Genomic DNA, 112,283 nt, shown 5'->3' on the forward strand with positions numbered 1-112,283 from the left:
TGGGAGATCGGCGCACGCGTCCTCGCCGTACGCCCCGCCGCCCTCCAGGGATCCAGCCTCTACGCCGCCGCACGCGACCCCATGGTCCGCCTCCGCGACGCAGTGAACGAGACCATCCACCTCTGCGTACCGGACGCACCCCAGTGCATGGTCGTCGTCGACCGCGTCGACTGCGACCATGCCGTACGGACCCACCACGCCATCGGCGACACCTCGCCCCTGCACGCCACCGCCACCGGACACGCCGTCCTCGCCCATCTGCCGGAGGCGGACATCGACGAGATCGTCACCCGCGGACTGGAGAGCTACAGCGACTCCACCCCCACCGACCCCGCGGAACTGCGCGCCGAACTGCGGCGCGTCCGCAAGAACGGATACGCCGTCAACCGCAACCAGTACCTGGCCGGCGTCTGCGCCATCGCCGCGCCCGTCCTGGACGGCGACGGCAGCCCGCTGGCCGCCGTGGCTGTCTCCCTTCCCGACTCCCGCTTCTCGCCGGACCGGCTGCCCGAGCTGGGCCGGCTGGTCGCCGACACCGCAGCGGAGATCACCGCTCGCCGCCTGGGTTGACAGCCGCTCCCCCGCGCGCCCCTGGTCGGAACAGGGGCGGGTGCCGCGCAGGTGCCGCCCTTTGTCCCGCATCGAGGTGGAGCCGGGAAACCGGTGCCTGCCTCCACGACAAGCCGGACACCCAAGCGCTCACGCTCGTTCCGCCTGGACGCCGCACCCGGCAGCCTGTGAGGGCCATCGCCAACGCCCCTGGCCGACACCGGGTGGTACCGGTCCGGGATGCCAGTCGGTGACGGCAAAGGGACACCACCCGGTGTCGCTGAAGGCCGTCTGCCCCCGTGCCCGGTGGTGTGGAAACCGGGCACGGGGGCGGCCCGTCGCGGTGCGCGAGGCGGAGGAGTCAGGGCATGACCGCCGTCATCGCACGGGCACCGCGAGGTACTGGTACTCCAGGAACTCGTCGATCCCGACCCGGCCGCCCTCGCGCCCGAGTCCGGACTGCTTGACGCCGCCGAAGGGGGCGGCAGGGTTGGAGACGAGGCCGGTGTTCAGACCGACCATGCCCACCTCCAGGCGTTCACTGACGCGAAGGGCACGGTCCAGGCCCTCGGTGAAGACGTAGCCGACGAGTCCCCAGGGGGTGTCGTTGGCCCGGCGGATCACCTCGTCCTCGTCATCGAAGGTGAGGATCGCCGCCACGGGGCCGAAGATCTCCGTGTCCATCAGTCGGCTGCCGGAGTCGACGTCGGTGAGGACGGTCGGCGGGTAGAAGCAGCCCGGCCCTTCGGGCGCGCGGCCGCCGACGAGCACCTGCGCGCCGCGCTCCACCGCGTCGGCGACCAGTTCCTCGACCTTGGCCCGCCCGGCCCGGTCGATCAGCGGTCCGACGTCGACGCCGTCCCGGGTACCGGGACCGACCACGAGCGCGCCCATGCGCTCGGCCAGGCGACGTCCGAACTCCTCCGCCACCGAGTGGTGTACGAAGAAGCGGTTGGCGGCGGTGCACGCCTCGCCCATGTTGCGCATCTTGGCGAGCATCGCGCCGTCGACGGCCTTGTCCAGGTCGGCGTCCTCGAAGACGATGAACGGCGCGTTGCCGCCCAGCTCCATCGAGGTGCGTACGACGGCGTCGGCGCACTGGGCGAGCAGCAACCGCCCCACGTTGGTGGAGCCGGTGAAGGACAGCTTGCGAATCCGCCCGCCGCGCAGGAGCGGTTCGCACACCTCCCCCGCACGGGAGGTGGTGACGACGTTGAGCACGCCGTCCGGCAGCCCGGCCTCCTTGAGGATCGCGGCGAGGGCCAGGCTGGAGAGCGGGGTCTGCGGGGCCGGCTTGAGCACCATCGTGCAGCCGGCCGCGATTGCCGGGCCGATCTTGCGGGTGCCCATGGCCAGCGGGAAGTTCCACGGTGTGATCAGCAGACAGGGGCCGACCGGGCGGCGGGACAGCAGCATGCGGTTGCGGCCGTCGGGCAGGATGCCGCCACCGCCGTCGATACGCACGGCCTCCTCGGAGAACCAGCGGAAGAACTCCGCCGCGTACGCCACCTCTCCCCTGGCCTCGGCCAACGGCTTGCCCATCTCGGCCGTCATCAGGTGGGCCAGCTCGTCGGTGCGCTCGAGGACGATCTCGTAGGCGCGGCGCAGGATCTCACTGCGGGCCCGCGGGGCCGTACGGGCCCACTCCTCCTGCGCCTGGACGGCCGCGTCCTCCGCCAGCCGGGCGTCCTTGGCGCCCGCGTCGGCGACGTACGTGATGATCTCGCCGGTCGCGGGGTCGTCCACGGGCATGGTGGCGCCGTCCGCGGCGTCCACCCAGGACCCACCGATGAACAACTGCGCGGGTGTGTCGGTCATGACGTCTCTCCTGGTTGATCGGCAGCGGGGTCGAGCAGTTCCGCTAGGTGCAGGGCCCGGAGGCCCCGGTCACCGGCGAGATGGTCGATCTGGGTGGCGCAGCTGAAGCCGTCGGCCACGACGACGGTCGGCGTGTCCTGGCCGATGCCGTCGAGGCGAGGTTTCAGGGCCAGGCCGGCGACGGCCATCGAGGTGTCGTAGTGCTGTTCCTCGAAGCCGAAGTTGCCCGCGAGGCCGCAGCAGCCCTCGGCCTCGTCGACCTTGCCCACACCCAGTCGGCGCAGCAGGTCGGCTGGGCGGCTGCCCTTGAAGGTGGCGTACTCGTGACAGTGGGTCTGCAGGACGACGTCGTCCGGCAGCTCGGGAGGCGTCCAGTCGGCGGCCAGGTCGGTCAGGGCGCCGGTGAAGGTGTGAACGCGGTCCGCGACCCGCCGGGCGGCGTCCGTCCCGAGGAGCTCGGGCACGTCGCGCTTGAGCGCGGCGGCACAGCTTGGCTCGGCCACGATGATGGGCCGTTCGTCGCCGTTGTCGAGGTAGGCGACCGTACGGGCCATGATTTTGCGGGCCACGGAGAGCTGGCCGGTGCTGACCCAGGTCAGACCGCAGCACAAGCCGTCCTGAGCCGTGCAGGGGATTCCCGCGTCGGCGAGCACACGGCTCGCGGCCCCCGCCACCTCGGGACGGAAGGCGCGCGTGAAGCTGTCGACGAAGAGCAGGGCCTTCGCCGGTTCGCCGCTCTTCGCCTTGCGCAGGACCCTGCGCAGGCTGCGCCGGGGGGCGAAGGCGGGGATCCTGCGCTTCGTCGTGACGCCTCCAAGACGGGCGAGCAGTGTGCCGATCGGTCCGCGCAACAGGACATTGAGGGGGCGGGCGGCGTATCCGGCGAGGGCGGAGGTGAGGGGCAGCCAGCCCAGCGAGTAGTGGGAGCGCGGCCGGATCCTGCCCTTGTAGTGCTGGTGCAGGAACTCCGCCTTGTAGGTGGCCATGTCGACGCCGACCGGGCAGTCGCTGGAGCATGCCTTGCAGGACAGGCACAGGTCGAGGGCGTCCCGTACCTCCGTGGACCGCCAGCCGTCCTGAATGGTCTCGCCGCGCACCATCTCTTGGAGGAGGCGGGCCCTGCCCCGCGTGGAGTCGTTCTCCTCTCCCGTGGCCCGGTAGCTGGGGCACATCACGCCGCCCGCGTCGCTGCGACATCGGCCGACGCCGACGCAGCGGCGGGCCGCGCCCGCAAAGCCGTCCTCGTCGTGCGGGAAGGTGAACTCCGTGGCCAGGGGCTGGATCTGGTGCAGCGCGAGATCGGCGTCGAGCGGGGCGGGAGCCACGATGACGCCGGGGTTCAGCAGCCCCTCGGGATCAAAGACCTGCTTGAAAGCGGCAAACGCCCGGATCATCCGGTGGCTGTACATGACCTCCAGCAACTCGCCGCGCGCCCGCCCGTCCCCGTGCTCGCCCGACAGCGTTCCGCCATGGGCGACGACCAGGGCGGCGGCCTCGTGCAGGAAGCGGCGGGCGGCGGCGCGGCCCTCGTCCGTGGCGAGGTCGAAGTCGATGCGCACGTGGACGCACCCCGCGCCGAAGTGCCCGTACATCACGCCCGTAAGCCCGTGATCGGCCAACAGCTTGCGGAAGTCCCGCAGGTATCCGGCGAGGTTCTCGGGCGCCACCGCCGAGTCCTCCCAGCCCGGCCACGACTCTCCGCCGTCGACGAGGCGGGCGGCCAGGCCGGCCCCGTCCTCGCGGACCCGCCACAGGGAGCGCCGCTCGGCCGCGCTCTCCACAACCCGCCCGCCGGTCATCCGACCCTGTGCCTTGAGCACGTCGAGGAGCTCGGCCGCGCGCGTGTTGACCGTGGCCTGGTCGTCGCCGTCGAGTTCGACGTACAGCCAAGCGCGCCCCTCGGGCAGTCCCGTGACGGAGTCGGGGCCGCGGCGGGCGCGCATGGTGGCGACGATCGCCTCGTCCATGCCCTCGACGGCGGTCGGATTCCACCGCAGGATCTCCGGCACGTCCTCGGCCGCGTCGACGACGTCGTCGTAGCCGAGGGTCAGCAGCGCGGAAGCCTGTGCGGTCGCCACCAGGCGGACCGTCGCGGCGGTGACGACCGCACAGGAGCCCTCGGTGCCGACCAACGCGCGGGCCATGTCGAAGCCGCGCTCGGGCAGCAGGTGGTGCAGCTGGTAGCCGGAGACCTGACGGGGGATCTGGCCCAGCTCGGTCCTGATCGGCCCCAGGTTGTCGCCGATCAGGCGTCGTACGTCCGCTTCGAGGCGGGTGACGTGGTCGGTGTCGCGTGGGTCGGTCGGGTGCAGGCCGGTACGGTCGGCGACGGCCCGCACACCCTCGGCCGTCACGATCTCCAGCGCCTCGATGTGGCTGCTGGTCCGCCCGTGCCGCACGGACCGGTTCCCGCACGCGTCGTTGCCGATCATCCCGCCGAGGGTGCAGCGGCTGTGCGAGGACGGGTCGGGGCCGAAGGAGAGCCCGTGCAGGGCGGTCGCGCTCTGCAGCGTGTCGAGGACGACTCCGGCCTCGACACGCGCGGTCCCGCCGGCCGGGTCGATGTCCAGGATCCGGTTCATGTACCGGGAGAAGTCCAGGACGACGCCCGGCCCGACCGCGTTGCCGGCCATGCTGGTTCCGCCGCCGCGGGCGGTGATGGGGATGCCCGTCTCCTTGCAGGCCCGCAGCACCGCGACCACGTCGTCGGCGCTGCGGGGGAAGGCCACAGCCTGCGGGGGGACGCGGTAGTTGGAGGCGTCGAAGGCGTACGGGCCGAGGGCGCCCGGACCGGATTCCACCCGCAGGCCGGGAGCCGTCTCGGTGAGGCGGGCGGTCAGCCGTGCCACGCTGTCGCTCATCGCGGCGATGCTCCTGAGGTACCGGCTTCCACCGCGGTCGCCCACGCCTGGAGGCCCTCGTCCACCGCCGTCTCGTCGATGACGAGGGCCGGGATCATCCGTACGACCTGGTTCCAGGCGCCGCACAGCAGCAGGAGCAAGCCCTCGTCGATGGCGGCGCGCTGCACGCGGGCGGCGGTCTCGGGGTCGGGGCCGCCGTCCTCGGTGACGAACTCGGTGGCCAGCATCAGGCCCAGGCCGCGAACGTCACCGATACCCGGCGTGCGGTCGGCCACCGCCTCCAGGCCCTGGCGCAGGCGCGCCCCCATCGCGTCGGCGTTCTCGACGAGCTTCTCGTCGTGTACGACGTCGAGGGTGGCGACGGCCGCCGCGCAGGCCACGGCGTTGGCGCCGTACGTGCCGCCCTGCGAGCCCGGCCACGCCTTGGCCATCAGCTCCTCGGAGGCGGCGATGCCGGACAGCGGGAAGCCGCTGGCCAGGCCCTTTGCGGTGACGAGGATGTCGGGGGTGACGCCGAAGTGGTCGTGGCCCCAGAAGCGGCCGGTGCGGCCGACGCCGGTCTGCACCTCATCGAGGATGAGGAGGAAGCCGTGCCGGTCGGCCCGCTCCCGCAGACCTTCCATGAACGCCCGGGTCGCGGGGACGTAGCCGCCCTCGCCGAGCACCGGCTCGACGATGATCGCGGCCGTGTCGGCGGGCGAGGAGATCGTCTGCAGGGTGTAGTCGAGCTCCTTCAGGGCGAAGCGGGTCGCGGTCTCCTCGTCCCAGCCGTAGCGGTAGGCCGACGGGAAGGGGGTGACGACCACGCCGCTCATCAGCGGGGCGAAGCCGGACCGGAAGCGGGTGCCGGAGGTGGTCATGGAGGCGGCGGCCACCGTGCGGCCGTGGAAGCCGCCGTGGCAGACGATGACGTTGGGGCGGCCGGTGGCCTGGCGGGCCAGGCGCAGCGCGGACTCGACGGCCTCGCTGCCGGAGTTGGTGAAGAACAGGCTGTCCAGGCCGGCCGGCAGCACCTCCCCGAGCTTGTCGACGAGGCGGCGCAGCGGCTCGTGCATGACCGTCGTGTACTGGCCGTGGATCAGTGTGCCCACCTGCTCCTGCGCCGCCGCCACGACCTTGGGGTGACAGTGCCCGGTGCTGGTGACGCCGATCCCGGCGGTGAAGTCGAGATAGCGGCGGCCGTCCTGGCCGAAGAGGTGGACGCCCTCGCCCCGGGCCGCCACCACGGGCGTGGCCTGGCGAAGGTGCGGCGACAGTGCGGTCATGTTCGTCTCCCGGCCTCGGTATTCGGTCTGCTGCGGTATCCCGAGCATCTCCGCGGACCAGGGGTGCGCCAACGCCCGATCTGTCCGGCGGGGCCGCGACATCCGGACGTTGTGTCAACCACCCCAGGGCGCCTCGCACGCACGGGAGCTCCGGCCCGACCACCGGACAGCTCTTGCGCAGGTCAGTGCTGCTTGTCACAGTGTCCGGGCACCCAGGGAGGCACCATGAGAGAGAACGCCGGAACGTCCCCGCCGCCGGTCACCGAGAGCCTGGACACCCGTACGACAGGCCGCCCACTCACCGTCGCCGACGTTCTGGCCCTCCCCGTGCTGGCAACAGGACAGCCGCAGGTCGTCGCAGGCGCGGCCCATCTTGACCGGCTGGTCCGCTGGGTCCACATCACCGAACTCACAGATCCCGCCTCCTTCCTCAAGGGCGGCGAACTCGTCCTGACCACCGGCATGCCCCTGCCGGACGACGCCGCGGGGGTACGCCGCTACGTGGACGAGCTCACCGACGTCGGAGCCGCGGCCCTCGTCATCGAGCTTGTACGGCGCTACCACCGCCCACCCGAGCCACTCGTCCAAGCCTGTCGAACCCGTGGCCTCCCGCTGATCACCCTGGGCAAGGACGTCAACTTCCTGGAAGTCACCCAGGTCGTCCACGCCCTCATCCTCGGCAACCAAGCCGACGCCATGCGCCGCACCCAGCGCATCCATGAAGCGTTCTCCGCCCTGACCCTGCGCGGCGCCGGCGCCGAGGACGTCGTGCGCTCGGCGGCGGAGATGAGCGGCCGCACGGTCGTCCTGGAGAACCTGGTGCACCAAGCATTGATCTGCGAGCCCTCCGGTACGACGGTGGAAGACGCGCTCACCGACTGGGAGCGCCGCTCCAGGATGACCCCGTCGCGCGATCACTCGGCGGCGCTCGGCCCCGAGGCTTGGCTCGTGGTTCCCGTCGAATACCAGGGCGAACGCTGGGGCCGGGTCGTGATGCTCCCGGCGCCGCCCGGCGCGGGCTTCGGCCCCGAGGACATCACCGTGCTGGAGAGAACGGCGATGGCTCTGACCATCGCGCGCCTCACCCATCCCACGCCCTGGGAACGCACCGCTCACCGAAGCGCCCTGCGCGACCTCGCCGAACAGCGCCATCACTCCCCCGAGGACGCCCGGGCCCGGTTCGTCGCGCTCGGCCTGCCCACCGAGGACAGCCGCTTCCTCGCCGTCCTGGTGGCCGGCTACACAGGAGAAGGCGCCGAGTCGGAGGGCTGGTTGTCCCGGGAGCTGCGGACCGCAGGGGTTCCGGCACTCGTCGGCGAACTGGCTCCCGCCCGCCTCGGCGCCCTCCTGGTCCTGCGCCCTTCCCAGTCCTGGCGACCGACCGTCGAGCGGCTGGCCCGCAACCTCCTGGACCAGACCCCAGGGGCATGTCCTGAAACGTGCGCGGGCTGGAATGGCAGCGGCCCCGGTCGGTGAGGGGGGACATCACCGGCCGGGGCCTGTTCTTGGGGCGCGGCGCGTGCCGCGCCGGGTGGGAGTGTTAGAGCTTGCCCTCAAGCGCTCGGGCGATGCTGCGCAGGTGCGAGCGGGTCAACGGCGTGTGAACGCGGGCGGGGTTGCGGTGGCGGCGGGTGCGCTGCGGGAGGGCGGGGGCCGTAGAAACCCGTGCGTGTCCGTTGGCGATTTCCATGCTTGCTCCAGGGGGATTCGAGGGGGCGCCGGGTTGCGCCCCTTGCTGCTGCTTTTGGTCGGTTGTGGTTAGTGGGTGCGCGGGCGATCAACCGGTCCGCGAGAACACCGTCACCCCCAGACGGGGGGACCGGTGTAGCGGGGCGCGCTGGGCTTCGCGCGCGGCGTGGGCTGCTGGTGCGGGTCGTGGGTCGGGTGGCGGTCGATCAACACCTGATAGTCGGTCGCCTTGCTGTAGTCGCCCTCGTCTTTGGCCTGTGCCTTGAGGCGTTCGAACTCGGCGCACTGCGCGCACGGCTCGCCGCCCTGCGGGCTGGTGGTGTTGGTCATCGTGGCGTCTCCCGTCTGCGTCGGTTGGCGGCCAGCAACCGCAGGCTGAGCGCCTCGACCGCCGTCATTGCCTGACCGTCGAAACCCGTCCGCGCATCGTCCGCCTCGTGTTCGGGGCGGGGCGCGGGCGTGGCCGGTTGGGGGTGGTCGCTCACAACACCTCCCCGCGGCTGCGGCGGTTGGCGGTCGCCACGCCGGTGCGCATCCGTGACGCTCGCCGGTGGGCCTCGGTCGCGGGGCGCACGTCGGCCCACTCGGGGTCCCACTCACGCCCGCCGCCCTCCGGGCGCAGCGTGATCCGATAACCGATCGTCTCCACCGTGCCCACCACACGCCGCCGCTTGTCCCACAGCAGCGCGTGAATCTCTGGGTGCGCCCCGTCCTTGGAAAACGGCGGCGGCCCGTCCTCGTCGTCGTCCATCGTGACTCCTCTCCACCTACGCCACGCCACTCGCAACCGGTTGGACCGCGCGCCCCGGCGCGCGCATCTGATACTGCGGCCACCCCGACCGCTGCGGCGGTCCCGCCGTCACCGGCTCGGGCGGCGCCTGCGGCACGGGTTGCACCGGTCGCGCCGGGGCGATGTGCGTCGGCGGCGGCGCGGGTTGCGGGTGCGGGTGCACGGGGCGCGGCACGCTCGGCGGCGCAGTGTTGGGCGGCGCGGGTGGCGCGTCATCCGGCGGCGGCATGGTGGCGATGATGCGGGCGGCGATCTCGGCCGGGGCGTCGGCCTCGATGCGCTGCCCGATGCGCTCGCCCTTGTGCTCGTCGCCCGCGATCCGCGTCGCCGTCCAGCGGCGCCCCTCAAACCAGAAAAACCAGTGTGCGCCGAAGTGCGCGATCATGGCCTTGAGGTCGCGGATCTGCTGCCTGCGCTCGGCGGTGCCTATCGGCCCCGGTGGGGTGGGGGCGGGCGCCTGGAAACTCGGGTCCGGCTGCTCGCCGGGCGGGTACTGCCGATCACCTAATCCGGGGGCGTACTGCAATTGCGTCACAGCCTGCATGGCCACCCTCCTAAGCTGGCACGCGTCCGGTTCGGGGACGCTCCGTCATCGGGTGGCTTCAGTCTGCACCCTCCAGACCAAAAAACGCAACAGTTGGACTTCCAACTGTTGGAGATTCGACACGGGGTACGCTGGACCCATGTCGAACACTGGGCGTCGAACCGTGCTCAACCGCCGCCTCGTGCGGCTCGGCGGGATCGTCAAACGGCTGCGCGAGCGCGCCGACCTGACGCAGGCCGAGGCCGCCGAGCTGATCGGCGTCAACCGGGGCACCTGGATCTCGATGGAGAACGGCACCCGCCGCCCCCAGATCAGCAAGATCCTCGCCGTCGCCGACAAGCTCGAAGCCACCCCCGGAGAACGCGAAAAGCTCCTCGCGCTAGCCGCCAAACCACAAGAGCCCGGCTGGATGCGCCCGCTCCGGGGCCGCCTCCCAGAGGCATACTCCGAACTGATCGAGATCGAACGCGACGCCCGCCTGATCCAGGCATGGGAACCGACCATGCCCCACGGCCTGCTGCAAACCCCAAACTACGCGCGCGCGCACGCCCGCCGCAGCCTGCTCGAAGCAACCGACGAACGCGTCGAAGCGCGCGTCATCGCGCGCGTCAGCCGCCAAGCCACCTTCACCGCCCGCGACGACGCGCACCTATCGGTCGTGCTCGGAGAAGCCGCCCTGCACTACCAAGTCGGCGGACCCGACGTCCACCACGAACAACTACAACACCTGCTCACAGCCAGCCACCAACCGAACATCACGCTGCAAATCATGCCATTCGCAGGCGGCGCGCACGCCTGCATGATGGGCTCCTTCACGATCTTCGCCTTCACAGACGACGACCCACCCGTCGGCTACCTAGAAACCCCCGCCTCGGACTACTTCCTCGACGACGAAACCCCCGACCTCGCCCACCTCCTCAACACCTACCCCAAGCTCAAAGCCGACGCGCTGCCCCCAGCCGAAAGCCGCGAACTGATCACCACCACCCTCCAACACCACGAAAGGCGGACCCAGCAAAATGGCCTCCCGTTTGCGCTGGCGCAAGAGTAGCTACAGCGGCGAAAACGGCTCCTGCGTCGAAATAGCCCAACCCACCCCCAACCACATCAAAATCCGCGACAGCAAACAAACCCACGGACCCCAACTCAACATCAAAGCCTCGGCCTGGACCAACTTCCTCACCACGATCCGGCCCGACCAACCCAACACCTGACCCACCATCAGGCACCCCACGGCGCCCCCGCTCCCCCAGAGCGGGGGCGCCCCCGCATCCACCCGCACCCGCCCAAAACCCTGCGCCCGGCACATGCCAACGACATACAACCCCCAACTGGCCGAAACCGCCCGCCCCAACCGGGCAACCCCAATCGCCAACGGTCACCTTCGAACACGCCACCAGGCGCGCCACAAGGTCACGCGGCATATGACCCACCCGGAACCAGACATACCGCATACAACGCCGCACAACCCGTAGCCGCACCCAAACAACCGGGATACGTTCGAAGAGTCCGAAACGGCCGTAGATATATGCGCCAAACGAACCCCCCACGGCGCAACCGGCCAACCCGCAACCACGGAAGGCAAACCATGCGAAGGAAGATCGCGATGCTCGCGGCCGGTTCCGCCGCCGCGCTCGCCATCGGCGGCTTCGCCGCCCCCCCCGCCAGCGCCGCCGACGTCGGGGCTCTCGCCGTCATCGGGCAGTTCGAGACCGCTCTTGGCGTCGACACCGGCGACATCGTCACCGGCTCCTGCCAGGAGGTCCCGGAGGGCACCACGAAGGCGGACCTGGACAGCGGCTCAATCCTGCTGTACGGCCCGACAGATGACGACTGTGAGGACACGCCGATCGGCGTTGAGCTCGAAGGACCGGGCGAGTTCCCCGCTGCCCAAGGTCTGCACTACCGCGCCTTCGAGTGATCCAAGGCCGCCCACGGCGGCCTGAACACGGACAGGACGAACGCAGGGCCGCGCCGCATGGCGCGGCCCTGCCGCGCGCTTTGCGCGCGACCAAGCCGTGCCGCCAGGCGCGGCCAAGCGCGCGTGAGTGCCACAGGGCGCCAGCCCTGGGGCACTCACGCGCATAGCTTGGTCTGGGGCCGCAGCGGTGTTTTTGCGTGTGGAAACCACGGCGTCGGGCGGGGCGATGTTCCGCGTCCGGCGATGTTGCGCGCCGGGCGGAGTCCCGGCGCGCAACGAGCCGGGCGCGGAACGAGCCGAGCCCCGGAGCGGGCGATGTTGCGCGCGGGGCGAAGCCCTGGCGCGGGACGAGCCGTGCGCGGGCTAGCGGGTCAACGCTGGGCGGTGTCATGGCGCGCAGTTTTCGGGACATGCCCGACCCCAGATGCCGTCGTCAGCGTCGGCTTGGAGGTCACCGATATCGCCGACACCGCCCGCTCCTTCCGTGAGGCAGGACGCGTGGCCGAGGCGGCCGTGCCCGGTGAGCCCCTCCCCGAGGGCAGATCGTTCCACGAGCTCTCCGACATCGGCCTGCGCCAACTCCTGTACGCACTCCGCGAGGACACCCGCATCCAGGAGTACGCGGAACGCCAACTTGGCCGTCTCATCGACCACGACACCCGACATGGCACCAATCTGCTGACAACCCTGCGTCATTACCTGGACGCCGCCGGCAACAAGACCACCGCCGCCCGCCGCGGCAATCTGTCCCGGGAGACCATCTACCAACGCCTGCGCACCATCGAGCGCCTGCTCGACTGTGACCTCGAATCGGGCGAACAACGAACGGAACTCCACGTCGCTCTCACGGCGCTTGACGTCCTACGCACCCGCTGAGAAGCTAGCCAACCCCAACTGGATCACGGTCTCCCGGCCGCCGGACCACCGCCCCGACACCTCCGCCTCACGCGTCCACTGGGCGTCGATTGGCTTTGCGGAACGCGGTGATGGCCGCGCTGTTGGAGGGCGAGGCGTCCGGGTACGACCTCGCGAAGGCGTTCGACGCGACGGTCGCCAACTTCTGGATGCCGACGCCTCAGCAGCTCTACCGGGAGCTGGATCACATGGAGGCCGAAGGACTCGTCACGGCCCGCGTCGTCGAGCAGAAGCGCCGCCCCAACAAGCGACTGTTCTCCTTGACGGAGGCCGGGCGGAAGGCCGTCCACGCCTACACCGCCGAGCCGTTGGGTAAACCGGCGGTGACCCGGGACGAGTTGCTTGTCAAGGTGCAGTGCCTGGACGCGGGCGACATGGAAGCAGTCCGGTCCGCCATCACCGAGCGCATGGAGTGGGCCACCGCCAAGCTGGCCCGCTACGAGCGGCTCCGGCAGCGCCTGTTCGACGGGCGCTCCGAGGAGGCGCACTTCGCCGAGGCCGAGCGCATCGGCCCGTATCTCACCCTGCTGCGCGGGATGTCGTTCGAGCGGGAGAACCCCCGGTGGGGGGACATGGCGCTGCGCAGGCTCGAACAGCGCACGGCCGCGCTCCGGGCCGACGGCTGACCTGCGGCGGTCCCAGTCACACTGTTGGTCAACAAAGTGAGGGATGGGGCGGTCGTGCCCAGCTCCACCCCTCATCGGTCGTCGAACTATGCCCGAGCGAGGGCCGGCTGCGGTTCCTCGTCGGCGGGAATGCGATGCAGCCCCTTGCGGTCGTAGAAGCGGGTCATGCCGAACCCGAAGAGGCCGGCGACAGCGAGTCCCACGCCCAGCATCACCCAGCCCCGGGTCAGACCCGCGTCGGCCTGGGCGTCGTAGTAGAGGATGGAGCGGACGGCGCCCGTGATCTGGCGCAGGGGCTCGAACTCGCCGAGGGCACGGTAGAAACCGGGGAGCGCTTGGAGGGGGACCGTGGCGCCGGACGTCGGTACCGCCATGGCGATGTAGAAGATCGTGATGAACAGCATCCCCGGCGTGCCGAACACAGCGAGCAGTCCGAGCCCGCCGATGCCGACAACCGCGATCGCGCACACGGAGAAGAGCCACAGCAGGGGCAGGTGAGAGGCGTCCATGCCCATGATGCCCACCGCAGCGGCCAGGGCCAGGCTGCCCATGAGCAGGGACAGACCGATCATGAGCGTGCTACTGATGGCCAGGGTCTGGACGCGAGTCGCGCGCAGCAGCGGGTTGTGGACCCGCAGCGGGCCCATGTCGCTGTGGGTGTAGCCGAGGGCGTGGTCCACCTGGCCGCTGATGACATTGGCGGCGAGCATGCCGCAGACGACGAGGACGAGGGAGTAGTAGAAGGCACTCAGACCGAGGCCGCTGTGCGAGTCGAGCGGATGCCCGTCCTCGATCTGCACCACGGCCGGGTCGGCCAGCAGCAGGCGCGCGGCAGCGGGCAGCTGGGCCTGCGCGGCCTGAGCCTGAGCGGTCAGCTGTTCACCCACCTGCGCGGAAGCCGACTGCGCGGCCATCGTCGTGGCTTGCCGCGCCATGCTCGACCCCACGCTGCCGGCGGACTGGTTGGTCAGCACGGTGAGTGTCGGGCGGACGGGCTTGCCGGCCGCCCCGGGGCCGGTGAGGGCGGCGACAGTGGCGGTGAAGTCGCGGGGCACGACGAGCGCGCCGAACAACTTTCCCTCGCCCAGCTCCTCCCTCATCTCCTCCTCGTCCATCACCTTCCAGTCGATCCTGTCTCCGCCCTGGGACGACTTCTTGATCGACTGGGTGATCTGTGCACCGAGGTCGGTCTGCTTGCCACCGACCTTCGACCCCTCATCGGAGCTGACCAGGCCGACGGGCAGATTGTGCAGGTGACCGGCAGGGTCGATGTTGGCGCCGACGTAGAACACCGTGAACAGCAGTGCCACGAAGCCCACGATCACACCGTTGACGGTCCACAGACGCTTCGCGCGCAGGACGCGGAAGGGGTGGGCATTACTCATTTCCAGCTCCGGTACGAGGAAGAGAGAAGTGCAGCAGGAGGAGCCGCCGGCGTCGTCCCGGGCGGGAGCCTCATACGGCTGAGGAGATGTCCCCGGCGGACGCGGCCACCGGAAGCAGCGCCGGCCGCTTGGCCTGGCGGCCGTCGCCGGAGGAGCGGCCACGCAGGCGGCGGCCTACCCAAGGGCCGAGGAAGGTGCCGGCCCAGCGCAGTTCGGCACCCACGGTCCTCCAGACAGGGGTGTCTGTCCCCTCGGCCGGAAGGGGAAGGGTCCACTTGTCGTCGCTGCCCGGCAGGCCGAGCGCCTGAGCCACGGCAGCCGCGATGCGCGTATGTCCCAGCGGGCCGGCGTGCAGCCGGTCAGCACTCCACAACCGCGGATCGGTCGCCGCCGCGTGCGCGGCCGTCTCCGCCACCACCACGCCGTGGCGGTCGGCGGCCTCCCGGATGCGCGCGTTGAGTGCGAGAACACGGTGACCGATCGGGCGGGCCAACGGCGTGATACGGCCGACATCGGGAAACATGAGGGTCGCGACGGTGGCGCCCTGCGCGGTGAGGGCGGCGAACATCGCCTCGACATGGCCGGCCACCTCGTCGAGGTCGCAGCCCGGGCGCAACACGTCGTTGACCCCAGCCACCACGGTGGCGAGGTCGGGCCGCATCGCGAGAGCGGGAGTCAGCTGCTCGGCGCGCACCTGACCGGCCTTACGGCCGCGCACCGCGAGGTTGGCGTAGCGCAGGCCGGGGCTGTGGCGGGCGACCTGCTCGGCGAGCCGGTCCGCCCAGCCCCGAAGACCACCGGCGTCGTCGCCGTCCCCGAGCCCCTCGGTGTGACTGTCGCCCAGGGCGACATAGCGCAGATACCCACTGCTCGACACGGGGCCGACCGCCTCTCGTCAACGCTGCTGTTGGAAGTGGCACACGGCCATCGCTAAACAACTAGACACCTAGTCGCATTGTTGAGTATGAGGGTAGCTGCGGGCTCACCTTCCTGCAAAGTGACGCCGCTCGGACAGGAGTGAGGCCGTCGAGGGCGGTCCACCGCCGCAGTCCCCCGCCTTGGTCCCGCGCCGACCTCACCGCCCATTCCCTCTTCAGACCTGAGCACCGACCACGGCATGCGCCGGCACCTGAGCGCCCGGGTCATCAACGGCATGCGCAACAAGGACGCGGTCGGCTTCACCACCGCCCGCCGTTTCGCGCCGCACCGCCCGTACCGGGTCACCTTCAACGGTGGCGTCCACCGCCCGGGCGACACGCCTACTGCCAGACCGCCATGCCCCCGGCTCACCTCCGGCTCGTAAGAGCCGGGGACGGAGTTCACCCGGCCGATCCCGCCCGGGAGGGCCCGTCGTCGGCGACCGGGCGCTCGGAGCCGGCCCTGTCGAGGGGTCAGGCAAGGGAAATGACGACCGACTTGGTCCTCGTGTGCGCCTCCAGCGCCTCCGGCCCGGATTCGCGTCCGAAGCCGGACTGCTTGACGCCGCCGAAGGGCACGGCGGGATCGAGCATGGCCCAGTCGTTGACCCAGACGATGCCGGCGTCCAGTCGCACGGCGACGCGGTGGGCGCGCGCCAGGTCGGAGGTCCGCAGACCGGCGGCGAGTCCGTACGGCGTGCTGTTCGCCAGCGCGATCGCCTCTTCCTCGGTGTCGAAGGCCTGAACCGTCAGCACCGGGCCGAAGATCTCCTCCTGGACCGCTCGAGCATGCCCCTGAAGCGTCATACCGGCCGCTGCGGCCGGCACCTTCGAAGACGATCGGGTGGCGGGAGGGAATCGCGCCCCGCGGGCCACCCGACCTTCGAAGAAGGCAAGCCCTCGACAACCGAGCCGCTGCTGGTGGTCAATGGGATGACAGGGCTGCGGCGTGAGCGGCCCGCAACGAGGGCTTGTCGATCTTGCCGACGGCGTTCTTGGGGAGGGCGTCGACCACGAAGAACGACGTCGGCCGCTTGTAACCGCTGAGGTGGTGCGCAGTCAGCGCTTCCAGAGCCGCGGGAAGGACAGTCGCACCAGGTCGCGGCTGGACGTAGGCGACGACCACCTCACCCCACTTCTCGTCAGGCACACCGATGACGGCGGCCTCGAGGACAGACGGGTCAGCCGTGAGGACGTCCTCGATCTCCTTGGGGTAGATGTTCTCGCCACCGCGGATGATCATGTCTTTCGATCGCCCGACCAGGGTCAGGTAGCCCTCCGCGTCCAAGTGGCCCACGTCGCCCGTGTACAGCCAGCCGTCCACGATCGTCTTCGCCGTGTCTTCCGGCCGGCCGAGATAGCCACGCATGACGTTGGGGCCACGCACGATGACCTCACCATCCATGCCGGTCGCCAGTGCATTGCCCTGCTCGTCGACGATCCGGAGCTCCTGCCCCGGGACGACAACCCCCACGGTGCCTGCCCGGCGCGGACCCGCGACGGGGTTGACGGTGGAGAAGCAGGTTCCTTCGGACAGCCCGTAACCCTCGATGATGGGGAAGCCGTACCGAGCCTCGAATCGGATCGGCAGCTCGGCGGAGGCCGGTGCCGCGCCGCACGTGCCGAAACGCAGCGAGGACGTGTCGGGTCGAACATCGGCCGGCAGCGCCTCGAGCATGTTGTAGATCGTGGGCACGGCACTGAAGTAGGTGGGTCGCTCCCGCTCGACGAGATCGAAGAAGGTCTTGGGGTCGAACCGGTCGGTGATGAAGACACTGCCGCCCGCGACCAGCGGTATGAGCACGCTGATCACGATGGCATTGACGTGGAAGAGCGGCAGGATCAGCAAGCAGCGGTCGGTCGGGCCGGCCTCGATCGCCTGGCACCCCATCGCCGCCATGGCGTCGATGTTGGAGTGGTCGAGCATCACGCCCTTCGGTACGCCCGTCGTTCCGCTGGTGTAGATCAAGAGTGCCGGCGCGGTCGAGTCCGGCTGCGGCGCCGGACCCGACCCCACCATCTCTCCGTACAGGCCGTCGACGCACAGCATGGCGACGCCTGCAGCGGTCGTGCCGTCCTCGACGACCAGCACGCGTGCGCCCGAGTCGTGGAGCTGCCGTGCGACCTCACCCTCGGTCAGGCTCGGATTGACCGGGGTGACGGTCGCCCCGAGCCGCCAGGCCGCGAACAGCAGAAACACGAACTCGACGCGGTTCGTCAGCTTGAGCGCCACGACATCGTCAGTACCGATCCCAAGGTCCTGAAGGTGACGAGCGGCAGCCCGGACACGGGTCAGGAACTGGGCATTGGTGAGCGACTGACGCCCGTCGGCAACCGCGGGCCCATCCGGAGTGGATACGGCGCGACGGTCGGGCAGAGAGGCGAATTTCATGGTGAGGTCACCTATCGTGGTGTGGCGCGTTTCAACGCGAAGGCAACAGTGCGGGCTTCGGGTGACTGGCTCGGTCACTCAGTGCCATCGCGCTGCGCGATCGCCGCTCCGGCGGAGAACTGGAGCGTCCAGACGTTGCCGTGGTGCGGGTACTTCTCCACCATGGTGGCCACCAGCTCTTCGGCATCCTTGGCGACCTCGGAGGCAGCCGCGAAGTCCTGGAGGTAGGCGCGGGTCTGGGCGATCATGGTCTCGACCGCGTAGTCGTCGCCGTCGGGCCTGCGGTGTCCGGACACGATCATGCGCGGGCGGAGGCTCTCCACGGTGGCGACGGTCTCGAGCCAGTCCTGCCACTCGTCGGGCGTCGACAGGCCGAGCATCGGGTGGATCTCGTTGTAGATGGAGTCACCGGCCACGACGACGTCGATCTCGGGGATGTGCACGATGCTGGTGGGATGGATGTCGGCCTGCTTCACCTCGATGATGTGCAGGGGAGATCCGTCGACGTACAGCGTGTCGCCTTCGAGCGGCTCCGGAAGCGGCCCCGCCATGATGCAGGTGTCGCCGAACAGCATGCGCCACTGCTCGATCTGGACCTGCATGGTCTGCTTCATGGACTCGACCACGTGGGCCAGCGCCACGGCCTTCGCCTCCGGGAACCGCTCCAGGAGCGGTCCGAAGCCGAGGTAGTGATCAGCGTGATCGTGGGTGATGTAGATCGTCGTGAGCTTCTTGCCGGTGCGCTCGATCAGGTCACCGAGGTCGCGGACGTCGTCCTTGAGGTAGAGCGCGTCGATCAGGACCACCTCGGTGGCGCCGCTCACGAGCGTGGCCGTGGTGGGCGAGAAGGTGCCGTTCGGAACGCCGGGAAACTCCTCGGCCGGGACATTCGGCCAGCGACCGGCGAAGACCGTGGCGCGGATGGGTGCGGCCGGCGAGGAGTGGGTGTCAGTGGTCACGAGGTACCTCCGGTTGCGGTGCTGTCGGCCGACGCGGCATTGCGCACGTCGGCGGGCGAAGTCAGGTTTTGAACGCACGCTCGGTGACTCATGGAACGAGTGCGCCGAACGCTGGTACGCGAGCGCCACGTTGCTCTGAAGCGCCACCGTGGCTGCTGGAGCGGTTGATACGGCGCACTGCGGGACAAGCGACCCCGCGCAGACAGCGGCAGCGCGGAGCCAGGTCAGTGAATCGAGGACGAGCAGGACGGGACGGCCGTCCGCGGCGATACTTTCGCTGCTGAAGCGGCCTGCGTCTGCTGTCGGCAGGCCGTTGTGGGAATCCTGTCCCCGGCTCCCGGATCGCTCCTCGGGATCCGCAGATCGCGCATGATGTCCGCGAAGGTCGGCCGGTCGATGCGGTAGGGCATGCCCTCGCCGCGGGTGGTACGCGCTGTGGTCGTCATGGGCTCCTCAGAGGATCATCCGGAGATGGATGAGGTCCCGGGGCACGCACGGTCGACAGCACCTCACGATGCCTCGGGACCTCGCTCAGGGGGTCAGCCGGTCAGCTCGTAGGGGACGGGCCGGTTCTCCTTGGCCCAGAGCTTCTCGATGTCGGACTCCGGCGGAGGCGGAACGAGGCCCTGGACGCGCCACAGGTCCATGGCGGTCTCGTCGATGTGGACCTCCCAGTCGTAGCCGCGGTCCTTGACGAGCGGCGCCAGCTTCTCCTCGATGATCTCCATGCACATGAACCGCATCTCGGGGTCGTCCATCTGCCGGGCGATGTGGTCCGTGCGGATCCGTATGAAGTTGTTGTTCGCCTTGCCACCGACGTACATGGTGTTCGCCGGCATGTCCTTGAACAGGACGACGACATAGAACTTCGGCAGGTTGACGTAGTCCACGTAGAGCGAGGTGATCCGCTCGGACAGTTGTTCCTTGTCCTCCGGGGTGAAGGCGTTCTCGGGGGTGAAGATCTCCCAGTACGGCATTGCGGCTCCTTGATGGATGGATCGGTGACGGAAGGTGCGGCTCGTCGGTGCGGCTCAGGAGGGGGCTCAGTCCCGGAGGTGCCTGACGAAGTGGTCCCGTGCGGCTGCGGAGAGCTCGTCGAAGCCGGGGCCGCTGTAGAAGTCGAAGTGGCCACCCTGCTTGACGATGATCTGCTTCGGCTCCCGGGCCTCCTCGTACGCGTCGAGGGCCAACTCGAACGGTGCCACCCTGTCGTTGTCGGCCACGATCATCAGGAGCGGGGTCGGCGCGATGCGGCTGATGAAGGTGCCCGGGGCGTACTCGGTCACCATTTCCATGCTTCGAGCCGTCAGCTCGTTCTTCCAGTTGGGCGCCCGGTCCGCCGATGTCTTGCTGAACCACTCGTAGGCGTCGGCCGCGGGCATCACGGCCTGCGCCGTGGGGTCGGCCGCGACGACCGGGACCATAGCGGGCTCTCCGCCGGTGAACCGGTTGAGTCGGTCGCCCTCCTGGATCGCACGGAAGACTGGGATGAAGTCCGGCCGGATCGCCCGGCTCAGGGTGCGCGGACCCGTGATGAACGGCACCTGGGAGACGACGGCCTTCACCCTCTTGTCGATCGCCGCGACCATGAGGACGTGTCCGCCGGAGAAGCTGGAGCCCCAGATGCCGATCTTCGACGCGTCCACCTCGGGGCGGGTGGTGGCGTAGGTGATCGCGTTCCGGAAATCCCGGTACTGCAGGACCGGGTCGACTTCCTGACGGGGCGTTCCCTCACTGTCGCCGAAATTCCGGTGATCGTAGGCGAGCACGTTGAGGCCGGCTTCGGAGAAGACCACGGCATAGTCGTCGAGGTGCATCTCCTTGACGCATGACAGCCCGTGCGCCAGGACCACGACCGGTGCCGGCGTGCTGGTGTTCCTGGCCGGACAGAACCAGCCTCGGAGGGTGACGCCGCCCTCGCCCTTGAACTCGATGTCTTCTCGATGCATGTGATCTTCCGATTCGCTTGCGACGGTCCGTCGGTCGTGTGGAGGTTCGCTCGGAGTGATCCGACACTCGCGAGTAGTGGTGTCGGGGCCAGAATCCACGAATGCCTGGGCGGGCTCATAGAAGGATCGCGCCGCGGGGTGGTACGGGTGTGCCACGGCCTACGAGGAGACGGTCAGGCGCATCCGTGGGCTTCCCGGTAGTCGCCGGGCGACAGCGAGAACTCTCGACGGAACTCCCGTCCGAAGTGGCTCGCGTCGCAGAAGCCCCACCGGTGCGCGATCGCGGCAATGGAGAGGTTCGTGTTCACCAGGTCGCCCCTGGCCGCTGCCAGGCGGTGCATGCGGATCACCGCCCCGACGGTGTCCCCGGTCGACGCGAAGGCCCGGTGGACCGTCCTCGGAGAAACGCTGTGGGCGGCGGCGAGGTCGGCGACTCTGATCGGTCCACCGGAGAGATGGTCAATGATCCAGTCTTCCAGCCGCCGTCGGAACACCTGGAGAAACTCGTCGTCGCCGATGTGGGGTCGACTCGCACGGATCATGCCGGCGATGAGGACGAGGAGGGAGTTGCGCGCTCCCTCGACCTCCGCCGCGGACATCCGCCCGATGTGCCGGTCCAGGCTCATGACGAAGCCGTGGAGGAGGTTGGCCAAAGGGTTCTGAGCCGTGTCCAGGAGCAGGCAACCGGGTGCACCGCCCCCCGCGTTGAACGGGGCCAGGGCACTCATGGGCACCCGGACCGTTCGTTTGGCCAGGTGATCCGGGATGAGGAACCGCCCGGTGGTGCGGTTGCTCATGAGGAGAACCGTTCCTGGTCGCAGGACGACGGTCTCGTCAGCGGTCTCGATGTTCTGCTGACCGGCGTTGGCGGCGAGGAGGAGCAGCGCGTCGTCGTCCTGACGCACTGCGTTTCTGCCTCGGATCCCTTCGACCTGCGGGCACACCCAGTCGGTGATGAGCAGGTCTCCGAGGTCCAGCTCCTCAGCAGATCCGAGGCGCTTGACCGGCCCGGTGAGCCGCAGGTCCATGGAGGCAAGGCGGTCACGGACGGCGAGCCTCCAGCGGACGTCCAACTCTTCGGGTGTCAGCAGGCCGGCGGGGCTTAGCATGGGTGGGGCGACATTCACTTCGGCTCCAGCTCGGTAGAAGCTGTCCTCTCGGTTGTGACTCGTAGTTTGCTTCGTTGAAACATTCCGGTACTTGCCCTGAGGCGACAAGGATTTGTCCTTGCGTGACACCGATCTTCCTGTCCGGTGCTCTGCCCTGCAGGGGCTCTCCGCGCTCGTCACCGAGATCGGCGGCTCGGGCCCGGAACTCCTCGCGGCCTACGGCTTCGACGAGGCGAGGATCGCCGAGGGCAACTCGTTCGCCAGTCTCCGAGTGGTCGAGCGCGTTCTCGAGGAAACGGCCCGCCAATTCGCGCTTCCGGACCTCGGGTTGAGGATGGCGGCGCAGCAGGATCTGCATGTGCTGGGACCGCTGGCGATCGCCATGGAGAACTCGCGCACGATCGGCGAGGCCGTCGAGTGCGCGAGCCGGTACCTGTTCGTCTACAGCCCGGCCCTCTCACTCGAGGAAACCGACGACCCGCTGGGAAGTCCCGGTGTGGTCGGCCTCCGCTACACAACCACGGGCATCAAGGCGTCACCACAGGCGATCGACTACGGCATCGGGATCGTCCACCGAGTCCTGACGCTGCTCCACGGCGACGCAGCCTACGGACTTCGTTCGGTCCTGCTTCCACATGCTCGCCTGGCACGGGAAAGCTCTTACCGGAAGTACTTCGGGGCCGAGGTCAGGTTCGACTGTCCGAGCGCGGTCCTGCGTGTCCCGAGCCACCTGTTCTCGACACCGGTCAGGGGCGGCGACGACCTGCTCCACGACATCGCGATGGACCATCTCGAAACGCACTTCGGCCACCAGCACGTGCCGATGTCGGACCTGGTCGCAGCGATTCTCAGCGAACAGCTCGGATCCAGTGGTCCGGACCTGCCGAAGGTCGCGCGCCTGCTGAGTCTCCACCCGCGTTCGCTGCAGCGGTCCCTGTCCAAGGAGGGCACGACCTTCTCCGGCGTCGTCGATGGTGTACGCCGGAGTCAGGCCCTGGACTTGATCACGAGGACCGACCTGTCCTTCTCGCAGATCGCGGCCAGCCTGGGGATGCAGGAACAGTCCAGCCTCACTCGTGCGGTACATCGGTGGTTCGCCACGTCACCTTCCGGACTGCGACGTGAGGGACGGGAGCCGAAAGGTCAGTCCGCCCGCATCGACTGAGCGTGCTCCGCGAGCCCGGCCCAGATGGCCTTGCCCTACTTCGCACATCAGAGTGGATTGGAGGATCATCCGCAGCTGTATGTGGGCTTTCCCGTAGCGGATGGCGTTGGTCACCATTTCGCTGACCATGAGCTCCGTGGTGAAGGACAGCTCTTCCGGGCCCTGGGCGGCGAGTTGGTCGGATGCGTAGGTGCGGGCACCGGCCGTGATCGTCGGGTCGGAGGTGAGATCCCATGTGGCGACATGCCTGGCGTCAAGCGCTCGGGTTCGCGCCACGAGCAGAGCGATGTCGTCGGTGGGGCGGCCAGGCAGCAGCGCGGACGGCAGGTCCTCGCAGGCCGCCTCCAACGAAGCGGGTGCTCGGGCAAGGACGTTGCGCAGCAGCGTGAGTGCGGTGTCCACGTCGCGCGCGGCGAGCGAGGTCGGCCAGCTGCCGGCGAAAGGGCTCTGCCCGGCGTCGACGCACCGCAAGGGAGGCGGGTCCGGGACTCGCCGCGCGGTCACCCAGCGCTCCAGAGAGGCAGCAACGGCCGAATCACCGTTCACGTTTTGGTACGTACGAGAAAGGTCCTGCCCAGCGTTTCCGCTGGGCAGGACCTCTTCCCGGCGCGACCACGGTGCAGCTGACCGAGATCGCTGCTTCGGACGGCGCGGTCTGGGCAGTCGACCGGAGCGGCGACGCGCGCCGGCGCAGACATCATTGCTTTCTCCGCCCGTATCGGCCGGTATGGGCGGCGGGAGACTTACGGCTGGTCCGTCAGGCGCAGATATGGCTTCACCGTTCGATATCCGGGAAACCGAATGGCTGCCTCTTCGTCACTTACGGCAGGGGTGATGACGACCTCCTGGCCCGGCTGCCAGTCCGCAGGCGTGGCCAGTTGGTGCTGAGCCGTGAGCTGCAGAGAGTCCAGCACGCGAAGAATCTCTGCGAAGTTCCGCCCCGTACTGGCCGGATATGTCATGGTCAGCTTGATCTTCTTGTCGGGACCGATGACGAAGACGGTGCGCACCGTCGCTGTGTCGGATGCGTTCGGGTGGATCATCCCGTAGAGGCCTGCAACGGACCGGTCACTGTCGGCGATCATAGGGAAGTTGACCTGGGCGCCCTGCGTCTCGGCGATGTCGTTCGCCCAAGTGCGGTGATCCTTGGCGGAGTCGACCGACACTGCAGCGATCTTCGTGTCACGCCTGGCAAATTCGGGTTCAAGCCGGGCGGCCGCTCCGAGCTCCGTGGTGCAGACCGGAGTGAAGTCGGCGGGATGGGAGAACAATATTCCCCAACTCTCGCCGAGCCATTCATGGAAACGCAGTTCACCGGTGGCGGACTCTGCCGTGAAATCAGGGGCGAGGTCACCTATTTGGAGCGTCATTTCGGCGTTCTCCTTCAATCAGAGTGGCGTGTGGGGAAGGTAATGCGCGGCGAAGTGCCGCTGGAGCACCTGAAGCCCGAAACCGACGTGACGGCGCACAGCACTGCTCCCCCAGCCTCGGTGGCGACGCGGACCGTGGCGAGCCGGCCCTGTCGCTCCGGCGGTCAAGCTTCGAGCACTACGGCGAGTCCCTGGCCGACGCCGATGCAGATGGCGGCGACGCCAATACCGCCGCCGCGTGCGGCAAGTGCGTGTGCGAGGTGTCCGACGATGCGTCCTCCGGAGGCGCCGAGGGGGTGGCCGATGGCGATGGCACCGCCGTCGACGTTGACCTTCTGGGGATCGAGTTCGGGCCAGAGCCGCATGCAGGCGATGCTCTGGGCGGCGTATGCCTCGTTGAGTTCGACGAGGTCGACGTCCGACCAGGTTCTGCCGGCGCGGGCGAGGGCGCGGTTGGCTGCCTCCACCGGGGCGATGCCGAAGACGTCCGGGTCGTTGCCGGCCACTCCTCGCCCGGTGATGCGGGCCAGGGGTTGCGCTCCGGGCAGGGCGTTCTCGGCTCCGAGCAGTACTGCGGAGGCACCGTCGTTGAGGGGAGAGGAGTTGCCCGCTGTGACGCTTCCGTTCGCGAGGAACGCCGGCCTGAGCGCGGCGAGGGCGGCCATGCTCGTGTCGTCGCGGATGCCCTCGTCGCGGTCGAGGTCGACACCGGGCATACCGATGATCTCTGCCGCGTAGGCGCCGTCGGCGAATGCGCGTGCCGCGTTCTGATGGCTGCGCAGGGCGAAGGCATCCTGCTCCTGGCGGGAGACGGCGAAGCGTTCCGCGAGGATCTCGGCTGTCTGTCCCAGGGGGATGGTCCACTGCTCGGGCATGCGGGGGTTCACGAGCCGCCATCCCAGGGTGGTGGAGACCATGGTCGCGTTGCCTGCCGGGTAGGCTCGGTCCGGCTTGGGCACGACCCACGGTGCGCGGCTCATCGACTCGACGCCGCCGGCGAGCACGAGCGTTGCGTCACCTGCTTCGATGGCGCGGCTGCCCTGGATGACCGCCTCGACTCCGGAGCCGCACAGGCGGTTGACGGTCACGCCGGGCGTACTGGTGGGGAACCCTGCCAGCAGTGCGCCCATGCGGGCCACATTGCGATTGTCCTCGCCGGCGCCATTGGCGTTGCCGAACACGATGTCGTCGATCCGCTCCGGGTCCAGGTCCGGCTGCCGCTCGACGATGGCGCTCATGACATGTGCGGCGAGGTCGTCCGGGCGTACGCCCTCCAGTGCTTTGCCGTACTTTCCGAAAGGGGTTCGTAGAGCGTCGTATACGAAGCTAGCGGTCATGACCTCGTCCGTTTTCGTTCATGGTCGTCGAGTGGCGGAATTGTGTTGGCGCCTTGTCAGGAACCGTCGGCAAGGGGGACTACTCGTCCATCCCTGAGGTGCAGTCCGGTGGCCGCGGTGAGCGCGTCGATCGTGGCGGTGCCGAACAACTCGCGCACCGCAAAGCCGGCGGGGGTGATGTCGAATACCGCGTGGTCGGTGTAGACGCGGGACACGCAGCCCAGGCCGGTGAGGGGGTAGGTGCACTGTGTGACGAGCTTTGGTGTGCTGTCCCGGGTGAGCAGATCAGTCATCACCCACACCGACCTGGCACCGATCGCCAGGTCCATCGCCCCGCCGACCGCGGGTATGGCGTCGGCGGCGCCGGTGTGCCAGTTGGCCAGGTCGCCGTGCTCGGAGATCTGGAACGCCCCGAGCACGCAGATGTCCAGGTGCCCTCCGCGCATCATGGCGAACGAGTCGGCGTGGTGGAAATAGGAGGCTCCGGGCCGCTCGGTCACCGGCTGCTTCCCCGCGTTGATGAGATCCGGATCGATGTGGCCCGGCACTGGTGCCGGCCCCATCGCCAGCATGCCGTTCTCGGTGTGCAGGACGACTTCCACATCTTCGGGGATGGCATCGGCCACGAGCGTCGGCGCACCGATCCCCAGGTTCACGACGGAGCCCTCGGGAATGTCCAGCGCGATGCGGGCGGCGAGTTCGCGGCGGGAAAGGCCGGAGCTGAGAACGGTCATCGGTTTTCGTCCCGTGATTCGATGGTGCTCGGGTTCGGGTTGCCCTCCGCGTCCGCGGCGCCGACGAAGGCGCCCTCACGCAGCCATGTCCGCTCTCCGACACCGACCACCCGATCGACGAAGATCCCCGGCGTGACAACGGTCTCGGGATCGATCGCACCCAACTCCACGACGCGGTCCACCTGTACGACGGTGCTCTGCGCGGCGGCAGCCATGATCGGCCCGAAGTTCCGCGCGGTCCTGCGGTACACCACGTTGCCCCAGCGGTCGGCCAGATGGCCGCTCACCAGCGCGTAGTCGGCGTGCAGAGGGTGTTCCAGCACGTGGTCGCGCCCGCCGATGACCCGATGCTCCTTGCCGGCGGCCAGCGGGGTGCCGAAGCCCGTGGGAGTGAAGAACGCGCCGATTCCCGCGCCTGCGGCTCGGATGCGTTCAGCCAGTGTCCCCTGCGGGGCGAGTTCGAGCTCGATCTTCCCCGCCCGGTAGAGGCGGTCGAAGACGTAGGAGTCGCTCTGACGCGGGAACGAGCAGATGATCTTGCGGACGCGGCCTGCGGCGAGCAGAGCGGCCAGGCCCGTGTTTCCGTTGCCTGCGTTGTTGTTGATGACCACGAGTTCGCAGGCGCCCTGCTCGAGAAGGGCATCGATCAACTCCACGGGCTGACCGGCTCTGCCGAAACCACCGATCATGATCGTTGCCCCGTCCTCGATGCCCGCCACGGCCTCGGCGACGCTCGGACAGACCTTCGAGATCAAGTGACATCACCCTTTCGCGAAGCGGCCTCAATGCCGCCCTGCCAGCGGTAACAGTACATCGGGAGCAGCGATTCGTACATAGTCAAAAGACTAATACCTATGTACCCAACAGGTCAGCCACGGGCTGTGCCGCACTTCCGCTGGGCAACTGGGCCATGCGTCGAAGGGGTCGCCCGGGGGCCGGGGCAGCCGCTTTCGTCCGCCCGTAGTCCCGTGCCGGGCGGTGCGGCCGGCCATCCGGCGGGCGGCAGCGGGGCGTGCCTCATGTGCCCGGAGGAAGTGTCCACAGGAGGAGTCCGGCCGCCGGACCGCGAGCTGCGAAGAGCCACCCGACGCCATGGAAGGATTCGACGGCCGTGACCCCTGCGGGTTGCCGAGGACAGCGCCGAGCCGGCGGAGGCTGCGTTGATCGCCGAGCCGAGCGCGAACGGCGCAGGCAGCGCTGGGCGGCGGCTCCGCTCTGGGCGGGCCGAGTGAGACCGGTACGGGTACGAGGACGGTCGCCGCCCAGGGAACCCAGGTGCCGATGGCAACCGGCCGCCGGCCCACCGGAATTCCGGCAGGAGCGGGGCTAGTTGACGTAGGAGAGACCAGTGCGGCGAAGGCCGCCTGCGGAGCCCGCCCCGCGATCAGCGCCGCCCCCGTTCGGTGCGAGGCCGCACGGGGCGCAAGCGGGAGACGGCCTGCGTGACGAAGCGGCAGCCGGCGAACTGCGCCGGGCAGATCACACCGTACGGCGAGACTGCCCAGCGTGCCGCAGCGGGAGGCGTCAGCCGTGCTTCGTGTCGGCTGCCTCGGTTGCTGCCGGACGGACGGTGGCGGGACGGCGCCGCCCCGCCGGACTGACTCGGCCTCTGTGCCTGAGCATCTTCGGCAGCGCCCGCACCACGCGCGACGGCGTCCGCTTGCGGATGCCGTCGCATTACCGCGCCGAGGAGAGCCCGCGTTCCTTCAGACGGGCCCGATAGGCCCGTACGTTCTGGGTGTTCCCACAGGTGGTGACGTCGTGCCAGAGACGCGAGCAGTTCTTGGAGCGGTCGTAGAACGCGCCGCGGCAGCGAGGGTTCGCACACACCTTCAGTCGCCGCATCGTGTCGGCATAGGTGGCGGCGGCCAGTTGGATCATGACGTACGAGCGGAGAAGTTCGACACCCTTGCCGCGCGCCTGTAGCCGCGCGCCTCCGGCGTCCAGCTTGACGGCTGCCGTCGTCTCGACCGACGGTGCGGCGACGGCGGCGGCAGGTTCGTCGGCATGCCCGGTGGCCAGCGCGGCACGGAGGTCGTCGCGCAGCGATCGGAGGCGCCCGAGGCCCCGCGCATCGAGGGGGCTGGGAGCGCAAGGAGCGCTGGGGTCGATACTGCTCAGCGTTGTGAGGGAGGACCGGAGCCATTGCTCCGCCGCATCGACGGACTCCAGAAGGTCAGGCTGACGTGGCTTGCCCAGGCTCGCTGTGTTCAAGAGGTCCTGTACGAATCCCAGCCCGCCTGGGGCGTTGTGTTCGACTTCCTCATAGCGAGCCGAGGCCGGCCATTGGACCGCCGCACTCATCGTGTCCTCCTGGTGCCGTCAGGGTTCTTGCATAGCCTCTGTAAGAGCCTATCGCTTTCACCTGTGACCCATGGCCAGACCGCACGAGCGGGCCGCCGGCACGACGGCCCCGCGAGGCGACCTACTCCCCTATTCCCCGGTGAAGTCGACGGTGGGTCGGGGCTGTCCGGCCTTGTAGGCCGACACAGCCGACGCAAGAGCGACGGTCACGTCCTTGGACTCGAACAGGGGGATGGCGATGTCGAACATCGAGTCGTCGGCGGCCTTCACGCCACCGGCTTCCCACATCCGCAGCAGCGCCTTGTGCGCGGCGTGCGCCCGGGTGGGCCCTGCGGCCACCTTGCGGGCGAACGCCCGAGCGGCTTCAAGGACTTCGGCATCGGGCAGAACGTGGTTGACGACTCCGGCCTGCGCCATGGTGGCAGCGGGAACCTGTTCCGAGGTCAGTGCCCATTCGTAGGCCCTGGCACGGCCCGCACGAGCGGCCGATCGGTAGATGCCGCCAAGCAGGGTGACAATACCCAGCGTCTGCTCCGGGTGCCCGAACCGGGCCCCCTCGCCGGCGAAGATCACGTCGGAGCGCAGCGCGAGTTCGAAGCCCCCGCCGAAGCACAGGCCGTTCACCGCTGCGATCACTGGCACGGGCATCTGCTCGAAGCGGTTGAAGGCGAACATGTAGCGCTCGAACAGCATCCGCAGCTGCCGCACGTCGAGGTCGGGCCACGTGACGATGTCCCCGCCGAAGCAGAAGTCAGGCCCTTCGGCCCGCAGGAGGATCGCCCGCGCCCCCGATGACTCCGCCTTCTCGACCGCGGCGAGCAGTTCCTCGGCCATCTGTTCGTCGATACGGTTCTGCGGCGGGTTGTCCAGGACGATCTCGGCGACGTGGTCGTTGATGTCGAAACCAAGATGGCTCATCGGTCTTCCATTTCTTTCCTGCGGACACGGTTGCTGAACGTGGCCGCACGGGACAGACGGGGCTACTGGGCTACGCGCCCTAAGCGGGCTGCGGGTCGCCCGCATAGAAGTGATCGGGCGGGACGATGCCGTCCAGCCGGTCGCGGACCGTGGCGGAGAATCGCAGGACTGCTCCGAGCGGGCGATGGTGGATCGCCGCCCGGACGACGTCGCCGTCCGCGTTCTTCTCCAGCAGCGTGACACCGCAGAACGCCACTCCGCCGAACGCCGTCGCCTTCCACTGCAGGTAGGTCGTGGTGGCGTCGGAGACCTCGGCCGTGAACTCCAGCGACTCGTAGATGGTGCTCGCGGCCGCGAGAGCGGAGGCGACGAGCGCCCGACCGGCGATCGGCCGGGCAAGGATGCTGGCCTCCAGCACGACGTCCTCGGCGAAGCCCTGGGCGAAGGTGTTCTCGGAGTGCTCCGAGAAGCCACTGCGCCAGCCCGAAGCCGCATCGCCGGCATTCAGGTTCTGAAGGAAGCCGAGGACTTCGCGGGCCAGGGCGTGGGGGTACTCCACGTGCAGCCAGTGCCCACCGCCGGGAACCGTCGCCTGACGCGCAGCGGGGAAACGAGGCACGATGGCGCCGGTGACAACTTCCTCGGTGACGAAGCCGTCGCTGTCGCCGCGGACGATGAGGACGGGGCCCAAGTACGCGCTCTGTTCCGGTGCCTCCTCGACACCGTTGTTCCAGATGTCGACGTACCGTGCGACCACGGGCGGGGCAACCAGCAGGCCGCTGCGGCTCAGCGCGTCCAGTGCCTCCTTGTCGAGCGCCGGCGAGAGCTGGGTGCGAACGGCACGCTGGGCCTCCGCGTTCCCGCCGAGTGCCCGGAACGGCACGACGGCTTCCTCGGGCAGACGGGTGCCCCCGAGCGGGACCGGCGTGAGCAGAACCAGTCCGGCGACGCGCCCGGGCCGGGCGGCGGCCGCGAGTTCGGCAACCTGGGAGCCCACGCTCTGGCCCACCACCACGACGGGCCCCTCGATGTCGTCGACGGCGGATGCGACCTCGTCGGCGAACAGGGCCAGACTCAGCTTCTCCGCGTCCTCGGCACAGGACGCATGGGTCCCGGAACCCGGGAGATCGATACGCGCCGTCGCCACGGCTCCCTTCAGGGCTTCGACGAAGCCGTCCCACACGGTGGCGTCGTCCAGGAAGCCGTGGACGAGCAGCAGTGTCGGCGCCTGCGGGAGCGCCTCGCCACCGTCGGTACCGGCTGGGTCGGTGCGAGCAAGGTCTCTGGTCATTACGGTTCCGTCCTCGTTGATCCGGAAGGCGACCATTCCGCCGTGTCGATGGGTGAGAAGTCCGTCGGACGTTCATCGAGCCGCGCGCTGCGCGTCACGCGCAGACGCTCGACGAGCTCCTCGGGAAGGGGGGTGGTGAAGGCGTTGTCGACGAGCGAGTACTCGGCGGCCAGACGCCCGACGGCACCCAGGGCACCGATGTCGATGCGCCCGCCGGGCAGGTAGAGGTCGTCGCGCACGTGGAAGCGCTCCACACGCCCCCAGACCACGTGGTCCGGCATCGGGGGCATGGGGATGATCCGATCGACCACGCACTCCATGGAAATGGGGGCGTCGGCGATCCGGGGCGCCGCTACGACCTCGCACTTGCCCTTCTCCAGGCCGAGCGCCTCGAATTCGTCGACCTCCGAGCCGAACTCGAAGGCGGAGCGGTGCACCTCGTCGGCGTGGCCGATCGACGCCATGTTCACCACGAACTCACCGGTGTCCCGGATGTTGACGAACGTGTCCTTCAGGGTGACCTCGTCGGAGCGGGGCTGAAGGGAGATCGACACGATCGGGGGAAGCCGGCCGACGACGGTGAAGAAGGACACTGGGGCCACGTTGCCGATGCCCGCGGTCGACCGGGTGCTGACCCAGGCGATCGCGCGCGGCAGCACGCTGCCGATGAGAAGTTTGTAGCTCGACCTGGCGTCGAGCGATGCCGTATCGATGATCATTTGCACTCTCCGTTGAACGCCTCATCCGAAGGGCTGCCGGTCTCGGCCCGCTCTCGGCGCCCGCGACGATGGCCGGCTCGATTCCCGGTCGATACCGGGTGCGGACAGCCCCGGGGAAGTGCGGGGCGAGCGGGACGACCTCTGATGCGTACAGGATCGTAGCGCTTACACCTGTGACAACGCCAGGTGTGCGCCACCCGAGAAATGACAGAGTCATACCGTTGTAACCTGTGTACCCGACTGTTAGGGTCCGCCGCTATGAAAGCAACAACGCTTCCAGGTCTCACCGGGGAACCGGCACTGGAGATGCTCCACGCCGCGCCAGTGAGACCCGCGGCACCCGGAACACCCCGGTTGCTGTTCGTGCACGGTCTGGGCTACGCCGCCTGGGTCTGGGAGGACTGGATGGCCGCGGCGGCCGCGGCCGGACACGACAGCTGGGCGATCTCCCTGCGCGGCCACGGTGGCAGCGGCGGCACCGCCGCCCGCTCCGCGCTGAGCGACTACGAGGCCGACGTCGTCCGCGCCGCACGCTCGCTCCCGGGGCCCGTCGTGCTGATCGGGCACTCCATGGGCGCGCTGGTCGTCCAACGCGCGGCCGCGGCGGCGAACGCCGCTGCCATGATCCTGGTCGCTCCACTGCCCCCACGCCCCGCGGTGCACACGATTCTGGCGGTACTGCGCCGGCAGCCGTGGGAAGTGCCGCGCTACATAGCCGGCAGGCCGATCAAGCTCGGTCCCCACATCCTCTACGCCCACCCGGACGACCCGGCGACGGCCGAGGCGAGCAAGCGCATGTCCCCCGACTCCCCGTTCGTCCAGTACCAGTTCCTCTTCCACCGGCCGACGCGCGTGCCGCCGCTGCCGGTCCTGGTACTCGCCGCCGCGAAGGACCGGCTCGTGCCCCTCGTCTCCGTACGGGCCACTGCGCGGCGCTACGGGGCGCGACTCCGGAAGATCGCCGGCGTCGGACACACCATGATGCTCGACCCGGAGTGGTCCGAGGGCTGGAAACAGATCGACTCCTGGCTCGCCGACGGCCCCCCGACGGCAGCCCACCCCACCGGCCCGCCACCCACCCGGCGCGGCAGGAGTGCCAGTAAGGAAAAGAGGAACCATGGTTGACAGGCGAGACGTGGCCTTCACCGCCGACGGCGGAGTGACCCTGCGCGGCTGGTACTTCGTACCCGAAGGCGAAGGCCCGCATCCGGCGATCTCCATGGCTCACGGCTACGCGGGCGTCAAGGAGCACACCCTGGAGGGCTTCGCCCGGCGGTTCGCCGAGGCGGGCTTCGCCGTACTCCTCCACGACCACCGCACGTTCGGCGCCAGCGACGGCGAGCCACGTCAGGACGTCAATCCGTGGGTGCAGGCCGAGGACTGGCGTCGGGCGATCTCCTTCCTGGAGGCGCAGCCCGAGGTGGACCCGGACCGGCTCGGCGTCTGGGGAAGCAGTTACGCCGGCGGACACGCCATCGTGCTCGGTGCCACCGACCGGCGCCTGAAGGCCGTCGTCGCGCAGGTCCCGAACATCAGCGGCTACCGGCAGGCGCTTCGACGCGTTCCTCCGCACCTCGTACCCGCCCTCGAAGAGGGGCTCGCGGAGGAGGAGCGCAGAGCCGCCCGCGGTGAACCACTCGACTACCAGCAGATCGTCAGCGCCGATCCCGCGGTCCGCGCGTCCTACTACTCCCCGGACGCGGTCGACTTCTATCTCCAGGAGCTGCCCGAGGGAGTCTGGGAGAACAAGGTGACCGTGCGCTCCACGCGCATGGCGCGCATGTACGAGCCTGGGTCGTTCATCCGCAGGGTGTCCCCCACGCCTTTGCTGATGATCGTTGCCAAGGACGATTACCTGACGGTGGCCGACGTCGCTCTCGAGGCCTACGAGGACGCCCTCGAACCCAAGAAGCTGATCCTCATCCCCGGCGGCCACTTCGACCCGTACCGCGCCCAGTTCGAGCGCGCCGGCTCGGAAGCACTCGACTGGTTCCGGAAGTTTCTGCAGGCATAGAACGAGTGCCCCCGCCTGGGCGGCGTCCGGACCCGGTATTCCGGGCGAGCTGGAGCAGTTCACGCAAGGTGCGCCCCACGAGGCCGCCTCGACCGCGGGGCAGGGGCCCCATAACGAACAAACGACAGGAGTCGGCCTTGGCCGGTAAGAAGGACCTTCGATACGCAGTCCACATCTCACCCTCGATCCCCACAGAGATCAGTGATCTGCCGCCCGGTGTGGAGCGGCGGATGTGGTCGCCCATCTCCTCGACACTCGTCTACGGCGAGCGGGACGCGGTACTCGTCGACCCGGTCATGACGGTCCAGCAAGCCGTCGCGCTCGCCGAATGGGTGGAAGCGTACGACCGGAATCTGACGACGGTCTACGTCACTCACGGACATGGAGATCATTGGTTCGGGCTGGCGACCCTTCTCGAGCGCTTCCCGACCGCTCGAGCGGTCGCCACGCCGGCGGTCGTCGAACACATGGCGAAGCAGATGGAGCCGAGCTTCGTCGAGAGCTTCTGGAACGCAAGGTTCCCGGGCCAGATCCCGGACCGCCTCGTGGCAGCCGACCCGATGAAGGACCAGGTGCTCGAACTCGAGGGCCGAGAGTTGACGGTCGTGCCGCTCGGTCACACCGACACCGACGACACGACCGCGCTGCACGTCCCGTCCATCGGGCTCGTGATCGCCGGGGATGCCGCCTACAACGACGTGCACCTCTATCTCGCCGAGTCGCCGAGCGAGGGCCGAAAAGCGTGGAAGGAGGCGCTCGGCGTGATTGCCGGCCTCGGAGCCGACCATGTCGTGGCGGGGCACAAGCGTCCCGGCCGGCCTGACTCACCGGGCATCCTCGCCGAGACCCGCGCCTACATCGATGACTTCGAGGACTGCGTCGCGCGCACCGCCTCCACTGAGGAGCTCTACCAAGCGATGCTGGAGATCCATCCGGACCGGGTCAACCCGGGCGCCCTGTGGGGCTCGGCCCGTTCGGTGAAGGGCTGACGCGACACGCCTTCTTCGGCCCGTGCCACGGTGGCCTGCACCATGCGTCCGGCTGACAGCCGATCACCGACCCGTGGCACACACCGGGCCGCACTGTTCAGGCGGCCGACACTTCCGGAGGCCCCACGACGGCTGGCCAGGCGAAGTCCGCCGCCCTCGAAGGCCGGCCAGCGGGCGAGCCATGCCAAGGCCGGCGGGCATGACGACACAGTCGCCTTCGAGACGAAGGTGGCCATGGCCAAGGCGATGGTCCGCCGGGCCATCGCCGACCGGATCCCGTTCGGATGGGTGACGGCGGACGCCGCCTACGGCTACAGCAAGGGCTGGCGGTTCGAGCTGGAACAGGCGGACATCTTCCACGTCATGGCCACCACCCGGCACGACACGGTCGTCACCCGCTGGGCCATCGACCACCCCGTCCACGATCTGTTTCCCGGCCTGCCCCGGCAGAAGTGGAAGCGTCGTACCTGCGGCGCGGGCTCCCACGGCCGGCGGATCTTCGACTGGTCCCGCGTCGAAGTGCGGCCCTGGCACCGCGAGGACCGCCGGCACTGGGTTCTTGCCCGCCGCGGCGTCAGCAGGCCCGAGGAGATCTCCTACTACATCGCCTACTGTCCCGCCGACACGACGCTGGACGAGTTGATCCGTATCGCGGGCAGCCGCTGGGCAGTTGAGGAATGCTTCCAGACCGCGAAACAGGAGTGCGGCCTGGACGACTATCAGGTCCGCCGCTACTCCGGCTGGCACCGCCACATGACCTTGGCCATGGCCGCCCATGCCTGCCTGACCGTCCTGCGGGCCCGGCAGTTGGACACAGAGAAAGCAGAAACGGATCCTCCCAGCTCATCCATCTCAGCCTCGCGGAAATCCGGCGCCTGATCCACCGCCTCACCGACCGCCGGCCAAGCACGGCTGCGCCGACGTCCGGTAAGCCGGATACAGAGACTCGTTGGTCTTCTCACCGACGTCCATCTGCGCGAGGACCAGGCCGTCGGCGTGGTCGCAGGCGGCCAGGAGGTGGATCCTCCGTCCGCCTGCTCTGGCCGCACCCCGCAGCGACTTCCCGTCGACGGCCAGCCCCCGCGGCCCGTCGCTTCGGCCTTGCCGGTCCGCGAGCCAGGCACCGACCGCGCGGTCCAGGACGTCTGCGTCAACTTTCGCCAGCAGCCTGACGGCGGCGGCCGTTGATTCCGCAGGCCAGGAGCGTTCCGGGAAGAGTGGGTCGACGCGGGTGCCGAGCCGCTCGAGGAGTTCCGCCGGGGCGTCGGCCACCCATTCACTCACGGCCAGCAGCGACCTCGCACCGGCCAGGACCGCGCAGGCGGTCAGGGCCAGCACCGTGAGGAGTGGATGCCGCACTCCTCGGGGGTCACGCGGGTCGGGGACCTGCGCAAGGCGTTCCAGCAGGTCAGGAACCTCCCGGGGAGCGGCTCTCGGATGGGGACCGAGTTGGTCAAAGACAGGAGGGGCCAGAGATGATGCGTCGGCAGGCACGGACTTCCCAGGATCACAGAGCGTAGAGAACTCCGTGATCACGGGCATCCGTGCCTGATTTGCGTCGGACCCCGGCCAACCTGATCAACCGTCAGGAAACGTACGTCAGCCGACTACGCCGAAGCCCTGCGGCACCGCCCAGCGCCGGACCGTAAAGCCGGCACCGAACCCTCGGCCGCCACACCGGTGGCCGAGCACTCCCGCCTTGAGCCACAACTCCCGGAGGCACCGACCGACGGCACGACCGTTTCTGCCGACCGCACGACGGAGGTCAACGACAGACAGGGTTGGGAGGACGAGGCCGACCTGCCAGGGTCACCGACCTCTCAGCGTCACGCCATCGACCATGGCGCCACGTCCGCGTATCCGTGTGGCGGACAAGGGAAAGATGTCACTGCCGGATGCCTCCCATCTCCGCGGCGAAGAGCACCGGATCACTGTCGAACCCTCGCACCATCTCGCGGAACCCCCATGCTCCGGCCGCGTCTCTGCTGAACTCGGCGACCGTCGCGGCCGTGGACTGGGCGACGCCAGCGAAGTCGTCGGCCAGCAGCTGTAGGTAGCCCTCGACGACGAGCACCCCGGCACCCGTTATGTCACCGAACGTGCGACGGCCTCCGTCCTGGTGGATGGCCACCCCGACCACCACCCGCCCGTAGGCGGACGACATCCGGTCGAACTCCAGCATCATCGCCTCGACGAACCCGAACCCCATACCGGTCTCGCTGTGCCGGCCCATGTTGATGGTGCCGTCCGGCGAGCGGCTGTCGTAGTGAACGACATACACCGGCCGACCGTACGGATCGTCCGCCGAGTAGGTAGCGGCGACGATGTCGAGATGCCGAGGCGGTTCCCCGTGCGCACTCGGGTCCCACCTGAGCTTCACTTCGACCTTGCCCAGTCCCTCTCCGACACCGCTCACTTGCTGCTCCCCGTCAGGCCCGTCGCGGGACGCCCCCGCATCGTCAAGTATGTGCGCTGACCAGGCTTTTGATGCTTCCTTAGCTCACGTCATCCACCAACTCTCACCACCCGTCGTGCGGGACTTTCCCGGTCATCCCGCTGGTAACCGCTGGTGTGGCAGCAGACCCGGATGGCGATCTTTGGTCTTGTATTGACGCGATCCATACGGCATCTTTACTCGCGGAGTGTCGGGAAGCCTGGTCGGCAGCTCGGTCCGTCATGGGCCGAGGTCAAGATGACGTCGACCAAAGCGGGAGCCGATGTTCGAGCGCGTCATCGAAGAGATTCTCTCCGGCCTGACTGTCGCGATCGTCGCGTTGCCGCTGGCGATCGCCTTCGGCATCACCGCGACCGGAACTTCAGCGGGCGCGCTCGTCGGACTGTACGATGCGATCTTCGCCAGGTTCTTCGCAGCATTGTTCGGCGGTACGCCCAGCCAAGTGACCGGCCCCACAGGCCCCATCACCGTCGTCGCCACCGGTGTCATCGCCACGTACGGACTCGAGGGCGCGTTCCTCGCGTTCATCATCGCGCCATGAAGAACATCGCCGCGCCGTCGCTGCTGAGGTAGGTCACCTCACTCAAGTCGATCTCAAGCCGGATGTGTCCCGCGCAGGAGCTCTTCGAGGGCTTTGCCCATCCGGACCGCGTTCCGGGCGGTGACCTCCCCTGCAAGGTGGACGACCACTCGGTCAGGGGTGGACTCGGCTCTGAACGGGCGGCCGTGGAACGGATGCAGCAGACGACTTCCCATACCGCGCAACCGGTGATGCCCTCGGTGCTGCCGTGCCGGGGAAAGGTCGTCTGGCATCCGGGGCTCCAGGGCAGCGGCCGGCCAACTGCCGACCAGGCTTCCCGGCGCACCTGAGGAAAGCGTAGGCGCAGGTCACCCTGGCTGCCGCCGGAGGCGGCCGAGGGTTACTCCGAACGGGAGCCATGGGCCCGAACTTCTGGCTCCGCCGCCATGGCTGCCGGAATCAGGCAATGTCACACCGTTCATTGTGCCTATTAGTGATCTGTCAAAAATGCGTCAAGGGCAGGTAGGGTTCGCCTCGGTGTGCCGGGAAGCCTGGTCGGCGAGCAGGGGATAAATCTCTCTTCCGATCGGGGGTGTCCGTCATGGTTCTCGTGGCGGTTTTCGGTGTCGCACTGCTGGTGGCGGTGCTGTTGTCGGGGCTGGCGGCACGGACGGTGCTCTCCACCTCGTTCCTCTTCCTGGTCGGCGGAGCCCTGGTCAGCGATGGGTTCCTCGGATGGATCCACATCACGCCGGACAGCGAGATCGTGTCCGTGACGGCCGATCTGGCTCTTTTCGCGGTGCTGTTCACCGACGGCATGCATGTCTCGCTGCCCAAGCTGCGGGCCAACTGGAGGAACCCTGCGCGTGCTCTCGGTCTGGGCATGCCGCTGGCGTTCGTCTTCATGGCGCTGATCACGCACTACCTCGTGGGCCTGGACTGGACGACCTCGTTCCTGGTCGGCGCCGTACTGGCCCCGACCGACCCGGTGTTCGCCTCCGCGATCGTCGGACGCAGGGAAGTCCCGGCCAAGCTGAGGCAGTTGTTGAACGTGGAGAGCGGCATCAACGACGGGCTCGCCCTGCCGGTCGTCCTCATCCTGATCGCGGCCGCGGGTCCGACGGCCGACAGCGCGGAGGCGTCGCTGGGGAAGATCGCACTGGAACTGCTGCTCGGCCTGGTCTTCGGTGTCGCACTGCCGCTGCTGGTCAGCGTCCTCGTACGCTTTCGCCTCCTGGGCGCCGAGCCGAAACTTCAGCCTCTCCTGCCACTGGCGACCGGCATCATCCTGTACGCGGTGTGCCACCTCACCCACGCCAACCCGTACCTGGCGGCGTTCTCGGCGGGCGCGGCGCTGGTGCACGTGTCCCCGGAGGCGAAGGAGTCCTTCGAGCCGCTGGGCGAGGCGCTGGCGGAGCTCGCGAAGTTCGCGGCGCTGCTGGTGTTCGGCGCGTTGCTGACGCCGCAGCTGTTCGGTGACCTGTCGTTCGGCGGCTATGTGGCGGTGGTCCTGGCGATCGTCCTGATCCGGCCGGCGTCGCTGCTGCTCTCGCTGATCGGTACGAGCCTCTCCCGCAAGGAGAAGCTGGTGGCGGCATGGTTCGGCCCGAAGGGCTTCGCATCCGTGGTCTACGGGCTGCTGGTGCTGCAGTCCGGCATCCCGCAGGCGGAGGAGGCGTTCACGCTGATTGCGGTGTGCATCGCGTTCTCGATCATCGCGCACAGCTCGACGGACGTACCGATCGCTCGCGCGTTCGATGTCGACGACCTGGCCGGAATCCCGTCCGGGCGCGAGGACACCGACGCACACGCCAAGGGGGCCCGGGCCGATGCGCGCACGTGATCTGGCCAGCCCCTACCCCACCGTGTCCGCCGATGGCGACGCGCTCGACGCGGCCCGCCTGCTCGTACCGGAACAGTTGCCCGCGCTGCTGGTCGTCGACCGGGACGGCTGCCCGTACGCAGCCGTCCCGGCCGCCCGCGTGATCAGCGCCCTGCTGCCCCGGTACATGCGGGAAGGGCCGGTCCTCGCCGCCGACGTCGACGATCGCTTCGAGGAGGAGGCCAGGGAGGCGATGACGGGACGGTCGGTGGCCGAGTGGCTGCCGCGCGGCCGTGTCACACCCCCGGTCGTGGGCCCGGACGCTGTGCCTTCGCAGATCGCCGTGCTGATGGTCCGCAAGGACATCCCCCTCGTCGCGGTCGTCGAGCGCAACGGCGACAAAGCCACGTTGATCGGCGCGGTCACCGCGGCCGCCCTTATGTAGTACTTCATCGGAGGATCGTGAACGACTGGCACAGCTGGGCGGCAGTCGTCGTCTTCGTCGGCGCCTACGCCCTGATCATCAGCGAGAAGATCCACCGCGTCGCCGTGGCGCTCGGCGGCGCGGCCCTGATGCTGGCGATCGGTGCGACCGACGACAAGTCGGCCTTCTACTCCGAGCATGCGGGCGTCGACTGGAACGTCATTTTCCTGCTCATGGGCATGATGATGATCGTCGGCGTGCTGAAGAAGACCGGCATGTTCGAGTACCTGGCGATCTGGTCCGTGAAGCGCGCACGGGCCAAACCCTTCCGGGTCATGGCCATGCTCGTCGTCATCACGGCGGTCGCTTCGGCACTGTTGGACAACGTGACCACGGTGCTCCTCATCGCACCCGTGACGCTGCTGGTGTGCGAGCGCCTGGCACTGCCTGCCGCCCCTTTCCTCATCGCCGAGGTGTTCGCCTCGAACATCGGCGGCACCGCGACCCTGGTCGGTGACCCGCCCAACATCATCATCGCCAGCCGCGCCGGCCTCACGTTCAACGACTTCCTGGTCCACCTCGCCCCGATCTCGGCGATCCTGGTCATCGTCTTCGTCCTGATGTGCCGCGTGATGTTCCGCAAGACCTTCATCTACGACGAGGACCGCGCCGCCGAGATCATGGCGCTGGAGGAACGCGAGGCCATCCGCGATCCCCGGCTCCTCGTTCAGGGCCTGATCGTGCTCGCGCTGGTCGTAGCGGGCTTCGTCCTGCATCCGGTGCTGCACTACGAGCCGAGCGTCGTCGCCCTCCTCGGCGCCGGACTGCTCATCGCCATCTCGTCCGCGGACACCGGTGACGTGCTGAAGGAGGTGGAGTGGCCCACGCTGGCCTTCTTCGCCGGGCTCTTCATCATGATCGGCGGCCTGATCGAGACCGGCGTGATCGGCGAGGTGTCCAAGTCCCTGGCCGACGCGATCGGTGACAACGAACTCGGCGGCTCCATCACCCTGCTGAGCGCCTCCGCCGTCCTCTCCGGCATCGTTGACAACATCCCGTACGTCGCCACGATGGCCCCCATCACCAGCGACCTCGTCCAGAACATGGGCGGCAGCGGCGACCACGTCATGTGGTGGGCCCTCGCCCTCGGCGCCGACCTGGGCGGTAACGCCACCGCGATCGGCGCCAGCGCCAACGTCGTCGTCCTCGGGATCGCCGAACGCAACCGCCAGCCCATCTCCTTCTGGCAGTTCACCAAGTACGGGCTGGTCGTCACCTTCGTCACCGTGGCCATCGCCCTCGGCTATGTGTGGCTGCGCTACTTCGCGCTCGCCTAATGAGTGTCTGACCTGTCGTCTGCCGAACCCGTCACGGGAAGGGCCGCCCGAACCGGAAGGAGGTATGCGCATGGACGCATCGCAGATGCGGTTTCTGTCGTCGCCATGCTGGTGATCCGAACCGCGCTGGTGGAGATCCCGCCGCCCGGGAAGCGCACGCCGGCAGTGGTGCTTCCTTGCCCGCCCCCGGCCGATGACTGCCGGAGCTACCGTGGCTGTGCTTCTCTCCGTCGTCGGCTGGCGGGCAGCCGGGGGCGCCGCCGTCGCGTGGGCGGTGCTGGCCGGTGCACTCGTCGCCCACATCGTCCACCTGCCCACCACGCCTGCAGCGGGAAGGACGGGGGACCAGAACGGCGAACGTCATTGAAGCTGCGGGCAGCGACTGGGCACACGCCCCCGCCAAACCCTCACCTCACCGGCTGTACACATATTCTCCACATCTTCGTCCTGAAGATGAGGCGCCGAGACCCCGGGAGAGGTGGTCCGGGTGGGTCCGTCCGTGTGGTGGGACGACCTTGCCACTCGCCCCGCGAGAGCAGCTACCGAGATCGTCCTGCTCGATCATGACGACCACCTCATCGGGCGGCTACGCTTCCGCGCCTGCCCGGCGTGCCGTACCGGGCGAATCCTGGACATCTGGGTCTGCGACGCCTGGCAGCACCAGGGGCTGGGACGCGAGCTCCTCCAGGACTTCTCCGGCTGGGTAAAATTGTTGAAAAGGTACGAAGTGGTCGCTTGGGGTGCATTGCACGAGTATGCCTCCGCTCGTTCGGCCGGGTTTCCTTTCCCAGGGGTATCGCGGCTGTCCGCTATCGGGGTCCAATGGTGAGAGTCAAGCCCTTCGCACCCGCGCCGGTCAGACGAGGCATGCAATGGATCCATGGCTGATCTGGTTGATCGTCGCAGCCGTGCTGGCTGTGGCGGAGATCTTCACCCTTACCGCTGCGCTCGGATTGCTGAGTGCGGCCGCGTTGGTCACGGCGGGTTTCGCCGCCGTCGGGCTGCCGCTGCCCTTGCAGTTCCTGGCGTTCACCATCGTCGCCACAGTCACCGTGGTGTTCGTGCGCCCGGTCGCGCTGCGCCACGTGCTCCAGCCCCAGGTGGAGCGATTCGGGGTGGACGCACTGGTCGGCCGGGCTGCCTACGTCACCTCGGAGGTGACGGGCCTGGGTGGCCGGGTCCGTATCGACGGCGAGGAATGGACGGCCCGCGCCTATGACGAGACGCTGGTGATTCCTCCTGGAAAGACCGTCGACGTCATGGAGATCAGCGGCGCCACCGCGATCGTCTACCCCCGGGACTGAAACCATGGAAACCTCCGCGTTCCTCATCGCCGGCCTGATCGTCGCGCTGATCGCGGTTTTCACCGTGGTGCGGGCGGTCCGTATCGTGCCCCAGGCACGCGCTCGTAATGTCGAGCGACTCGGCCGCTACCACCGGACCCTGAATCCCGGCCTCAGCCTGGTCATCCCGTACATCGACCGCGTTCATCCGGTGATCGACCTGCGGGAACAGGTCGTCTCCTTCAAACCGCAGCCGGTCATCACCGAGGACAATCTGGTCGTCGAGATCGACACCGTCCTGTACTTCCAGGTCACCGACCCACGAGCGGCTTTCTACGAGATCGCCGATTTCCTCCAGGCGGTCGAGCAGCTCACCGTCACCACCTTGCGCAACGTCGTGGGATCCATGGACCTGGAAAAGACCCTCACCTCACGGGACACCATCAACAGCCAGCTCCGTGGCGTGCTGGACGAGGCCACCGGCAAGTGGGGGCTGAGGGTCAACCGGGTGGAGATCAAGGCCATCGACCCTCCACAGACCATCAAGGACGCGATGCAGAAGCAGATGCGGGCCGAGCGGGACAAGCGGGCCGCGGTTCTCGGGGCCGAGGGGCAACGCCAAGCGCAGATTCTCACCGCCGAGGGCGACAAGCAGGCCGCTGTCCTGCGCGCGGAGGGCAACCGTACCGCCGCGATCCTCACGGCCGAGGGCCAGTCCCGGGCCATCGACGAGGTCTTCCAGGCCGTGCACCGCAACGACCCCGACCCCAAGCTGCTCGCCTACCAGTACCTCCAGACGCTGCCCCAACTCGCGCAGGGCTCGGGCAACAACTTCTGGGTGATCCCCAGCGAGATCACCTCCGCACTCCAGGGCGTGTCCCGCGCCTTCACCGAGGTACTGCCCCAGTCGCCGGCCACCCGCGAGAAACCGCCGTCGGACGACAGCGCCGCCCAAGCCGCCGAAGACACGGCGCAGGCTGCGGAAGCCGCCGCCGCGGCCCTCGCCGACGCCGCCAAGGCCGATCGCGCCAGCCCCGACGCCCTCCCGTCCCATGTCCCCGCTGACGGCGGGTGACAACGGCCGGACATGACGGGCCGCGGTGGGAGACCACGGCCCGTGCGCAGGCGCTTGCTCTGAAGAGCTCTGCGTGATCCCCAGCCGGTCCGTCGTAGCCGGTCCTGGCGGTGCACAGGTAGCTGCTGCCGGAGGTCACGCCGTTCAGTGCGGGGGACCGGCCTTGGCGTTGGGAAAGGAGGCCGGGTAGCTGCTGCTGGACGGGGTGGTGGCCAGGGCGTCGACGCCGGCGGTGATCGGGGCAGCACCGGTGCCGCCGAAGGTGTACCCACCGACGGTGACGCCGTAGGAGTCGTAGGCGCAGACGCCAGTCGCGGGGTCGGCCACGGCCGACACGTCGGAGATGGTGCGCTTGGACCAACGCGGGGCGCAGCGGCGATTCGAAGTTGATCTGGCCGGGCCCGGATCGGTCGTCGCGACGACGTGCCCCGTCGTGCGGGGCGACGTGAAGCCCAGGATGAGAATGGACACGGAGATGACCACGAAGGCCACGGTCATCACGGCGAACAGGAGCCGTCCGCCGTGCCCGAACCAGGTCAGCCCGGCCACCACCACGAGCAGCAACAGCGCGAGCGGGACGCGCAGCGGCGCCAGCCCCGGGAACAGAGCGATCACCGCGCTCGCCGCGGCTGCGATGGAGATGCCGATGGTGAGCACGAAGTCGACGACGAGTGCGCCGATGGGCAGGAACGTCCAGCGGGCCCCGAAAGCCCGACCGGCCGCCGCTGCCGCGCCGCCGCCCTTGGGGAAGCGGCGCACGAGCTGCCAGTAGTTGGCGGTGCCGACCTCCACGAGCCCGATGACCAGGCTCATCGTCGGCAGCAGTAGAGCCAGGTCACCGTGGAGAGCGCGCAGCGCAGCCTCGATCGCGTACGCCACCGAGGAGACCGGGTCGGCGATCACCGCGAAAGCGAACGCGAAGAAGAGGATGGAGCGGCGCGGGCCACGGCCGCGTACGGAGAGAGTGGGACCGGCCGCGACGGCAGCGGCCGATGTCGAGTGGGTCACGCGAAGACCTTTCCTGTCCGTCCCTGTGGACGGGATCGGGATGGTTGAGGACACTTCGCCGACCAGGCTTCCCGGCACTCCGCCTACGACAGCACGTCAGAGATCCGTCAGTCGGATATCAAGGATCCGTCAAGGTTGTTCCTGCTGTTCTGGTCGGCGACGGCGGGCGTGACGTACAGACAGTCGGAGATGCCACGAACGAGGCCTGTGGCACTGCTGTGACAGGAGGAGTGGCCTCCGCAACAGCCCAACCGGCCTGCCCCCTGATGGAGTTGCCGGACACCTGACGCTCCCGGCCGGTCGTACGGGCATGTCGTGGGTCCCACGAAAAGTCGGCGGGCGGTTTCACGCGCGAGGGGAGAGGGAGTCATGCTCATCGGACTCGGTATCTCCGTCCTCTGCTCCATCGGCACGCTGATCGCCGCGGCCGGAGTCGTCGCGATGACGTTGCCAGGCCGCCCCCCAGCCCTGGCCCATGCACCTGATGACCCGCCCGCATGGCCGGCCGGCTCCGCGTCACGGCCGTCTGCTCCTTGGGATTCTTCGCCGTCATGGCATCCGAGCAGGCGTTCAACAATGGCGCGGCCTCCATAGCCGCCCCGGCATAGCGCGGACTCCATCCCCGCCCCGGCATGCCGCGACGGCTTCGACCCCGACACGGTCCGGCACCTTGTCCACCACCGGTCGTCCTACCTGCCGCTGCGCTCCGACTGCGTCCTCGACAACGGCAGCACATACTCCAGTGAGCCGAATCACGCGTGGATGAACTGGACCACCCTGTCGCTCGCCCTCTCCCCCGCCCTGCTCGCGATCGGCGCGGGCTACGTCACCGAGTTCCATGCCCGCAAGGCCACGCGGTGATCCACCAGTACTGCGCACCGCTGCTGGTCAACCTGCTGATCGGCATCCCCATGATCGCCGTGGTGCTGAGCACCCGCTGGTACGCCGCGTACGGGCACTACGGGCTCGAGGACCTGGACCTGCCCGACATGGAGGGATGCACCCACCATCTCAACGTGTGTATTCGCCAGGCCGAGGCGGAGAGGCCGCTGATCGCGATGACTCGCCCAGACCGGAGGTGGACCTTCCTGACCAAACACGCCAGGGTGCTGCGGGGCTGTCGCACGGGACCCGGATGCACGGCTGCGAACCATTGCCGTCGCCTGCCGCATCACCGAGCGAGCGGTCCAGGCGATCATCGTCGACCTGGAACAGGCTGGCTACCTGCACCGGCGACCGGCCAGACGGCGCAACCAGTACATCCTCAACCTCGACCAGCCGCTCCGGCACCCCGCAGACGTCGGCCTCCGCATCCGCGCCCTCGTTGAACTCGCTGTCGATGGCGTGTCTCAGCCGCCGAACACGGCTTCCGCATCGGTGACGGTGTCAAAGACCCGCAGCACCTGATCCGCCCCGGTCATCTCAAGGATCCGCCGCAACGGCTCGGGCACGCACGCCAGCACCAGCACAGCCCCGCTCGCATCCGCCTGCCTCCCCCCTCCGAGCAGGACGCTCAGCCCGGCCGAGTCGCAGAACGAGACGGCGGATGGGTCCAGGACGACGAAGCGGTCAGCCCGCGCGATCAGTACCTTGAACTGCGGGCCAAACACCGGCTCGGTCACGTAATCCATCTCGCCGCTGCCCCTCGCGACCAGACTGCGGCCAACGGCAATCGTCTCGTCCGAGGGATCAGTCACGACGCTCTCCCAACTGTCTCACCGGGAGACCGGGGCAGAATCTCGCAAGAGCCTATCGACCCCCTGCCCTGCCCTGGACGCCCTACTCGGGATGGCGGCGCAGGCCGCCAAGTCACACCTCGTTGTCCGGCCAGCCCAGGAGTCGGGCGCCGATCACCGCGGTCTGCAGGGTATAACGGTGGACGGAGTCGGCCGGGTTGGCGCCGGTGAGCTTGTGGATCCGCTCCAGGCGGTAGGTGAAGGCGCGCACACTCAGGCTCAGGCGGCGGGCCGCCTCGGCCGCCACACAACCCGAGTCGAAGTAGGCGGTCAGCGTGTCGACGAGCGGCTGGGAGCCGCCGCGTGCGGACTGCAGCGGGCCCAGAGTGTTGCGTACGAGATCGGCCATGGCCTGCCGGTCACGAGTCAGCACCGGATAGACGAGGAGGTCGGCGGCGCGCAACACCGGCTCCGTGATGTCCAGACGGTGGGCCAGATCGAGGGCGTTGAGGGCCTCTTCGTAGGAGTGGACAACTCCCCCGGCGCCCGGGTGAGGGCGTCCGATGGCGACCTGGCCTCCGTCGGTGGCCGCGTACGCCTGCTTGGCGAAGAACGCCAGGACCTCGTCCTGCTCTCCGGGGGCAATGCAGACCAGCCGCCCGTCCTTCGTCGTGAGCAGGATGCGCCGCTCACCGAACCTGCTGATCACGGCGCTCTCCACCTGCCGGGTGGTCGGATGCATGTCCTCCACCGGCTTACCGCCCTGAGCGACGGCGACCGCATGGGCCCGGGAGAGGAGAAGCCCGAAGCGCTCGGCGCGCTCGGCGAGGCGGCCCAGGTCGCTGCGGCCGTAGAGCAGGTCGTCGATGAACTCGCGCCGTACGCCCTCCTCTTGGCGTACGGCGAGCTTCTGCGCCCGTTCGTGGCCTTCGGTGAAGGCGTCGATCGCCTGCTCGACGACGGCCAGCACTCGATCGGTGTCTGTGGAGGAAAGGGTGGGCCAGCTCTCCCGGGTCACGGACAGATGCCGACGCACGAGGGCCCGCAGCCCCAGGCCGGCCTCGGCGGAGCGCTCTCCCCGGGCCCGCAGGGACTCCAGCTCGTCTCGCGTGAGGCGGCGGCCTGTCCCGCACGCATCGGCCAGTATCTGGGCATAGCCCTCCAGATACTGGTCGGGTACCTCGCGCCCCATCACCCGGCCTCCTCTGTTCTTGACGCACTGCTTGGCGTATTCCTAACGCACGAGGGACAAGAGTGGCAGACCCCCGGACCGTGGGAGAGCCCGGCATGAAGCGGGCGTCCACGTTGCCGGTGTGAGGCAATGCGGAATTGGCGGTGTCGCTGCCACGATGTTCTTGGCAGAAGCGGGGGCGAGTCCGGTGCCGGGCTACGGAAATCCGGCATCGGGTCCCTTCCGGCCGCCACCGAATCGTGGTGAGGCAGGTGCAGGAGATCGCCGACGCTGTGCCTGTACCGGCGCTTCAGCTCCGGGTCGGCACGCTGACGAGGAGACCCCGGGAAGGGGGAGTACAGCGGTCCCGTCGGAGGTGTCCGGCGGGATCTTGCTGCGCGGGGCCGAGCGACGAGACAGCACCGCAGAGGCTGCCCGGTTCTGCTTCACGTGCCCAGCGAGGGGCTTGTCCGTTGCTCATCGGTGGCGAACAGCGACTCGACGAGTTCCAGGGGCAGTTGCTCCATGTCCTTGCGGACCAGCTCTGGTATCTGGTCGTTCCACTGTTTCGCCGCGTCGTCCAGCGCTGTGGAGAAGGCCCCGCGTGCCCGTCGTCCCATGAACGTCATGGCGAGGGGGAGCAGCAGGCGGGCGAAGGAGCGGCCCTTGACTCGTACCGTGACGGTGACGCGCCAGCGTCCGTCGCCGGCCGGGCGCGGCACGGCCGTCACCGTGGCCCGGGCGAGCGAGTGGTCGAGTCCGCCGGTCAGAGGTGTGGCCCTCTGGCGGCCGCGGCCTGCTGCCGACGGCCACCACTTGCCGAGGTCGAGGTGCAGGCGTCCGCTGCCACCAGTTTACTTCGTCCATGCGCCGCCGCCTGCCTGCACCTTCACCGAGAGCCTTGCCTCGCGCGGCCGTTCGGCGCTCGTGAGCCGGAGCGTGCAGGCCATGTGGCCGGGGCCGCCGGGATCGTCGTCGAGCGTGACGAGTTCCAGGGCCGTCTCCCGCTTCCGGTCCCAGGCCAGGATCGTGAGCGTCTGGTCGACGTCCGGTCCACTGCCGTCGTCGTTCTCGGGGTGGTAGCGGGCACCCGGTCGCAGGTGGGCTCCCTGGGCCAGGAGTAGTTCGGGCATCCTCCGTCCGTCGGGCAGCCGTAGCCGTGCACCTTCGGCTTCGATGCTTTCCGCGAGATCGTGGAGCGTGATGACGCACGAATCGAACCAGCGGCGGGGCACGGGGGCGAGTGTCACGGTGTGCTGGAAGCGAGCCATGCGCCAAGGGTCACTGTTCAACGGGTGCTATGTCAGTGGGGCGGTCAGGCAGTGACCGGCTCGCTTTGGCCGTCGCGTTCCAGCCGGTCCGCTCGGTGTCCCGGTCATCAGGAGCTGGTCTGCTCCGTGGTCTCCGGGTCGCCGTGCTCACCGAGCCAGCGGGCGAGCTTGCCACGTCGGCCGACCGCGCGCAGGCGGCGTTCGGCGGCCTGCCGCACCTTCGGGGTGGTGATCAGGAGGAGTTCATCGCCTACGCGCAGCATGGTGTCGTGGCCGGGGACAGTGGTGGCGCCGTCACGGACGATCAGCGTGACCACGGTCGGCGACGGCAGGCGCAGTTCGAAGACGGTCACACCGTGCAGGCGTGACCCGGCGGGAATACTCACGGTGAGCAGGTCCGCGTCCAGGGCGTCCAGCGGAGCGGCCTCCACTTCGATGTCGCGCAGGGCGCCTGGTCGGGTCAGGCGCAGCAGGCGGGCGGCAGCGGGCAGGCTGGGGCCCTGGACGACGGTGAAGATGACCACCAGTACGAACACGATGTTGAGCAGGTCCCGGGCGCCGCTGACCCCTTCGACGATGGGATAGGTGCCGAGCACGATCGGTACGGCGCCGCGCAGTCCGGCCCAGGAGATGAAGCCCTGTTCGCGCCAGGGGACGCGGAACGGCAGCAGGCAGGCCAGCACGGACAAAGGCCGGGCGGCCAGCAGCAGGAGCAGGCCGACGGCGACGGCCGGGCCGATCGCGGCGGGCAGTTCGCTGGGGTCCACGAGCAGGCCGAGCATGACGAACAGGCCGATCTGGGCGAGCCAGCCGACGCCTTCGGCGAAGGAGCGGGTGGCGGCACGGTGCGGCAGATGGGTGTTGCCCAGGTATGCGGCGATGAAGCCGCTGGCGTGCGCCGCTCCGGCGGCGGCGAAGGCCACGATGCCGAAGCCGACGGTGGCCAGTGGATACAGGCCGGTGGCGGGCAGGGCGATGTTCCGCAGGGCGGCGGCTCCCAGTCGCCCGATCGCCAGCCCGAGCACGCTGCCCACGGCCAGCTCGTAGACGAGATGACCGGCGATGTCCGCCGGGCCGGGCACGTCGGCGGTGGCGGTGCTCAAGGCCAGTACCAGGATGACGGTCGGGGCGTCGTTGAATCCGGACTCGGTCTCCAGCAGGCTGGTGACCTTCTGCGGCAGCGGCAGGACTCTCAGCACGGCGAACACCGCGGCGGCGTCGGTGGAGGAGACGATCGCGCCCAGCAGCAGCGCCAGGTGCCAGTTCATGCCCAACAACCAGTGGGCGCCGGCCGCGGTGACCGCGACGGAGACGGCGACCCCTGCGGTGGCCAGCACACCGGCCGGCAACAACAGCCGCCGTACATCGGGCCAGTTCGTCGTCAGACCGCCCTCGACCAGGATGACGGCCAGAGCAGAGGCCGTCACGGTAACGCGGTGCGGCGGCGGCGCCGGGACCGCAACGGGGTCCACCCCTGCCGATGGCTGGTTGCTGTGGGCGGCGGCATCCATGCCGTTCGGCCAAGCAGCGAAGCCGACAAGTGCCCCAGACGGGGGTGCCGATCCGTCTCGTTCCGCCTCCGGACAGTTGCGTGGGGAGTCGGGGGCAGCGGGACGATCTGAGGGGCCTGGGCGGGGTATGGCGGACGAGCGGCTTCGGCGGTCCGGGATCGTGGGCTACTGGCGTGTGGTCGAGTTGTTCAGCCCGCAGAAGATCCCTGCCGTCTCGGCACGTGATCCGGCGTGCGCGGTGGCGGCGGACGGCCCACTCCCCTGGGAGGCGGGACACGCACTGCGCTCGGTGCCGCTGGAGCCCGGCTTCGTGTGGCAACACGTGGTCTACGGCGGGGCGTACACACTCCGCGCCGTGCGCGACACCCTGCCGGAGGTCTTCGGCGAGAGCGGGGAGGACCACGACAGACGGATGGACGGCGAGAGCGCACTGTTCGCCCTGACGGTCACCGACGAAGGGCGACCGCTGCTCGACTCCCCCGTACTGTCCACCGGCGCCTGGGCCACCGGGCGCGTGTTGTCGCCCGGACCGGGCAGCCACGCCTGGCTGGACGGGTTCGACGACGAGACCGGCACCTGGTTGACGCGAGCCGCCGAACTCGGGGAACTCCCGGCCGATGAGCTGCCGGACGTCGAAACGGACGCGGAATCCGATCGCGCCGACGACGAGGACAGCGAAGAGCGGGTCGGGCAACGGCGGCTGTCGGCCAAGGAGTTGCTGGAGTTCATACGCGAGATGGCCGAAGCCTGGGGCGTGGCGGAGGCGTTGCGCCCCGAGGGAGTGCGGGTGCGGAGCGTGGCGGTGCGGCAGAGCCATGCGGGGGACGCCGACCAGCAGGACTTCCTGAACGGTTTCATCGCCGCGGATCTGGACCTGGTCGCGAACCATCGCCCCCCACACGGCCCGACGTCGCCTACCACGCCTAAGCACCGCAATCAGCAACAAATAGGCGGTGCGCAGCCGGAGTTAAGGGGACCACGTGCCCGTGGCGGGTGGGCGGGTCCGCGAGCCGGCGCCCAGGAGTTCGGCCAGGCCCTGGCGAGTGGCGGCCAGCACCACGCGGTCCTGCGGGCGTAGGACGTAGCCGGGGTGCAGGTCCCAGATGAGGCCACTGGGGTGCTCGGTGCCGTCGTACGACGGTGAGGCCGCGAGGTCGGGCAGGCGTTCGTCGGGGGCGGCGGAGTCGATGGCCAGGGCGCGCCAGGCGCCGGGGCGGAAGGACTCGGCGACCGTGCAGCCCTCTAGTTGCGGGTGTCCTGCCACGTCGAGCGCGGCGAACACGAGGACTCTGCGCTCGACGGGGATCGCGCCGAGGATCCGTCGGCCCATCATCGCCCCGGCGAACGCAGGTGCGGCGAGAGTGGACACACTGCGGCTGCGCGTGAAGGCGTGAGGGTGGGCGGCGCGCAGGGTGCGGTAGACGGCGAGGGCGAAGGCGTCGTCGTACAGCCGCAGCGACACCCGCAGGCCCGGCTCCACGGAACGGGCGTACAGGGCGGCTTCCAGGTTGGTGGTGTCACTGCTGGTCACGGCGAGCAGCGCGTGGGCACGGTGGATCTTCGCTGCCTCCAGGACGCCCTCCTGGGTGACGTCGCCGATCACTGTGGGCACGTGCAGGCGGCGAGCCAGGGGGATGCCGCGCCTCGGGGTCCTCCTCCACGCACACCACCGGGATGCCGAGTTCGCGCAGTCGGGCCAGGACGCGAGTGCCGACCTTGCCCAGGCCGAGCAGGACGACGTGGCCGGACAGACCGCGCGGCGGGCGGCGCAGCGTGGCGGCGGTGCGGAAGGTGCCGAGCCCTTCCAGTACGGCGGCGAGGAGCACGGGCAGCAGGAGCAGTCCGGTCAGCCCGGACAGGAGCTGGAGGACCTGGCGGGCGACGGGATCGCCGAGCGCCGGGTCCCCGATGGCGAAGAGGTCGAGGAGGGTGAGGTAGGCGGCGTGCAGGGGGTGGTCGCCGGTGGTCAGCCAGGACGCCACCGCCAGGCCGAGGACGCTCAGCGCGAGCCCGGCCAGGGACCAGCGCAGACGGCGCGAGAAGAGCGAGCCGAGCGGCAGGCCGCGGCTCGGAACGTGCTCGGGGCCGTCGTGCGTGACGGTCTCCAGGACGACGGTGCCGCGGCCGGTGGCGGCGGCGACGGTTCGGTCGTCCGGCAGCAGCAGCGGTCCGTCCTGGCCGCTGGCGTCCGAACCCTCCGCTCCCGCCGGGTCGTTGGCGCCGGCGGAGAGCAGGGCCAGCGTGCACAGGCCGGGGCCGGCGACCTCACCGGGCCCCGACGGGGTGCGCTCCACGGCCCGCAGCAGCAGGCCGTCCGCCTGAACGACCTTGCTGGTGCCCGCGACGGCCGTGGCCGCGAGGGCGGGGGCCGCAGTGTCGGCATCCGAGAGGACGGTGCTGGACGTGTCCAGGGCGGCCGGATCGAGACCGGGTGAGGCGACCGCGGCGGCACAGTTCCGCCGCAAGGCGCTCGGCGAGGGCGTCGTCGCCGCACACCACCATGTGGCCCGGCAAGGCCGGGTCCTGCGGCGCCGTGTGCGTGGTGACCCACCTTTTCTCCCTCCCCCGATGCCGGCATGAACGAGACGGCGACAGCAGAGTGCGCGCCGTCGCGACCGGAACCGATCATGACGTATGAGCCGAGCAGCCGCCGCCGACTCGGTCGATCGTTTGGGTATCGCAGTCCGGCATCAACGCGGCGTCAAGAGTGCCGGAATGCGGCAATGCGGTGAGGGACAGCGCCACTACACAATGGTCTCGGCGCAAACACGGGGATGTCCCGGTGCCCAGCTCCGGCAACGGCCCTGGATATCTGAACGCTACAGCGAGGCTTGGGGGTCCGGGATGCTGGAGGTCATCGGCGCCGCCGCGCGGTTCCCCGCCGTCATCTTCACCTCTGCCCTGGTGGTCGCGTTCGCCTTCTGGCTTCTGGTCCTGCTGGGCCGGGCCCGCGTACGCGACTTCGATGCCGACGCCCCGGCGCTGGCCAAGGCGTTCGGAGGATTGCCGGTCGCCGTCGGCGCGTTCGTCGTCACGGTGTGCGGCTGGCTCGTCAGCCTCACCGGGTTGGTCGTGATGGACCGGGTCGGCGTGACAGGGTTCGGCGCTGCTGTGGCCCGCGTCGCGCTGCTCGCGCTGTCCGCGCTCGTCGCCTGGTCGGTGACACATGGCCTCGTGAAACCGCTCACCAGGCGGTCCCCACGCGAACACAGGCCGCGACAACGGGACTTGGCGAACGGCACTCCGTTCGACCCTGGCAGTAGCAGCACTCGCGTCAACTGAGTCGTCTGTCCGCGGTGGAACCGCTGGGCCACGCCTGTGACGCACATGCCCGCGGTCGCTCAGGCCGCTTCGCCTCGCTGTCGAGGCGTCAACTCATCGCAGACTTCGAGGATTTCGTATGGACGTCACCACTGTGGGCATCGGCGTGACCGTCGCCGCTGTCCTGCTCGTCATGGTCGCCCTGTTGTTCGTCGTCTCCCGCCTGTTCCGCAAGGTGGAGCAGGGCAAGGCGCTGATCGTCTCCAAGCTTCGGAAGGTCGATGTGACCTTCACCGGGCAGGTCGTGCTGCCGGTGCTGCACAAGGCCGAGGTGATGGACATCTCGGTGAAGACCATCGAGATCACGCGGGCCGGCCGGGACGGGCTGATCTGTCAGGACAACATCCGCGCGGACATCCGGATCTCGTTCTTCGTGAAGGTCAGCAAGACCGTCGAGGATGTCATCAAGGTCGCCCAGGCCGTCGGCACGGCACGGGCCAGCGACCGGGACACGTTGCAGGAGCTGTTCCACGCGAAGTTCTCCGAGGCACTGAAGACGGTCGGCAAGCAGCTGGACTTCACCGACCTGTACACCAAGCGCGAGGAGCTGAGGTATCGGATCATCGAGGTCATCGGCGTCGACCTCAACGGCTACCACCTGGAGGACGCGGCGATCGATTACCTGGAGCAGACGCCACTGACCCAGCTGGACCCGGCCAACGTCCTGGACGCCCAGGGCATCCGGAAGATCACCGAGCTGACGGCCGTGGAGCATGTGCGAACCAACGAGGCCCAGCGCACCGAGGAGAAGGAGATCACCCGGCAGAACGTCGACGCCCGGGAGGCCATCCTGGAGCTGGAGCGCCGGCAAGCCGACGCCGAGATCAAGCAGAAGCGGGAGATCGACACGGTACGGGCCCGCGAGGAGGCCGAGACGGCGCGGGTGATGGAGGAGGAGCGGCTGCGCTCGCAGGGCGCCTTCCTCAAGACCGAGGAGCAGCTCGGCATCCAGCGGGAGAACCAGGCCCGCGAGGTGGCGGTCGCGCAGAAGAACCGCGAGCGGGTCATCGCCATCGAGAACGAGCGCATCGAGAAGGACCGACTCCTCGAAGTCATCGCCCGGGAGCGGGAGACCGAGCTGACCCGGATCGCCGCGTCGAAGGAGGTCGAGGCGGAGAAGCGGGAGATCGCCGAGGTCATCCGGGAGCGGGTGGCGGTGGACCGTACGGTCGCCGAGCAGGAGGAGTCCATCAAGAAGCTGCGCGCCCTGGAGGAGGCCGAGCGCGGCCGCCAGACCGTGATCATCGCCGCCGAGGCCGAGGCGCAGGAGAAGCTGGTCAAGGACATCAAGGCCGCCGAAGCCGCCGAGCAGGCCGCCGTGCACCGCGCGGCGGAGGAACTGACCCTGGCCGAGGCGCGGTTGAAGAGCGCCGACCTCGACGCACAGGCCAAGCTGCGACTCGCCGAGGGCATTCAGGCCGAGTGCGCGGCCGAGGGTCTGGCCGCCGTTCAGGTCCGTGACAAGGAGGCGGAGGTCATCGAGAAGGCCGGCCGGGCGGAGGCCGAGGCGGCCGAGGCACGGATGCGGGCCGAGGCGGAGGGCTCCCGGGCGAAGGCGCTCGCGGAGGCGGAGGGCATCGGCGAGAAGCTGAAGGCCGAGGCCGCCGGTCTGACCGAGAAGGCCGCCGCGATGGCGGCGCTCGACGACGCGTCCCGCGGGCACGAGGAGTACCGGCTGCGACTGGAGGCCGAGAAGGACATCCGCCTCGCGGGGCTGGACGTGCAGCGGCAGGTCGCCGAGGCACAGGCCACCGTGCTCGCCACCGGCCTGGAGAACGCCGACATCAACATCGTCGGCGGGGACTCGGTCTTCTTCGACCGGCTGATGTCCTCGATCGCGCTCGGCCAGAGCGTCGACGGTTTCGTGCAGCACTCCGAGACCGCGCAGGCGCTGGCGAAGCCCTGGCTGGACGGCACCTCCAGCTTCACCGACGACCTCAGCCGTGTTCTCGGCTCGGTCTCGACAGCCGACGTGCAGAACCTGACCGTCTCCGCCCTGCTGATGAAGCTGATGAAGACCGGCGGGGACAACGCCGGACAGTTCCGGCAACTGCTGGACAAGGCAGGCGAGCTGGGTCTCGCGGACACCTCCCTCACCGCCCTGAACGGCAGCGCCAAGGGCTGACCGACCCGCGGTCCGGAGCTGCCGCACAGGGGACGGCAGCTCCGGACCGCGTTTTCTCCGACTCCCTGAGAGGGATCCCATGACCACCGGCCTGGACACCGGCACATACGAGGTGCTGCGCGACCGGCTCGCCGCGCAGGCCGCCGAACTCGCCCGCCGTGCCGAGGCGCTCAACGCCCGCCGCACCGAGGAGTTCGGCTCGACACGGCTCGAACTCGCCGGCACCGAGCGGCTGCGCACCGAGCACACCCGCGTGCCCCGCGACATCGTCGCCGTCGGCGACGCGCTGCTGTTCGGCCACAACGCGCTGTCCACCCTGAACCGGGAGACGGCCGCGGGCGACGTCCTCGCACTGTACGACCGTGACCTGAACCGGCTGCCCGACGACGCCGTGCCCGGCCTGCTCAACGACCGGGCCTTCGTCCGGGAGTTCACCGCTCTCCACCGCTACTACCGCCAGACGCGTCTCCTCCAACTCCGCCGTGTCGAAGGCAAGCTGCTGGCTGTCTTCCAGACCGGCGAGCAGGCCAGCGACATCCGCGTCCTGCGCTGGGCCGTGTCAGACGACAGCCGGGTGACCTTCCTGGACGCGCGCGGCGACCGCGACCACGTCTTCCCGCCCTCCCACGATTTCGCGTGGACCCCCGTGACCCGCGAGGACCACATCCTCGGCCGCCACCCGCACGTCTCCATCGAGGGCGAGGTCTTCGTCGAGACGCTCGGCGGCACCCTGACCGTCAAGGTCGAAGACGACACCGAGACCGGCGAGGGCATCTACGCCGAGCCCGTCGACGAGCCGCTGCAGTCCCTCGCCGACGCGGACATCGCGTACGCGCGCGTGGGCGCCCTCATCTTGATGGACATCCTCCCTTACAAGGAGGATGTCCACCGCTACCTGGTGTTCAACACCCTCACCAGGACAGTCGTCCGCCTCGACGGCATCGGACAGGCCTGCCGCCGGCTGCCCGAGGACCAGGGCATCGCCTTCCCCGGCGGCTACTGCCTGGCCACCGGGGCGTACAAGACGTTCGACGGCATCGACACGGCGGGCCTGGAGTTCGAGCGCGCAGTCCGCTCCCCGAACGGCGAGGACGTCCTGTTCGCCTTCCACGCGCGTGTGGAAGGCCGCAGCCTGCTGCTGCCCTACAACCTGATCCGCAAGGAGGTCGCCACCCCGCTGTCCTGCCACGGCTGGGCGCTCTTCGGCGACGGCACGCTGATGGTGCTGCGCGCCGACGGTGACGAGCCGCAGCGCGTGCACCCGCTCCAGCTGTGGAACTCCCCGTACGTCTCCGACACCCACGCCGCCGCCCAGCCGGTCGGCACCGGCCCGCTCGACCGCGTCGGCAACGCCGACCTCGTGCGCGGCATCTCCGACTGCCTGTCCATCACGCGCACGGTCGCCGAGACCACCCCGACGAGTGAGGTGTACGAGGCACTGGCCACCGCCTGTGTCCGGGCCGCCGACTCCTACCACTGGCTGGGCGAGCCCGAACTCGGCGAACTGCTGGCGCCGCTCACGCAGGTGCGGACCACCGCCGAGCAGGTGCTGGCCGAGTTCGAGACCGTCCACGCCCTCACCCGCCGGGCCGCCGAAGCGCTCGCCGAAGCCACCACGCGGGTCGCCTCAGTCGTACGACGTCTGCGTGGCGAGACCCCGCGCAGTGCCGCCGCGTGGGTGACAGGCCTGACGGAACTGCGGCACGCGCAGGGTCATTTGCTCACCCTCAAGGACCTGCGATACGCCGACACAGCCCGCATCGACGAGCTTGCCGCCGACGTCGAGGCCGACCTCGCCACCTTCGGTCAGCGGGCGGTCACCCACCTCGCCCGCGAGGACGCCTTCGCCGACCACCAGGCCGACATCGAGCAACTCGTCGCCGACGCTGGAACGATCGCCACCGTTGCCGAGGCCACGCCCGTCGCCGCCCGTCTCGATGAGCTCGCCGACGGGCTGGCCACGGTGACCGAGGTCGTCGCCGGCCTGGACATCGGCGACGCCACTGTCCGCACCGCCATCCTGGAGCGCATCGCCGAAGTCCTCGGCGGCGTCAACCGCACCCGTGCCACCCTCGACGGCCGCCGCCGCGAACTCCTCGACCACGAGGGCAGCGCCGAGTTCGCCGCCGAGTTCGCCCTGCTCGGCCAAGCCGTCACCGGCGCACTCGCGTCCGCCGACAGCCCCGAGACGTGCGACGAGCAACTCGCCCGCATGCTCGTGCAACTGGAGAACCTGGAGTCCCGGTTCGCCGAGTTCGACGACTTCCTCGGCGACCTCGCCGACAAGCGCGACGAGGTCCACGAGGCGTTCACCGCCCGCAAACAAACCCTCACCTACGCCCGCTCCCGCCGCGCCGAACGCCTCGCCGACTCGGCAACCCGCGTCCTGCAGACGGTCACCCGTCGGGCCGCCACCCTTCCCGACACGGATACCGTCGCCACATACTTCACCTCCGACCCGATGCCCACCAAGGTCCGCCGCCTCGCCGACGACCTGCGTGAACTCGGCGACCAGGTCAGGGCGGAGGAAATCGACGGCCGCCTCAAGTCCGCCCGCCAGGAGGCCCTCCGTGCCCTGCGCGACCGCACCGACCTGTACACGGACAACGGCCGCACTCTGCGCCTCGGCACCCACCGTTTCGCCGTCAACACCCAGCCTCTGGACCTTACGCTGGTCCCGCAGGGCGACACCCTCGCCTTCGCGCTCACCGGCACCGACTACCGCGCGCCGATCACGGACCCCGACTTCGCCGCCACCCGCCCCTACTGGGACCGCCCGCTGCCGTCGGAGTCGCCTGAGGTCTACCGCGCCGAACACCTCGCGGCCGCCCTGCTGGACGAGCACGGACCGGCGGCCCTGGCAGAGGCCGACCTACCCGTGCTCGTAAGGCAGGCGGCGGAGGCGGCGTACGACGAGGGCTACGAGCGCGGCGTCCACGACCACGACGCCACCTTGATCCTCGCCGCACTCCTGCGCCTGCACGAAGGCGCGGGCATGCTGTGCCACCACCCCGCCGCCCGCGCCACCGCCCAGCTGTTCTGGGCGCATGGCGCGACGGAGGGGGACCGCGACAGCTGGACCCGGCGCGCGGCATCGCTGGCCCGCGCACGGGACACGTTCGGTCCGACGCCCGCGATCGCCGACCTGCAGAAGGAGTTGGCAGAAGCGATCACCGGGAAGGTCGCGGATGCCGCCGCCACGTACCTCTTCGAGGAGCTCACCACCGGCCCCGACGGATTCGTCATCAGCGTCGGCGCCCGCACGCTGCTCGACAAGTTCCGCCGTACGGTGGGCACTTCGGCCTACGACGACGACCTCGCCGCACTTGGCGATCTGGCCGAACGCAAGCAGCTCGTCGAGGCATGGCTCTCCTCGTACACGTCCGCCGCCGGCACGGACATCACCGCCGGCGACCTCGCCGAGGCGGTGGCCGCCGAGCTCTGTCCCGACCTGCCCCGCCACGAGTCCGACGCCCCGCTGACCGAGACCGTCGAAGGGCTGCTCGGCGCCCATCGGCGCATCAGCAGCCGTAAGCTCAAGGTCCGCGTCGACGAACTCCTCACCCGCACAAGGACGTTCCACGCCCATGAGGTCCCGGCTCACCGGGCCTACCAGGGCCGCCGCGCGGAACTGGTGGCTGCCGAGCGGACGCGGATCCGCCTGGACGAGTACCGGCCTCGGGTGATGTCGGCCTTCGTGCGCAGCAAGCTCATCGACGAGGCGTATCTGCCCCTGGTCGGCGACAGCCTGGCCAAACAGCTCGGCACCACCGGCGAGTCCAAGCGCACCGACACCGGCGGCCTGCTCCTGCTCATCTCCCCGCCCGGCTACGGCAAGACGACCCTCATGGAGTACGTCGCCGACCGCCTCGGCCTGATCCTGGTGAAGGTCAACGGCCCGGCGCTGGGGCACGCCGTCACCTCCCTCGACCCGGCCGAGGCCCCGAACGCCACGGCCCGCCACGAGATCGAGAAGATCAACTTCGCGCTGGAGGCGGGCAACAACACCCTCCTCCACCTCGACGACATCCAGCACACCTCACCCGAACTGCTGCAGAAGTTCATCCCGCTGTGCGACGCCACCCGCCGCATCGAGGGCGTGTGGAACGGCGAGCCACGCACGTACGACCTGCGCGGCAAGCGGTTCGCGGTCTGCATGGCGGGCAACCCCTACACCGAATCCGGCAGCCGCTTCCGCGTCCCCGACATGCTCGCCAACCGCGCCGACGTGTGGAACCTCGGCGACGTCCTGACCGGCAGGGAGCACGCCTTCGCGCTCAGCTTCATCGAGAACGCGCTCACGGCCAACCCGACCCTCGCCCCGCTCGCCAGCCGCGACCACACCGACCTCGACCTGCTGATCCGCCTCGCCGAGAGTGACCCAACGGCCCGCGCCGACCAGCTGACCCACTCGTACGCGCCCGCCGAACTGGAGCGGATCCTGGCCGTACTGCGCCACCTGCTCACGGCCCGCGAAACGGTCCTCGCGGTCAACGCCGCGTACATCGCCTCCGCCGCCCAGTCCGACACCACCCGCACCGAACCGCCCTTCCAACTCCAGGGCTCCTACCGCAACATGAACAAGATCGCCCAACGCATCCAGCCGGTCATGAACGACGAAGAGCTCGCCGTGCTCATCGACGACCACTACGCGGCCGAGGCCCAGACCCTCACCACCGGCGCCGAGTCCAACCTGCTGAGACTGGCAGAGCTGCGCGGCACGCTCACCGCCGAACAGGCGCTGCGCTGGGCCGAGTTGAAGACAGCGTACGTCCGCACCCAGACCCTGGGCGGACCGGAGGACGACCCCCTCACCCGCGCGGTCGCCACCCTCGGCCTGCTCGCCGACCGGATCGCGGCTGTCGAGACGGCGATCAACCGCGCCGCCCACGCCACCTGATCGCCAACGGCGCCGCCCGACACGCGGCCCGCCCCGCCCCGGGTTATGGGGAGCACTGAGGTGCCGCGCACCCGTCCGGCACCGCTGCCCCGGGAGCTGCCCGACGTCGGCACGGTCCGACGCCGGGCACGTGCGGGTGCGGGCCTGGCAGCGGGGCTGCTCGTGCTGCCCTTCGCCGCCGGTGTCCTGGCCGAGGCGGCTACGGCACTGGGGCTGCTGACCTGCCCTCTCGCCTTCCTCCTGTTCGGCGCGCTGTGCGAGGAACGCCCTCCGGCGCGCCGCAGCGCGACCAGGATGACCGCACGGACCCTGACCGGTGTGCGCACCGTCGACCTGAACCACATCACCAGCGTCCGGCTGCTGACGACGTTCTCGTACGGCAGCACCTACCGCACCATCGTCGTCCGCGACGGACACGGGGTACGGCTCGGCGTCACCTCCGCCGCCGGCCGTCGCGCCCTGAACAAGGCACTCGAACGGCAGACAGGCGACAGGACACTGCGGCCTCCGCGGGTGAGCCGGGCGGCCCGCGCCTGCCTCGGAACCGGGCGGCCCGGCCATCTCGCCGCCCACACCGCGCTTGTGTTCCTCGCTCAGGTGGGGGCCATCTACACCTACCTCGTGGCCCTACTCGAGGTGGGCGGAATCGGCTGACCGAGCGGCCCGAGACTGGGCTTGTCACACCCGGAGACACAAGCCGGTGCCGTGTCTAATCTGGCCCGTATGGGACGGCGCGGTAAGAAGCGTGCCCCGGTGGGCGGTACTCCCCGTGCGGATGCCGTTCGAGCGGTCCAGGACCGTTACTGGGCGCGGGAGGTGCGCAGCGCGGTGCTCTGCGGCGTGCTGCTCTTCGGGACGTTGGTGCTGCTCGACTGGGGGCTTGTTCGTCTCACCGTCATGCGCGCCGGATGGTGGGCCGCGCTCGCCGTGCTGCTCTTGATCATCCTGACGCCACCTCGGGTGAGCGCGGCCAACGGGGGACTCGACTCACGCGGGATCCTGACCTACCACCAGGTGCGCACCGACCGCCTGGTGACCATACGGGTGTCCGAGGGAGTCACCCCGCGGCTCATCCTCACGGATACGTCCGGCGGGCGGCTGGTCCTGGACCCGCGCGTCCTGGTCGCCAACCCGTTGCTGTGGCACCAACTGGATCAGGGCGCACGCCGGTCCATCGAGCAGGGGATCCTGCGGTGTGGCATGCCGGCACTGGAGCGGTTGGGGCGGCGGATCGACGACGAGGTGTGCCGCGGGATCCTCCGGAACTCCAGCATGGAGTAGCCCGGCGCGCCGCCGGGACCGGGTGCCCCTACTTGGGGCTCACCACCCCTGCAGCGCCGAGGAGTTCGTGCAGGAGATGCGAGGCGGTGATCACGCCCAGCAGATGCGTGCCGTCCTTCGCCTTCTCCGCCACAGCCACCAGCGGGCTTCGCACCTGCGCCATCAGCGCGGCCACTTCCAGCGCGGTGTCGTCGGGGTCGGCGACCGGCGGCGGAGGCGCCTTGCTGGACAGACAGTCCCCCACGCGGCGGCCGGCCAGTGCCTGGCAGAGTCGGTCGGCGTGCTTCTCGTCGACGACTGCGGCGAGTGTCGGGTCCTCGATCACGTAGGCGGGCACCAGCACCTTGATCATCTGGGAGGCGGGCAGGATCGCCTTCGGCTCACCCCGCTCGTCGAGCACCAACAGGCCCGGCAGCTTGTGCTCGGCCATCAGCCGGGCCGCGTCCATGGCGTCACTGTCGACGCTCACCGTTTCGTATCCGACCGCCAGGTCACGAGCGCGCACGGCGGGCTCCTCGTCTGCTGGAAATGTTCCTGCCCTCAGCGTCGTACACCCGCGGGGCTCCGGCCAGGTCATTGACGCGAAACATGCGCAGCAACCTGGACGAACACGGACCGCTCCGCTCCGATCACCGAGCGCATTCACCCTCCGAGGACTGCCGGGGAGCCTGATGGTGAGACACCGAGCCGCGCTCGCCGGGGGTATTCGTCCCTTCCCGTAGGACACTGGAAGAGAGCTGTCGGTACTCACAAGGGGGTGTCGGCCGATGGCGGCGTCACGACGTGCCAAGGTGCGGTTGTGGCGATGGCGGCGTAATCCGCTCAGACGGCGCAGCGACGTCATCGAAGCCTGGATCGTGCTCGCCGGATGGATGTGCGCCCTGATCGTCGGCCTCCTGGCGGGTCTGGTAGCGGCGGACGCGGTGGAGCGGGCCGCCGATTGGCAGCGGGCCGAGACTCGCGCGGTCTCTGCTGTACTCGCCGAAGACACGGAGGACAAGGTGCTCGCCAGGACGGTGAGCGACCACCGGGTGTGGGCCACCGTCCGTTGGACCGCGCCGGACGGTTCGCCCCACACGGACGAGGCCCGAGTGCCTCCCGGTGCCCGGGTCGGAAGCGCCGTCACCGTGTGGACCGACAAGAGCGGCAATCTCACGTCCGAACCCCTGACCGACGGGGAGGCGCAACTGCAGGCGGCCTTCGGAGGCGTCCTGGCCACTGCGGGCGCGAGCGGAGCCGTGTGGGGCGTGGCGTGGGGGTCGCGGCTGTATCTGAACCGGTGCCGTATGCAGCAGTGGGCCGCGGAGTGGGAGCACGTCGGCACACGGTGGGGGCGCAAGACCGGCTGAGCATCTCTCGTCCGCCGACCTGGCCCTGCTCCGCGTTGTCGTCATCGTGGCGGTCTCCGCGCTCGGCAGCAGGGTCGCCGGGGTGCTCGCCGCACTGTCATCGGCGGTGTGGTTCGCCCGCGGCGCAGCCGCAATCTGATACAGCTCCCGGACCCGTCCGTACCAGCACTTCACCATCTCGGATGCTGACGACATCACAACCGCGTTTCCACTGAAGGCCGTTGGCGTGACTGGCTCGCAACTGGCTACTCAAGCAAGCCTGGGCGAGCCGCGGCTCGAGCGACGTCTGCGGCTGCGTCCGTCTTACGTCCGCATGGTCGAGGAGGTCACCGCGCTGCGCCTCCATCCGGAACTGCGCCCCATCGACCGCAGCTCACCACGCGACCACGGTCTGCCGCTCGGCCCTGTACTGCTCCTCCTCGTCGCCCTCACCACGGCAGCCGCGCTCTTGGCGTGAGCGGGCACAAGTTGTGTGGCCCGTAGAGAAGACAGCTGATCCTTCCCGGGGTTGCGCTGCCCTGCCGGGCACAACTCGCCACGAGACGACACCTCTGTTGGCGGCAGTGGTCACCAGTGCGTGGGCGGCGTCTCCGCGTCGGGCGGTTCGGGTCGTGACGGTGCTGGCTTGTGATCCGGCTGGCTCTCCAGCGTCGCCGGAGCCAGTCACCAGCCTCCCCCAGGGCGACGAGAAAGACGGCCGGGCTGACGCACTGTGCGAGCGGGGCGGGCTGGTCGAGCGCCCTGCCCAGGAGCCAGAGGAGGAGGGCGGTCAGCATCCACCAGGCGATGAGCGAGATGGCGAGGCGCCACAGACGCGGCTTGCCGGTCACGGGGTGACGTTCCTGGCCCGGCGCGGAGCGAGGGCCGCGTACATGCAGCCCGCTGCGGCGAGGACACCCACGGCGGCCGTAGCCACCACGATGATCACGGGCGGTGCCTCGGCAAGGCGCGGGATCGTATTGAGGGGGGCGACGGCGTAGAGGGCGAGAAGGGCCCGGCCGCGCGGACGCATGGGGGCGAGTCGGTGCCGCAGCCGCTGCGGTATTCGGCCGCTGACCAGGGCCAGCCCGGCCGGGAGCAGGGTGAGCGAGAAGAAGACGAGACTGGTCCAGTGCCAGGCCATGGGCGCGAGGGTTCCTGTGATCGCGGTGCGGATCAGCTGAGGTGGGCGGCGATCAGCGCAGAGCCCGTGGGGCGGCGCGCTGCGGATGGCACAGACGTCGGCAAGCGGAGTCCAGGCGGCGCTTGCGTCGTCGGTGGGCAGAGGGCAGCCAGGTGCGTGTCGCTGCGTCGTTTGGACATGTTGCTCCTCCTCGCGCGGTGTGGTCTGGCGGTCATGGGCGATGCCTGTCGCGGTGGGACAGGTGGATGGTGAGCGCCGCGATGAGCGGGGCCCATGCCGCAGCAGCGGGGCCGGCATGACAGCCGAGCAGGAGGGTGGCCGCGGCGACCGCTGCTCCGGTGCCCAGGGCGCGGCGGTCGCTGGCGAAGACCCACTGTTCGCGGGCGCTTCCCGAGTGCCGAAATTTGCCGAGTGCCGTCCTGATCCTGATCACCAGGGCGGCGGCGATGATCGCGGGTGCCAGTAGCGAGGTGTCTGTCAACGGCCACTCAGTTCTCCCCGGAGGCGGCCATCAGCCGGACGTCCCGTCAGAACGGTCTGCGCCGACCGGGGCGGGAGCTGCCTGCTGATAGATGTCCGGGATGCCGTCGGCGTCCGTATCGGTGTTCTCCTTCTCGTACAGGCGCCGGTAGGGCCGGTTACGGCGACACAGGAGCAGCACGGCATTGACGTGCTCGCCCGCCGCGGCCTGAGGGAAGGCGAGCACGTCGGCCCAGGCCAGGTCGGGGTTGAGCCGGGCGCGGGGTGAAGCGAGCCGCGGTTGCTGGTAGTGCGAGAGCGGTTGCCATGTCCGTGGTCGGAAGGGGCTTACGCATCCGAGCCACCGGCTCTTCGCGAGTCAGAGGTCTCAGCCGTACCACTTGAAGAACACCAGACGATCACGGCCTGCCTCATGCCCATCTTCTCCTGCGCACTGGCCGAGATCATTGCGGCCGCCCGGCACTGTGGTCTGCATCGTCGGCTGCCCGGGCTCGCATCGCCCGTCGGTGGAACCACTCGCCGAGCTGCGAGCCACCTATGAGCCCGGCCGCGAGCATCAGAAGGCCGACCTGCGCCACGGTGGCGAGGAACAAGGTGTCGTCGCCGTCCAAACTGGTCCAGTGCAGCAGCGGACCGACGATTCCGCCGATCCACATCACCAGCATGGCCACTCCACGGACGCGGACACCCCAAGGACTCGTACGGTTCTGGATCCGCTTGGGCGCCCAGCCCCGCAAGGAGGCGATCGCCAGGGGCAGGACGAACGCCGACCAGCCGATCAGCCAAAGCCACAGGAACACCACTCACACTCCACTTCTGGGAATCCACCACCAGCGACCACAAGCCCGGGCAACCCAACGGCCACCCGGGCTCACTCCGCTGCTCAGTACCGATGTCAGCCGGTGATCTCGACCTTCCCGTTGGCCTCGGCGGGTGCCGTGGTCGCAGGCTGCGAACCGCTACCCCGCTGGGTGATGTTCTTCAGGATCTCGGCGAGGTCGACTCCGGTGGTGGAACTGAGGAGTTCGACACCCTGGGCGACGTTGTCGGCGACCGTGCGCGACAGCTGGCTCGCACCGTCCGTCGAGATGACCGTCATCTTGTCGATGGCACTGAGCGGCTCGGACGCCTTGGCGACCACCTGCGGCAGCACCTCGACGAGCATCTGCAGCACGGCCGCGTCGCCGTACTGCGCAAACGCGTCCGCCTTCTTCCGCATCGCCTCGGCCTCGGCGGCACCCTTGGCACCGATGGCGGCGGCCTCGGCCTCGCCCTCGATACGGACCGCGTCGGCGAGCGCGGCACGGTGCGCCTTCTCACCCTCACCGGTCAGCCGGGACCGCTGGGCATCCGCCTCAGCCTGCTTGACCAGGGCGATACGGCGGGCCTCGGCCTCCTGCTCGGCCTGGTAGCGGGCGGCGTCGGCGGGCTTGCGAACCTTGCTGTCCAACTCACGATCGGTCAGCGCGGCCTGCCGCTCGGCGACCTTCTCCTGCTCGCTCAGGACCTCCTGGCCGCGCGCGGCCTCGGCCAGCGGACCCGCGGCAGCGGCGCGCGCAGCGGCCTCGTCGGTCTCAGCCTTGATCTCGGCCTGCTTGAGCGCGAACGTCCGCTGCGCGATGGCGATTTCCTCCTCGGCCTTCAGCCGGGCCTGCTCGGCGGCCCGCCGGGCGACGGCCTCGGCGATGTCGGCCTCCTGCTTGGCCCGAGCGGCCTCCGGCCGGCCGAGGTCCTCGAGGTAGGAGCCCTCGGTGGTGATGTCCTGGATCTGGAAGGCGTCCAGCACCAGCCCCTGCCCGGACAGGCTCGCCTCGGCCTCCTCCGCCACCTGCCCGGCGAACACGGCCCGGTCCCGGATGATGTCCTCCACCGACATCCGGCCCACGATGGCCCGCAGCGCGCCCGAGAGCACTTCCTGGGTGAAGCCGACGATGCCGTCCTGCTGCATCAGGAACCGCTGGGCCGCGGCGCGGATGGAGTCCTCGCTGCCGCCGACCTTGACGATGGCGACGCCTTCGAGGTGGGCCTTGACCCCGCGCAGCGTGACGGCGCCGCGCACCGCGACCGGGATGTGCCGGGAGGACAGGTCGAGGGTGAACTTCTGCTGCACGAACGGCACGACGAAGACACCGCCGCCGACCACGACCTTCTGCCCGCTGTTGTCGGTGAAAACCCGGCCGGTCTCCGGGTCGGTGGCCTTCTTGCCGCGCCGTCCGGTAACGATGAACGCCTCGCTCGGACCCGCCACCTTGTAACGGGTGACGACCACCAGGCCGAGCAGGACCAGGAGTACGACGACGCCAATGACGGCGATCACAACTGGGCTCATGACGAATTCCCCTCAGCCCTCCCAGGGGACGGCAGATCGATACGGGTTCATGTGGGTGATTCATGCGGATGAAAGCGCACCGCCGGTCGATGCCGGGTGTACGCGGCGGCGCAGTTGATCAGCGTTCCACCAGGCGTACTGAGACCGCTGTCTGCGACAGCGCCTCCTCCACCCAGACCTCCGCACCGCGCGCCACCGGGACCGAACTCTTCGCCGAGAGCTTCACCGGCTGCCCGGCCCGGCGGACCAGCACCTCGCCGTAACCGTCGGCCGGAATGGCGGTGACCACCGATCCCGAGACACCGATCAGGTCGTCGCCGCGAGGAGCGGCGCCGGACCGGTCGCTCATCAAGGCCCGGCTGAGGCGATACGCGAGCCAACCGGTGCCGACGCCGACAGGCACGCCGATCACGGTGGCGCCCACGGCGCCCAGCCCGGTGGTGCCCATGGCGATCGCACCGGAGAAGCCGAGCATGGAGACGAATCCGGCAATGACCGGAAGCGACAGCCATCCGTCGAACAGGCCGTCCAGCACATCGACACCGTCGAAGAGTCCCTCAAGGACGCCGTCGAAGGCGAGGGACAGCACGAGGAGCGCGACCCCCGCGATGCCGAGTCCCAGAAACCAGGCCATCCGCGTTCACCACCTCTCGCCACCGTCACCTTGCCGGTGAACGCATGCTCGCATGAAGGCACCACCAAGGACATTGCCTTGTTCCGGCAATCTTTATACGGTTTTGATGCCGTGCTCTTCACATCGGAGGGCTCGCGGGATCGCGTCTTCGGACAGCGGGGACAGACCGCCCGGCTCCGACTCGCGTTCGGCGTCAGGTCCAACCGCCGCCACGGTGCAGACAGGTACGGCGTCGGGCGACGTCGAGCTTGCAGCCGTGTCCCCCTCGCATACGCGCCGCTCGCCGCCCGACAGACAGAGTCTCCGACCATCGGCACTCGGGTACATCCCCCGCGGCGGCTGCGCAGAGTCGTACGCCGACGCTCGCGGAGCAGACGGAAACCGGCAGCGGCTCCTTGACGCCTACCACGACCGGCCATGGCTGACCTGGGTCCACACGCACGTCGGATCGCAGGGCTGCCCGCTGGATCTGATCGCCCAGGGCATAGCCAAGGCCGTGGCCTTCGCCGACGAGGTCAACGCCACCTGCGGCCGACGCCAGGTGACCGGCATCGACATCGGCGGCGGTCTGCCCGTCAACTTCGCCGACGACGAGACGACCCCCGGTTTCGACGACTACGTCGCCGCGCTCCAGGCCCATGCCCCGGCCCTGTTCACCGGCGAATACGAGATCGTCACCGAGTTCGGACGGTCCCTGCTCGCCAAGAACGGCTTCACCTCCGCCTGCGTGGAATACACCAAGGTTTCCGGCGGACGCCCGATCGCGATCACCCACGCCGGTGCCCAGGTCGCCACCCGGACGGTGTTCATGCCGGCTGCCTGGCCCCTGCGCCTCACCGCCCACAGCCCCGACGGCACCCTCAAGCAAGGCGAACCCGTGCCCCAGGACATCGCGGGCCTTGCTGCTTCGCCGGCGACCTGCTCGCCGAGGCCCGCCCGCTGCCCCTGCTCACCCCCGGCGACATCGTCGCCCTCCTCGACACCGGCGCGTACTACTCCTCCACCCCCTTCCACTACAACAGCCTGCCCGACCCCGCCGTCCACGCAGTGCGCGTCGATCCCGACGGCCACGTCCACTTCAGGCCCCTCCGACAGGCCGAGACCATTGGAGACGTGCTGGCACGAACCGGCCGGTGACATTTTGTGGGCCGCTGACGGTGATCTGGTGTTCGTGCTGGGCTCGTTCCAGGTGGATCAGAGAGGTGTAGCCGCCGTCGACCAGATGCTCGGCCGGCAGCAGTCCGCGACGCGCCAGACGGGTGCGGATGCTGGGCAGGGGTTGGGCGTCGTTCGTGGCAGCTGAGGTGGTGACCACGACCGTGATCACGTTGACGCTGCCGGAAGCGCACGTCTCGGTGACGTGGGCGGCGAATCCCTTCCAGCGGATGATGTGCCCGTGGCGGACGTAGCGCGCCGTGGTGTCGTAAGGAGAGACGATCACCGTGGAGGAGGGCGGCAGACCGCCGTCGTCGGCGGTGCGCCGGCGCAGGCCGCCTGCCGCGTCGCGGTAGAAATTCTGCACGACGATCTGCCACAGGGCCTCTGCCTGCGGGCCGGGCCGGGCCGGTGGAGGCGTTCCAGCAGCCGAAAGGCGTCGTCCCCGGCGGGCGAGGGTCCTGGGCCGTGCCGCTGCGCCGACCTGGCCGGTGCAGCGTCATGGGTCTTCTCGTTTCTCCACAGCGCGGCCGATGAGTTTGAGGCTCCCGGCCGGTCCAAGCTGATGACACCCCACGAAAGGACACAGCCATGTCGGAGCTTCTCGTCGACTTCATCACCTCCCTCGACGGCTACGCATCGGGAGAGGGATGGCCCGGGTTCTGGGGCCTGGAGGGCCCGGAGTACCTCGCATGGCTCGGCGATCAACCCGCGGCCACCTACCTGATGGGAGCGAACACCTACCGCCTGATGTCGGGCTTCGCCGCAGGCGAGGTCCCGGATGGCCAAGACGAGTTCAGGCCCGAAGAAGAGGCGTCCGTCGACGAGCTCACGCAAGCGTCCAAGGTGGTGTTCTCCTCCTCACTCAAGGAGCCACTGACGTGGGCCAACTCCACGCTCGTCCGCGACGACGCCGTCGAGGCGGTCCGCGCCCTCAAGTCGAGCGGCTCGGGGCTCCTGAGCACGATCGGCAGTCTAAGCCTGTGCCGGTCCCTGCTCCGAGCCGGACTCGTCGACCGCTTCCGGGTCGTGATGTTCCCGGTCATCACCGGGGCCACGGGCGAAGAACGCATCTACGACGGCTATCCGGACGTTGCCCTCGACATGATCGAGCACCGCACCTTCGACGGCCGCATCCAGCTGGTCGAGTACAAGCCCCGCGTGCTCGAACACCCGCCGCTCGGCGTACCCGCGTGATCTCGCCCCGCCCGCCGGTCCGGACGGCCGCCGGGCCCGCGCCGGCGGCGCGGAGCAACACCTGATAGAGGGCGAACGGCCAACGTCAGGGTGCCCGGTCCAGGTCGCTTCGAAGGAGCAGTTCAGCCGAGCGACCTGCTCGCGCAGTGGCTTTCCGGTGTCATCGGGGATGCGCAGGCGGCATACCGGTCTGACGTCGGCGCCCTCATCCGGCTTTGGCCCAAAGGCGGACGATGGTGGAGTCGATCTGGCCCAGCCAGTCGATGTCACCGGCGGCGTCCGTCCGGGCCTGGATCTGTTGCAGGGCCCGGATCTCGTGCACGAGGCCGCGAGGCAGGCGGGACGCGGTCAGCCGCGTCATCGCACGTGAGAAACCCGGCGACGTCGGCGATCATCCCCGGGATACTGGGCGCCCATGGATGAGGTCACAGTCGTCGTCGCCCATTCCGAGCGTGCGACCCTGCGCGTCGGCGATGTGTTTTTGAAGGTGGACGCCGATCAGGCGCGCGTCGACGTCGAGGTCGAGGCGATGGCCCTCGCGCCGGTCCCGACCCCGCAGATCCTGTGGCGCAAGCCGCCCGTGCTCGCCATCGCCGCACTCCCAGGCACGACGCTCGGACGCCTCGGCGTGCCGTCGACCGGCCCGCCGACGGCATGGGCCGCGGCGGGCGCCGCCATCCGCAAGCTGCACGACGCACCGCTGCCGCCCCGGCCCGGCCGGGCCGGCCGGAGCATCATCGCGCTGGCGGCGGAACTCGACGACGAGTGCGAGCGGCTCGTGACGAACGGCGTCCTGCCCGCGGACCTGGTCACCCGCAACCGCCAGGTCGCCGAGGCCGCGCTCCGGCCGTGGACTGCGGCGTTCACACACGGCGACCTGCAGATCGCCCACGTCTTCGTCGACGGCAACCAGGTCACCGGCATCATCGACTGGTCCGAGGCGGGCCAAGGTGATGCCCTGTACGACCTCGCCACCTTCACACTCGGACACGAAGAGCACCTCGACGACGTCATCGCCGGCTACGGCACCGACATCGACCTCGACCTCGACGTGATCCACGCATGGTGGTCATTGCGCAGCCTGCTGGCGGTTCGCTGGCTGATCGAGCACGGCTTCGACCCGTTCGCACCAGGTTGCGAGGTCGACGTGCTGAGATCCCGCATGTGACGAACGCGTGGTGGATGTCCTCGCGAATCTCCCAGCGGATACGCAGGCGGACAAACCAGTACAGCAGCGCGACCGCTCCTCCCACGACCCAGCACTACACCCCCAGGCCAGAACCGTGCCCGGTGCCACGCCGGCCGAAGTACGGGGTGACCTGGAACCGGCGGACCTCGTCCCGGTAGACCTCGCGGTCACACCCGCGGTCGGCATACAGGTACCTGGGGCGCTCCAGTAGCCGGCCGCGCCTGCCGCGGACCGGCGGGACAGCCTGGATCAGCGGGATCAGTCGGGTGACGTCGTTGAACCGCCCCGCCCACGCCGGACGCCCAGCCACTTCCGCGCCCTCTGCACCGCCCCCAACTGGCCCCGGCAAGATCGCCACCAGAGTCACGGCGTTGCACTCGGCGGGAGACCACCATGTCAGCCGCGGGCTTCTTCCAGCAGGCCTGCCGCATGTGCGGTGCGCTGGTACAACACGTAGCGCCCTGGTGTAGGTGAAGACCTGGGTTTCGAGGTCGTTCTGCGCTGCGGCCTCGATCTGCGCGATCTGCTCGTCGAGCAGATCACGACGCTGCGCGTCCGTCCCCGGCTGAGGGGTGAGCAGGTCAGGTGTGTAGGTGTTGCCGTTCAGCGGCAACAGGTCTGCGAGCAGAGCAACGTCCGGATGGGCAAGTGACGCGCGGGCGAGTGGTCCGGGATCTCCGAACACCGGGTGCCGTCCCGACGCGGCAGTGAGCTTCAACCACGCCATGGACTCCGACGCAGGGGAAGGGGCCAACCGCGTCCTGGCCATCGTGTCGGCGTCTACACGCAGAGTGAGCACCGCCCCGACGGTAGCAGTCGTCGCAATGGATTTGAACGGACTCGAATGCTTTCCGGCGCGAGGTCCACGCGTGGTTGAGTCGTGGTGCCGAACAACGGCAGCAACGTTCACTGCCCGATCTGAGGCGGTCGCCTCCGCACGACGTGAGGTTGTGCACCCGTTACCCGAAGAACCTGGGAGTGCTTGTCATGGTGAGATTGAAGGACACCTCGAAGGTGAAGAGCCGCACGAGGACGGTCGGCGCCGCCGGCATGCGAGTTACGCGAACAGGCGCAGGTTCGGTAGTCGCCCTCACCGCCGTTCTCGGACTGAGTCTGGCAACCGCCGGCCCCGCCGCAGCTACGGATGCCGGCACCTGGCGTGCTTACGGCAACACGAATCCGATCACCTCCAGCTCCGCCACGTGGCATTGTGCCGCCAGCAAGACGGTCGCCACCTCTGTGCTCGCGCAGGTCTGTGCGATCAGGTCGTCAGGCGGGGGCAGCGTGCAGGCGGCAGTGATCGTGCGCAACAACCGATCCAGCCTCTACAGTGCGACGGCGAACATGGATCTGTATACCGCCGCCCCTGCCACTTACCTGGGAGATTGGGCGTGCGCGTCATCAGGGGTAGGGGCCAACTCGTGGTCAGTATGCTTCGGGAAAACCCTCAGCAAGCCCAGCTCGGTGAAGGTGAACTCGGCAGGGCTCCTCAACAATGTTGAACTCGGCCAGTCACCGAACGTCTGAACCGAAGCCCACCGGGTGACGTGAATCCTGCGCGTCGCGGCTCGGTCACCCGCTCCTGAACCTCACGGCGCACGGGAATGAGGTCAGCGGCGATCCGGGCCGCGATGTCCGCCGGGTCTTGGCTCATCGCGACTCGGACGCTGTCGCACTCATCCCAGCGGAACGAGTAGTCAATGGCGGAGAACCGGCCTCGGATGTACAGGTGTGTCAATCCTCAGCCGTGCCAGTGCAGCCAGAACGGCTGCGACGCGATCCCTGCCACCTACGGCTCGGCGTCCAGAAGGATCAACCAGTTCCGCTCCTCAGGAGGCGCACGGTGAGCTGGACACCGGCTCCAGGCCGTCCGCGGCCTTCCTGGACACCTCCGGCATGGTGGCCCCGACAGCGGCGTACACCGCCGCCGAGGCCCATGTGCCCTTGGCCGCCCAGCAGTTCGCAGCCCTGGCCGAACACACCGACCGCAGTCCGCCGTGTCCGCGGCTGCGGGCGGGGAGCTGTGTCGCCGGCGCTGTGCGTGCTGTACGCGGGCCTGGCGGGCCCCGCGCTAGAAGGTCAGGTTCCAGGCGTCGATCTTGCCTGTGTCGGAGGCGGCGTTGTCGTTGACGCGCAGCTTCCAGGTACCGTTCGCGACCTTGGAGGAGGCGTTCACGGTGTAGGTCTGCGCGACGTTGTCGGCGCTGCCGCCGGTGTGGTTGTGCAGCGTGTAGAAGGTGCCGTCAGGCGCCACCAGGTCGACCTTCAGGTCACCGATGTAGGTGTGCTTGATGTCCACACCCACCTTGAGGGTGGCCGGGGCGTTGCCGGTCACACCGGTGACGGCGATCGGACTCTCCACGGTCGCGTTGTCGTTGATGGCGAAGTCCGCGAGGTTCTCGAAGTACGTGCCGGGCGGCGGGGTGGTCCCGACGGCCTTGAGTGCGTCGACCTGTCCCTCGCCGAAGAACGAGTTGTTGGCCGTCGTGCCCGTGCAGCGGCTGTCCGAGGGGCAGGCGATGTCGTTGGCCTGGGCGGCCAGCTTGGCGCGGAGCTGCGCCGGGGTGATGCCCGGGTTGGCGCTGACGATGAGCGCCGCCACGCCGACCACGTGCGGGGTGGCCATCGAGGTGCCGCTCTTGCTGCCGTAGCCGCCGCCGGGGACGGTGGAGTACACGTTGCTGCCCGGCGCCGCGACGTCGATGACGCCCTGCCCGTAGTTGGAGAACGAGGCCTTGGTGACGCCCGTGCCGTTGGCCGCGACCGTGACCACGCCCGGCAGTTCGGTCGGGATGTCGAGGCAGGCGTTGGTGATGGTGCGGGTGACCGGCGTCGAGTCGTTCGGGCTCGCGGAGTCGGTCGTCTTGTGGGCGAGGTCGTAGTTCTCGTTGCCCGCGGCGGCGACCTGGAGGGAGCCCTTGCCCTCGGCGTACTCCTGGGCGCGCTTGACGCCCTCGATGATGGCGGCCTGGTCGATGTTGTCCGGGCAGTTGAACTGCCACGGGTCCGTGTAGTAGCTGTTGTTGGTGACCTTGAAGCCGTGGTCACCCGCCCAGACGAAGCCGCAGATGGTGTTCTCGGCGAAGAAGAAGGCGTTGCCCGGCTCGGCGACCCGGACCGCCGCGATCTTCACCCCGGGGGCCACGCCGACGACGCCCTTGCCGTTCTTGGCCGCGGCGATGGTGCCCGCTACGTGGGTGCCGTGCGTGTCGACGTCCCGCCAGGCGCCGGCACGTGTGTCGGGCTTGCCGTAGGCGCAGGAGACCGAGTCGGCGGCGTTGAAGTTGGGCGCCAGGTCCTGGTGCTGGTCGTCCACACCGGTGTCCAGGATACCGACCGTGACGGAGGCGGAGCCCGGGTTCACGGCCCAGGCCTGGTCGGCCTTGATCTGGCTCATGTCGGCCCGGACCGGTTCGCCGGCCGGGGTCGAGGCCTGGGCCGGATTGGCCGGGAGTGCTGGGGTGTAGGCGTCGGCCGGGACGTCCGAGGTACGCGTGGCGCCGACCTGCTGCACGCCCGCGACGCCGCGCATGGTGGCGGCGAATCCGCTGGACGCAGAGTGGGCGACGATCACGCCGATGGCGTCGAAGTTCGAGAAAACGGTGCCGCCGTTGGCCTCGATCGCAGAGCGGACCGCCGAACTGTCACCGGGGGCGGTGATCACAAGGTAGGCACGCGTGCCGGCCACCCAGGCCGCACTCTGGGAAGCCGCCAGGGCGGCCGGAGCGTGGGCCTTGGCGGCCGGCGCGGTGGAGGGGACGACCGGGAGCGTGCCCGCGAGGGCGCCCGGGGCGCCGAACGCGAGGGCGGCGCCGAGCGTGGCCGCCAGCACCAGCGTACGTCTGGATCGGCTGGATATGAGGGGTATCAATGCGTCCTCCGGAGACGGCCCGGCGTGCTGAGGGCACCGGCTGGGCCGTACGAAACGAGTGGTGGGTGCAAGATGTCAGGTGCATGCTCCTGTACGGAAGTACCTTTCCGTGCAGGGACGTTATAGAGGCATGGCTGAAAAGAGACGTACTCCGGGCATGGAGAGGTCGGGATCCACCGGGAGCTCGGCGACGTCGACCGGGCCCTGGCGTACGCCGCCGGCCTGGCGCCGGCCGTGCTGCCCGCACCAGAGCGCCGGACCCGCGCGGCGCGGCGACCTACACCGCCCACGCCCTGGTGGCCGTCGTCTACGTACTGCCCTTTCGCGCCTGTCGAAGCGCCGAGCAAACGGCCAGCGTTCCCGAATCCGGGGCACGGCGTTTCCGGGGCGATCTCGCCGTATGCCTGAGCTGCTGAAACGGACTTTCGTGCAAGCCGCCCCGCGGGATGACAGTGAGGTCTTTCAGCGTTACCGCTCCAGGGCGTGAACCGCCACGGCGACTGACGTCATCCAATTGGGGCTGCACCGGGCTCTGCGGAAGATCCGCCAGGATTTCAGGCGCGCGATACCCCCCTCGACCGGGGCCCGCGCGCTCGACAGCGCCCGGTTGGAGGTCTGCTCGGTGAGCGACAGCTCGCCTCCCGCAGACCGTCCGGCAGGCGTGGTGACCCATGCGCCGGCACCGATGCAGACGCGGCCGGCCAGGATCCCTTGGCGCTCGCAGATCCTGATGATCCGGCGGGTACGGGCCGCGGTCAGGTCGTGGCGGCGCCCCGGTAGGGCGGGGGAGAGCCAGCCAGAAGATCGATGACCGCGGTGGTGTAGGCGTGCGCGGTGCCGACCGGGATGCCGAACCCAGTGGCGATCTGCGCGAGGGGCTCGTGCTTGCGCAGGTACACCCAGAGCGACCAGGGCACGCTGGTGTGGCGGGACTTTGCAGCGGCGATCACCCCGCGGAGTGACGATGAGCAGCGTGACCCAATCGACCAGGGCGTTGGGCAGGTCGAGTGCGGCAGGATGAGAGACCAACAAGACTCCTGTGCCGATGGGTTGAGACGCCGAACGCCTCCCTCAACGGCACGGGAGCCTTGTACGTGGCGGCCACGGTTCCGGTCACCCCATCCCTACGTTGTCGTTGTTCTGCGGGACGCGGTGAGCCCTTCGTATGGTTCACCCACCCAGGGGCGCCGGGTGTGGTTGAAAAGGCTCCGCCGCTCGTGGCTTTCACTGATCGACGGAGTCCTGGCAAAGCGGCCCGGATAGAGGCGGTGCACGCAGACGGAGGCGGTACACCACGCCACCACTGCGATGACGCCATTTTGCCGGGCGGTGTCAGTGGGTGGTGAGCATGCCCTCGCGGAGTTGGGCCAGGGTGCGTGACAGCAGCCGGGATACATGCATCTGGGAGACCCCGAGACGCTCGCCGATCTGCGCCTGGCTCGCTTCCTCGACGAACCTCCAGTGCAGGATCTTGCGCGACCGCTCGTCGAGACAGGCGATCATCGGAGCGAGTGCGTGAAAGTCCTCCACCAGTTCCAGCGCGCCGTCCTCGTCGCCGATGAAGTCGGCCAGGGCCGCCTCGCCATCCTCACTGTTGTTGATGGCCGCGTCCAGGGAGGAGGAGCGGTAACCGTTGGAGGCCAGCCGCGCCTCGATGACCTCCTTCTCCTCCAGGTTCATCAGCTGAGCCAGCTCCGCTACGGTCGGCGTACGGCCCAGCCGGCTGCTCAGCTCCTCGGTGGCACGCGCCAGCTGGACGCGGGCCTCCTGCAGACGGCGGGGAACGTGCACAGCCCACGTGGTGTCACGGAAGAACCGCTTGATCTCTCCCACGATGTAGGGGATCGAGAAGGAGGTGAACTCCACCTCACGGGAGAGCTCGAACCGGTCGATGGCCTTGATCAGACCGATCACACCGACCTGGACGATGTCCTCCATCTCCTCCGCGTCTCGGCTGCGGAACCGGGAGGCTGCGTAGCGGACCAGGGAGATGTTCATCTCGATCAACGTGTTGCGCGTGTACTGGTGCTCCGGCGTGCCCTCATCCAGAACAGCGAGCCGCCGGAAGAACACGCGGGTCAGCTCACGCGCGTCCTTGGGTGCGACCTTCGACGGGTCGGCCACCTCCGGCAGTGCACCGCGGTGCGCATCCATCGTCGCTGCCGTACCCGTGATCATGTGTCCCTCCCCTGCCGGCCCTGCCGGCTCAGGCCAGTTCAGCTCACTGCTGGCCCGTCTACCCCCTTGCCCGGCGGCCACGCCCACGGCTTCCGCACCCGCGCCGCATCTCGCCTCGACACCGCGCCAGAACACCGCTCGTCCATGGTCAGGTCGTCCTGCTGAATCGCCCAGGACGGGGTAACAGGATTCCGGAAAGGTTTTCCCGCAGGATTGCCCAGCAAGGTTCTCCAACAAGAAGGCGATGCCTGATCCCATGGCGCAGACTCAAGACGTCGTTGAACTCATTCTCCAGGACCACCGGAAAATGGAGGATCTCTTTCGTCAGATGCGCAGTGTCGAAGCCGACCGGGCCGCCGCTCTCCGGGAATTCTCCGATCTGCTGATCGCGCACGCGCTGGCGGAAGAGGCCAAGGTCTATCCCGCCCTCAGGCGCTACAAGAAAATCGACGACGAAGAGGTGGAACACGGCGAGGAGGAGCACGAGGAGGGCAACAAGGCACTCCTGGAACTCCTGGAGGTCGACGAGGTCGGCTCCGGGGAGTGGGACGAGAAGCTGGAAGATCTCGTGCAGGCCGTCACTCACCACGCCGACGAGGAGGAGCGCACCATTCTCAACGGGGCGCGCGAGAACGTGGCCATGGACCGCCGGGAGGAGCTGGGCGAGGCGTTCGCGGAAGAGCGCGCGCGTCAGCTGAAGGCAGGCTGCGGTGACGTCGACAATGTGCGACGCGTCGTCACCTCCTAACGGTGCCCCCGTTGCCGAACCCTCACCTCTCGCGAGAGTGGCTCCCGGGAAGCCGGTAGCTGTACACCGTCCCTTCGGACGGATGCTCTTCCGGGACGTGCCTGTGGGCCCCCTGTGTATCCGGGGGCCCACAGGCACGTCGCCGCTTAACGGATTACCAGCGATACCAGCGTCCCTTGCGGCCGCCTGTATCCGCGGAGCGCATGACGAAGCCGAGCAGCCAGACGACCAATACGACAACGGCGATCCATCACAGTGCCTTCAACGCGAAACCCGCACCGAAGAGGATCAGAGCCAGCAGAAGCACGAGAAGCAGGGGAACCATAGTTATCAACCCCCGTCGCTCCTCATGCCCCGCGAATGGGGGAACCCGCGGTCGATGTGCATGGTTTCTCCACTACGTATCCGGGAATTCGAGTTGGCGTCCGCCGACCAGCGGGGCGACAGGCCCTCCGACGCCAAATGGCGCCAGTCGGGCGAGGCGGGGCTCCATCGGGGTCTGGAGCTGCTGTGGGGTTGGTTCAAGTGGCGCACTGAAGTTCTTGCATCGAATAGGTGACCTCGCCGATGGCACCGCCATGGACCTGCTGCTGCTCCTCAATGTGGGCGGTGCCAAGCACACCACCGCCAGCATGGTCGGCAGGCTGACGGGAGCGGGCCTGGTCATCGACGACGTCAGCCCGGTCAACCCCTACCTGCACGCGTTCGACTGCACCGTCCCCGGGTGATCGGTCCCCCGGGGAAGAATTCTCGAGACCACGGAACCGCTGGTGCGCGCACGGGTCGTCATCCCCCTACATGTTGATCATGTGACCGGCGAGGCCATGGACGGCTTCCTTGACCGCCTCGCCCAGGGTGGGGTGGGCGTGGACGTTGCGGGCGACCTCGTGCACCGTGAGGTCCCACTGCTGGGCCAGGGTCAGCTCGGGCAGAAGTTCGGTGACGTCGGGGCCGATGAGGTGGCCGCCGAGGAGCTCACCGTACTTGGCGTCGCTGATCAGCTTCACGAAGCCGGTCGCATCGCCCAGGCCGTGGGCCTTGGCGTTCGCGGTGAACGGGAACTTGGCCACCTGGACATCGAAGCCCTGCTCCCTGGCCTGCGCCTCGGTGTAGCCGAAGCTGGCGATCTGGGGCTGGCAGAAGGTGGACCGCGGGATCATCACGTAGTCCAACTCCATCGTCTCCGCGCCCGCGAGCGTCTCCGCGGCGATCACGCCCATGGCCTCGGCGGCGTGCGCCAGCATCAGCTTCGCGGTGACGTCACCGATGGCGTAGATGTGGGGGACGGAGGTGCGGCAGCGGCCGTCGACGTCGATCGCGCCACGCTCGGTGACCCGTACGCCGGTGTTCTCCAGACCGTAGCCGGTCACGTTCGGTGCGAAACCGATCGCCTGCAGGACCTTGTCGGCCTCCAGGACCTGCTGGGCGCCGTCCTTGCCGGTGACCGTGACACGGACCTGCGCGCCCGACTCGTCGATCGACTCGACGCGGGTCGAGGTAAGAACGTCGATGCCCAGCTTCCGGTACTGCTTGGCCAGTTCGGCGGACACCTCGGCGTCCTCCAGCGGGGCGATCCGGTCCAGGAACTCGACGATCGTGACCTTTACGCCGTAGTTGTGCAGGATGTAGGCGAACTCGATACCGATCGCGCCGGCGCCCGCGATGACGATCGACTGCGGCAGATCCTCGGCGAGGATCTGCTCCTCGAACGTCACCACACGCGACGTGCGACGCGTGCCGGGGAGCAGCTTGGGCGTCGCTCCGGCGGCGATGATGCACTGGTCGAAACCGATGGTGCGGGTGTTGCCGTCGTAGTCCACGACCTGGAGCGTGTGGGGGTCGCGAAATGTGCCGCGCCCACTGATCTCCGTGATCTTGTTCTTCTTCATCAGGTAGTGGACGCCCTTGACGCGGCCGTCCGCGACCTTGCGGCTGCGGCGGAACGCCTCGCCGTAGTCGAAGGAGATCTCGCCGTCGACCTTGATGCCGAAGGTCTTCGCCTCGCGGGTGAAGACGTGCGCGAGTTCGGCATTGCGCAACAGGGCCTTGGTGGGGATGCAGCCCACGTTGAGACAGACGCCGCCCCAGTACTTCTCCTCGACGACCGCGACGCGCTTGCCCAGTTGGGCGGCCCGGATCGCGGCAACGTATCCGCCGGGTCCCGCGCCGAGTACGACGACGTCGAAGTGCTCACCCTGCTCGTCCATGGACGGCTCCTTATCCACTGGGGCGGCCGACTTCCCGCAAGGCGTCGGCTCGCCCTCCGATCGAACAACCTGCTTCACCAACTCAACAGCGATGGCTTCCGCCACCGCCCACCGCAGGGGTCCGCTGGAGGACAGGGACGCGCCTGCACGTGCATCACCTCGGCGGAAGTCACCCGAGCGTCCACTTCAGCGCCCTGGCTCCGTGATCTATGCCCGCTCGGCAATCATCGGCTGCGGGCGGGGGTTTCGTCGGCTTCGTGTACTCCGGCCGCGGCGGCGGCGAGCCTGACGGTGTCGAGTCCGAAGGCCGCGACCGGGCCGTGAACGCCGAGCTTGAGGACCGCATCCGGCGCCGCCGCGTGGACGGCAGCCCACGCCAGAAGCGATCCCGTCATCTCGTACGGATCCGGGCCGGTGAGAGCCGTTCTGGCGAGTGGTCGACCGTGGCGGTTGTAGGTCCAGCGCTCGAAGAAGTACTCGAGATATCCACGGATGTCGCGCCCCACGAGGCGCTCGGGCAGATCAGGCTGCATCTGGAACAGCCAATGCCAATACCCGGAGGCGAGCGAGGCGTCCAGCCGACGGAACATCTCCCGCGTAGGCACGATGTCGAGCACGGCCAGTCGTTCCACCTGCTCCGGACGGTCCAGCGCCCGCCGGTGCCCCACACGAGCGCCGCGGTCGTGACCGACTACCGCGGCACGCTCGAAGCCAAGCGCCTCGACGAGGCCGGCCATGTCGGCGGCCATCCGCCGCTTGGCGTACCCGGTCGTGGGCTTGTCGCTCAGACCGTACCCGCGCAGGTCGGGAGCCACGACGGTGAAGCCGGCGGAGAGCTCGCCCAGTACCGGCCGCCAGCAGTCGGAGGTCTGCGGCCAGCCGTGCAGGAGGACCAGCAGGAGTCCGGATCCCGCTCGGAGGTAGTGCAGGCGGACTCCGTCGACCTGTGTGACTCCCGTGGTCACTGCCGGCTGGCTAATGGGCCGTCTCCCCTACTGGTAGCCAACCCTCTTGAAGGGCTGATCCACACACTCCGCCTACTCGACGGGGATCGCGAAGTACCCAGCCAGGACGTGCTCGACATGCGGCGGCTCGTCGGCTGCGCAGTCGCCGCTCCGGCAGCCGAACCCGCCGGAGATCTGCGGCCGGCCGACCTCAGTTGCCGTCGGACACCATCGACACCACGACCTTGCCGGCCTTGGTGCGCCCCTGCTCGACGTGCGTCATCGCCTCCAGCGTCTGGTCGAACGGGAAGACCTGGTCGATGACCGGACGGAGCTGTCCGCTGTCGTACAGGGCGCCGAGTTCGCGCAACTGGGAACCACTGGCCTGCATGAAGAAGAACTGATAGCGCACGCCCAGCGCCTTGGCCTGCTTGCGGACCTTGCGGCTGAGCAGGTTCATGGCTGCACCCATGAACGACGGGGCACCGAGCTGCTTCGCGAATCCGGCGTCCGGCGGGCCGACGACACTGATGGCCAGGCCGCCGGGCTTCAGCACGGTCAGCGACTTCTCGAGGTTCGCTCCGCCCAGGGAGTCCAGCACCAGGTCATAGTCGGACAGCACCTTGGAGAAGTCTTCCTTGGTGTAGTCGACGACGACGTCGGCACCGAGGCTCCTGACCAACTCCTCGGACCTGGTGTTCGCGGTCGTCGCCACCGTGGCGCCGAGGTGCTTGGCGAGCTGGATGACCGTCGACCCGAGGCCGCCGGCACCGGCGTGGATGAGCACCTTCTGCCCCGGCTTCACGTGCGCGCGCTCGACGAGGATCTGCCACGCGGCCAGGGCCACCAGCGGCACCGCGGCTGCCTCTTGGAGGGTAAGTGAGGCGGGTTTGGGCGCGACATCGTCCGCGTCGATCGCGATGTACTCCGCGAAGCCTCCGATCCGCAGGTCGCGCGGACGGGCGTAGACCTCGTCGCCGACTTCGAGACCGTGTACGGCGGAGCCGACCCGCGTCACGACGCCGGCCACGTCGTGGCCGAGCACGAACGGGAGCTTGTACTTCAGGAGCTGCTTGAACTCTCCGTTGCGGACCATCTTGTCCAGCGGGTTGATGCCGGCGACGCTCACTCTGACCAGGACGTCGCGGTCTCCAACGGTGGGCTCGGGTACGTTTGCGGCACGGGCGCCGTCCTTGCCGTACTTCTCGACTACGAACGCCTTCATGCCGGCCGCCTTTCTGCATGGGGTCTCGCTGGTCGCCGTAATTCTTGGGGCGGGTCCCCGCGCGCCCGTTTCTCGCGCGGGGGCCGGGTTGACGTGCCAGCCACGACACTACCCTCTGGGTATAGAAAAGTAAACTCAGGAGAGTTACAATCACCCCATGGACGCAATGACCGAAGCTCTGCAGGACGCCGGCGCGGCCCCCCGCCTCGACCGGGACACGTCGAACTGCTCGATCGCCCGGACCCTTGAAGTCGTGGGCGAGAAGTGGACGATCCTTATCCTGCGCGAGGTCTGGTACGGATCATCCCGTTTCAACGAGTTCGAACGCGTCCTCAGCTGTCCTCGCAACCTCCTCGCGACGCGACTTCGGATGCTCGTGGAGGAAGGGATCCTGGCCACCGAGACCTACAAGGAGCCGGGCTCGCGAAGCCGGCCGAAGTACGTGATCACCCCCAAGGGTATGGATCTGGTCCCGGCCGTGATGGGGCTCCTGCAATGGGGCGACCGCTACCGCGCCGACCCGGAGGGCCCGGCCATGCTGTCCCGGCACCGTGGATGCGGCGCGCACGTCGACGCCCAGATCCGCTGCGAACAGGGCCACGCCGTACAGCCGGAAGACATCGAGAGCATCCCCGGCCCCGCATTTCGCATGAGGCCCGCCGAGTGAACTGAGCGCGATGGTGTCAGGAGCTCGCGATGGGCTCAGCCTGCCGGCGTGCGCTCGCTCCGTCCGGCCAGGGCTCGACTGGTGGAGGCGGGCCCTGTGCAGCCGCCGCAGCGGGACGTCGAGCACCAGCGGCGGTTGCGTGCGGGAGAGCGGTCCACCAGCGCAGGGCCCAGCGGTCCGCGCTGCACGACGCGTACCCGCTGCATCTCAACAAACGAGAGCAGCTCGACGGCATCCTGAGCGATCGGCGCCGGTGCGGCTGCGGCGTCGGCAGCGACGCCAGCAGTGTCGGCGGACTTGGGTAGGTGTAGACGGGTCGTTACACCGTCACGATGTCGCCCAGGTCCGTGAGGGAACCGATGACTTCGAACATGCCAGGCATGTCAGTTACCTCTCGGGGATGCCTCAGCGTCGGTGACGTCGGGTGATTGCCACCTCTCTCACGGTCGGTCGACGGCGGGCAGGAGGTCTGGCAGGACGTCCACTCGACCGTGCTGCTGCCCATGCCAGTTCGGCCGGCGCCGGAGACCCGGCCGGCTTTCGGGGCCGGGTACGGGGGCACTGGCTCGATGCCGCAGCTCCCGTCGGGTGCCGTACAAACCCGTTCGCAAGCCGCCGCGTATGCGCCGGTGCGCACATGTAGTAGCCCCGTCGCAGGCGGCGGCTGTAGCGCTTGGGGCGGTGCAGATGGCCGGTGCGGCGTCCGGAGTCTCGCGGGAGGAACAACCGGCCCGCCCGCGGCATGAAGCAGAACGCGGCCAGTGACCGCACCTCGATGCGCATCGACTCAACTGTGCAGGGATGCCGCAGGTCGCACGACGTACTGGCGCAGATACAGGTCGCGGTAGGTGACGGGGCCGCGGGGGCCTGGGACCCGGTCGATGTTGATGCCGGTTTCCGGCAGGCGCAGGAGCTTGAAGCCGTCGAGGAGGCGGGTGGTGGAGTTCCAGAAGACGCCTGAGCCGGCGTAGGCGTCCATGAACTGTGCTGCGGTGTCCGGGTCGTGTGTGGCGATGGCGGCGGCCAGTCCGGAGGTCTCCTCATTCGCGATCCGTGCGGCTTGGACCGGGCCGTCCGCCTCGTCGATCGTCACCGTTGCAGAATGCTCGGAGTCCAGGGACCACTCGTAACCGCGCGCGTGGGTGTGCGGCGGCAGCGATGCCGCAATGCCCAGGCTTTCGAGGGTCTTCAGAATGCCCGGCAGCAGCTCGTCGTGGACAGCCCGGTCGATAAGGAGCAGATTGAGCCGGTTGCAGACGCCCAGCCGGTCCAGGCTGCTGGTGACCAACTCGTGCACCAGCTTCTCGTCGGCGTCCCGGGCCACATAGAGCACTCCGCCGCCGTCCGCGTGGGCCAGCGTGCGCACACCGTGCCGTGCGGCCTCGCGGCCGAGTTCCCGGGTGCTCTCGCCGCTGCCGCGCAGGATGACCAGAGGGACGGTCTCCGGCAGCGACACCAGCGCGTACGCCGCCGCTCGGTCCTCGCTCGGCACCAGCTGGATGGCGTCCGGGTTCAGTCCCGCGTCGGTGAGAGCGGGCGTGATCACGTGAGTGATCAAGGCCTGGGAGGAGCGCAGGGCCGCCGAACCGGTGCGCAGCACGCCGCCGTTGCGGGACTTGAGGAACTGGGAGGCGACGTCGAGTGTCACGTTCGGGCGCGCCTCGAAGTTCGCGCCGATGACCCCCACCGGGCGGCGGCGCTCCAGCAGGACCAGGCCGTCGGGACGCTCCTCCAGGACGCTGTCCCGCGGCTCGTGCGGCACGTCCGCCAGCGTACGCAACGCCGCGGCCATGTCCTCCAGCCGTGGGCCGGTCAGCCGCAGGCGATCCTGCAGTGCCGCCGACATCCCGCTTGCGACGGCCGATCGCAGGTCTTCCTGGTTCGCCGCTGTCAGCAGGTCGCGTGCCGTGTGCAGCCGCTCCGCCATGGCCCGCAGCGCGGTGTCGATCTCCACGTCCGACGCCCGTGCCAAGGCCGCCGAGCCCTGCGTCGCCCGGACTGCGCAGGCGTGGACCGCCTCCTGGACGGAGGGCGGCACGCTCATCTCGTTCCTGCTCACATCGGTCCCTTCACGGTCCAAGCGTAATTCGTGACAAATGGGCGACAGGAGGATTGTTCAACAATCTCTGCGCGCGGCCACTGTAAACCGCTCGGTTTCCTCATGGCAAGGGCGGAAGCGGCGTGGTGCGCGGCAAAGGCTGACCACCGGCTTGAGCGTGACCCCGTTCTCGCTGTCCGCGAAGGCCTGGTTGATGTCCTCGAACGCGCAGTGCTTGATGAGCTTTGTCGAACGGGAACCTGCCGGCCTCGTAGAGGGCGATCAGTTTGCGGAATCAGCACCCGAGACACGGCGTCCCCCTCGAGGACGAAGGTCACACTGGCGCCGGTGCATCGAGCTGCCGATGTCGACGGGCGACTCGGTGCCCGGTTTCGCCAACCCCACGATGGCGGCGTGGCCGAGCAGGCCCATCGAGTCGATCATCTGGCGGAAGACGACCCTGTGGCAGCCTTCACCTTCATGGTGGTTCCTTGCTGTGCATGATGATGGCCCAGGTGGAGTCGGCCCGTTGCCAGTCGGCCGGCGGCGACACCGTGCGGTGCGTCTACACGGCCGCGGTGACCGACGCCGACGCCGCGTCGTCTCCGCGCGGCAACTGGCATGTCGCCGTCCTGGCCACCGCCGAGGACGACACCACCACCCTGGACACCAAAGCTGTGGACTTCACCGTCGGCTGATCCGCCTCCGCAAGCGGCGGACGCTGCACAACGACGGTACCCGGTACGACCGTTGGTCCCCTGTACAGCGGCCGCCCGGACGCTGCGGCCAACATGTCCCGCGGGCTGGTGGACCGCCATGCGGCAGGCCCCCCTCACACCCCCTTGAGCAGAGGCGGCGGACGCTGCACAACCGTGCAGGCTCGGCGTCAGTAACCAGACCGGCGCCCGTGCGGTGCGGCGGAGCCGCTCAGTCCGCGACCTTGCTGCGGTTCTGGTAGGCGAGGTCGTGGTACTCCGGGTGTCGCGCGAGGTAGGCCGCGATGAAGGGGCAGGTCGCCAGCACCGCCAACTCCCGCTCGCGAGCGTCCTCCAGGACAGCACGCGCCAGGGCCGAGCCGAGGCCCCTGCCGTTGTAGGCGGGGTCCACCTCCGTGTGCGGGTAGACGACCAGCTCGCCCGTACGCAGGTATTCCGCGAGACCCACCCGCTGCCCGCCGATCCGCACCTCGAAGCGAGACGCCTCGGGAACGTCGACGACCTCCACCGTGCTGTTGTCCTGGTCGGTGTGCGGGGGCATGAGCAACTCCTGTGATCGCGCCGGGGAACACACCCGAGCGTAGTCGACCATCCGTCGGAGCCGGCCGGCGGACGTCTGCCGCGGCCGATGGCGGGCAGACGCCGACCAGGACCGCAGGGAGGACGAAGTGAACGAGTTCCAGAGCGACCAGGTACCGACAGCCGGACACACCCCGGACGACGCTCTCACCGGATACCACGTGCGCGCGGTGGACGGAGAGGCCGGCAAGATCGGAGCGCATTCCGCGGACCTCGGTCCACACCATGCGGTGGTGCACACCGGTCTCCCGCTGCTGGGCAAGGACGTAGTGATCCCGTCCGAGGCCGTCTCGGGCATCGACCACACGGCCCGGACCGTGCGCCTGAGCTGGACCAAGGGCCAGGTCAAGGCGGCGCCGGTCTTCGACGAGGAGCAGTACCTCGGCGACCCCCGCTACCGCGACCAACTCGGCGGCACCCAGGGCTCGGGCCACTGACCCCGGGTTGAACAGCGGCCCCCTCGGCGAGCGGGCGGGGGCCCGTCGGACTCACCGAGGGCGGCTGCGGAATCGTGCCCGGCGGGCCGTGCCGCGCCGACCGCGGCGACTCGCTCGGCCAACTTCCAGCCGCGGGTGCGCCGGAACGTACCTCCACGACCGGAAGAGCTACTTCCGCAAGACGTTCGTCGAACAGGTACCGGGCCTGGCCGAGCGGCACCGCCTCCCCAGCACGGCACTGACCGGCCGACTGCGGTAGATCGGCTGCCACTGGCCGCTGGATCTCTGGGTTCGGCCACTGTGTGCTGCGTGCCCCGGCTGCGGTGGCCTGTCCTTGCCGCACGGTACGGTCGCCCATGATCGACAAGGGGAGAGCACATGACGATCCAGAGGCCAGGACTGCCGCAAGACCTTCCGGACCCCGAAGTACTGTGGGCGCGATGGGCGCTCGTGGCCGTCGTGGAGGCGACCACCGAGGCGGAGGAAGGTGCGGGTTACCGGACCGGTACCTGGATCGACGACGAGGGGCTGCACCTCGACGACTGCGGCTGCACCTGGTGGACGTTCTCCCGCCTCGGCGAGGGCCGGTACGTGCTGTACGGCGAGGACGAGTCGAGCGGCTGCAAGTGGCACGAGCCGCCGGTCGACATGCTGGCGGGCGGCCCTGCCTGGCTTCCCTACGAGGTGCTGCGCAATCGCCTCGCGGGGAACGAGCTGGGCTGCGTCTACTGGTACGACAACGGTGCCTGGGCCCGCGCCCCGTACCCCGAGGACCTGCAAGACGACGGCCTGGACTGCGGGATGAGCCGGTTCGTGGAGCGCGATGAGGCCCACCGGCTGCTCGACGAGTACGTCGGGTACGGCACGCCCGGCCGTGAGCTCCTCATGGAGCACGCCGAGAGCCTCCGGCTGACACCGGAACTGCTCGAGGAGCACGTCTCCTCGCTGGAGGGGGGCGCGCCGGACCTTCCGGCGATGACCAGAGCGCTCCGGCGTGCGGGGCTGGACGCTCAGCTCTCGTAGGGGGCTTGGTCAGGTTCGTATGGGTGCGGGCATGTTGCGGTGGCGGGTGGGACAGGCACTGGTCCAGAGGCGGCACCGATGATCCCGCCAATGGCCACAACGCCCATTGCTCACCGGCAGGAACGGCCGCAGCCGTTCCCGCTCCGCATCCGCCGGATCGGCTCGCCCGTGCCCGCGACAACGACTCAGGCACGGAGCGGTCGCATGATCGCCCGGACAGCTCCTACGAGGGTGCTTGCCGCCGTCGGCCCGTCGAGCACGACTGCGAACAGCCCGGCACCGCGGTTGCGATGCCGGGCCGGATCGATGGTGCGGCTCAGGCCGTCAGCCCTGGCGGGCCTTGAAGCGCGGGTCCTTCTTGTTGAGCACGAAGGTGACACCCCGCCGACGTACCACCTGGGCGCCGGGCTTGGCCTTCAACGAGCGCAGGGACTTTCGCACCTTCATAGCCGTCTCCTTCCGGGGGATCGAACGGGGTCCACTGTCACGGGCGGACGGGAGCGGTGGCGCCGTAGCGCCTTTGGAAGCGCTCCACGCGGCCCGCGGTGTCCACGACGCGTGAAGTGCCGGTGTAGAACGGGTGGCTCGCCGACGAGATCTCGACGTCGACGACCGGGTACGTGCTGCCGTCCTCCCACTCGACCGTGCGCTCCGCGTCGAGGGTGGAGTGGGTGAGCAGCTGGAAGCCTGATGTGCGGTCGCGGAAGACGACCGGGCGGGAGAGGGGGTGGATGCCGTGCCTCATGGGGTGGCCTTTCTGGTACTGGCGACGGGGAGCCGTGGAGAAGGGTGTCAGCGCTCTTCTCGGAACGGGACGTGCGCGCCGACCTGCGGGTCGTACTTGCGCAGGACCATTCGGTCGGGATCGTTCAGTCGGTTCTTGCGGGTCACGTAGGTGACTCCGGTACCGGCCGTCGACTTCAGCTTGATGACAGCGCGTGTGGTGCTGCGTGCCATGAGGTGCTCCTTCCGCCACCGCCCGAGCAAATTGACTCGGACATGTCATACGGCTTCTACAACCACGTCGGTCGGCGTCTCATTCCCGACGGTCACCGCTCTCGGTACGGGCCGGAGCGGTACGGACGTGGTCCGGGCGGGCGTTCGTATCCGTCCGGACCATGGGGTGAAGGGGCCGTCGCCTACGCGGCGGAAGGCGCTACGGGGCTTCAGCCGAACGATCGTCCCCGCAGGCAATAGGTGAAGCCCGGGGACACTGCCCCCTTCACTCCCACGCCGCGCTCAACACGCCCGTCCCCGTCGGCATTCCCGACACCCGGGCAAGACGGCGTTCACGCACACGACCAGGGGGCCGAACTCCGGGGCCACACCGGCGTGGGTCACCTGCCGCGCACCTGTGAGACGGCTGCGCCTGCCAGCTCAGCGTGCGTTGCCTTGACCCGATGGACCCTGGTGCATCCACGCGATGACGTCGAACACGCGCAGGATGCCGATGTCCTCACCGACACGGGCCTGGTCGCGGAGGCGGGCCAACTGATGGTGGAAGGCACCGTCGTCCGCCCGTAGGGCCGCGGCCAGTGCAGCCCAGAAGGAGTGGTCCGTCTTGGGTCGACCGAACAGTTGCTTGATGCGGATGTCGTAGATGGGGATGAGGTGAGGGCGCTTACGGGCCAGCAGTTTGCCTGCGATCACCGGGCCGCTGCCGTCAGGCTTGCCGACATACTCCTTGGTGGCCAAGCGCTCCCACAACTCCCAGGCAGCGCCGCCCTCTTTCATGAGCGCGTCGCTTTCAGGACTCTCCAGTCGCGCGTCACGAGGAATGAGCGACAGCAGGCGTGTCCAATGCCCATGAGGGTCGGTCAACAAGCTGATCGCCCCGTGCGCCTCGACGGACACGCTGAGCATGGTGATGGCCACCAGGTCGTTGCTGTCGAAGCGGTCTGCGACGTGCTCGGTGTCGCCGCCGCCCCCAAGTCGCTCGAAGTGCGCGCCGGAGTAGTACAGATCACCGCTCGGGCGTCGTCGCCGGGTGAAGTATTCGACCAGCAGGCGGACGGCCTTCTCGTCGTCCCAGTAGATCTCCGGGATCTTCAGTTCCATCACCGGGACGTCCCTCATACACCTTCGCGACCGATGACACGTCGGTGGACGCTACAGCACCTGGTGCCCGCAACGGGGAGCACTTCCTGCAACAAGCAGCTCGCGCAGCTGTCGTCTCAGCGGAGCCGTGGGGACGCCCTGCCTCTGGAGGTCGCCACTGCCGGCCAACGGTGCCGCAGCAGCTCCCCAGGGAATGAACGCCGACCTTGATTGTTGAAATCGGTATGAAAAAGATCGGGTTCCTGTCCTTCGGACACTGGACGCCGTCGCCGCACTCGCAGACGCGCTCCGCGGCGGATTCCCTCCTCCAGGCGATCGACCTCGCGGTCGCAGCGGAGGAGCTGGGTGCCGACGGCGCGTACTTCCGGGTCCATCACTTCGCGCGGCAGCACGCCTCGCCGTTCCCGCTGCTCGCGGCCATCGGCGCGCGCACCAGCCGGATCGAGATCGGCACCGGCGTGATCGACATGCGCTACGAGAACCCGCTGTACATGGCCGAGGACGCGGGCGCCGCCGACCTGATCTCCGGTGGCCGGCTCCAGCTCGGCCTCAGCCGGGGATCCCCGGAACAGGTCATCGACGGCTGGCGGCACTTCGGGCATCTGCCGCCTGAGGGGATGACCGACGGCGACATGGCACGCGCCCACACCGAGCGCCTCCTCGACGTGCTCAAGGGCGAGGGGTTCGCGCAGCCCAACCCCCATCCGATGTTCTCCAACCCGCCGGGGCTGCTGCGCATCGAGCCACACTCCGAGGGCCTCAGCGACCGTATCTGGTGGGGATCGGGCTCGAATGCCACCGCGGCGTGGGCTGCCACGCTCGGAATGAACCTGCAGAGCTCGACCCTCAAGGACGACGAGAGCGGCGAACCGCTGCACGTCCAGCAGCGCAAGCAGATCGAGTCCTACCGCGAGGCCTGGCACACGAAGGGCCACACCCGCCGGCCGCGGGTCTCGGTCAGCCGCAGCATCTTCGCCCTGGTCGACGACCGCGACCGCGCCTACTTCGGCCGTGAGAGCAACTCGAAGGACCAGATCGGCTACATCGACGCCAACACCCGCGCCATCTTCGGCCGCTCCTACGCCGCCGAGCCCGACGTGCTGGTCAAACAGCTCGCCGAGGACGAAGCGATCGCCGCCGCCGACACACTGCTCCTCACCGTGCCCAACCAACTCGGAGTCGCCTACAACACCCACGTGATCGAGAGCATCCTCACCCATGTCGCTCCGGCACTGGGCTGGCGCTGAGCACAGCGGTAGGGCGTGCCACGGAACGATGCGACCGGCCGGTGTCACCGTACGTGCTCATGCAGTACACGTCCGTACGGCTCGTCCACCGGCCTGGCCGCCTGACCTCCCTGAGGGCCTACATGGCGGCCGCCTCAGCAACCAAGCGCCTGGCTCTGACGAAACTGCTGGCCACGTGACTGTGGGCTTGTCCGCTCGCTCGTCTGGTTGTGGGGAAACGTGAGTCGCGGCCGTGGATCGCGTCGCATGAACTGTGGTCGCTGATCGAGCCGTTGCCGCCCGGAACGGGTCCGGGAGCCTGGAACGAGGCCGGCGCCTGGGAGCAACTCCATGTGGTGCTGCTGGGGAAACTGCGCTCGAAGGACAAGCTGGACCGGTCCCGCGCGGTGATCGACTCCTCGCACTTCCGCGCGGCCCGCAGTGGCCCAAACAAGCGGGCCCAGCCGGGCAGCAAGCACCACCTCGTCGTCGACGGCCAGGGCATCCCGCTCACGGTGTCGCTGACCGACGACAACCGCAACGGCGTCACCCGACTCCTGCCCTTGCTCGACAAGATCCCAGCCGTCGCAGGCCGGGCCGACAGACCCCGCCGCCTGCTCTCGCACGCGGACCCGCTGGGAACGACGCGACGCCATCCTCGAGATGACCGACACCATCCACGAGATGCTCGCCGAGCGGCAGTTGCTGCCCCCGCAGGATCCCTGCGGGGTCAGCAACTGCCGCAGCGCCTCCCGCAGCGCGGGTATCGCCAGGTTGGGCACGCCGCGCTCGACGCACGCGTATCCAAAGTCGTAGAGCGTGCGGGCCATGCCCGGCGGGGGTCAGGGCGTCGGCGGCGGTCCTCAGGTCGTCGAAGCCTGCACTCCTGGCGGCCCGGGCGGCCACGAGTGCGAGCTCGTCGATCGGCAGGTCGTCGGTGCCATGCCGCAACTGGCGCAGGGCACCCGGGACGTCCCCCTCATCGAGGGCCTGCCAAGCCTGGAGGAGTTCAGGGGTCTTGGGGCGGCGATTCCCGCGCGAGAATATGCCAAGGATCTTCTCCGGTGATCGCTGTCCCCCTCAACCGCATTACGCGGGCGGGAAACAGGCCGCCACATCACCGACAACCCGGTAAGGATGGCGACTCGAACCCCCTGCGGATCATTTCGGTTCGACGATCATGCGATCGCGGCTCGTCACCTCACCATTCCCAGCCGCCGACGGAGCCAGCGTTGTGGCCGAGTCCTTCTCGCCCATCCGACAAAGACTGGCGCAGCCGAGGAAGTCGTGAACATGGGATCGCCTTGAGGGGGAAATCGGACACGGAAGCCAACAGTGAGAAGCCGAGCGGTCCATCGGTCCGCGCAAGCGACAACTGGGAGTGTCCAATGACGAGTTACGGCGGATCTTCTGCTGCGTCTGCAGGTTCACGCACCAATGGTCTGGCGATCGCGAGTCTGTGCTGCGGTATCGTCGGGCTGTTCATACTGAACATCATTCTGGGCCCCTTGGCCATCGTTTTCGGCGCTGTCGCTCGCCGTCAGTCGGCGGTGAAGGCGGGCGGAGGAATGGCGAAGGCCGGAATCATCCTCGGTATCGTCGACGTGGTTGTGTGGATAGTGCTCCTCATCGTGGCCGCCAACAACGGTGGATTCGGTTGGTACGTGGGCGGCTAGCACTCTGACCTCACGAACCCATCGGTCGGCGGTCTTGCCGGTGATGCATGGGGCGGCGCCCAAGCCGAGTCAGAGACAGGGCAGTTGCACGTGCTGGGGTGTGATCAGGTTGACAGGCCGAGGAACACCTCACGGATGCCGTCCCCATGCTCTCGACGGACGCGTAGGCACCCGAAAATTTTGGAGTCACGGAATACTCCGAGGTCGGACGGCCGGGGCCCCTTTCACAGATCAAGTCACGGAACTCGTGCCGTTGCAGAAGGCTTCTGCATTCGTCGCGGTCGAACCCGAGAGGGCTGGGCCAGCCGTGAGGGCGTGGCGGCCTTCCTGGAGGTTGGCGCCGGAGTTGGCGTTCCGCCGGGAGTCCGGTTCAGCGGATCACGAACGTCATCGCGCTTTGAGCGGGCAGCGCGACGGTGAAGGAGCCGTTCGACATGCCGGTCGTGCCCTGGGACGTGACGTTCCTGCTCGCATCGGTCAGCCAGGAAGCAACAGTGGATCCGGCGCCGTTCGCCAGGGTGAACTGCTGACTCACCGCAGCGCTCCCCTTGTTCACCGCGACGACGACCGTGGAGCCGCCGCCCCGGTACGCGGAGACGTAGACGTTCGTCGCCGGATTCGCCGTCGCCCCGATCCGCACATATCCGGGTCGCACGAACCTGGCGAAGTGCGCCATGGCGGCGCCACGCTTGCTGATCTTGCCGTCCTCACGCATGGGGCCGTAACTGCGCCGGATGTACCACCAGATGTAGGCCTGGAACTCGGCCTCCACCATGGCCCGGTGGATGTGCTCCCCCACATCGAGCGCCTGCGGCCAAAGGTCCGCCGAATCCGAGCTGTTGGGGTAGTACACCTCCGTCATCCACAGCTCCTTGCCCGCGCCCTTCTGCTTGAAGAGGGGATAAGGGAAGTTCGCAAACGACGTGCCGTAGAGGTGGGCTCCGATCACGTCCACGTTGGCGAGCGCCACCGGGTCGTTGAGGATCGGGTCCGACATGTTCTTCAGGTACTGGAAGGACTCCGGCGCAATGACCCTGGTGCCGATCGAGCCGGCGTTCTCGCGCAGGAACCGGACCATTTCGGCGGGGGTCCACCACGTCCAGTCATGTGCGTAGTCGGGCTCGTTCTGCACCGAAATGCCGTACAGATTCACTCCGTTGTTCCGGAGGTGGGTGGTGAAGTCGTTCAGGTGCTGGGCGTAGGCGCCGTACATGCTGTACTTGAGACGTCGCGCGTCGGTCTGGCTGCCGCGGACGAAGGTCTCCACCATGGAGGCGGGCGGATTCCAGGGTGACGCGATGACGGCGGCTCCGAGTTCCGCCGCGCGTTTCGCCGTCGCCAGATCTCGGCTCCAGGCTGCCCGGTCCTCGGGCACAGGGATCCGCAACAGGGTGAAACCCAACTGGCCGTCGCCGGTCCCGAATGCCATGTCCCGCTGAGCCGCCGTGAGATCGCCGATCCACGCGGCGTGGGCCATACCGCCGAAGCCGCGGATCGTCTGCCGCGTTGCCGACGGATCGATGACCGCCGCGGCGGCTGCCGCCATGACCCCGGCGTCAGAGGCCCTCGCGACCGACGCCGTGGCGGTGAGGACGGGTAGGGCCCCCATCGTCGCCACGATGGCCCTCCGGCTCGGTAATCTCCGCCCCTCGAAGGGCTCATTCTGACTCTGTGTCATGTCTCCTCCTCTTGGCTGCAGCTCCTGCGCCGGACCTTCGCGGCTGCGCCTGCCCGAACGGGAGCGGGCGTATGGGAGCGCTCCCATTGCCATGAATGAGCACACGCGAGCTGTCTCGACGGTACGTGGTGTCGATCATCACCCCGGGACCGCTCTGCGGAGCACCGGGCGCCAACGTCGTTCGATATCATGAACGTTGTCCAAGTGGCAGACCTGACGAAAGCTAACGAGGCCAGTCACCACGGTCAAGCCCCACGACACACCCACTCCACTGTGGCGCCCCTACACCTACAGGGTGGCGGCGGCTCCGGCGCAACAGCAGCCGCACCCGGTTCGGCGGCTACGCGCCCGTGGCCGACTGGAAAACCTACTTGCTCGCTCCGGTCGGTCATGGAAAAGTGTGCCGCGCTCTACGACCTTGCAGACACACGCATGACGAGGAACGAAGCCTATGTTCTCGGCGTCCCCCAGCGGTCGCCGTCGGCCCTGAGTGCCCGCTCCGCGGCAGCCTCAGCCGGCCACGCTGTTCCCCACGGCGGCCCCACGATGCGATGCCTGACGCATCGCCACTCTCCGCCCCGAGCGTCCAAGGTTCGCCGGGGGCTCCTCCAGAGACTTCGTGAGGTCACACCCATCGTGGACATCCAGGTCCAGAGCTTTGCCGTCACCAATCTCCGCCGCCGTCCCGTGGTCGTCGAGACCGGCGGCTTCATCGCCGGGTTCACCCCCGACACCGACAACCCCTACATGAACTACGCGACACCGCTGCCCGGCGCCGAGCCGACGGAGCAGGACGTCGCCGCGCTGATCGCCATCTTCCGGGAACGGGGCCTGCTGCCCCGACTGGAGTTCGCCCCGCAGGCCGCTCCCGCCGTAGCACCCGCCCTGCGGGCGGCAGGCTTCGGCACCGAAGCAGTGCACGAATACCTCATCTGTACACCCCGCACGCTGGCTCTTCCCCGGTCCGGCGTCTCCCCGCACGTGGAAAGCCCGACCACCGACGAAGAGTTCACCGAGCTCGATGCCGCCCTTGCCGAGGCATTCGGTGGCGTCTTCGACCCATCGCCGCAGGGGGCGGTCCGGCTGCGCCGCACCCAGCAGAGCGGCGGAGCGGTGCGCTTCGTCCGCGACCCGCGGGGCGGCATCGCCGGCGGGGCGTCCTGCTCCCCTCCCGCTGAGAACACCGCAGAACTGACCGGCGTCGGCACCCGCCCCGCCTGCCGTGGCCGCGGCATCGCCGCCGCGGTCACCGCGTCGCTGACCGAAGCCATGTTCCACCAGGGAGCCGGATCAGTCTGGCTGGAGTACTCCGGCGAAGGATCCCGCCGCGTCTACGAGCGCGCCGGCTACCGGCCGCAAGGCACTCGCCTCTACCTCTCCTTGCCGCCGGCGCAGCAACCCTGACCGCATCACGGCAGCCCGGTTTGAGCACACGCTTCTGACGTCCCCGTTGGCCGCGGCTTCACGCCCCCGATGATCCGCAGCAGAGCGACACGACAGCGGAGTAGCGGCTGCGCGTCAGGTGAAGTCGGGCGCCAACTCGCCCAGAAAGGCCGCGAGGCTGTGCGGGTCACGGCGGGCGATATTGTGCCCGACGGGGATTTCGTGAACCCGCCAGTCCGGGTCGTCGCGCAACCGGTCGGTCAGGGCCAGAAACGGGCTGCCGACCCACGCACCACCACTGATGAACGTCCGGCCCGGCGCGCGGCCGGGGTTCCCTTCCAGCCTGATCGACTGGACAAAGCTCGCCATGGGATGCGGCCGCGCTCGAGGGTCCAGCCCCTCAGGGACCGCGACCCATCGGCCATCGGCGCGGGCGCCGGCTACAAACAGGTCCCGGAAGCTGTCACTGGTCAGCGACCAACACGAATCCCCGTCGTTCGGGACATAGGCATCGATGAAGACGAGCTGCTCGAGGCGGTCGCCGAGCCGATCCGCGACTCCGGCGATCACCATCCCGCCGTAGCTGTGCCCGCACAGCGCGAGGGGTGTTTCGCCGCTCCGTTCAATGATCTCGGCCACCTGGTCGATATGAGTGTCGAGGTTCGGCGGACGGTCCACATCGGCCGGGCCGTCCAACTCCAACCCTGCCAAAGTCACCGCCTCGACCTGGTGACCATCTCGACGCAGCTCGGCGGCCACCGAGTCGAACACCCAACCGCCCTGCCAACCACCCGGCACCATGACGAATTTCACCGCGACATCGTAGATCGCGCACCTCCCCATGAGTCCAGCTGCTGGCCGCCTGCCTCGGCACAACCCCGCCCGGCAGCCGCGAACAGGCACGCCCCGGTAGGCGCCGAAGTGGTCGGCTGGGCCCGGCTGACGTGCGCTTTGAGCTCCGCGTCCCGCAACGCGCGGGCGGGCGCCAGGACTTCACCGAGACCGACTACGCCCGCCTGCTCGATGCCGCACACCAGCCGCTCGGCGGCGGCCAACGTCTTGGTCGCACCTTGAACACGCACGTCAGGCACACCAGGCAGGAGCTGACCGAGCCCGCAATCATGGCTGACCCATTACCAGTTGCCGCCACAGGCTCCGGAGTTCCGGAGTTCAACCCGGCCGCGGCCGTGTGGTCGCACCTGAAGAGCTCCCTGGCCCAACTCACCACACACAGCCTCGACCAGCTAACCCACTGGTGACGTCGCGACCGAAACGGATGAAGTGCCGCCCGCCTCATCGAGGGTCTTGTCGCCAGGACCGGACTTCACCTGCAACCGCCGTGACCCAGCCATCAAAAAAATCTTCAGCAGGTCAACCGGCGCGTCGTGGGCTGTTGCTGCAACGGCAGGCGTCATCGGCCGAAATCGTGCTGCCTGTTCTGCCCCTCTGGAACGACCATGGGCCCCATCAACGGCTTTCTCACCCCTGGGCCGTACCCGTAGTGGAGTGCGACCGCCACCCGCACCATGTCCGTGAGCCAAAGAGGATGTAATGCTCCGCATTCATTTCACCCCCCATGACCTGCAGAATATTCGAATTCTCCGCAAGCCGGATCCGTTGTGGGAGCTGATCTGCAGTATGTGCCGCCTGGACACAGGACAGGGGCCACTGGAATTCGGCCACTGGCGTCGCTCAGTTCGCGCCAGAGTGGAGGTCGACCGGGTTCTGGGGGCGGCTCTGCAGCCGTTGCGGACATTGGTTCCCAACATCGGCTACATTCCCGATTTCCTCACACCTCCGACCACTGGAGGGGAGCTGTCCTACGCACTTGACCTGGTGCGTGGCACCTCGCGAACTCGGCTCGTACGCGAACTGACTCGGCTCGGTGACAGCCAGGTTCTGCCGAGCTGGACCGTGGCGCTGGGCAGGCCGGGGGACAAAGGACTCGCCATGCTGATCCGCGCACTGGATGTGTACTTCGGCGCCGCGTTGCAGCCACACTGGTCCCGGATCCGAGCGGTCGTCGGCAATGACATCGACCTGCGCACGCGCACCCTTCTCGACGGGGGCACTCAGGCCCTGCTCAACGACCTGTATCCGTTGGCCCGTTGGAAGCCCCCTGTCCTGGAGGTCGACTACCCGGTACGGCGTGACCTCCGCCTCGAAGGCCGCGGTCTGCTCCTCGTCCCGTCCTTCTTCTGCTGGCGCCGAGCCACCGCCCTGGCCGATCCCGCTCTGCCTCCGGTACTCGTCTACCCCGTCGCGAAGACGCCCTTGGACGTCGCCCGGGCAACGGGGGACGGCGTTGGACGCCTGCTCGGCCGCACTCGGGCCGCCATCCTGGCCGATGTCGCTCGGCGGGACGGTCGTACCAGCTCCGAAGTCGCCGAAGCCGTCGGTATCGCCCCGGCCAGCGTGAGTTATCAGATGGACGTTTTGCGGGCCGGAGGACTGGTGGAAAGTCACCGCGCCGGCAAATACGTCCTGCACTCGGCAACAGCATTGGGTTTACGGTTACTCGACGTGCGGTGACTGCAACATTTCGAACCCCATTGAACTGTTTGAACTTCGCGTCCACCGATGCCAATGTGGCGGCCGTCCTTGCGATTGACTGTTTGAGCCCTGTGCGTTGCACCGGGCCGAACCAGGGGGAAGACCGCATGAGATATTCCGCACGACCAGGAGGAAACCAGGCGCCGCGCCGCCGGGCGATATGGGCGGGGGTCCTCGCACTGCTGGCCGGACTGTTTTCGACGGCTCAGCTCGCCGGTGCAGACAGCGCGTCCGCGCTGCCGCCGCCTCCCCAGCCGGCGATGAATTGCGACAAGCCGTGGGTGATCATCAATGCCTACGGCACAGCCGAATATGTGGAACCGGGTGTGACCACACCGTACGGATCCATCGGCGTGAACGACACCTACGTCCGGGCGGTGACCGCGGAGCTCAACTCGCGGGGAGTGCCAAGCAGCGACATCACCGCACGCAATCTGCCCTATCCCGCGTCGGCGATCGACTGGGACCTGCCGTGGCCCCCCTTCCTGGGCGACAATCCGGGACCCGACGACTACTGGGAGTCGATGTGGAAGGGCCGCGACGAACTGGTCCGTGAGATCGAGTTCTACTCCGACTGCCCGAGCCGCCCGACCTTGGTGCTGATCGGGTACTCGCAGGGTGGACAGGTGGTCAAGAACTCCCTCGCCAACGCTGCCGTCGCCGGGGACCAGCGCCGTTCCGACTCGGTGGGCGCCGCCATCACCATCGGGGACGCGTCCCGCCACAACGGCCAGACCGGGATGGCGCAGAGCAGACAGATGCTGACCCTCAACCGCGACTACCAGGAGACCACCACCACCATCGACCGCGGCGGACTGATGCAGCGGGTGCCGGTGCCGTCGGTCTTCGCCGGATTCATCGGTGACGGACGGTACTTCGACGTCTGCCGCACCGACGACCTCGTGTGCAACAAGCCGGGACGCCCCGGCACGGGCAACTGGTTGGCGGAGTTCGGCCTGAGTATCGACGACGGTACGACCAACCCGCCGCACATCGCCTATCGGGACAACGCCCGGGTGAACGGGAACCCGGTGATCAGGTGGCAGAACGAGCAAGGTGGACGTGTCGCGGCCGATGTCGCCGACCGTGCCGTCGCCGCGGCGGTCGCCCAGCGGAACATCGTCCACCCGCCGCCCGAACCGGAAGTGCCGCCCGGCACCACGCCGGTCGAGATGTGGGCGACCGACGTCAACGTGCGCACGGCCCCGACGACCGACGCCGAGGTCACTCATCGGTTCCCCAGCCCCACCACCGTCTACGTGCAGTGCCAGAAGCGCGCCGAGCCGGTGACTGACGGCGGTGTCACCAACGACGTCTGGTCCTATCTGCCCGTCCAGCACGGCTGGATCAGCAACCTCTATCTGCGCGGCCCCGCATGGATTCCCGGCGTGCCGGAGTGTGCGGGCTCCACTCCCCCGCCCGACCAGGGGCTCTACCACTGCGACATCGGGGGTGACCCCGAGAGCTGGTGCGCCCGGGTGACCGGCATCGACCCGGGATCGTTCCTCGGCATGTACAACGAACCGGACTACGATCACGGGCGCAGTTCGTCCTACCAGGGCCACAACGGCGACGAGCTGATCGTGCTCTGCTGGACGACGGGTGCGGTCGACGCCGACGGCACCGGCAACCGGTACTGGTTCTTCGCCGACACCGGTGGAGCCCTGCCGGGCGGTTACGTCAACGATCACTACCTGACGACAGGCAAGTTCGCGGACTGGAGCCAGGTCATCCCACCCTGCTGAAACCGCCGGATGACACACCCACCTGGGGCGGCCGTGCACACGCGGCCGCCCCAGGCACGACGCTTCGAGGCATCTGGTCTCCTCTCGCCGTCACAGCGGGTCGTGGAACGGCGATTTTCGGCCTCAAAGAGCCTCCCTGGCCCAGGGATTGAGGGTTCACAGATGAACGGGAGTTGGCTACCCCCGCCCCGGGGCCGCGCCACGGCCGCGGAGCCCGACCCCCGGCCTCTCCCGGTCAGCGGAACCTGGCCTGCCCGGCCCGCCCTCGACGAAGTTGCGCATGCCGATCTCGCGGTCCTCGGTGGCGAACAGCCCGGCGAACCCGTTGCGTTCGATCGCGAGCCCGATGGCGAAGGCCTCGTCCGCCTTCACCTGGCCGCCTGTGAAGACGAGGCCTTGGCCTTGATGATGACCACCGCGTTCCAGGGTGCGACCTCAGGCCTGCACCGCGATGACACGGGCGTCGCCTCGGCGCTGATCAACACCGGCCAGCAAATCGGCGGCTCCATCAGTACGGCGCTCCTGACCACCGTTGCCTCGTCGGCCACGACCGACTACCTGACGTCGCACAAGCCCAGCGCGCCGGCCGCAGCCCAGGCCGGGGTCGAGGGCTACACGGCCACCCTGGCGTGGGGCTCCGGGTTCTTCGTGGTCGGTGCGGTGATCGCGGCGTTCCTGATTCCGAATCGGGCCCTGGAGCCGTCCGAGGGCGAGCCCGTGATGGCCCACTGAGCCTGGATCCACCCTAGAAATGCCCTGCTACCTGCGATGACTGTTGTCCTCAGGACACCAATCAGCGCAGGAAAGCAGGGCATCTCGCGGTGGTGGCCGGCCCCCACCGGACGGACGCCCCCTGCCCGCCTTTGCCGTGTGTGGTACCCCGACCCCACCCTGGAAACCGATCGGTTTTCTTTTCGTTCGGTTCGCGTTAACCTCGCAGTATGACCACCCAAGTGAGACCAAGCCCCAGGGAGCGGCTGCTGGAGGCGGCGGCCACGCTCACCTACCGAGACGGTGTCAGCATCGGCATCGACGCATTGTGCAAGGCCGCGGGAGTATCGAAGCGCTCCATGTACCAACTGTTCGACAGCAAGGACGAACTACTGGCAGCAAGCCTTTGAGGAGCGCGCCACCGCCTTCGTGGCCGGGCTCCTGCCCGCGGCGAACCACGGCGGTTCGCCGCGCGAGAAGATCCAGCACGTCTTCGAGCAGGTGGAACAGCAGGCGGGCGCACCCGAGTTCCACGGCTGTCGGTACCTGTCCGTGCAGATCGAGCTCAAGGACCAGAGCCACCCCGCGAGCCAGGTGGCCCATCGAATCAAGGCGAACCTGACGGCATTCTTCCGCTCCCAGGCCGAAGCGGCCGGCGCGCACGATCCCGACCTGCCGGCCCGGCAACTCATCCTGGTCTTCGACGGCGCCAGCGCCCGTGCGGGTATCCAGGCCGACAACCTGACCGGGCTCGTCACCCCTGCGAACAGGCTCGGAGACCGGGGCGCTCTCCGAGCCGACAGCGGTCGGCGGCAGGTCTCGCCGACCGCCGAAATGCACGATCTCCCCCAGAGCCCCATCCAACCCGCGACCGCCACCTCAATAGCGGGCAGGGATGTCTTCCCTTCTCCACGCCAAGGCCGCGACGAGTAGTGCTGTCTTACCCGGGGCTTTCGAGGCCCCAAGCTCGCCCGACGCTCGCCACCAGCACCGCAGTGACCACAGCAGCCCGCTCGATGAAGTAGCGCTCCACCGCGCCCTGACCGACGTCGGCGCCACGCACGATCGCAGACAACGCCCTGCGCAGCGACCGGGGCGGCTACTTCGACATCCAGCCGCAGCTACCTACCCAGCGCCGCGGCGGCGAGGACGTCCACGGCAGCTGGTTCGGCCAGCCATCGTTCGGCGCATACGCGGTGGCCAGCGTCCGCAACGCGGTCAAGGTCGACGACGACGTACCGCTGGACTTCCTCGGCCCTCTCGGCTGCGGTCTGATGACCGGCGCCGGCACCGCCGTCCGGCGCTGAATCGCCAGGCCTGGCTGCGCTGCCGTGTATCCGTTCTGGATGTGGGCCCGCCGGGGGCGGTGCACTGTGCGCGGATCAGCGGGCGATCGAGATCGCGAAGGGTGCGAATCCGCTGGAGCGATTCACGTGCGGTACGAACAGGATCGCGGCCTCCGTGGCGCGGGCGGTCTGGATCCCGCCGAGATCAGTGATCCACTTCTTACGCCAGCCGAGGTCGATGAGCAGCTCACGGACGGTCTGCTTGGCCTGTGGGTCGTCGCCGGAGAGGAAGGCGTCGGGCGCCTGGGTGAGCGTGGCCGGCGCGGTCATCACCGGGAAGAGCATGGTGTTGAGTGTCTTGACGACGCGTGTTTCGGGGAGCGCTTCCTGGAGTTGCTCGGCGAGGCTTGAGCCGGGGTAGATCAGGTCGGCGGGCAGTCCGTCCGGTCCGTCGACGGTGGCGTTGGAGACGTCGACGAGGATCGTGTCGCGCAGTTCCTCGCGCAGGGCGACGAGCCCGTCCAGCGAGCCGGCGCCCGGGGTGGCGTTGATGACGATCTGGGCTGTCCGGGCAGCGTCGGCGGCGGCGCCCGGCGCGCGGTCCGCCACGGTCACCTCATGCCCTGCCCGGGTGAGGGCTGTGGCCAGGTTGCCGCCGACGCGGCCGTTTCCGAGTACTGCGATCGTGGTCATGATGATCTGCTCCTTCGTGCAGATTGTGGTGCGCGGTCAGCGGGAGAGGGTGGCGACGGCCTCGGCGTGGACGCCGGGCGCGGCGGCCAGGAAGCTCTCGCTCTGCGGGGTCCAGGGGCGTCCCTCGGCGTCGGAGATCTGTCCGCCGGCCTCGGTGACGAGCAGCGCTCCCGGCAGCAGGTCCGCGCGGGCGCCGGCGAACTGCCAGAAGGCGTCGATGCGGCCGGCGGCCACGTTCAGCAGGTGCAGGGTCGCGGGCACGGCGGTGCGGACGACGAGCGCGTCGAAGAGCATCGCGGTGATCGAGGAGCCGACGCGCCGCACGACCTTCTCGTCCTCGTCCGGCCGGGCCTGGCTGGTGGCCACGAGGCTCAGGCCGAGGTCCGCGGTCTCGGAGACGCGCAGCGGCCGGCCGTCGAGGTAGGCGCCCGCGCCGGTGAGCGCGGTGTAGGTCTCGCCGGTCAGCGGCAGGTGGACCGCGGTGAGCACCGGCTGGTTCTCACGCACGAGGGTGGCGGTCACCGCCCAATCCGGCAGGGCGTGCAGGTGGTTGACGTTGCCTTCGGCCGGATCCACGACCCACCATTCGCCGGACGGCAGCGCCCCGCCGTCCAGCTCGTCCTCCACCCAGCCGGCGTCCGGGCGCAGGCGTGTGAGGCGGGGGCGCAGGATGTCGAGGGCCGCGTCGTCGTTGGCGGCGAGTGCGCGCATCAGCTCTTCGCGGGTCTGGTAGCGGACCACCTCGCCGAAGCGCTTGTGCAGCGCCGAGCCGGCCGCGCGTACGGCGATCGCGGTCTGGCCGAGCAGGTCGGCGTCGGAGGCGGCGGCGTCAGTGGTCTGAAGCGTTTCGGGCATGGCGTTACTCCCGTGTGAGGAGGGGTGATGAGGAGGCCGATCGGACCACGCTGTGCGTTCCGTCTTGCGCTCTCATCTCGAAGGTATAGAGCCCTCCAATTAACTTCAAATGCATGTTAAGCACGGCTAGGATTACTCACATGCAATTGGATTTGAACCTCCTCGCCGCGCTCGACGCGCTGCTGGAGGAGGGAAGTGTGGCCGGGGCGGCCGCGCGCCTGCACGTCACCGCCCCTGCGATGAGCCGGAGTCTGGGCCGGATCCGGCGCACGACCGGGGACCAGATCCTGGTGCGCACCGGTCGCACGATGACCCCGACGCCGTATGCGATCGCCGTCCGGGAACAGGTGCACGAGCTGCTGCACCAGGTCCAGGGAGTGCTGGCACCGAGCCATGAACTCGATCTGGCCACGTTGGAGCGCACTTTCACACTCCGTTGGCACGATTCCCTGGTCGCCCTGAGCGGCCCCGCACTGCTCGCGGCCGTGCGTGGACGGGCGCCGGGCGTGCGATTGCGTTTCGTCGCGGAATCGAGCATCGACACCCCCGAGTTGCGGCGCGGTGAGGTCGACCTGGAGGCGAATGCCAACCGCCCGAGCGCACCGGAGATCCGTGCCGAGAATGTGGGCGAGACCCGCCTCGTCGTCGTCGTGAGGCAGGGGCACCCCCTCACCCGCGTCAGGACCGTCACCGCAAAGCAGTACGCCGCCGCTGAGCACATCACCGTCTCGCGACGTGGAAACCTCAGCAATGCCCTCGACGACGCCCTCGCGCAGCTCGGCCTCACCCGCCGCGTGGTGGCGACCGCTCCCACGGAAGCGGCCGCGCTGGAGTTCGCGCGCGGATCCGATCTCCTGCTCAGCGTCCCCGAAGCCACCACGCGGTCAGCGGTCGCCGACCTCGGCCTGGTCGTGCTCCCCCTCCCGCTCGAACTGCCGTCGGCGCCCATCTACCTGTCGTGGCATCAGCGCTACGACACCGACCACGCCCACGCCTGGCTGCGCGGGCTGGCGCGAACCGCGCTGGCCATGTGCGGAGCGTCGTAGTCGGCGCCGTCCGCGCACGGCCGGCCGCTGTACGGACTTGTAGCAGCAGTGGTTGAGCCCGTCGAAGAACACGGGTCGCCGTGCAGGACATCGGCAAGGAAACTGGCTCACCCTTTCGCCACTCCTTGAGCGCATGATCCTGCTCGTCCCGGCAAGCGCCGCCGACAGACCTGGAGCACAAACGCGTCGACGCCCTGGGGGTTCATCCCGCGTGGGCGCGTATCTCAGACACGGACGGAGTGGCGATCCAGCAGGGCACGAAGCCGCTCGACATCGTCGGCTGTGCTCAACCCGCGCTTGGGCAGGACCTCAAGGCACATGATGTTGGGGTCCCGACTGAGCAGGACGAAGTGGCCGGGCGTCTCTCGGTAGCCCTGGAGGACCGACCACTTCTGGATGAGCGTGCTGTGGTCGTTGGCGGTGGTGATGCCGACATCGGACACGGCTGTGCGGTACTCGCCCTGTCCTCCGACAATGCGCTGCACCTGGGCAGCCTGCAAGCGCGGATAGCCGCCCACCACCAGGACGACGAACAGGAACAGAACGGTGGAGACCACGTCGACACTGCCGCGACTGATGGTGCTCAGCAGCCACTGTCCCACCCACAGTGCGAGAAACACGCCCCGCAGCACCAGCCCCCACCGCTTGATCCGCTGCCGGACCCGCAGGCCGACCAACGTGTCGGCGGGCTGAGGACGGTACACCAACTGCACCACCGCCTCGTCCCCGACATCGGCGGCACGTTCCTCGCCGTTGTCCATCATCTTCCGGCCTTCGGCCATGGTCCCTCCCCGTAGAGACAACCCGCGGATCCTACCGGCGACGCCCACCGGCTGGGCCATCGACGGGGCGTCCACCGAACAGGCTCGTGGCGAGAGTGTTGAGCCAGCCGGGCAGTGCGGTGACGTCGTGCTGATCAAGCATCGCGGCGAACCCAGGGGCGAGTTCGTGAACGTGCGCCTGGAACCAGCGCCTGATGCCGACGTACAGGAAGCAGACCTCGCTCGGCTCAACTCCCCCACCTGATGAGGTTCTCCGAAACCTTCCACCGCAGTGCGGTTGATCCACCAGACTCGCCCTTGTTTCCAACGGAGATAGGGAAGGCAAGCATGGCGAACAGCGCACTTCTGGTGATGGACGTCCAACGGGACGTCGTGGCCATCGCCGACGACGGTTCCGGATATCTGCCGCGCTTGCGCAGAGCGATCGACGGTGCCCGGGCTGCCGGCATACCCGTGATCTACGTGGTGATGGGGTTACGGCCGGGCGATCCGCAAGTCAGCCCTCGCAACAGGGTGATGGCGAACGTCGTGCGGGCCGGCCTGTTCACCGAGGGCGCCCCTGGCACCGAGATTCATGACGACGTTGCGCCCCAGCAGGGCGACGTGGTGGTTACCAAGAGGCGGGGCAGCGCGTTCTCGGGCAGCGACCTCGACTTGGTACTCAGGGCTCGCGATATCGACAGCCTCGTTCTCACCGGCATCGCCACCAGCGCGGTAGTGCTGTCCACCCTGTGGCATGCCATCGATCTGGACTTCGGCCTCACCGTCCTGGCGGATGCCTGCCTCGACACCGACCCCGAGGTGCACACGATGCTCACCGAAAGGCTGTTCCCGCAGTGGGCAGATGTCGTCGCCGTCGAGGACTGGCTCAAGGTCATCGCACGGCAATAGTGACCGTCCGGACTCTCGCATGCTGGGCAAGACGGCATCGCCTCCCACCCTCCGGGGGAGGTCAGCCCTCCTCGCCCCCACCGACCCACGGCGGCACGAGTCGCTTCCAGGCCCGGGCCCTCGCCGGTCTCGCCACGGCCCTGGAACAGTGCGGCGAACTGACCGAGGCCCGCGCCCACTTCACGGAGGCCCACCGCCTGTTCGTCACGGCCGGCGACACGACCTCCGCCGCCGACACGACGACCGCCCTGGCACGCCTCGCGGGAAAATCCGGTTGCGGAAGACGCGGTCCGCGACGGAGCACCTCGAACTGGATGAGCAGGGAGAACCGGTCAAGGAGCTGCCCCCGGGGGAACCGGACATCGAGCCCTGGGAACGCCAGCTCCATTGGCCGCAGACCGGCGCGGCTGCGAAACCGCCTCCCAGCCGTCACTTGAAAGCTCAACTGGGTACCGCTTCGGTGAAATTGGGGTCAACAGCGGAAGCAGAGTGCTAGACATCGGAACGATCCGATCTGAACAACACATTGTGACCGTCTCGTTGAGGAGAGTGTCGAACACGAGGCGGGTCCAAGCCGATAGGACGACCGTGTCGCACACCCCCACTGCCGCGGGCCGAAGATTCGGTGCCCGCAACTTGCGTGTGGCCCAAAAACTTCAGGCCATCCTGCTGATCCCGGTGCTCGTCGCCCTCGTCCTCGGCGGCGTACGGGTCAAACGCTCCGTCGACACCTGGCAGACGGCCAAGGACGCGGTCCGTGTGGCGGAACTGGTCCAGGCGGCGAACACCTACGCCAGCGATGCCATCAACGAACGCGACGTCTCGGTCATCCCGTTGGTGAAAGGCGAGCGCAACTCCGACACCGTCGCCAAGGCCCGGCAGATCACCGACCAGGACGCAAAGAAGTTCGACGAGGCGGTCGCCCGTATGCCGAGCACCGCCAGCCTCGAGCGCCGGGTCCAACTCGTCCGCGCGGGCGAGAAGCGGCTCGCGACAGTACGCGCCAACGCTTTCACATCCAGCCTGACCGGCGTGCAGACCGAGGAGAGCTACCACGCCGTGCAGCACCCGCTGATGGAAATCTCCAACGAACTGGGCTTCGGCATCAGCAGCCAGGCCACCTTCGGCCGCACCCTGTACGCCATCTCACTCACCCAGGCGGCCGAGTCGCTGATCCGCGCCATCGGCACCCACCTCCTCATCGAGGACCGAAGCAGGCTCGCCAAGGGGGAACTCCAAGCCCAGCTCGCCTCGTTCAGCTCCTACATCTACCTCGAACAGATCGCGCTGCAGGAGTACGCCGGCTTCGCCGGCACCGACGACATGGCCCGGTTGCGCAAGGCGCTCGCGAACGCGGAGGTGAAGGGGCGGCAGCAGATCGCAGAGGCCCAAACGCGGGCCGAGGCAGCCGGGCGGACCTTCGTCCCCCCGCCGGGTCTGGACGACATGACCAGCGCCATCGCCTCCGGCGCGACAGCGACACAACTCACCGAACGGGGCATCACGCCCGAGACGTTCTTCGCCGCCTCCACCCTCAGCTTCGACACCTACCGCAGTGTCGAGGTATACCTCGCCGGCACCGCGCTGGCCGAAGCCCACGACATCGCCGACGACGCCCGCAACGACGCCATCGTCAACGCAGCGCTCGTACTCGCCTCCATCCTCCTCGCCTTCCTCCTCGCGAACTGGGTGGCCCGCACGATGAGCACCAGCATGCGCCGCCTCAGCGCCTCCGCCCACGCCATCGCCGCACAGCGGCTGCCGGCCCGGCTGACCCAGCTCACCCGCGCCGTCCCGGGCCGGGTCGACTCCGACGTCGAACCCATCCCCATCACCAGCACGGACGAGATCGGCGAAGTCGCCCGCGCCTTCGACCACGTCCACCGCGAAGCCGTCCGGCTCGCCGCCGAACAGGCTCTGCTGCGCGCCAACATCAACACGATCCTCGGCAACCTGGCGCGCCGCAGCCAGTCCCTCATCGAGCGCCAGCTCGCCATGATCTCCGACCTGGAGGACAGGGAAGCCGACCCCGACCAGCTGGAGAACCTCTTCCAGCTCGACCACCTCGCCACACGTGTGCGCCGCAACGGCGAAAACCTCCTGGTGCTCAGCGGCGAGACTCCCGCCCAGCAGTGGGATCAGCCCATGCCTCTCGTCGACGTGGTCCGCGCCGCGGTCTCGGAAGTCGAGCAGTACGAGCGCATCCAGCTCTCCGGCATCCCGGAAGCCGAGATCGACGGGCGCGCCGTCAACGACCTGGTCCACCTGCTCGCCGAACTCCTGGAGAACGCCGCAGCCTTCTCCTCCCCGCACGTCCCGGTCCACATCACCGCCGCACGACTGCCCGACGGCCGGACCATCCTCGAGATACACGACCAGGGCATAGGCCTGCCCCACGAGGAGCTCGCGGACATCAACCGCATCCTTGCCGACCCGCCCACCGTCGACGCCGCGATCTCCCAGCGCATGGGTCTGTTCGTGGTGGGCCGACTGGCCGACCGACACGGCGTCCGAGTTCAGCTACGCCCCTCCCAGGATGAACAGGGGACCACGGCGCTGGTGATGCTGCCCCAAACGATCACCCATCGAGCGGCGAACGACGAACCCGACGCCGACACCATGGCCCTGGTCGCATTCGTGGACAGTCCCTTCACCAAGGACGCCCCACACACCAACGAAACGTGGCACAACCAGCCGTCCTGACCCAGGCTGTCCGACCAGGGAACCAAGCGGCACGGTCCGGTACGAGGTGACCGTGCGGCGGGATCGCCAAAGGAATACAGGAGCGGTTCAGCCGGGTCACACGGATGCGCAATCCCTGGTCCAGCCGGACTACGTCAGGACGAGAGGCACGGTGATGGTGAGGTGTTCGTCGGTGGTCGGCAGGGCGGTGGCAAGAGCGTTCATACGAGCCACGAGGTGACCGATCACCCGGCTGGTCAGTTCCTCGTCCCACTGCGCTGTGCCTTCCGGTGGCAGGCACATCTCCTCCCCAGCAGGCGGGTTGCCACCGAGATAGCGCGCGGTGTCCATGTTGACGACCCAACAGGCCAGTGCGATCTTCACCTGCCCGGGAGCCGCCCACTGCGCCCGTACGTGGGCGCACATGCTGAAGTCGTCCCCGCCGAATGTGACTGTCGTGGAGAACGACCTGCCACGGGGGTACTGCCGTATCAGCTTGAGTACTGCTGGTTCCACAACGGCTCGCGCCATAGGTTCCGTAAACACCGTCTGCCCCCTGTCGAGCCTGGCCTTCAGCATCCCAGACGGGGCCTGCGACGCACAGGTCGCCTGCCGCCCCCGGCCCGTGCCTCGCCGGGGTCGGCCGCGGCGGTCGGGATTCTGTAGAGACGGTGGATGCGCCAAGTGCCTTGTCCCTAGGATGTATTGCCAGATGCACCGGTCAGCTCGGTGCGGTACTCGACTGGGGGAGACGATGGAGTCCGGGAAGCGGTTGTCCACCAAGATCGACGCCACGGTTCCGACGGCCGCGCGCATGTACGACTACTACCTGGGCGGCAAGGACAACTACGCGGTCGACCGTGCCGCCTGCGAGGAACTGGACAAGGTGGTGCCCAGCACCCGGGCACTGGCGCTGAACAACCGGCGCTTCCTGCAGCGGGTGGTGGGGACGCTGGCGCAGGAGTACGGCATCCGGCAGTTCCTGGACCACGGGTCCGGTCTGCCCACGCAGAACAACGTGCACCAGGTGGCCCAGCGCATCGATCCGACCTCGTGCGTCGTGTACGCGGACAACGATCCGATGGTTCTGGTGCACGGCCGGGCCCTGCTGGACCAGAACGACCGCACCGCCGTGATCCAGGCCGACCTGCGCGACACCGACGTGATCTTCTCCCACCCCGACACCCAGCGGCTGATCGACTTCTCGCAGCCGGTGGGCGTGCTGTTCAACTCGGTGTTCCACTGCATTCCGGACAGCGACACGGAAGGCCCGCTCGCGGTGGTGAAGCGGGTGACCGAGCGGCTCGTGCCCGGCAGTTTCCTGGTGATGTGCCAACTGGTCAGCGAGGACCCTCAGGTGCGGGACTTCGTCACCGACTTCATGGACAAGGCCACGCAGGGGCACTGGGGTCGGGTGCGCGAGGAGAAGGACGTCGCGCAGTGGTTCGAGGGGCTGGAGATCCTCGAGCCCGGCCTGGTGGAAGTGTCCACCTGGCGGCCCGACACCGAAGTGGCTCCGCGTCAGCAGACCCACGAATGGGTCGAGTTCGGCGGATGTGGCCGCATCCTGTGACGGAGCGGCCGCTCACTGGCCCTCGTAGCGCAGCTTGACGGTCTCGCGCAGACGGTCGAGGGAGTCACGGGGGCTGAGCGCGTCGTCGGCCAGTTGGTCCAGCGCCACGCGGTACTGCTCGGTCTCGTCACGGTCCTCCAGGAACGTGGCGCTTCTGATGTGCTCCAGGTAGACGATGTCCGGGAGGTCGAGGCCGCCGAAGCGCAGGTAGGTGACCGGGATGGCCGGTGCGGACGCGTTGGTCACGTCCAGGGGTACGACCTGCACGACGACGTGCGGCTGCTCGGCCATCTCGATGAGGTGCTCCAGCTGTTCGCGCATGATCTCGCGGCTGCCCAGGATCCGCAGCAGCACCGACTCGTCGACGATCGCCCACAGCTGGGGCGCGTCCGGCCGCGCCAGCAGCTCCGCCCGCTTCATGCGCAGTTCCACGCGGCGGTTCACCTCGCGGCTCGGGGCAGCGGGCAGGCCTCGCTCCACGACGGCACGCGTGTAGGCGGGCGTCTGCAGCAGTCCGGGAACGTACTGGATCTCGAACGTACGGATGGAATCGGCCGCTTCCTGCAGCCCGACCAGCCGGTCGAACCACTCCGGCATCAACCGCTTGTCGAAACGCTGCCACCACCCGGGCTCACCCGCCCGCCGCAGCAGCTGCAACAGGACGGACGCCTCGTACTCCTCCGTCTTGTAGAACTCCAGCAGCGCGCGGACATCGTCCTCGGTGGGTGGCCGGCGGCCCTTGCCCGCCTCGATGCGGGACAGCTTCGCCGGACTGAACCCCACGGCCCGAGCCGCCTGCTCCTGCGCCACGCCCGCGTCCTCGCGCAGGCCCGCCAGCTGCACGCCGACCAGCATCTTCAGCAAGGTCGGGGCGGGCTCGGTGCGCTGCAGGTACGGCTCGAGACGGGAGACACGCGGCGACTCGGAGGGCATCCTGACTCCCGGTGGGCAGAAGGCAACAGCCTGCATTATCGCACCGGTTGGCCGCTGCGCGCATGTCCGGGCCCGCGACCGGTGCGGACGGCGCGCATCCCCTTTCACATGAGGTCGTCGAACTCGCCGTCCTTCACACCGGCCAGGAAGGCCGCGACCTCGGCGGACGTGTAGACCAGCGCGGGGCCGTGCGGATCACGGGAGTTGCGTATGGCCACGCCTCCCTCGGTCAGGGGCGCCACCTCGACGCAGTTGCCCTCGGCGTTGCTGTGGCGGCTCTTGGTCCAGCGGACCTCCAGTGAACTCGCTTGCACCCCGTTCGGAACTGATGGCACTGCAGTCTCCTCGCGCATGACTGGCTCGATCCACACGTGCAATTTCTCGTGAAATTGCACGGACTGGCTGTCGACGTGGATAATAACCCCGTCGCCAACCTCCGTGCTGGCGCCCAGTTCTGACGTCCTGACGCCACCTCAGGAGATGCCGTGTCGCAGCCCGCGCGCCCAGCACCCTGGTCTGGCCCGGCCGTGCTCCCGGCACACCGGGCCGCGCCCCCCGCCGCCGCTCCGCGCCCCACCGGCAGGAGCGCCACCCTGCGCCTGCCCGGCAGCAGCGAGGGATGCGCACAGGCACGCGAGTTCACCGAACGCGTGCTGGGCGAGTGGGAGTTGGGCCAGTGCCGGGACGACGCACTGACCGTCGTCTCCGAACTC

The 112,283-nt window shown here is 68.8% G+C and carries 108 protein-coding genes and 11 pseudogenes (1 of these 119 running past the window's edge); 54 read left to right on the forward strand and 65 right to left on the reverse strand.

Going from position 1 to position 112,283, the window contains the following annotated elements; genetic code table 11:
• On the forward strand, positions 1-570 hold a 570-nt coding region (locus TN53_RS11815), incomplete at its 5' end, for an IclR family transcriptional regulator (RefSeq protein WP_046258466.1).
• A 357-nt stretch (positions 571-927) separates the two neighbouring features.
• Here TN53_RS11815 and TN53_RS11820 read toward each other — a convergent pair.
• The 3 genes from TN53_RS11820 to TN53_RS11830 are packed head-to-tail and all read right to left on the reverse strand — an operon-like array spanning position 928 to position 6,493.
• Complete coding sequence (locus TN53_RS11820; protein WP_046258467.1) at positions 928-2,367, reverse strand: NAD-dependent succinate-semialdehyde dehydrogenase; 1,440 nt, start codon at positions 2,365-2,367, stop codon at positions 928-930.
• Positions 2,364-5,228, reverse strand: a complete 2,865-nt coding sequence (locus TN53_RS11825; protein ID WP_046258468.1) for an FAD-binding and (Fe-S)-binding domain-containing protein — start codon at positions 5,226-5,228, stop codon at positions 2,364-2,366. Before TN53_RS11825 ends, TN53_RS11820 begins: the two co-directional genes overlap by 4 nt.
• A complete protein-coding gene (locus TN53_RS11830; RefSeq protein WP_046258469.1) occupies positions 5,225-6,493 on the reverse strand; it encodes an aspartate aminotransferase family protein in 1,269 nt (422 codons plus the stop codon). Before TN53_RS11830 ends, TN53_RS11825 begins: the two co-directional genes overlap by 4 nt.
• 225 nt (positions 6,494-6,718) lie before the next feature.
• Here TN53_RS11830 and TN53_RS11835 point away from each other — a divergent pair.
• Positions 6,719-7,921: pseudogene (locus TN53_RS11835) on the forward strand (PucR family transcriptional regulator ligand-binding domain-containing protein); the annotation flags it as partial.
• Positions 7,922-8,293: 372 nt separating this feature from the next.
• Here the strand turns inward: TN53_RS11835 and TN53_RS11840 are convergent.
• From TN53_RS11840 to TN53_RS47795, 3 genes are all read right to left on the reverse strand, one after another.
• Positions 8,294-8,512: a hypothetical protein gene (locus TN53_RS11840; protein ID WP_046258470.1), complete on the reverse strand. Its 219-nt coding sequence runs from the start codon at positions 8,510-8,512 to the stop codon at positions 8,294-8,296.
• A gap of 151 nt (positions 8,513-8,663) precedes the next feature.
• The gene (locus tag TN53_RS11845) at positions 8,664-8,933 is read right to left on the reverse strand and encodes a hypothetical protein (RefSeq protein WP_046258471.1); all 270 of its coding nucleotides are present in this window, start codon (positions 8,931-8,933) and stop codon (positions 8,664-8,666) included.
• 16 nt (positions 8,934-8,949) lie between these two features.
• Entirely contained in the window at positions 8,950-9,516 is a 567-nt protein-coding gene (locus tag TN53_RS47795) for a hypothetical protein (protein WP_052745181.1), read from the reverse strand.
• A gap of 139 nt (positions 9,517-9,655) precedes the next feature.
• Between TN53_RS47795 and TN53_RS44870 the strand changes: the two genes are divergently transcribed.
• The 5 genes and pseudogenes from TN53_RS44870 (at position 9,656) to TN53_RS11875 (ending at position 12,978) form a co-directional block, all read left to right on the forward strand.
• Positions 9,656-10,567 (forward strand): helix-turn-helix domain-containing protein, encoded by a 912-nt coding sequence (locus TN53_RS44870; protein ID WP_159038115.1) that lies wholly within the window; start codon positions 9,656-9,658, stop codon positions 10,565-10,567.
• Positions 10,536-10,730 carry a DUF397 domain-containing protein gene (locus tag TN53_RS44875; protein WP_095046439.1) on the forward strand — a complete coding sequence of 65 codons (195 nt, stop codon included), beginning with the start codon at positions 10,536-10,538 and terminating at the stop codon, positions 10,728-10,730. The genes TN53_RS44870 and TN53_RS44875 overlap by 32 nt, the downstream gene beginning before the upstream one ends.
• A 374-nt stretch (positions 10,731-11,104) precedes the next feature.
• Positions 11,105-11,437, forward strand: coding sequence for a hypothetical protein (locus TN53_RS11865; protein ID WP_159038116.1), 333 nt, complete (start codon positions 11,105-11,107; stop codon positions 11,435-11,437).
• A 420-nt stretch (positions 11,438-11,857) separates the two neighbouring features.
• A pseudogene (locus TN53_RS11870) lies at positions 11,858-12,313 on the forward strand (PucR family transcriptional regulator); the annotation flags it as partial.
• Positions 12,314-12,402: 89 nt separating this feature from the next.
• Positions 12,403-12,978 carry a PadR family transcriptional regulator gene (locus tag TN53_RS11875; protein ID WP_046258476.1) on the forward strand — a complete coding sequence of 192 codons (576 nt, stop codon included), beginning with the start codon at positions 12,403-12,405 and terminating at the stop codon, positions 12,976-12,978.
• A gap of 86 nt (positions 12,979-13,064) precedes the next feature.
• On the opposite strand, the gene TN53_RS11880 is transcribed toward TN53_RS11875, so the two are convergent.
• Together TN53_RS11880 and TN53_RS11885 are read right to left on the reverse strand one after the other, a co-directional pair.
• Positions 13,065-14,363, reverse strand: a complete 1,299-nt coding sequence (locus tag TN53_RS11880; RefSeq protein ID WP_046258477.1) for a DUF3533 domain-containing protein — start codon at positions 14,361-14,363, stop codon at positions 13,065-13,067.
• A 70-nt stretch (positions 14,364-14,433) separates the two neighbouring features.
• A complete protein-coding gene (locus TN53_RS11885; RefSeq protein ID WP_046258478.1) occupies positions 14,434-15,240 on the reverse strand; it encodes an SGNH/GDSL hydrolase family protein in 807 nt (268 codons plus the stop codon).
• Between the two features lie 240 nt (positions 15,241-15,480).
• Between TN53_RS11885 and TN53_RS11890 the strand changes: the two genes are divergently transcribed.
• On the forward strand, positions 15,481-15,666 hold the full coding sequence (locus tag TN53_RS11890) for a hypothetical protein (RefSeq protein ID WP_046258479.1): 186 nt from the start codon (positions 15,481-15,483) through the stop codon (positions 15,664-15,666).
• 88 nt (positions 15,667-15,754) lie between these two features.
• Here the strand turns inward: TN53_RS11890 and TN53_RS11895 are convergent.
• The 6 genes and pseudogenes from TN53_RS11895 to TN53_RS11920 form a co-directional block, all read right to left on the reverse strand.
• A pseudogene (locus tag TN53_RS11895) lies at positions 15,755-16,066 on the reverse strand (aldehyde dehydrogenase family protein); the annotation flags it as partial.
• A gap of 139 nt (positions 16,067-16,205) precedes the next feature.
• On the reverse strand, positions 16,206-17,750 hold the full coding sequence (locus TN53_RS11900) for a class I adenylate-forming enzyme family protein (protein ID WP_234441569.1): 1,545 nt from the start codon (positions 17,748-17,750) through the stop codon (positions 16,206-16,208).
• A complete protein-coding gene (locus TN53_RS11905; RefSeq protein WP_046258482.1) occupies positions 17,747-18,631 on the reverse strand; it encodes an MBL fold metallo-hydrolase in 885 nt (294 codons plus the stop codon). Before TN53_RS11905 ends, TN53_RS11900 begins: the two co-directional genes overlap by 4 nt.
• A 539-nt stretch (positions 18,632-19,170) precedes the next feature.
• A complete protein-coding gene (locus tag TN53_RS11910) occupies positions 19,171-19,608 on the reverse strand; it encodes a tautomerase family protein (RefSeq protein ID WP_046258483.1) in 438 nt (145 codons plus the stop codon).
• A 66-nt stretch (positions 19,609-19,674) separates the two neighbouring features.
• Positions 19,675-20,580, reverse strand: coding sequence for an alpha/beta hydrolase (locus TN53_RS11915; protein WP_046258484.1), 906 nt, complete (start codon positions 20,578-20,580; stop codon positions 19,675-19,677).
• A 173-nt stretch (positions 20,581-20,753) separates the two neighbouring features.
• Positions 20,754-21,818, reverse strand: coding sequence for a helix-turn-helix transcriptional regulator (locus tag TN53_RS11920; protein WP_199924559.1), 1,065 nt, complete (start codon positions 21,816-21,818; stop codon positions 20,754-20,756).
• Between TN53_RS11920 and TN53_RS11925 the strand changes: the two genes are divergently transcribed.
• A complete protein-coding gene (locus tag TN53_RS11925; protein ID WP_095046441.1) occupies positions 21,808-22,854 on the forward strand; it encodes an AraC family transcriptional regulator in 1,047 nt (348 codons plus the stop codon). The two genes, TN53_RS11920 and TN53_RS11925, sit on opposite strands and share 11 nt — an antisense overlap.
• Here TN53_RS11925 and TN53_RS47230 read toward each other — a convergent pair.
• From TN53_RS47230 to TN53_RS11970, 9 genes are all read right to left on the reverse strand, one after another.
• A complete protein-coding gene (locus TN53_RS47230) occupies positions 22,792-23,256 on the reverse strand; it encodes a hypothetical protein (protein ID WP_159038117.1) in 465 nt (154 codons plus the stop codon). The genes TN53_RS11925 and TN53_RS47230 overlap by 63 nt on opposite strands.
• A gap of 341 nt (positions 23,257-23,597) precedes the next feature.
• A complete protein-coding gene (locus TN53_RS11930; protein WP_046258487.1) occupies positions 23,598-24,224 on the reverse strand; it encodes a peroxiredoxin in 627 nt (208 codons plus the stop codon).
• A 164-nt stretch (positions 24,225-24,388) separates the two neighbouring features.
• The gene (locus TN53_RS11935) at positions 24,389-25,561 is read right to left on the reverse strand and encodes a thiolase family protein (protein ID WP_046258488.1); all 1,173 of its coding nucleotides are present in this window, start codon (positions 25,559-25,561) and stop codon (positions 24,389-24,391) included.
• Positions 25,562-25,617: 56 nt separating this feature from the next.
• On the reverse strand, positions 25,618-26,295 hold the full coding sequence (locus tag TN53_RS11940; RefSeq protein WP_046258489.1) for a 3-oxoacid CoA-transferase subunit B: 678 nt from the start codon (positions 26,293-26,295) through the stop codon (positions 25,618-25,620).
• A complete protein-coding gene (locus tag TN53_RS11945) occupies positions 26,292-27,050 on the reverse strand; it encodes a 3-oxoacid CoA-transferase subunit A (protein WP_046258490.1) in 759 nt (252 codons plus the stop codon). The genes TN53_RS11940 and TN53_RS11945 overlap by 4 nt, the downstream gene beginning before the upstream one ends.
• A gap of 922 nt (positions 27,051-27,972) precedes the next feature.
• Positions 27,973-28,599 carry a CGNR zinc finger domain-containing protein gene (locus tag TN53_RS11950; RefSeq protein WP_046258491.1) on the reverse strand — a complete coding sequence of 209 codons (627 nt, stop codon included), beginning with the start codon at positions 28,597-28,599 and terminating at the stop codon, positions 27,973-27,975.
• Positions 28,600-28,728: 129 nt separating this feature from the next.
• Complete coding sequence (locus tag TN53_RS11955; protein ID WP_046258492.1) at positions 28,729-29,517, reverse strand: enoyl-CoA hydratase/isomerase family protein; 789 nt, start codon at positions 29,515-29,517, stop codon at positions 28,729-28,731.
• Positions 29,518-29,596: 79 nt separating this feature from the next.
• Positions 29,597-30,808, reverse strand: coding sequence for an alpha/beta fold hydrolase (locus tag TN53_RS47800; protein ID WP_199924560.1), 1,212 nt, complete (start codon positions 30,806-30,808; stop codon positions 29,597-29,599).
• Positions 30,808-31,527: a flavin reductase family protein gene (locus tag TN53_RS11970; RefSeq protein WP_046258493.1), complete on the reverse strand. Its 720-nt coding sequence runs from the start codon at positions 31,525-31,527 to the stop codon at positions 30,808-30,810. Before TN53_RS11970 ends, TN53_RS47800 begins: the two co-directional genes overlap by 1 nt.
• Positions 31,528-31,851: 324 nt before the next feature.
• On the opposite strand from TN53_RS11970, the gene TN53_RS11975 reads away from it, so the two are divergent.
• The 4 genes from TN53_RS11975 (at position 31,852) to TN53_RS11990 (ending at position 35,409) form a co-directional block, all read left to right on the forward strand.
• The gene (locus tag TN53_RS11975) at positions 31,852-32,652 is read left to right on the forward strand and encodes an alpha/beta hydrolase (RefSeq protein WP_159038118.1); all 801 of its coding nucleotides are present in this window, start codon (positions 31,852-31,854) and stop codon (positions 32,650-32,652) included.
• Positions 32,645-33,541, forward strand: coding sequence for an alpha/beta hydrolase (locus TN53_RS11980; RefSeq protein ID WP_046258494.1), 897 nt, complete (start codon positions 32,645-32,647; stop codon positions 33,539-33,541). Before TN53_RS11975 ends, TN53_RS11980 begins: the two co-directional genes overlap by 8 nt.
• 137 nt (positions 33,542-33,678) lie before the next feature.
• Complete coding sequence (locus TN53_RS11985; protein ID WP_052745183.1) at positions 33,679-34,530, forward strand: MBL fold metallo-hydrolase; 852 nt, start codon at positions 33,679-33,681, stop codon at positions 34,528-34,530.
• Between the two features lie 42 nt (positions 34,531-34,572).
• Complete coding sequence (locus tag TN53_RS11990) at positions 34,573-35,409, forward strand: IS701 family transposase (RefSeq protein ID WP_267886535.1); 837 nt, start codon at positions 34,573-34,575, stop codon at positions 35,407-35,409.
• A 9-nt stretch (positions 35,410-35,418) separates the two neighbouring features.
• Here the strand turns inward: TN53_RS11990 and TN53_RS44885 are convergent, their stop codons facing one another.
• Both TN53_RS44885 and TN53_RS12000 read right to left on the reverse strand, forming a co-directional pair.
• The gene (locus tag TN53_RS44885) at positions 35,419-36,072 is read right to left on the reverse strand and encodes a transposase family protein (RefSeq protein ID WP_267886536.1); all 654 of its coding nucleotides are present in this window, start codon (positions 36,070-36,072) and stop codon (positions 35,419-35,421) included.
• A gap of 343 nt (positions 36,073-36,415) precedes the next feature.
• Complete coding sequence (locus TN53_RS12000; RefSeq protein ID WP_046258495.1) at positions 36,416-36,946, reverse strand: TerD family protein; 531 nt, start codon at positions 36,944-36,946, stop codon at positions 36,416-36,418.
• 301 nt (positions 36,947-37,247) lie between these two features.
• On the opposite strand from TN53_RS12000, the gene TN53_RS12005 reads away from it, so the two are divergent.
• The 8 genes from TN53_RS12005 to TN53_RS12035 all read left to right on the forward strand — a co-directional run bounded on the left by TN53_RS12005 (position 37,248) and on the right by TN53_RS12035 (position 43,446).
• Positions 37,248-37,526, forward strand: coding sequence for a SulP family inorganic anion transporter (locus tag TN53_RS12005; RefSeq protein ID WP_046258496.1), 279 nt, complete (start codon positions 37,248-37,250; stop codon positions 37,524-37,526).
• A 580-nt stretch (positions 37,527-38,106) separates the two neighbouring features.
• On the forward strand, positions 38,107-39,348 hold the full coding sequence (locus TN53_RS12010) for a cation:proton antiporter (protein WP_046258497.1): 1,242 nt from the start codon (positions 38,107-38,109) through the stop codon (positions 39,346-39,348).
• Positions 39,335-39,772: a CBS domain-containing protein gene (locus tag TN53_RS12015; RefSeq protein WP_046258498.1), complete on the forward strand. Its 438-nt coding sequence runs from the start codon at positions 39,335-39,337 to the stop codon at positions 39,770-39,772. The genes TN53_RS12010 and TN53_RS12015 overlap by 14 nt, the downstream gene beginning before the upstream one ends.
• 17 nt (positions 39,773-39,789) lie before the next feature.
• Positions 39,790-41,088, forward strand: a complete 1,299-nt coding sequence (locus TN53_RS12020) for an SLC13 family permease (RefSeq protein WP_046258499.1) — start codon at positions 39,790-39,792, stop codon at positions 41,086-41,088.
• A 211-nt stretch (positions 41,089-41,299) separates the two neighbouring features.
• Positions 41,300-41,455, forward strand: a complete 156-nt coding sequence (locus tag TN53_RS48245) for a hypothetical protein (protein WP_234441571.1) — start codon at positions 41,300-41,302, stop codon at positions 41,453-41,455.
• 132 nt (positions 41,456-41,587) lie between these two features.
• Complete coding sequence (locus TN53_RS49500; protein ID WP_159038119.1) at positions 41,588-41,917, forward strand: GNAT family N-acetyltransferase; 330 nt, start codon at positions 41,588-41,590, stop codon at positions 41,915-41,917.
• A 43-nt stretch (positions 41,918-41,960) separates the two neighbouring features.
• Positions 41,961-42,392 carry an NfeD family protein gene (locus tag TN53_RS12030; protein WP_046258501.1) on the forward strand — a complete coding sequence of 144 codons (432 nt, stop codon included), beginning with the start codon at positions 41,961-41,963 and terminating at the stop codon, positions 42,390-42,392.
• Between the two features lie 4 nt (positions 42,393-42,396).
• Positions 42,397-43,446: an SPFH domain-containing protein gene (locus TN53_RS12035; RefSeq protein WP_046258502.1), complete on the forward strand. Its 1,050-nt coding sequence runs from the start codon at positions 42,397-42,399 to the stop codon at positions 43,444-43,446.
• Between the two features lie 144 nt (positions 43,447-43,590).
• Here TN53_RS12035 and TN53_RS49505 read toward each other — a convergent pair whose 3' ends face one another.
• The 6 genes from TN53_RS49505 to TN53_RS12060 form a co-directional block, all read right to left on the reverse strand.
• Positions 43,591-44,454, reverse strand: coding sequence for a hypothetical protein (locus TN53_RS49505; RefSeq protein ID WP_234441572.1), 864 nt, complete (start codon positions 44,452-44,454; stop codon positions 43,591-43,593).
• 1,349 nt (positions 44,455-45,803) lie between these two features.
• Complete coding sequence (locus tag TN53_RS12045; RefSeq protein WP_046258503.1) at positions 45,804-46,151, reverse strand: STAS domain-containing protein; 348 nt, start codon at positions 46,149-46,151, stop codon at positions 45,804-45,806.
• A gap of 112 nt (positions 46,152-46,263) precedes the next feature.
• On the reverse strand, positions 46,264-47,322 hold the full coding sequence (locus TN53_RS12050) for a PucR family transcriptional regulator (RefSeq protein WP_046258504.1): 1,059 nt from the start codon (positions 47,320-47,322) through the stop codon (positions 46,264-46,266).
• A gap of 425 nt (positions 47,323-47,747) precedes the next feature.
• Complete coding sequence (locus TN53_RS48255; RefSeq protein ID WP_234441573.1) at positions 47,748-48,023, reverse strand: hypothetical protein; 276 nt, start codon at positions 48,021-48,023, stop codon at positions 47,748-47,750.
• 132 nt (positions 48,024-48,155) lie between these two features.
• Entirely contained in the window at positions 48,156-48,572 is a 417-nt protein-coding gene (locus TN53_RS48260; RefSeq protein ID WP_234441574.1) for a hypothetical protein, read from the reverse strand.
• 107 nt (positions 48,573-48,679) lie between these two features.
• Positions 48,680-49,999: a potassium/proton antiporter gene (locus tag TN53_RS12060; RefSeq protein ID WP_234441575.1), complete on the reverse strand. Its 1,320-nt coding sequence runs from the start codon at positions 49,997-49,999 to the stop codon at positions 48,680-48,682.
• Positions 50,000-50,210: 211 nt separating this feature from the next.
• On the opposite strand from TN53_RS12060, the gene TN53_RS12065 reads away from it, so the two are divergent.
• Positions 50,211-51,161, forward strand: coding sequence for a hypothetical protein (locus TN53_RS12065; protein WP_046258505.1), 951 nt, complete (start codon positions 50,211-50,213; stop codon positions 51,159-51,161).
• Here the strand turns inward: TN53_RS12065 and TN53_RS12070 are convergent.
• Positions 51,051-52,533, reverse strand: a pseudogene (locus TN53_RS12070) (potassium channel family protein); the annotation flags it as partial. The gene TN53_RS12065 and the pseudogene TN53_RS12070 sit on opposite strands and share 111 nt — an antisense overlap.
• 394 nt (positions 52,534-52,927) lie before the next feature.
• On the opposite strand from TN53_RS12070, the gene TN53_RS12075 reads away from it, so the two are divergent.
• From TN53_RS12075 to TN53_RS12095, 5 genes are all read left to right on the forward strand, one after another.
• Positions 52,928-53,365 carry a hypothetical protein gene (locus TN53_RS12075; protein ID WP_052745184.1) on the forward strand — a complete coding sequence of 146 codons (438 nt, stop codon included), beginning with the start codon at positions 52,928-52,930 and terminating at the stop codon, positions 53,363-53,365.
• A gap of 118 nt (positions 53,366-53,483) precedes the next feature.
• Complete coding sequence (locus TN53_RS12080) at positions 53,484-55,529, forward strand: hypothetical protein (RefSeq protein WP_046258506.1); 2,046 nt, start codon at positions 53,484-53,486, stop codon at positions 55,527-55,529.
• 79 nt (positions 55,530-55,608) lie between these two features.
• Positions 55,609-60,429 (forward strand): DNA repair ATPase, encoded by a 4,821-nt coding sequence (locus TN53_RS12085; RefSeq protein ID WP_046258507.1) that lies wholly within the window; start codon positions 55,609-55,611, stop codon positions 60,427-60,429.
• 60 nt (positions 60,430-60,489) lie between these two features.
• Complete coding sequence (locus tag TN53_RS12090) at positions 60,490-61,083, forward strand: hypothetical protein (protein ID WP_095046445.1); 594 nt, start codon at positions 60,490-60,492, stop codon at positions 61,081-61,083.
• Positions 61,084-61,152: 69 nt separating this feature from the next.
• Positions 61,153-61,710: a hypothetical protein gene (locus tag TN53_RS12095; protein WP_046258508.1), complete on the forward strand. Its 558-nt coding sequence runs from the start codon at positions 61,153-61,155 to the stop codon at positions 61,708-61,710.
• Between the two features lie 28 nt (positions 61,711-61,738).
• Here the strand turns inward: TN53_RS12095 and TN53_RS12100 are convergent, their stop codons facing one another.
• Positions 61,739-62,215, reverse strand: coding sequence for a CBS domain-containing protein (locus TN53_RS12100; protein WP_046258509.1), 477 nt, complete (start codon positions 62,213-62,215; stop codon positions 61,739-61,741).
• A gap of 262 nt (positions 62,216-62,477) precedes the next feature.
• On the opposite strand from TN53_RS12100, the gene TN53_RS12105 reads away from it, so the two are divergent.
• Together TN53_RS12105 and TN53_RS47235 are read left to right on the forward strand one after the other, a co-directional pair.
• Positions 62,478-63,059, forward strand: coding sequence for a hypothetical protein (locus tag TN53_RS12105; RefSeq protein WP_046258510.1), 582 nt, complete (start codon positions 62,478-62,480; stop codon positions 63,057-63,059).
• 226 nt (positions 63,060-63,285) lie between these two features.
• The gene (locus TN53_RS47235; protein WP_159038120.1) at positions 63,286-63,516 is read left to right on the forward strand and encodes a hypothetical protein; all 231 of its coding nucleotides are present in this window, start codon (positions 63,286-63,288) and stop codon (positions 63,514-63,516) included.
• Positions 63,517-63,885: 369 nt separating this feature from the next.
• On the opposite strand, the gene TN53_RS12110 is transcribed toward TN53_RS47235, so the two are convergent.
• From TN53_RS12110 to TN53_RS12135, 6 genes are all read right to left on the reverse strand, one after another.
• Positions 63,886-64,182, reverse strand: a complete 297-nt coding sequence (locus TN53_RS12110) for a hypothetical protein (protein ID WP_046258511.1) — start codon at positions 64,180-64,182, stop codon at positions 63,886-63,888.
• Positions 64,183-64,393: 211 nt separating this feature from the next.
• Entirely contained in the window at positions 64,394-64,663 is a 270-nt protein-coding gene (locus tag TN53_RS12115; RefSeq protein ID WP_046258512.1) for a hypothetical protein, read from the reverse strand.
• Between the two features lie 30 nt (positions 64,664-64,693).
• A complete protein-coding gene (locus TN53_RS12120) occupies positions 64,694-64,888 on the reverse strand; it encodes a hypothetical protein (protein WP_046258513.1) in 195 nt (64 codons plus the stop codon).
• A 217-nt stretch (positions 64,889-65,105) separates the two neighbouring features.
• The gene (locus tag TN53_RS12125; RefSeq protein ID WP_159038121.1) at positions 65,106-65,462 is read right to left on the reverse strand and encodes a hypothetical protein; all 357 of its coding nucleotides are present in this window, start codon (positions 65,460-65,462) and stop codon (positions 65,106-65,108) included.
• A 95-nt stretch (positions 65,463-65,557) separates the two neighbouring features.
• The gene (locus TN53_RS12130; RefSeq protein WP_046258515.1) at positions 65,558-66,991 is read right to left on the reverse strand and encodes a flotillin family protein; all 1,434 of its coding nucleotides are present in this window, start codon (positions 66,989-66,991) and stop codon (positions 65,558-65,560) included.
• A 118-nt stretch (positions 66,992-67,109) separates the two neighbouring features.
• The gene (locus TN53_RS12135; protein WP_046258516.1) at positions 67,110-67,625 is read right to left on the reverse strand and encodes a hypothetical protein; all 516 of its coding nucleotides are present in this window, start codon (positions 67,623-67,625) and stop codon (positions 67,110-67,112) included.
• Positions 67,626-67,881: 256 nt separating this feature from the next.
• On the opposite strand from TN53_RS12135, the gene TN53_RS44915 reads away from it, so the two are divergent.
• Positions 67,882-68,928: a hypothetical protein gene (locus TN53_RS44915; protein WP_420719098.1), complete on the forward strand. Its 1,047-nt coding sequence runs from the start codon at positions 67,882-67,884 to the stop codon at positions 68,926-68,928.
• Positions 68,929-69,371: 443 nt separating this feature from the next.
• A complete protein-coding gene (locus TN53_RS12150; RefSeq protein WP_046258519.1) occupies positions 69,372-69,977 on the forward strand; it encodes a dihydrofolate reductase family protein in 606 nt (201 codons plus the stop codon).
• 205 nt (positions 69,978-70,182) lie between these two features.
• Here the strand turns inward: TN53_RS12150 and TN53_RS47240 are convergent, their stop codons facing one another.
• On the reverse strand, positions 70,183-70,338 hold the full coding sequence (locus TN53_RS47240) for a hypothetical protein (RefSeq protein WP_159038122.1): 156 nt from the start codon (positions 70,336-70,338) through the stop codon (positions 70,183-70,185).
• 54 nt (positions 70,339-70,392) lie between these two features.
• On the opposite strand from TN53_RS47240, the gene TN53_RS12155 reads away from it, so the two are divergent.
• Positions 70,393-71,145 carry a phosphotransferase family protein gene (locus TN53_RS12155; protein ID WP_046258520.1) on the forward strand — a complete coding sequence of 251 codons (753 nt, stop codon included), beginning with the start codon at positions 70,393-70,395 and terminating at the stop codon, positions 71,143-71,145.
• Positions 71,146-71,239: 94 nt separating this feature from the next.
• Here TN53_RS12155 and TN53_RS44410 read toward each other — a convergent pair whose 3' ends face one another.
• Positions 71,240-71,893: a hypothetical protein gene (locus TN53_RS44410; RefSeq protein ID WP_063776244.1), complete on the reverse strand. Its 654-nt coding sequence runs from the start codon at positions 71,891-71,893 to the stop codon at positions 71,240-71,242.
• A gap of 260 nt (positions 71,894-72,153) precedes the next feature.
• Here TN53_RS44410 and TN53_RS44920 point away from each other — a divergent pair, with 260 nt between their 5' ends.
• A complete protein-coding gene (locus TN53_RS44920) occupies positions 72,154-72,693 on the forward strand; it encodes a hypothetical protein (RefSeq protein ID WP_199924561.1) in 540 nt (179 codons plus the stop codon).
• Positions 72,694-73,237: 544 nt separating this feature from the next.
• On the opposite strand, the gene TN53_RS12170 is transcribed toward TN53_RS44920, so the two are convergent.
• The 3 genes and pseudogenes from TN53_RS12170 to TN53_RS12180 form a co-directional block, all read right to left on the reverse strand.
• Positions 73,238-74,998, reverse strand: coding sequence for a S8 family peptidase (locus TN53_RS12170; protein WP_046258521.1), 1,761 nt, complete (start codon positions 74,996-74,998; stop codon positions 73,238-73,240).
• A 507-nt stretch (positions 74,999-75,505) separates the two neighbouring features.
• Positions 75,506-76,066: pseudogene (locus TN53_RS12175) on the reverse strand (transposase family protein).
• 303 nt (positions 76,067-76,369) lie between these two features.
• A complete protein-coding gene (locus TN53_RS12180) occupies positions 76,370-77,215 on the reverse strand; it encodes an RNA polymerase sigma factor SigF (protein ID WP_046258522.1) in 846 nt (281 codons plus the stop codon).
• 256 nt (positions 77,216-77,471) lie between these two features.
• Between TN53_RS12180 and TN53_RS12185 the strand changes: the two genes are divergently transcribed.
• The gene (locus tag TN53_RS12185; RefSeq protein WP_046258523.1) at positions 77,472-77,963 is read left to right on the forward strand and encodes a hemerythrin domain-containing protein; all 492 of its coding nucleotides are present in this window, start codon (positions 77,472-77,474) and stop codon (positions 77,961-77,963) included.
• A gap of 154 nt (positions 77,964-78,117) precedes the next feature.
• Here TN53_RS12185 and TN53_RS12190 read toward each other — a convergent pair.
• Positions 78,118-78,288 (reverse strand): annotated as a pseudogene (locus TN53_RS12190) (hydrophobic protein).
• Between the two features lie 247 nt (positions 78,289-78,535).
• Between TN53_RS12190 and TN53_RS44935 the strand changes: the two are divergent.
• Positions 78,536-78,691: pseudogene (locus tag TN53_RS44935) on the forward strand (methyltransferase); the annotation flags it as partial.
• A gap of 66 nt (positions 78,692-78,757) precedes the next feature.
• Here TN53_RS44935 and lpdA read toward each other — a convergent pair.
• The 3 genes from lpdA to TN53_RS12205 form a co-directional block, all read right to left on the reverse strand.
• Positions 78,758-80,170, reverse strand: coding sequence for a dihydrolipoyl dehydrogenase (gene lpdA, locus TN53_RS12195; RefSeq protein ID WP_046258524.1), 1,413 nt, complete (start codon positions 80,168-80,170; stop codon positions 78,758-78,760).
• Positions 80,171-80,394: 224 nt separating this feature from the next.
• Positions 80,395-81,135 carry an alpha/beta fold hydrolase gene (locus TN53_RS12200; protein WP_234441576.1) on the reverse strand — a complete coding sequence of 247 codons (741 nt, stop codon included), beginning with the start codon at positions 81,133-81,135 and terminating at the stop codon, positions 80,395-80,397.
• A gap of 190 nt (positions 81,136-81,325) precedes the next feature.
• Entirely contained in the window at positions 81,326-82,339 is a 1,014-nt protein-coding gene (locus TN53_RS12205; protein WP_046258525.1) for an NADP-dependent oxidoreductase, read from the reverse strand.
• Positions 82,340-82,496: 157 nt separating this feature from the next.
• On the opposite strand from TN53_RS12205, the gene TN53_RS12210 reads away from it, so the two are divergent.
• Positions 82,497-83,006: a winged helix-turn-helix transcriptional regulator gene (locus TN53_RS12210; protein ID WP_199924562.1), complete on the forward strand. Its 510-nt coding sequence runs from the start codon at positions 82,497-82,499 to the stop codon at positions 83,004-83,006.
• 35 nt (positions 83,007-83,041) lie between these two features.
• Here TN53_RS12210 and TN53_RS49510 read toward each other — a convergent pair whose 3' ends face one another.
• Both TN53_RS49510 and TN53_RS12215 read right to left on the reverse strand, forming a co-directional pair.
• Positions 83,042-83,212 carry a CGNR zinc finger domain-containing protein gene (locus TN53_RS49510; RefSeq protein WP_107080548.1) on the reverse strand — a complete coding sequence of 57 codons (171 nt, stop codon included), beginning with the start codon at positions 83,210-83,212 and terminating at the stop codon, positions 83,042-83,044.
• A gap of 581 nt (positions 83,213-83,793) precedes the next feature.
• Entirely contained in the window at positions 83,794-85,065 is a 1,272-nt protein-coding gene (locus tag TN53_RS12215) for an aldehyde dehydrogenase family protein (RefSeq protein ID WP_234441577.1), read from the reverse strand.
• 479 nt (positions 85,066-85,544) lie between these two features.
• Between TN53_RS12215 and TN53_RS12220 the strand changes: the two genes are divergently transcribed.
• Complete coding sequence (locus TN53_RS12220; RefSeq protein WP_199924563.1) at positions 85,545-85,742, forward strand: DUF5707 domain-containing protein; 198 nt, start codon at positions 85,545-85,547, stop codon at positions 85,740-85,742.
• 229 nt (positions 85,743-85,971) lie between these two features.
• On the opposite strand, the gene TN53_RS12225 is transcribed toward TN53_RS12220, so the two are convergent.
• Positions 85,972-86,301, reverse strand: coding sequence for a GNAT family N-acetyltransferase (locus TN53_RS12225; protein WP_046258528.1), 330 nt, complete (start codon positions 86,299-86,301; stop codon positions 85,972-85,974).
• 127 nt (positions 86,302-86,428) lie between these two features.
• Between TN53_RS12225 and TN53_RS12230 the strand changes: the two genes are divergently transcribed.
• Positions 86,429-86,776 carry a hypothetical protein gene (locus tag TN53_RS12230; RefSeq protein ID WP_046258529.1) on the forward strand — a complete coding sequence of 116 codons (348 nt, stop codon included), beginning with the start codon at positions 86,429-86,431 and terminating at the stop codon, positions 86,774-86,776.
• A gap of 378 nt (positions 86,777-87,154) precedes the next feature.
• Entirely contained in the window at positions 87,155-87,799 is a 645-nt protein-coding gene (locus tag TN53_RS12235; protein ID WP_046258530.1) for a hypothetical protein, read from the forward strand.
• 324 nt (positions 87,800-88,123) lie between these two features.
• On the opposite strand, the gene ykgO is transcribed toward TN53_RS12235, so the two are convergent.
• The 4 genes from ykgO to TN53_RS12255 form a co-directional block, all read right to left on the reverse strand.
• The gene (gene ykgO / locus TN53_RS12240; protein ID WP_046258531.1) at positions 88,124-88,246 is read right to left on the reverse strand and encodes a type B 50S ribosomal protein L36; all 123 of its coding nucleotides are present in this window, start codon (positions 88,244-88,246) and stop codon (positions 88,124-88,126) included.
• A gap of 37 nt (positions 88,247-88,283) precedes the next feature.
• Positions 88,284-88,544 carry a type B 50S ribosomal protein L31 gene (locus TN53_RS12245; RefSeq protein ID WP_046258532.1) on the reverse strand — a complete coding sequence of 87 codons (261 nt, stop codon included), beginning with the start codon at positions 88,542-88,544 and terminating at the stop codon, positions 88,284-88,286.
• 47 nt (positions 88,545-88,591) lie between these two features.
• Positions 88,592-88,756 carry a 50S ribosomal protein L33 gene (gene rpmG / locus TN53_RS12250; protein ID WP_046258533.1) on the reverse strand — a complete coding sequence of 55 codons (165 nt, stop codon included), beginning with the start codon at positions 88,754-88,756 and terminating at the stop codon, positions 88,592-88,594.
• Positions 88,757-89,176: 420 nt separating this feature from the next.
• Complete coding sequence (locus TN53_RS12255) at positions 89,177-89,857, reverse strand: DUF6308 family protein (RefSeq protein WP_234441578.1); 681 nt, start codon at positions 89,855-89,857, stop codon at positions 89,177-89,179.
• A gap of 224 nt (positions 89,858-90,081) precedes the next feature.
• On the opposite strand from TN53_RS12255, the gene TN53_RS12260 reads away from it, so the two are divergent.
• The 4 genes and pseudogenes from TN53_RS12260 (at position 90,082) to TN53_RS48270 (ending at position 92,759) form a co-directional block, all read left to right on the forward strand.
• Positions 90,082-91,104, forward strand: a complete 1,023-nt coding sequence (locus TN53_RS12260) for an LLM class flavin-dependent oxidoreductase (protein ID WP_046258535.1) — start codon at positions 90,082-90,084, stop codon at positions 91,102-91,104.
• Between the two features lie 386 nt (positions 91,105-91,490).
• Positions 91,491-91,610 (forward strand): annotated as a pseudogene (locus TN53_RS49515) (IS5/IS1182 family transposase); the annotation flags it as partial.
• Positions 91,611-91,746: 136 nt separating this feature from the next.
• On the forward strand, positions 91,747-91,899 hold the full coding sequence (locus tag TN53_RS48265) for a hypothetical protein (RefSeq protein ID WP_234441579.1): 153 nt from the start codon (positions 91,747-91,749) through the stop codon (positions 91,897-91,899).
• A gap of 572 nt (positions 91,900-92,471) precedes the next feature.
• Entirely contained in the window at positions 92,472-92,759 is a 288-nt protein-coding gene (locus tag TN53_RS48270; RefSeq protein ID WP_046258538.1) for a DUF4190 domain-containing protein, read from the forward strand.
• Positions 92,760-93,129: 370 nt separating this feature from the next.
• Here TN53_RS48270 and TN53_RS12280 read toward each other — a convergent pair whose 3' ends face one another.
• Positions 93,130-94,437, reverse strand: coding sequence for a glycoside hydrolase family 30 beta sandwich domain-containing protein (locus tag TN53_RS12280; protein WP_046258539.1), 1,308 nt, complete (start codon positions 94,435-94,437; stop codon positions 93,130-93,132).
• 636 nt (positions 94,438-95,073) lie between these two features.
• Here TN53_RS12280 and TN53_RS12285 point away from each other — a divergent pair.
• The gene (locus TN53_RS12285; RefSeq protein ID WP_046258540.1) at positions 95,074-95,841 is read left to right on the forward strand and encodes a GNAT family N-acetyltransferase; all 768 of its coding nucleotides are present in this window, start codon (positions 95,074-95,076) and stop codon (positions 95,839-95,841) included.
• A gap of 114 nt (positions 95,842-95,955) precedes the next feature.
• Here TN53_RS12285 and TN53_RS12290 read toward each other — a convergent pair whose 3' ends face one another.
• Entirely contained in the window at positions 95,956-96,633 is a 678-nt protein-coding gene (locus tag TN53_RS12290; RefSeq protein ID WP_234441580.1) for an alpha/beta fold hydrolase, read from the reverse strand.
• Positions 96,630-96,902 carry a hypothetical protein gene (locus TN53_RS47250; RefSeq protein ID WP_159038124.1) on the reverse strand — a complete coding sequence of 91 codons (273 nt, stop codon included), beginning with the start codon at positions 96,900-96,902 and terminating at the stop codon, positions 96,630-96,632. Before TN53_RS47250 ends, TN53_RS12290 begins: the two co-directional genes overlap by 4 nt.
• Between TN53_RS47250 and TN53_RS49520 the strand changes: the two are divergent.
• The 3 genes and pseudogenes from TN53_RS49520 to TN53_RS12305 form a co-directional block, all read left to right on the forward strand.
• A pseudogene (locus TN53_RS49520) lies at positions 96,804-97,163 on the forward strand (IS630 family transposase); the annotation flags it as partial. The gene TN53_RS47250 and the pseudogene TN53_RS49520 overlap by 99 nt on opposite strands.
• A gap of 208 nt (positions 97,164-97,371) precedes the next feature.
• Positions 97,372-98,352, forward strand: a complete 981-nt coding sequence (locus TN53_RS12300) for a winged helix-turn-helix domain-containing protein (RefSeq protein WP_046258541.1) — start codon at positions 97,372-97,374, stop codon at positions 98,350-98,352.
• Between the two features lie 347 nt (positions 98,353-98,699).
• Positions 98,700-100,118 (forward strand): cutinase family protein, encoded by a 1,419-nt coding sequence (locus TN53_RS12305; protein ID WP_159038125.1) that lies wholly within the window; start codon positions 98,700-98,702, stop codon positions 100,116-100,118.
• Between the two features lie 249 nt (positions 100,119-100,367).
• Here TN53_RS12305 and TN53_RS12310 read toward each other — a convergent pair.
• Positions 100,368-100,532 (reverse strand): annotated as a pseudogene (locus TN53_RS12310) (enoyl-CoA hydratase/isomerase family protein); the annotation flags it as partial.
• Here TN53_RS12310 and TN53_RS12315 point away from each other — a divergent pair.
• Positions 100,524-100,850, forward strand: coding sequence for a hypothetical protein (locus TN53_RS12315; protein WP_046258544.1), 327 nt, complete (start codon positions 100,524-100,526; stop codon positions 100,848-100,850). The pseudogene TN53_RS12310 and the gene TN53_RS12315 sit on opposite strands and share 9 nt — an antisense overlap.
• Before the next feature lie 209 nt (positions 100,851-101,059).
• Positions 101,060-101,591 (forward strand): annotated as a pseudogene (locus TN53_RS12320) (TetR/AcrR family transcriptional regulator); the annotation flags it as partial.
• A 620-nt stretch (positions 101,592-102,211) separates the two neighbouring features.
• Here TN53_RS12320 and TN53_RS12325 read toward each other — a convergent pair.
• Entirely contained in the window at positions 102,212-102,808 is a 597-nt protein-coding gene (locus tag TN53_RS12325) for an NADPH-dependent F420 reductase (protein WP_046258545.1), read from the reverse strand.
• A 36-nt stretch (positions 102,809-102,844) separates the two neighbouring features.
• Positions 102,845-103,663, reverse strand: a complete 819-nt coding sequence (locus TN53_RS12330) for an inositol monophosphatase family protein (protein ID WP_046258546.1) — start codon at positions 103,661-103,663, stop codon at positions 102,845-102,847.
• Positions 103,664-103,803: 140 nt separating this feature from the next.
• On the opposite strand from TN53_RS12330, the gene TN53_RS12335 reads away from it, so the two are divergent.
• Positions 103,804-104,709, forward strand: coding sequence for a LysR family transcriptional regulator (locus TN53_RS12335; RefSeq protein WP_046258547.1), 906 nt, complete (start codon positions 103,804-103,806; stop codon positions 104,707-104,709).
• A gap of 224 nt (positions 104,710-104,933) precedes the next feature.
• Here the strand turns inward: TN53_RS12335 and TN53_RS12340 are convergent, their stop codons facing one another.
• A complete protein-coding gene (locus TN53_RS12340) occupies positions 104,934-105,491 on the reverse strand; it encodes a YcxB family protein (protein WP_052745186.1) in 558 nt (185 codons plus the stop codon).
• A 327-nt stretch (positions 105,492-105,818) separates the two neighbouring features.
• Between TN53_RS12340 and TN53_RS12345 the strand changes: the two genes are divergently transcribed.
• Positions 105,819-106,382, forward strand: a complete 564-nt coding sequence (locus TN53_RS12345) for a cysteine hydrolase family protein (protein WP_046258548.1) — start codon at positions 105,819-105,821, stop codon at positions 106,380-106,382.
• Positions 106,383-107,024: 642 nt separating this feature from the next.
• On the forward strand, positions 107,025-109,085 hold the full coding sequence (locus TN53_RS12355; protein WP_234441581.1) for a nitrate- and nitrite sensing domain-containing protein: 2,061 nt from the start codon (positions 107,025-107,027) through the stop codon (positions 109,083-109,085).
• A 129-nt stretch (positions 109,086-109,214) separates the two neighbouring features.
• Here the strand turns inward: TN53_RS12355 and TN53_RS49290 are convergent, their stop codons facing one another.
• Positions 109,215-109,490 carry a hypothetical protein gene (locus TN53_RS49290; RefSeq protein WP_324609609.1) on the reverse strand — a complete coding sequence of 92 codons (276 nt, stop codon included), beginning with the start codon at positions 109,488-109,490 and terminating at the stop codon, positions 109,215-109,217.
• A gap of 328 nt (positions 109,491-109,818) precedes the next feature.
• Here TN53_RS49290 and TN53_RS12365 point away from each other — a divergent pair, with 328 nt between their 5' ends.
• A complete protein-coding gene (locus TN53_RS12365) occupies positions 109,819-110,637 on the forward strand; it encodes an SAM-dependent methyltransferase (protein WP_046258552.1) in 819 nt (272 codons plus the stop codon).
• Positions 110,638-110,649: 12 nt separating this feature from the next.
• Here the strand turns inward: TN53_RS12365 and TN53_RS12370 are convergent, their stop codons facing one another.
• Complete coding sequence (locus TN53_RS12370) at positions 110,650-111,570, reverse strand: helix-turn-helix domain-containing protein (RefSeq protein WP_046258553.1); 921 nt, start codon at positions 111,568-111,570, stop codon at positions 110,650-110,652.
• A gap of 104 nt (positions 111,571-111,674) precedes the next feature.
• Complete coding sequence (locus TN53_RS12375; RefSeq protein WP_095046452.1) at positions 111,675-111,905, reverse strand: DUF397 domain-containing protein; 231 nt, start codon at positions 111,903-111,905, stop codon at positions 111,675-111,677.
• Positions 111,906-112,097: 192 nt separating this feature from the next.
• Here TN53_RS12375 and TN53_RS12380 point away from each other — a divergent pair, with 192 nt between their 5' ends.
• On the forward strand, positions 112,098-112,283 hold the 5' end (the start) of the coding sequence (locus TN53_RS12380) for an ATP-binding protein (RefSeq protein ID WP_052745187.1). 276 nt of this gene lie beyond the right edge of the window; only the first 186 of its 462 coding nucleotides appear in the window; the start codon lies at positions 112,098-112,100; the stop codon falls past the right edge of the window.

Origin of the sequence: Streptomyces sp. WM6386 (genome assembly GCF_000972385.1) — a bacterium.
In the GTDB taxonomy this organism is placed as follows: Bacteria; Actinomycetota; Actinomycetes; order Streptomycetales; family Streptomycetaceae; genus Streptomyces.

What these genes read in the sequence shown, in the direction of transcription:
- TN53_RS11820 (WP_046258467.1), bottom strand. Translation starts at nt 2,367, where the DNA reads ATGACCGACACACCCGCGCAGTTGTTCATCGGTGGGTCCTGGGTGGAC.
- TN53_RS11825 (WP_046258468.1), bottom strand. Translation starts at nt 5,228, where the DNA reads ATGAGCGACAGCGTGGCACGGCTGACCGCCCGCCTCACCGAGACGGCT.
- TN53_RS11830 (WP_046258469.1), bottom strand. Translation starts at nt 6,493, where the DNA reads ATGACCGCACTGTCGCCGCACCTTCGCCAGGCCACGCCCGTGGTGGCG.
- TN53_RS11840 (WP_046258470.1), bottom strand. Translation starts at nt 8,512, where the DNA reads ATGACCAACACCACCAGCCCGCAGGGCGGCGAGCCGTGCGCGCAGTGC.
- TN53_RS11845 (WP_046258471.1), bottom strand. Translation starts at nt 8,933, where the DNA reads ATGGACGACGACGAGGACGGGCCGCCGCCGTTTTCCAAGGACGGGGCG.
- TN53_RS47795 (WP_052745181.1), bottom strand. Translation starts at nt 9,516, where the DNA reads ATGCAGGCTGTGACGCAATTGCAGTACGCCCCCGGATTAGGTGATCGG.
- TN53_RS44870 (WP_159038115.1), top strand. Translation starts at nt 9,656, where the DNA reads ATGTCGAACACTGGGCGTCGAACCGTGCTCAACCGCCGCCTCGTGCGG.
- TN53_RS44875 (WP_095046439.1), top strand. Translation starts at nt 10,536, where the DNA reads ATGGCCTCCCGTTTGCGCTGGCGCAAGAGTAGCTACAGCGGCGAAAAC.
- TN53_RS11865 (WP_159038116.1), top strand. Translation starts at nt 11,105, where the DNA reads ATGCGAAGGAAGATCGCGATGCTCGCGGCCGGTTCCGCCGCCGCGCTC.
- TN53_RS11880 (WP_046258477.1), bottom strand. Translation starts at nt 14,363, where the DNA reads ATGAGTAATGCCCACCCCTTCCGCGTCCTGCGCGCGAAGCGTCTGTGG.
- TN53_RS11890 (WP_046258479.1), top strand. Translation starts at nt 15,481, where the DNA reads ATGCGCCGGCACCTGAGCGCCCGGGTCATCAACGGCATGCGCAACAAG.
- TN53_RS11910 (WP_046258483.1), bottom strand. Translation starts at nt 19,608, where the DNA reads ATGCCGTACTGGGAGATCTTCACCCCCGAGAACGCCTTCACCCCGGAG.
- TN53_RS11915 (WP_046258484.1), bottom strand. Translation starts at nt 20,580, where the DNA reads ATGCATCGAGAAGACATCGAGTTCAAGGGCGAGGGCGGCGTCACCCTC.
- TN53_RS11930 (WP_046258487.1), bottom strand. Translation starts at nt 24,224, where the DNA reads ATGACGCTCCAAATAGGTGACCTCGCCCCTGATTTCACGGCAGAGTCC.
- TN53_RS11935 (WP_046258488.1), bottom strand. Translation starts at nt 25,561, where the DNA reads ATGACCGCTAGCTTCGTATACGACGCTCTACGAACCCCTTTCGGAAAG.
- TN53_RS11940 (WP_046258489.1), bottom strand. Translation starts at nt 26,295, where the DNA reads ATGACCGTTCTCAGCTCCGGCCTTTCCCGCCGCGAACTCGCCGCCCGC.
- TN53_RS11950 (WP_046258491.1), bottom strand. Translation starts at nt 28,599, where the DNA reads ATGAGTGCGGCGGTCCAATGGCCGGCCTCGGCTCGCTATGAGGAAGTC.
- TN53_RS11955 (WP_046258492.1), bottom strand. Translation starts at nt 29,517, where the DNA reads ATGAGCCATCTTGGTTTCGACATCAACGACCACGTCGCCGAGATCGTC.
- TN53_RS47800 (WP_199924560.1), bottom strand. Translation starts at nt 30,808, where the DNA reads ATGACCAGAGACCTTGCTCGCACCGACCCAGCCGGTACCGACGGTGGC.
- TN53_RS11970 (WP_046258493.1), bottom strand. Translation starts at nt 31,527, where the DNA reads ATGATCATCGATACGGCATCGCTCGACGCCAGGTCGAGCTACAAACTT.
- TN53_RS11980 (WP_046258494.1), top strand. Translation starts at nt 32,645, where the DNA reads ATGGTTGACAGGCGAGACGTGGCCTTCACCGCCGACGGCGGAGTGACC.
- TN53_RS11990 (WP_267886535.1), top strand. Translation starts at nt 34,573, where the DNA reads ATGCGTCCGGCTGACAGCCGATCACCGACCCGTGGCACACACCGGGCC.
- TN53_RS44885 (WP_267886536.1), bottom strand. Translation starts at nt 36,072, where the DNA reads ATGCCCGTGATCACGGAGTTCTCTACGCTCTGTGATCCTGGGAAGTCC.
- TN53_RS12005 (WP_046258496.1), top strand. Translation starts at nt 37,248, where the DNA reads ATGTTCGAGCGCGTCATCGAAGAGATTCTCTCCGGCCTGACTGTCGCG.
- TN53_RS12010 (WP_046258497.1), top strand. Translation starts at nt 38,107, where the DNA reads ATGGTTCTCGTGGCGGTTTTCGGTGTCGCACTGCTGGTGGCGGTGCTG.
- TN53_RS12015 (WP_046258498.1), top strand. Translation starts at nt 39,335, where the DNA reads ATGCGCGCACGTGATCTGGCCAGCCCCTACCCCACCGTGTCCGCCGAT.
- TN53_RS12030 (WP_046258501.1), top strand. Translation starts at nt 41,961, where the DNA reads ATGGATCCATGGCTGATCTGGTTGATCGTCGCAGCCGTGCTGGCTGTG.
- TN53_RS12035 (WP_046258502.1), top strand. Translation starts at nt 42,397, where the DNA reads ATGGAAACCTCCGCGTTCCTCATCGCCGGCCTGATCGTCGCGCTGATC.
- TN53_RS12050 (WP_046258504.1), bottom strand. Translation starts at nt 47,322, where the DNA reads ATGGGGCGCGAGGTACCCGACCAGTATCTGGAGGGCTATGCCCAGATA.
- TN53_RS48260 (WP_234441574.1), bottom strand. Translation starts at nt 48,572, where the DNA reads ATGGCTCGCTTCCAGCACACCGTGACACTCGCCCCCGTGCCCCGCCGC.
- TN53_RS12065 (WP_046258505.1), top strand. Translation starts at nt 50,211, where the DNA reads ATGGCGGACGAGCGGCTTCGGCGGTCCGGGATCGTGGGCTACTGGCGT.
- TN53_RS12075 (WP_052745184.1), top strand. Translation starts at nt 52,928, where the DNA reads ATGCTGGAGGTCATCGGCGCCGCCGCGCGGTTCCCCGCCGTCATCTTC.
- TN53_RS12080 (WP_046258506.1), top strand. Translation starts at nt 53,484, where the DNA reads ATGGACGTCACCACTGTGGGCATCGGCGTGACCGTCGCCGCTGTCCTG.
- TN53_RS12085 (WP_046258507.1), top strand. Translation starts at nt 55,609, where the DNA reads ATGACCACCGGCCTGGACACCGGCACATACGAGGTGCTGCGCGACCGG.
- TN53_RS12095 (WP_046258508.1), top strand. Translation starts at nt 61,153, where the DNA reads ATGGGACGGCGCGGTAAGAAGCGTGCCCCGGTGGGCGGTACTCCCCGT.
- TN53_RS12105 (WP_046258510.1), top strand. Translation starts at nt 62,478, where the DNA reads ATGGCGGCGTCACGACGTGCCAAGGTGCGGTTGTGGCGATGGCGGCGT.
- TN53_RS12110 (WP_046258511.1), bottom strand. Translation starts at nt 64,182, where the DNA reads ATGGCCTGGCACTGGACCAGTCTCGTCTTCTTCTCGCTCACCCTGCTC.
- TN53_RS12130 (WP_046258515.1), bottom strand. Translation starts at nt 66,991, where the DNA reads ATGAGCCCAGTTGTGATCGCCGTCATTGGCGTCGTCGTACTCCTGGTC.
- TN53_RS12135 (WP_046258516.1), bottom strand. Translation starts at nt 67,625, where the DNA reads ATGGCCTGGTTTCTGGGACTCGGCATCGCGGGGGTCGCGCTCCTCGTG.
- TN53_RS12150 (WP_046258519.1), top strand. Translation starts at nt 69,372, where the DNA reads ATGTCGGAGCTTCTCGTCGACTTCATCACCTCCCTCGACGGCTACGCA.
- TN53_RS47240 (WP_159038122.1), bottom strand. Translation starts at nt 70,338, where the DNA reads ATGACGCGGCTGACCGCGTCCCGCCTGCCTCGCGGCCTCGTGCACGAG.
- TN53_RS12155 (WP_046258520.1), top strand. Translation starts at nt 70,393, where the DNA reads ATGGATGAGGTCACAGTCGTCGTCGCCCATTCCGAGCGTGCGACCCTG.
- TN53_RS44410 (WP_063776244.1), bottom strand. Translation starts at nt 71,893, where the DNA reads ATGGCGTGGTTGAAGCTCACTGCCGCGTCGGGACGGCACCCGGTGTTC.
- TN53_RS44920 (WP_199924561.1), top strand. Translation starts at nt 72,154, where the DNA reads ATGGTGAGATTGAAGGACACCTCGAAGGTGAAGAGCCGCACGAGGACG.
- TN53_RS12180 (WP_046258522.1), bottom strand. Translation starts at nt 77,215, where the DNA reads ATGATCACGGGTACGGCAGCGACGATGGATGCGCACCGCGGTGCACTG.
- TN53_RS12185 (WP_046258523.1), top strand. Translation starts at nt 77,472, where the DNA reads ATGGCGCAGACTCAAGACGTCGTTGAACTCATTCTCCAGGACCACCGG.
- lpdA (WP_046258524.1), bottom strand. Translation starts at nt 80,170, where the DNA reads ATGGACGAGCAGGGTGAGCACTTCGACGTCGTCGTACTCGGCGCGGGA.
- TN53_RS12205 (WP_046258525.1), bottom strand. Translation starts at nt 82,339, where the DNA reads ATGAAGGCGTTCGTAGTCGAGAAGTACGGCAAGGACGGCGCCCGTGCC.
- TN53_RS12210 (WP_199924562.1), top strand. Translation starts at nt 82,497, where the DNA reads ATGGACGCAATGACCGAAGCTCTGCAGGACGCCGGCGCGGCCCCCCGC.
- TN53_RS49510 (WP_107080548.1), bottom strand. Translation starts at nt 83,212, where the DNA reads ATGCAGCGGGTACGCGTCGTGCAGCGCGGACCGCTGGGCCCTGCGCTG.
- TN53_RS12220 (WP_199924563.1), top strand. Translation starts at nt 85,545, where the DNA reads ATGATGATGGCCCAGGTGGAGTCGGCCCGTTGCCAGTCGGCCGGCGGC.
- TN53_RS12225 (WP_046258528.1), bottom strand. Translation starts at nt 86,301, where the DNA reads ATGCCCCCGCACACCGACCAGGACAACAGCACGGTGGAGGTCGTCGAC.
- TN53_RS12235 (WP_046258530.1), top strand. Translation starts at nt 87,155, where the DNA reads ATGACGATCCAGAGGCCAGGACTGCCGCAAGACCTTCCGGACCCCGAA.
- ykgO (WP_046258531.1), bottom strand. Translation starts at nt 88,246, where the DNA reads ATGAAGGTGCGAAAGTCCCTGCGCTCGTTGAAGGCCAAGCCCGGCGCC.
- TN53_RS12245 (WP_046258532.1), bottom strand. Translation starts at nt 88,544, where the DNA reads ATGAGGCACGGCATCCACCCCCTCTCCCGCCCGGTCGTCTTCCGCGAC.
- rpmG (WP_046258533.1), bottom strand. Translation starts at nt 88,756, where the DNA reads ATGGCACGCAGCACCACACGCGCTGTCATCAAGCTGAAGTCGACGGCC.
- TN53_RS12255 (WP_234441578.1), bottom strand. Translation starts at nt 89,857, where the DNA reads ATGGAACTGAAGATCCCGGAGATCTACTGGGACGACGAGAAGGCCGTC.
- TN53_RS12260 (WP_046258535.1), top strand. Translation starts at nt 90,082, where the DNA reads ATGAAAAAGATCGGGTTCCTGTCCTTCGGACACTGGACGCCGTCGCCG.
- TN53_RS48265 (WP_234441579.1), top strand. Translation starts at nt 91,747, where the DNA reads ATGACCGACACCATCCACGAGATGCTCGCCGAGCGGCAGTTGCTGCCC.
- TN53_RS48270 (WP_046258538.1), top strand. Translation starts at nt 92,472, where the DNA reads ATGACGAGTTACGGCGGATCTTCTGCTGCGTCTGCAGGTTCACGCACC.
- TN53_RS12280 (WP_046258539.1), bottom strand. Translation starts at nt 94,437, where the DNA reads ATGACACAGAGTCAGAATGAGCCCTTCGAGGGGCGGAGATTACCGAGC.
- TN53_RS12300 (WP_046258541.1), top strand. Translation starts at nt 97,372, where the DNA reads ATGCTCCGCATTCATTTCACCCCCCATGACCTGCAGAATATTCGAATT.
- TN53_RS12315 (WP_046258544.1), top strand. Translation starts at nt 100,524, where the DNA reads ATGATGACCACCGCGTTCCAGGGTGCGACCTCAGGCCTGCACCGCGAT.
- TN53_RS12325 (WP_046258545.1), bottom strand. Translation starts at nt 102,808, where the DNA reads ATGACCACGATCGCAGTACTCGGAAACGGCCGCGTCGGCGGCAACCTG.
- TN53_RS12330 (WP_046258546.1), bottom strand. Translation starts at nt 103,663, where the DNA reads ATGCCCGAAACGCTTCAGACCACTGACGCCGCCGCCTCCGACGCCGAC.
- TN53_RS12335 (WP_046258547.1), top strand. Translation starts at nt 103,804, where the DNA reads ATGCAATTGGATTTGAACCTCCTCGCCGCGCTCGACGCGCTGCTGGAG.
- TN53_RS12340 (WP_052745186.1), bottom strand. Translation starts at nt 105,491, where the DNA reads ATGGCCGAAGGCCGGAAGATGATGGACAACGGCGAGGAACGTGCCGCC.
- TN53_RS12345 (WP_046258548.1), top strand. Translation starts at nt 105,819, where the DNA reads ATGGCGAACAGCGCACTTCTGGTGATGGACGTCCAACGGGACGTCGTG.
- TN53_RS49290 (WP_324609609.1), bottom strand. Translation starts at nt 109,490, where the DNA reads ATGTGCGCCCACGTACGGGCGCAGTGGGCGGCTCCCGGGCAGGTGAAG.
- TN53_RS12365 (WP_046258552.1), top strand. Translation starts at nt 109,819, where the DNA reads ATGGAGTCCGGGAAGCGGTTGTCCACCAAGATCGACGCCACGGTTCCG.
- TN53_RS12370 (WP_046258553.1), bottom strand. Translation starts at nt 111,570, where the DNA reads ATGCCCTCCGAGTCGCCGCGTGTCTCCCGTCTCGAGCCGTACCTGCAG.